This window comes from Azospirillum lipoferum (genome assembly GCF_024170005.1).
GTDB classification, from domain to species: Bacteria; Pseudomonadota; Alphaproteobacteria; order Azospirillales; family Azospirillaceae; genus Azospirillum; species Azospirillum lipoferum.
The window spans coordinates 1-113,956 of the sequence record NZ_JALJXJ010000019.1; the positions used below are offsets into that span (position 1 = coordinate 1).

Sequence of the window (113,956 nt, forward strand, 5' to 3'; positions counted from 1 at the left end):
GCCCCCCGAAGGAAACCCTCGTTCGACTTGCATGTGTTAGGCATGCCGCCAGCGTTCGTTCTGAGCCAGGATCAAACTCTCAGGTTCAGATCGTGACAAAAGCCACGACTGACAGGACCGCCTTAACGATCTCCTGATACGTCGATACTGTTCACAGTTTCTCTGCTCAAAAGATGCACAGACGATCCTCATTGCGCCGATCCCCTTCAGGAAACCAGCACCACAAGGCCGCAACGGCTACCAACTGCCGCCGCCTGCGCATCCCTTCTCGACTTCACGATCTACAATGTCCAAGATCCAGCCCGATCACGACAGATCATCGGCCGGTGAACCGGATCGATGCATCGTCATTTTAAGATCGGAGGAGCGCAAACCGACCGGTTCGCGCTGGCAGGCATCTTTTCTATCTCTCTCGGCCGATCGGGTCAAGCCCTTTTTTCGGCATCTCCACCGAAGCGTCGGCGGAGTGATAAGAAGAAACGCACCTGTCCCAATCCATCGGGGTCTCGGTCCTTGGCGCCTTCTCTCTAGTGAAGGGTGCCGCCGGTCGAGGGCCGGGTATATACGCAGCCCTTTGCGGCTCGTCCAGGACTAAATGCACCGGCCTTGCGATTTTATCCCACCCCGTCTGCCCCGATATCGATGCCAACCACCAAGGCCAACCGACTGACCGCAATTTGAAGCCGTTCCGTGCCATCGCGCTTGCGGGACGGGCGAGTGGGAGACGATACAGGGGCGCGCCCTACCCTTATCCCTGTCCGGCCATGCACGACCCTGCCCTTCTGTTCGACGTCCTGTTTCTGCTGCTGGCCGCGATCCTGGTGGTGCCGCTGTTCCAGGCGCTGCGCATCCCGGCGGTCCTGGGATATCTGGTAGCGGGCGCGATGCTGGGTCCGCACACGCCGGGGCCGGTGGTCGATCTGGCGGTGCCGCAAGTGCTGTCGGAGTTCGGCGTCGTTTTCCTGCTGTTCGCCATCGGGTTGGAACTGCCGGTCTCGCGCCTGCGCGCCATGAGGCATTACATCTTCGGACTGGGACTGATGCAGGTCGGGTTGACCAGTGCGGCCATCGGCCTTGCGGCGTGGTGGCTCGGTCTGTCCCCGGAAGCATCGCTGATCGTCGGCGGAATGCTGGCCTTCTCCTCCACCGCCACGGTGCTGAAGCTCCTGGTCGAGCGCGGGGAGACGGTCGCCCGCTTTGGCCGGATTTCCGTTGCGGTGCTGATCTTCCAGGATCTGGCGGTGGTGCCGCTGCTGACCCTGCTGCCGCTGCTGGCCGATCCCAACGCCAGCATTCCGCTGGCCCTGACGCTTGCTGCGGTGAAGGCAGTTGCGGCGATTCTGGTGATCATGCTGTTGGGGCGGTTCGTCGTACGACCCGCCTATCGCTTCATCGCATCGGCCGGCAACCCGGAGCTGTTCACCGCCACCAACCTGTTCGTGGTGCTGGCGGTCGGCTGGCTGACGGCGGAAGCCGGCATGTCGATGGCATTGGGCGCCTTCCTGGCCGGCATGCTGCTGGCGGACACCGCCTATCGCCATCAGGTGGAGGCCGACATCGAGCCGTTCCGCGGCCTGCTGCTTGGCCTGTTCTTCATGACGGTCGGCATGTCGCTCGACCTGCCGGCAATGGCGGCGGAGGCGCAAATCATCGCGGCGCTGACCACCGCCCTGCTGCTCGGCAAGAGCCTGTTGCTGTTCCTGCTCTGCCGGCTGTCGGGGCTGGGGTTGGCAACCTCGCTCCGCATCGGACTGCTGCTGTCGCAGGGCGGCGAGTTCGCCTTCGTCCTGATCGGCAAGGCGGTCGGCCTGTCGGTGCTGGACGGACATACCGGACTGCTGCTGTCCTCCTCGGTGGCATTGAGCATGGCGGTGACGCCAGCCATCGGCGCGATCGCCCAGCGTATTGCCCAACTGATCGAAGCGCGGCTGGGAGCCGAGGCCTTCGGCATCGAGACCAGCGATTTGAAAAGCCACGTGCTGATCTGCGGCTATGGCCGCGTCGGCAAGGCGGTTGCCAAGCTGCTGACCGAGCACAACATCGCTTATGTGGCACTGGATCTGGAGCCGCAGCGCATCGCCGCCGCCAGGCATGACGGGCTGCCAGTCTATTACGGCGACGCCAGCCAGGGCACGGTGTTGCGTGCCGCCGGGATCGAGCGGGCGCGGGCTGCCGTCATCACGCTGAACCGGCCGGACGCCGCCCACCGCGCGGTGGAGGCGATCCATGCGACCGCGCCGAAACTGCCGATCATCGCCCGCGCCCATGATCTGGGCCAGAGCGCCGCTCTGGCGAGTGCCGGCGCCAGCGCCATCGTGCCGGAAACCATGGAGGCCAGCCTGCAGCTGGCCGGCCTCGTCCTGCGCAGTGCCGGGGTCGAGGCCGCGGCGGTAGACCTCAGCCTGAAGGCCCACCGCGACGGCCATTACCGGACGCTCGCCGATCAGCAACCATCGAACTGACCGAGGCTAACGGGCGAACACCCGCGCCCGGTCGATGTGGATGGCGCAGCGGTCGCCGGCGACGATGCCGAGCGTGGCGAGGCGTTCGCGGTCCATCTCCGCCTCCAGCGTCAGGCCGGCGAGATCGATGTCGATCCGGGCGTCCGGCCCGACGACATGGATCCCGGAGATCCGCGCCGGTCCGGCCGAGGCCGGGGTGACCCCAAGGTCGTGCGGACGGACATAGGCGACCGCCGGCCCCTGCACACCGCCCTGGGCCGGAATCGCCAGGGCACCATCGCCAACACGGGCGATGCCACCCTCCACCGTGCAATCGAAGCGATTCACCTGACCGAGGAATTCATAGACGAAGGCAGAGGCCGGGTGGTCGTAGACCTCCGCCGGGGTGCCGATCTGCTCGATCCGGCCCTGATTCATCACCACGACGCGGTCGGCCAGTTCGAGCGCCTCCTCCTGGTCGTGGGTGACGAAGACGGAGGTGATGTGAATGTCGTCGTGCAGCTTGCGCAGCCAGCGCCGCAGTTCCTTGCGGACCTTGGCGTCGAGCGCGCCGAAGGGCTCGTCGAGCAGCAGCACCTTCGGTTCGATCGCCAGCGCGCGGGCCAGCGCCACGCGCTGGCGCTGACCGCCCGACAGCTGGGCCGGATAGCGGCCGGCAAAGGGCGACAGCTGAACCAGTTCCAGCAGTTCGGTGACCCGCCGCTTGATTTCGGCGGAACCGGGGCGCTCGCCGCGCGGCCGCACCTTCAAGCCGAAGGCGACATTGTCGAACACTGTCATGTGCCGGAACAGAGCGTAATGCTGGAAGACGAAGCCGACCTGCCGGTCGCGCGGCTTCAGCCCCAGCGCCTCCTCCCCATTTAGCAGCAGGCCACCGCCATCGGGGCTTTCCAGCCCAGCCATGATGCGCAGCAGCGTGGTCTTGCCCGAGCCTGAAGGGCCGAGCAGGGCCAGAAGCTCCCCCGACTTCACCTCCAGATCGACGGAATCGAGGGCGGTGAAATCGTTGAAGCGCTTGGTGATGCCTGAAACCTGGATCGCCATTGGTCCCGTTTTCCTCTCCAGAGCCCGGCGATCAGTGCCGGGACGCCGCCAGCTCGTCCCCGAAGCGCCACTCCAGCGCGGTCTTCACGACCAGCGTGACCAGCGCCAGCATGGCCAGGAGCGAGGCGACCGCGAAGGCGGCGACGAAATTGTATTCGTTGTAGAGAATCTCGACATGCAGCGGCATCGTGTTGGTCTCGCCCCGGATATGGCCGGAGACGACTGAAACGGCACCGAACTCGCCCATCGCACGGGCGTTGCACAGCAGCACGCCGTAGAGCAGACCCCACTTGATGTTGGGGATCGTCACCCGCCAGAAAGTCTGCCAGCCGGACGCCCCCAGCACCAGCGCCGCCTCCTCCTCGTCGGAGCCCTGTTCCTGCATCAGCGGGATCAGCTCGCGCGCGACGAAGGGAAAGGTGACGAAGATGGTGGCGAGCACCAGACCCGGCACAGCGAAGATGATCTGAACGCCCATGTCGCGCAGGTAGGTGCCGAACAGCCCGTTCATGCCGAACAGCAGCACATAGATCAGGCCGGAGATTACCGGTGATACCGAGAAAGGCAGGTCGATCAGTGTGATCAGCAGGTTCTTGCCGCGGAAATCGAACTTGGCGACGCACCAGGAGGCGGCGATGCCGAACAGCAGGTTGGCCGGCACCGAAATGGCGGCGACGATCAGCGTCAGCTGGATCGCGGCCACGGCATCCGGCTCGATCAGCGCCGTCCAATAGGCGCCGAAGCCGCGGCGCAGCGCCTCGACAAACACCGCGACCAGCGGCAACAGCAGGAAGAGCGCCAGGAACAACAGTGCCCCGGCGATCAGGGCGACACGGACCCAGGCCGGCTCGGTCAAGGCGGCACGAGCCGGTTGCACCCTGATGGAGGCCGGTGCGGCGATGCTGGCATCAGCGGGCATGGCGCGACCTCATCCAATGCTGGAGAAGATTGAGAATGAGCAGCATGACGAAGGAGACCGCCAGCATCGCCGTGCCGACCGCGGCCGCCCCGGCATAGTCGTACTGTTCCAGCTTGATGACGATCAGCAGCGGCAGGATCTCCGTCAAGCCGGGCATGTTGCCGGCGATGAAGATGACAGAGCCGTACTCGCCGACCCCGCGGGCGAAGGACAGCGCGAAGCCGGTAACCAGCGCCGGCAGGATGGCCGGCAGGATGACGCTGCGGAAGGTCTGAAGACGGGAGGCACCGAGAGAGGCCGCGGCCTCCTCCTCCTCCGGCGGCAGATCCTGGAGGATCGGCTGGACCGTGCGGACGACGAAGGGAAGACCGATGAAGGTCAGCGCGATGGCGATGCCGAGCGGAGTGAAAGCGACCTTCAGGCCGAACAGTTCGTTCAGCGGCTTACCCAGCCAGCCGTTCGGGGCATAGAGCGCGCTCAGCGCAATGCCCGCCACCGCCGTCGGCAGGGCGAAGGGCAGATCGACCAGCGCATCCACCAGCCGCTTGCCGGGGAAGTCATAACGCACCAGCACCCAGGCGACCAGGAAGCCGAACAGCGCGTTGGTCAGCGCGGCGGCAAAGGACAGCCCGAAACTGACCTCGAAAGCGGCGAGTACCCGGGGCGTCGTCACCGCCGACCAGAAACCGCTCCAGCCAAGACCGCTGGACCTGACGATCAGGGCCGCCAGCGGAACCAGCACGATGCAGCTGAGATAGCTGAGCGTGAAGCCCAGCGTCAGCCCGAAACCGGGGAGAACGCTAGGTTTCCGGAAGAGGGGAACGGGGGCGCGGACCGTCACCGCGCCCCCCTTTCCTGCCAGAGTGCTGTCGCTGTCGGCAGCGGCGACCATAGGTCAACGCCCCTTCTGGAAGATCTGGTCGAAGACACCACCGTCCGAGAAGTGCTTCTCCTGTGCGGCACGCCAGCCCCCGAATTGGTCGATGGTGACCAGCTTAACATCGGCGAAGCGTCCCGCATACTGGCTCGCCAATTCCGGGAGACGCGGGCGGTAGAAGTTCTTGGCGGCGATTTCCTGCCCTTCGCGGGTGTAGAGGAACTGGAGATAAGCCTCCGCCACCTTGCGGGTTCCCTTGCGGTCGACGACCTTGTCGACGACGGCGACCGGTGGTTCGGCCAGAATCGACAGGCTGGGCACCACGATCTCGAACTTGTCGGCACCGAATTCCTGCAGCGACAGGTAGGCTTCGTTCTCCCAGGCCAGCAGGACGTCGCCGATCTCGCGCTGGGTGAAGGTCACGGTGGCACCGCGGGCGCCGCTGTCCAGCACCGGGACGTTCTTCAGCAGCTGCGCCACGAACTCCTTGGCCTTGGTCTCGTCACCGTTGTTGGCCTGGAGGGCATAGGCCCAGGCGGCGAGATAGTTCCAACGCGCGCCGCCCGAGGTCTTCGGGTTGGGGGTGATGACCTGGACGCCCGGCTTCACCAGATCGTTCCAGTCCTTGATCCCCTTCGGATTGCCCTTCTTCACCAGGAACACGATGGTCGAGGTATAAGGCGAGCTGTTGTTCGGCAAGCGGCTCTGCCAGTCCTTCGGCAGCAGACCGGAATCGGCGATGGCGTCGATGTCGTAGCCCAGTGCCAAGGTCACGATGTCGGCATCCAGCCCGTCGATGACCGAGCGCGCCTGCTTGCCGGAGCCGCCATGCGACTGGCGCACGGTCAGGGCACGGCCGGTTTCGGCTTCCCACTTCTTGGCAAACGCCTTGTTGAACTCAACATAGAATTCCCGAGTGGGGTCGTAGGACACGTTCAGCAGTGCGTCCTTGGAATCGGCGGCGGCCACGCCCAGCCAGGCCAGCGTCAGACCGGCGGCGAGAAGGGTCAGGCGACGAAGCGACATGTCAGGGGTCTCCTTCGGTGGCTCCTGAATTGCGCGGATTTTTTTGTGATACCCGCGCAAACTTTTCTATTTCTTGTGTAGAGTTTGCCGATTGGTGGTGCGCTTGGGAAGTGGTTTTTTCGCCGATTCCCGCGGGAAATCTGCAACAGGCAATCAACCCATTGGCGGTAAAGCAAAAAACGCATTCCGGCGATCTAGGCCGCCCCAGGTGGCCAAGCCTCTGCCAGATGGGGGCTCTGATCGGGATCGGCAACTTTACCGGTTCTGCCCTGTTGAATACCGACAGATCGACATTGTCAGGAGCGAACGCAATGGCTGGCCCTTTCCGGAAAGTGGGCACCGAACTCCCGAAGGCCGGCACCTCGCGGGGCATGGGGCGCCCTGCCATGTGGAGCATTCTGGGCATCCTCGCGGTTCTGGCCCTGCTGCTGCTGTTCTTCCCGACCTGGTGACGGCTGCCGGCGGCGATGCTGGTCTATGGCGACCAGGAGGTTTGCGAGCATCCATGCCGCCGCATCGGCCGGCTGAGGCGCGGTTTTGCCGACGCCGGCTGTGCCGCATCCGGTCTGGAGCGGCACGGTGCGCTGGTGACGCTGTTCATCGAGGCGTCCGAACTGGCGCAGGGGCTAGCCGATCGGGAATTTCACGCCGCCGGCATGGATGATCCTACACCCGCGCAGGATGCGGCCATGGCCGTGGTGATGGCGCTTGCCGGCCACGTGGCGGCGTCCTGGCGGTCGGCCGGGTCATCGGATGCCCTGCCGGACGCTGCGGAACTCTCCGATTCCCTGGACCGGCTGTCCACCCTGCCCTTGCCCGATTCGGTGACCATGCGGCGGGCGGAGGGCTATGCCTTCTACAGCCTCTATCCCGAAGCCTATCTGGAGGCGGCGGAGCGGCTGCCGCCATGCTTCGCCGGATCGCCGGTGGTGATCGGCCTGCGCAGCATCGGCACCGGGCTGGCGGCAATGGCGGCGGTGACGCTGGATGCACGAGCGCCAGTGACCCTGCGGCCGGTCGGGCCCCCCTTCCAGCGGGAAATCCGGGTATCGGAGCGGCTGCGCGCCATCCTGTTGGCCAATCCCGAGGCCGCCTATGTGATCGTAGACGAGGGGCCGGGACTGTCGGGCAGTTCCTTCGGCGCCGTTGCCGACTGGTTGGAGGACCACGGGGTTGCGTCGGACCGCATCGCCTTTCTGCCCGGTCATGGCGGCGAGCTTGGCCCGCACGCCTCCGACCGGCATCGGCGGCGCTGGGCCGAGGCGGTGCGCCCGGTGGTTGGTTTCGATGAACTGTTCCGGTCCGGCAAGCGGCCGATCCCAACGCCGGAACACTGGTTTGCGGACACGCTCGGCCCGCCGGTCGCTCCGCTGGAGGAGCTGTCGGGCGGGGCATGGCGGCGGCTGTATGGAACGGACGGCGGAGTGCCGGCCAATCCGCAGCAGGAACGTCGCAAATTCCTGCTGCGCACCGGCAAGGGATCGTGGCTGCTGAAATACGCCGGGCTCGGCCTCACCGGCGCGGATGTTCTGGAGCGTGCCCGCACCCTGCACGCCGCCGGCTTCACCGCGGAACCGATGGCCCTGCGCCACGGCTTCCTTGCGGAGCGCTGGCTGGAGAGAGGGTGGCGGCTGACGGAGGTGACGCCCGACACCGTGGACCGGCTTGCCGACTATCTGGCCTTCCGCGCCCTGCGCTTTCCGGCACCACCCGGAGCGGGAGCCGCCCTGCCCGACCTGCTGACCATGGCGCGCACCAACATCGGCGAGGCGCTGGGCGAGGACGCCACAACGGCGCTGGACGGCTGGACCGCCGACCGGCTGGCCGGATTGGAAGCGGGCATGCGCCGGGTCGTCACCGACAACCGGCTGCATCGCTGGGAATGGCTGCGGCTGCCTGACGGGCGCCTGATGAAGACCGACGCGCTGGACCATGCCACCGCCCATGACCTGATCGGCTGCCAGGACATCGCCTGGGACGCGGCCGGCGGCATCGTGGAATTCGGCCTGTCAGATGAGCAGGCCGAGACGCTGTGCCGGGCGGTCGAGGTGGAGGTCCCGCTCGACCGCCGGCTGCTGGCCTTCTGCCTTCCCTGCTACATCGCGTTCCAGATCGGCTATTGGACCTTCGCCACCGGCAGCGATCCGTCCGCCGCAGGCGAACGCCGCCGGTATGAGGAGCAGTGGAAGCGACGGTGGCCAACGGTGGCCGGCGGAATCCGGTACGGAGTGACTGCGCCGCGGGGTGACTGATTGACACCCGCCGGCATCGCTCCTATCCGTGGAAGCGGATGCTGGCCGAGTCCCGCCCCGTCGGGGCGCCGCCGGCGGCCACTGCGCCACCAGGCGCCAATTGGGACCGTTCCAACGATGCAGGCCTCCGATATCCATGCAGCGGCGCTAACCGACCTGATTGCCCGGCTGTGCGGTCCGGCCGGAACCGGCGAGTCCCTGAAGGCGATTTCGGATGGCTGCGAAGCCGCGAGGGCCGCCGGGCTGGGGCAGGATGCGGCGGCGATGGCAAGGCTGGACGGCGCCACCGCCGGTCTCGACCCCATCCTGCGGGAATCGGCGCTGGCCTGTGTGTCCGGCGACCTGCGCCGCTACCTGCACATCTTGACCATGCTGGACAATGTTCTGGATCTGGCGCCGCTGGAGGGGCTCAACCAGATCTACTGGTCGATGCAGCGCCAGCTGTTCCTGATGCGCATGGACTTGGGCTCGGTGCCCAACTTCGTCGCCGAGCATCTTTTCCCCTTCTATGAACGGCTCCTGCGGCAGATGGCAGCGCGGCTGGGGCTGGTGCCGGTCGCGAGGCCGGCAGACCAGCCCGACACCGGACGGGTGGTCATCGTCACCAACCAGTTCCTGTCCGCCGAACACCAGCCGTCGCGCGACCTGCTGTTGCTGGCGGTGCGATTGCAGCGCGATCTTGGGCGGACGGTGCTGGTGCTGAACACCAACATGATGCCGGACCGCTATTACAGCCCCTTCGTCCCGCCCTTCGCCGCCGCGGTCGAAGAGAGGCTGTCGGGGGAGCAGACGATCCGCTGCGGCGGCGAGCGGATTCGCATGCTGTCCTCCACCATTCCCGGCATCACCGCCGGAAAGCTGACTGGCTTCCTGTCGGCGGTGGAGACGTTCGACCCCGATCTGGTGATCGCCTTCGGCGGTTCGGTGATCGTCGCCGACCTGCTGGAAAGTGCGCATCCGGTGATGTGCGTGCCAACCACCAGCGGGCAGACCGTCTCGCTCGCCGACATCGTATTGGATTTCGGCGGCCACACGCCACCGGTGGGGAATAGCCGGCTGACGCAGTCCTGGCGCCCCTCCCGTTTCGGCCTGTCGCTGCGCCGCACTGGGGAGACCGCGACGCGGGCGGAGTTCACCTTGCAGGAGGCGGAATTCGTCTGCGTCGTCGTCGGCAACCGGCTGGATGCGGAGACCGACGGTGCGTTCCTGACCCTGCTGGGCCGGATCCTGGACGCCATCCCGCAGGCGCTGGTGCTGTTCGCCGGCGGGGTGGAAAGCCTGCCCGGACGGCTGGCCGCCGACCGCCACGCCGGACGGCTGCGCAGCCTCGGCCATGTCGACCGCATGGAAGCGCTGATGTCGGTCTGCGACCTGTTCGTGAACCCGCGCCGCACCGGCGGCGGGGCCGGAGCGGCACAGGCGATGGCCGGCGGCGTGCCGGTGCTGTCCTTCGACGGCGGCGACGTCGCCAGCGTGGCCGGCCCGTCCTTCCTGGTCGCCGACGAGGCGGCCTTCGTCGCCCGCGCCGTCGCCCTGGCGGACGACCCCACCCTGCTGGCCGAGGCGCGGCAGGAAGCCCGCAGCCGCATCGCGACGGTGGAGCGGGAGGGCGCCGACAACGGGCAGCTCTCCGCCTACATGGCCGAAGCGGTCAGCCTGTTCGCGAAGCGGAGGTAGGATCATGCGATTCCTCCTGTGCGGCCAGGGCACGTCGGAAATTCTGTGGTCGATCCAGGCGGCACTGGTCGATCTGGGCCACGAATCCGTGCTGGCGCTGCCCGACATCTCGCAGGATGTGATCGACCGCCGCATCGATGCCCTGTTCGTGCTGAACCTGTTCGAGATTCCCCGGCCGACGGTGGAGATGCTGCGCGCCTACGTCGCGCAGTACGGCGCCCGGCCCGCTGTCATCCACATCTGCCTGAAGAACCCGCTGGAGGAGATCGGTGCGGCCACCGAAGAGCAGATCCGGGATGCCGACCGCTGGATGGTCGACAACGACATTTCCATGTGGTGCATGTGCCAGGGTTCGGCGGAGCAGGCCGTCCGCCTGGGGCTGAGCCGGGTCTTCCACGAGCCGATGGGCGTCCATCGCTGGATCTGCACCGCCCCGGCTGCGGACGGGTCGGTCGATCTGTACAAGCGCTGGATGGCACCGGACATGCCCGCGCTGCAACGCCGCCCCTACGCCGCGATGAAGGGGCCGTCGGATCCCGACGCCGAAGCATCGGTGCGGGACCGCTTCCTCTATGTGGGGCAGGGCTGGCCCGAGCATCTCGAAACAGGACGCGCGCCGGTTGCTCCGGCGATTCAACGCGATGTGGAAACGGTCGCCGAGGCGATGAGGGAACGGCCGGCGCTGCACCGGGTTCAGGCGATGGATTCCTGCGGGCTGACCGGCCGGTCGGCGGATCCGGCCTGGACCCTGGAGTTCAACCGCGCCTTCACCATCGCCTTTGCGGTGGAGAACCGCCGCCGCTTCGCCACCACCTTGCGCCGCGGCCTGGGCGAGGGATTCTCGCTGTGGGGCAATGGCTGGAAGCGATTCGGCATCGACGCCGGTCCGGTCTCGCCGGCGCCGCGCAACGCCTATCCCACGGCGGCGGCCTGCCTGGATTTCGGCAGCCTCGCCTACGACACGGCGATCTTCCCGCGGACGCTGGAGATCGTCAAACGCGGCGGGCTGCTGGTCAGTTGGCGCCATGCCGACACCGCCCGGCTGTTCGCCCCGCACGAGAACGAGCTGACCTTTGCCAGTGAGGACGACGCCGTAAGCCTCCTCTCCGCACTCGCCGGGGACGCCGACCGCCGCGCGAGGCTGCGGTCGGCGCATCTGGAGCATTGCTTCGACGCGCTGGCGCTGACCGCCATCCTGCCGCGGGTCATCGGGCACGCCTGTCGCTGACGGGGCCTACCCTCGCTTTCGCCGCTGCGCCTTGCGGACGATCGCCTCGATGCAGTCGAGCACGCCCGCCGCGTTGGCGAGCCGGTCATCGGCGTCAGGCGCCTCCAGCGCGGCGGACAGCCGGTCGTCCTGGGCATGCAGGAAGCCTTCCGAGCGTTTCGCCAGCGTCGCCGCCCTGGCCGCGGCCCGCTCGCCCCGCAGGGTAACCGCCACGCCTGCCGGGCCACAGCCGAGCGCGGCGACGCCCAGCGCGCGACAGCGGCAGCGCAGCTCGGCGATGGCCAACAGCCGCTCCACGGGGTCCGGCAGCGGGCCGAAGCGGTCCTCCATCTCCTCGCGTAAGGCGTCCAGTTCGCCGGCCTCGAGGGTACGGGCGATGCGGCGGTGCAGGCCGATGCGCAGTTCCTCCTCAGGAATGTAGGCGGACGGGATGCAGTGCGGCACCGCAACCGTCACCTCGGGATCCCAACGGTCGTCCGGCTGGCGGCGCAGCGCCCGCAGGGCGTCGGCCAGGATACGCTGGTAGAGTTCAGTACCGACCGCCCGCAGATGGCCGCTCTGCTCTTCGCCCAGCAGGTCGCCGGCCCCACGCTGGTCGAGGTCGAGCATGCTCAGCACGAAGCCGCCGCCCAGGCTTTCGATCACCTCCAGCGAACCGAGCCGGCGGGCCGCCCGCTCCTCCAGCGGATGACCGGGGTCGGTCAGCAGGTAGGCGTAGCCCTGCACCGCGCCGCGCCCGACCCGGCCGCGCAGCTGATGTAGCTGGCCCAGCCCGAACAGGTCGGGACGGAACAGCAGCAGCGTGTTGGCGCGCGGAATGTCGATGCCGGATTCGATGATCGGCGTCGCCAGCAGGATGTCGCTCTCGCCATCGACGAATCCCATCACCGCATCGTCCAGCGCCGCCGTCCCCAATCGGCCATGCGCCACCGCAATGCGGGCCGACGGTACCAGCCCGCGGATCCACTCTTCCAGCTCGCCCAGATCGGCGATGCGCGGGGTGACGCAGAAGGCCTGCCCGCCGCGCCCCAGTTCGCGCAGCAGGGCAGCGCGGGCGGTCGCAGGATCGCGCGGGGTGACGGCGGTGCGCACCGGCCGGCGGCGGGCCGGCGGCGTGTCGATGATGCTGAGACCGCGCAGGCCCGCGAGCGCGCCTTGCAGGGTGCGCGGGATCGGCGTGGCGCTGAGCGCCAGACTGTGGACGCCCTTGGTCCGCCGCTTTAGTGCCTGCTTCTGTGCCGCGCCGAAGCGCTGCTCCTCATCCACCACCATCAGGCCAAGACGCTGGAACCGGATGTCCTTGGACAGCAGGGCATGGGTGCCGATGACGATGTCGACCGACCCGTTGGCCAGCCCGGCACGCACGCGGTCGGCCTCCGCCTTGCTCATGGCGCCGGTCAGCGGTTCCACCCCCATGCCGAAACCGGCGAAGCGGCGGCGGAACACTTCCAGATGCTGGCGGGCGAGGACGGAGGTCGGGACCATCACCGCCACCTGATGGCCGGCGAAGGCGACCGCCGCCGCCGCCCGCAGAGCCACCTCCGTCTTGCCATAGCCGACGTCGGCGCAGACCAGATGATCCATCGGATGGCCCTGGCGCATGGTGTCGAGCACGGACTGGATGGCGCGGCGCTGTCCTTCGGTCGGATCGAAGCCGAAACGCGCGCCGAAGCGGCGCATGCGGTCGGCCGGCGGGTCGATGACCGGCGCCACCTCCCGCGCGCGGCGGCGGGCCTCGCGCAAGATGCCCTTGGCGGTCTCGCCGATCTCCGCCTCCAGCGCGGCGCGACGCTCCAGCCAATGGGCATTCTTCAAACTGTCGAGTTTTGCGCCGGTATCGGCGGAACCGTGGCGCCACAACCGGTCGAAGTCGGCGGTCGGAACCAGCAGCCGGTCGTCATGGGAATAGTCCAGAACCAGGAAGTCGGCGGACGATTCCTCCCCGTCTCCGGACGTGATCGTCTCCAACCCGACCAGCCGGCCGATGCCGTAGTCGAGATGCACGACGAAGTCGCCGGTCGCCAGCTCCGACGGGGCCAGCGGCGGCCGGGCCTGCACCTCCCCACCACGCTCCTCCGCATGACGAGGCGCCACCAGCACGGTCACGCCATCGCAGGTGAAGCCCTCGGTCGTCCGCAACGCCAACACAGCGCAATCGCCCGCCGCCAGAAGCGGATCGGGCCATCGCTCCAGCCGGGATACCGGACGCCCCAACACCGATGACGCCCGCTCGGCCAGCCGATCGGCTTCGCCGGGGCGGGCAGCGAGCAGAACCGAACCGCCATTCTCAAGCACCATCGCAGCACGCCGCAGCAACGTGCGCTCCGTGCGAACCGCCTCCATGGCTGAACCGCCGGTTATCTCCACCGTCAGCAGATCGCGGGCGGCGAATTTCTCCTCCAGCGCGTCGGCACCGATCAGGCGGCGTTCGAGCGCCGGAACCGGTAGAATGGAGGCGTCGTCGCGGTGGATACGGCGATCCAGACCAACTTCAGCCAGATCGTCAGCCCGCGCCTCGATGCGGTCGCGCGCACCGGCATCCAGCATGACCAGCGCATCCGGCAGCAGGTCCAGCAGCAGCGGGCAATCGTCGAAGGCATTGGGAAGCTGAAGGTCGAATCCGTAGGGGCGACGCCCTTCCTCCAGGTCCCGCCGCAACGCCTCCGGCATCGCATAACCGAGCGCAGCAAGGTTCGCGGTCAGGCGGTCGAGCATCTCCGGCCCGACGATCAGGTCGGTGACTGGACCCAGGGTAAGCTCGTCGATCGACTCCACCGAGCGCTGGGACACCGGATCGTAAAGGCGCAGATCGCGCACCACCCCATCGGCGATGTCACAACGGACCGGGCGGTCGCAGTGGCCGGGAAAGACCTCCACCACGGCGCCACGGATCGCCACCTCGCCGGGTTCGTCCACCCGGTCATCCAGCACATAGCCGGTGCGGGCGAACCAATCACGCCATGCCGCCTCGTCATAGGTCATGCCCCGGGTCAGGCGGAACTGCCCGCCAGCCCAGGCCCGCGGCGGCGGCAGCCTCTGCAAAGCCAGATCGGCCGAAGCCACCACCAGCCGCCCGCCCACAGACTCGTTCCTATCGGCAAGCCGCATCAGGCCGGCGGCGCGGCGTCCCAGCACGGCACGCGACGGCGCGGCACGGTCGCCCGCCGCCGTCTCGTCGATCGGCAGCAGGACAACGTCGATGTCCGGGAACAGGTCGCTTGCCAGCCGCGCCAGCCGGGTGGCACGCGCTTCGCTGCGGGCAAGCAGCAGAACGCCGCCCGGCCGGCCGGCGAATGCCGTCAGCCGGACGGCAAGCTCGCCCTCGCTCTGAGCGGAGAGGATGGAAGGAGACGACGCCGGGGCTGGCGGCGGCATGTCGGGGGACGGTTCAACGACGGGCATTCCGTCAGGCATATGGGCAGGCTCCGCTCTATCGCACTGCACGCTCCCCGGAAGGAGGGACGCCAGGGTCGCAGAAGCTCAACACCGCCGGGTCCCCCGCGGTTGCCTACCCTTCAGTCCAACGGAACCTTCCGGATCAGTGCAGCACCAGCCAGCCGACCAGAACCGCCAGGAAGGCGCCGACCGTCGATCCCAACATGGTCAGCAGCGGCGACCAGCCCGCTCCACCGGACTTTTCGGCAGAGGCACTGTCCAGTCCCCGCAGGCTCTGGTCCATCCGCATCAGGAACACCTCCAGCCCACCGACCCGCTCTGTCAGCTCGTGCAGGGATTCGGCCAGGGCGTCGGACCGTTCGCCTTGTGCCGTTTCCAGACGGGAGGCATCGGTGCGCAGGGCCGCCACCCCCTCCCCCGCATCGCGCAGCAGGCGCCCGATGGTCTGCTGGGCGGCGGCAAGCTGGCGCTGGTCGCGGCGCAGCGCATCGACCCGCTCGCCGATCCGTTGCAGATGCGGCCCCAGCAGCCGGTCGAGCCGCTGGTCCTCCGGGTTGGGCTGGACGAAGGTCGCCGTCTCGCCGGTGGAAGGCGACCGCACCACCGCCACCACCCGTGACGGATCGGCCCCGTCCGGCAGGATCACCTCCGCCTCGAAGGCATGGGCGCCGTCGCCGATGCCGCCGCCCGCCAGATCGGGCCGTAGCCGGTCGGCCGCCACCCGCGCCAGGGTTTCCGGCGGCCCGCCGTCGCGCTCCAGCCGCAACTCCACCTCCAGCCGGTCGGCCGGATGGTTGCCATCCCAGGCCCAACCGAAGACGCGGCCCCCCTGCAAGGCGTCGATATGGCCGACGATGGCGGCTGCCTGCGGGGCGTCGAGGGGATCGGCCACGGGGGTGGAGTCGCGAAGCTCGACGATCTTGGCGGTGGCGGACATGGGGCCGGTTTCCGGTTATTGGACTGGAGAGGGAACTTGCGCTTACGCGGCCTTGCGCTCGGTGCTGCGGCGCAGGGTGTGGCTGGGCATGCGGTGGGGGACGTAGTTCTCGTCCAGGAACTCCCGCATGTCGCGATAACGCTGGTAGTAGGTGCGGTTGAACTTCTCGAACAGGCTCTGGTCCCAATATTCCTCAAGGACGAAAGGCTTGTCCGAATAGACGTTGTAGCAGGGGATCGCAAAGGTCTCCGCGAATTCCGCCGTGCGGCTGTCATAGCTGAAATAAACCGACGGCGTGGCGTTCGACAGGGCCATCAGGTTGCCGTGCAGGCGATAGCCCAGCACGAGGTCCTTCGACCGCACGAGGTTCTCGTAATCGGCGACGACGTCTGAATACCACAGCCGCTCGCGGTACAGCGCGTCCATCTCGTCGTCGAAATACCACTGCTTCAGCCAGGCGCTGTCATGCAGGTGCGCCCAGGCTTCCGCCTTCTGCTCCTCGGTGCCCCACAGCAGCTTCTTCTCTTCCACCTCGCCCTGCATCATCAGGACGGTGTCGAAGCGGCGGGAGATGTCCTTCACGAAGTCGCGGTGGCGCTCCAGATATTTGCGCACGTCCGGCGAATAATGCTTGGAAACCTCGCGGCGCATGGTGATGCCGACCTTGCGGACGCTGTCGAGCGCCGGCAGGTCGATGCGCAGTTCCGGGTCGCGGTTGCGGAAGGCGGTCGGGCAGCCGACGATGCGGGTGTTCTTGATACCCAGATCCCACAGCACTTCGGCGGTGTAGGTGCCGCGCACGCCGAGCGTCGTCGACTTGTCGGCGATCATCCGCCAGATGCGCTTGCTTTCCTCGGTCAGCGTCAGCTTGCCGGTGGCCGGCGCCTGGGCGCCGACGCCGAAGGCGATGACGGGGATGCGCAGCTTCGCCAGCACCTGGATGGTCGCCGCCGGCCAGTCCATCGAATCGTGGATGTAGTTGCTGCCGCGCAGGAAGACATAATCATATTCCGCGTTGATCCGGTCGACGACCTCCTGCCGGAACTCGCGAATCTCCAGCACATCCAGCTTGTCATAGGTCAGCAGCTTCAACGAGGAGTCGAAGACGAAGGCGTCGCCAATGTTGTGGTAGTGGTTGATGCTGCGCTGAATGTCCTGGTAGCTGTACCAACGCACGCAGTCGTGATCATAGACTTCGCCCGACGGAATCATGACGAGGATGTTGGCCACGGCGGCACTCCCTGAGTTTTAGGGCGATAGTGACGGGTATTCCCGGACCAGTGCCGGGACAATTCGAATATGCACACAGGATTTACAGGAAAGTTCCCGTGATTTTCTTTTCAACTCTACCAAACATGCCGGCAATTTCTAGATTGAAATTTACTGCATATTTGAAAATATCACAGAAACTTCCGATTTTTCCTTATCACGACCGCTGCGCCACCGCCCGTTCCGGGATGGAGACTGCGGCTCCGCCAGCGGCCAGGAGGGCGTCGAACACCTCCGCGTGCTGGCGGGCGCATTCGGCACGGTCGATCGGACGGCGGATGCGCAGGCGCAGGCGGTCCCACAAATCGGGCGTGGTCAGCGCCTCCGTCATTCGGTCGACCAGATCCTCGACGCTGCCGTTGCGGAAATGCAAGCCGTCGACGCCATGCGTCACCTTCTCCGCCATGCCGCCGATGTTGCTGGCGATGATCGGGCGGCCGTGCAGGAAGGCCTCCTGGATGACGACGGGGGAGTTCTCCCACCAGATCGACGGGATGATCATCCAGTCGACGTCCTTCATCAGGCCCGGCAACTCGGCGGACCGGTAGCTGCCGTAGAAGCGCACCCGGTCGCCGGCTTTCTCCACCGCGTCGTTGAAGCGCTTCTGATAGGCCTCCGGCTGACGTTCCAGATTGCCGCCGAAGATCATCAGCGCGCCGTCCTCGCCCCAGGCCTTGTCGGAGATGCGCGACACCGCCTCCACCAGCAGATGGGCGCCCTTGAACTCGGTCAGCTGGCCGAAGAAGGCGAAGCGGTTGCGCTTGCCGCCACGGGTGACCGGGCGCGGCGGGGCGATGCCTTCGATGGTCAGGCCGTTTTCGATCATGCGGAACTTCTCTCGCGGCAGCCCCCAGTCGACATAGCGGTCGATCAGGAAGTTCGACGGGCTGACATAGAAGTCCGCCTGCTCCAGAAAGGTCTTCAGGAACAGCTCGCGCTTGAAGAACTCCGCCTCGCCGATGTGCGGGAAGCAGCCGGCGCAGTCGGCCGGGCTGGCGCGGTAGCACAGCGTGTTGCGGGTGGTCTTCACCATCTGGCCGTGGTGGTGACAGATCGACAGATATTCGTGCAGCGTCACCACGATGGGAACGCGCGGCAACGCCTGACGCACCGCCTGGATCGTCTCGATCCCCAGCCCCAGGAAATGATGGAAGTTCACCACGTCCGGTTGGAGGTCGCGGACGTAGCGGACGAAGTCCTTCTCCAGCCCCGGCAGATTGCGGTTGGACAGGCGGAAATGGTCGTAGTCGTTGGCATAATACAGAACCTCCCGCTCCTTCTGGCGCAGAGCCATCAGGGCGGAGCCGCGATGCTGGGCGATGGGCGGCGCCACGCGGGCCAGATAGTGGCTTTCCCAGCCCGGCAGGTCGTGCAGACCGTTGTGCAGGTTGTAGGAGGCGACCTCCCCCCCGCCCAGCGAGAAGGAGGGGTGGCCATGGCTGATGATCAGCGCGCGCTTGGTCTTGCTCATCGGGTGACCGTTTGTCCAAGTCGAAGGGGGTGAGAAACCGGGTGGGGGCAAAACCCTAAGCCGCGATCGACGCCTTCCAGCGCTCGGCGAAGCTCCATTCGTCGACCAGCGCGCTCATGCGTTCCAGCCGGGGGTCGCGGGAGGTGCGGAGCTGTTCGTCGACCGCGACCAGTCGCACCTTCGGCAGCCACAGGCAGGACCCGCCCACCGCCCGCACCCGCAGGCACAAATCCAGCCCCTTCGGCTCCAGCCCGAGATAGCGGCCACCATCGGCCATCGCGCGGATCAGAAGCTCGCGCGGCAGCAGCGCGCAGTCGGCGGATGCGGCATCGACGGCCGAGGCCTCCTGCTCCTTCAGCCAGTCGCGCGGATAGCCGGCGAAGCGGCGCTCGTAGGTGACGGCACCGCCCGGCCCCTCCACCGCGACGATGCCGGCGAAGCGGACCGAATGGTCCTCATACAGCAGGGTCGGGCTGACCATCACCGGCGCCAGGGCGGCGGAGCCGACGGCGTTCGGCTTGCGGATCGCCCGTTCCAGCGCCGACAGCCAGCCGCGCTCGGTCGGCAGTACCGATGGGGAGAGCAGCAGGACGCGATCGGCTCTCGCATGCGACAGGGAAGCCGCCACCGCCTCGAACGGGTCGGCGGCGGCGGGCGCGGCGACGTAGCCGACCGAAAGCCGGTAGAAGCCGGCGGCCTGCCGGACCATGCCGGCCAGCCGCTCATGCGTGCCGGCACCAGCGACCACAAGCACCTCCGCCTCGGTGAAGTCAGGATCGTTCGCCATGCGGGCAAGGTTCAGGTCGACATCCTCGCGCCCGTCGCAGACCGGCAGGATCACCGACACGCGCGGCGTCTTCAGCGCGCGGCCCATCGGATGCAGAACGGAGGACGGAACCGCCTGGGCCGAGGCGGCGGTGCGCAGCATCGGTCCGAGATGGGTCGAGACGACGCGGTCGATGGACGGGCTGTCGGGATTGACCGCCCCCAGCATACGACGCAGCGAATCCCCGGTCGGCGGCTGGCAGGGCAGCGGCAGGAAGGCGATGCCGTCGGCCAGCGTCAGCTCCAGATGGAACTCGGCGTCGGCGGCGATGCCGGCCGGCTCCCGGGCGAAGGCGGTGAAGCCGTGACCATCGTTGCCCGGCAGCAAACGGCCGGCGAACAGAGGATCATGGGCGAAGGCGTCCGACACGTCCTTGCGGGCGAGCCGCGACCAGTCGGTGTCCAGCCGCGCGGTCATGCCGCCACCCTTCACCGTCACCGCCCGCACCGTCTGGGTGGGGTCGAGCAGCCAGCCGCAGACGAACAGCCCTGCCCCCGGTACGCGCACCGCCATGTCCAGCCCCATGCGTACCGGCGCCTGGATCTGCGACACCGTCTCCACCCCGTTGTAGCGGGCGGCGATCGCGGCGGCGACACCGCGGCGGGCAGCATCGCCCTGCAACTGGCCCAGCATGTCGCGGGCATGGGCGGAGGCGACGCCGTCGGCCAGCAGTTGCCGATGCTCGAAGATCGCCAAGTGGTGCCAGCCGTCGGCGGCACGGAAATGGATGCGGCGGATGCTGTCGGGGGCGGCGACCGACCCTTCCAGAACCGTCAGCAGACCTGCGGCATCGTCGGGCAGGTCCGGGCGGTGGAAGGGTGCCGCGGCACTAGTATGGGAGCGCAGATCGTCGGCCTCGACAAGCACGGCGGCGACACCGGCCGGGAAGCCGTGCGACCAGCCCTGCACCATCAACGCGCCGTCGCGGAAGCGGCCCAGCACCTCGGCGAAGCCGTCGGGGCGGGAGGCCTCCTGCGCCAGACCGGACAGCAGGCGGGTGCGGCGGTCGCCCTCCCCCGGTTCACCCCCGCCCATCTCCGGTCCGGACAACAGGGTCACGACGACATCCAGCGCGGTGCCGAGCGACTGCGGCTGCACCTCGCGCAAGGCGGCGACCAGATGGGCCGGGTTGGTGCGGACATTCGACAGGCGGGGCAACAGCAGGTGCTTGCCCTGCGTGTCCTCGATCTCGATGCGAGACGGGCGCATATGGGCGAGCCCGGTGACGCGGATGGCACCCAGGAACCAGCGCTCCCCCGCCGCGTCGGTCCAGCAGCCGCCGCGGAAACGCCCGTCGATCATGCCGTCCAGCATCACGACGCTGTTGGCCGGCAGGGGCTGGTCGATCGCCCCGAACAGCATCAGCGTATCCTCGTCCAGCAGGACGGCGGCGGTGATGTCGGCCTTGGTGCTGCGGTCCTTCATCGGGTGCGGTTCCCCTGGATAAGAGCGGCGGGCGTTGGTGAAAGCAGTTCGCCGTAAAGCGCGAGATGGAGCGACGCGGCCTCCTCCGTCGGGCGGACGGCGGGGATGTTGGCCGACAGCCTTTCCCACAGACCGGGTTCGGACATGGCGCGGGTCATGACGCGGGCGAGGTCGGCGGGGTCGTTGGGTCGGACATGCAGGCCGTCGACGCCGTCGCGCACCGCCTCCGCCATGCCACCGATGCCGCTGACGATGACCGGGCGGCGGTGCTGGAAAGCCTCCTGGATCACCAGGGGGGCGTTCTCCCACCAGATCGACGGCATCACCACCCAGTCGGCGGCGGCCATCAGCGCCGGCATCTCCTGCGGCCGGTAGGGGCCATGGGCGGTGGCGAGGCCGCGCGCAGCCTCGAAGCCGTCGGCCACCAGTTGGCGGAATTCCGGGGTCTGATACAGGCTGCCGCCATGCACGGCCAGCGACGGGGAAAGCCCCTGGCGCGCCATGCGGGCGACGGCGTCGAGCGCCACGGTGACGCCCTTGAACGGATTGAGGTTGCCGAAATAGGCGAAGGCATCGCGCACCGCGCCGGGGACGAGGTCGCGCGCCGGGGCCGGCTCGACGGACGGCCGGCTGTTCGCCATCACCTCGATCCGCGCCGGGTCGAGACCCCAGGCGATATAACGGTCGCGCAGGAAGCGGCTGGGCGCCAGGAAGCGGTCGACCAGCCCGAACATCGCCTTGATGTGCTTCTCCCGCAGCAGGAACTGGTCGGCCGGACGGTCGGGGAAGCAGCGGTGGCAGGCATCGGGCGACGCCTTGGTGCAGAGCGTGCGCGTCCCGCCTTCGCCGCGCGGCGGGGTCACCATCTGCCCGTCATTGGCGCAGATCGGGTAATAGTCGTGCAGGGTGTAGACGATCTTCGCGTCCGGGCAGACACGGCGGATCAGGAACAGCATCTCCACGCCCAATAGCAGCGTGTGATGCACATGCACGATATCCGGCCGGAAGGCGCGCAGCAGGTTCGACAGGTCGGGAACCAGCCCATGCAGGTCGATCTGGCTCTGATGGAAATGGTCAAAATGGCCGGCCCACAGCAGCACCTCGTCGGCGCTGCGGCCGAGCGTCTGGAAGCCGGTGCCGGGGCGCGGCGCCCGGTGGGTGTCGTTGGTGCAGGCGAGGAACAGGCACTCGGCTCCGGCCGCCTTCAGGCTGCCGAACAGCTCGTGCGCGAAGATCTCGGTGCCGCCGGGATGCAGGCTCGGGTGGTTGTGCGCGATCAGCAGCACCCGCGGCGGCCTGGCGGCCACCAGCGGACGCGCCGGCTGGCGCGGAGCGGGACGGGCGACTTGATTGGCGGGAAGCAGCGGAAGGCGGCGGCGGCTCATGGCGCGGTCCCCTTCTCCAGAACCAGCAAGTCCTGGAAATTCTCGGCCTCGCGCTGACCGCTCCAGTGACCGCGCATCACGGCGCGGGCGGGATGGAGGCCATGGGCGGCGAAGCGGCCAAGCAGGAACTCCTCGTCATAGGCGACGGCGGCGTTGGGGTGTTCCGGATCGGCCAGCAGTTCCACGCCGGGCACATCGCGGAAGGCTGGGCGAGCGGTGCCCTTGGCGATACCGGCGCGCGCGGTGGCGTCGGCCAGGAACAGGCTGAGGAAACAGCGCCCGCCCGGCTTCAGCACCCGCGCGATCTCCGCCGCGTAGCGCTCGGTGTCGGCGGTGCGCAGGTGGGTGATGACGGAGGTCAGGATGACGAAGTCGTAAGCCGCCACCTTGAAGGGCAGCGTCGCCGTCTCGCCCTCGATCCGGCCATCGGGATTGTAGAGGCCGTTGGCGACGTCGAGATGGTGGAAGCGGAACTCCGGATAGGCCGGCGTGATGGTCGACGCGCACCAGCGGATGCCGTCCAGCACGATGTCGATGCCGTCATAGGACCCGTCCAGATACTGGGTCAGCGGCAGCGCCATGCGGCCGACGCCGCAGCCGATCTCCAGCACCTTATGGTCGGGGCGCAGGCCGCCGAGACGGACGAAATGGCGCAGGAACTCCGCCCCGATGGCGCGGAAATCGCCGTCGCCGATAAAGTGCAGTTCGGGCGGCGGCACCGGCAGGAAGCGGTTGCGCGCGATCTGGGCGCAGAGCCATTCCAGCCGCGGATCGGTCTGGCGGCGCAGGACGGCAAGCTGCGGAATCGGCAGAATCGCGTTCATCGGGTCACCTGTGCGGTCTTGCGGGTGCGGTCAGCATTAGATGGCTGCCCCTCGTCGTCGGCGTGCCAGTCGCGCGCCATCAGTTCCGCCATGCGGTCTGCCCAGCGGCGGCCATGGAGCCAGCGGTTGTATTCGGAGGCGACTCCGCGGGTGTAGCCTTGGTGCCGGCCGATGGAGCGGCGCTCCAGATGGTACAGCTCCACCGACGGGGCATAGCGGATGTCGAGCCCCTGGCCGCGGATGCGCAGACACAGGTCCGAATCCTCGAAGTCGCCGATGATGTAGTCTTCGCAGAAGCCGCCGGCGGCGCTGTAGGCGGCGCGCGTGGTCAGCAGGCAGGCACCGGTGACGCCGGGCACCGACCGCGGCCTGCAAGCGGCAGCGAAGTCGCGCGGCAGGCCCTTGAAATAATGGTGGTTGTACCAGGCACCTTGCAGGTCGCGGTCGAAATAGAGGCCGGCATGCTGGAGGCTGTCATCGTCGAACAGCAGCTTCGGCCCGACCGCTCCGATGCCCGGACGCTCCTCCAGCGCCGCGACAAGCTGCGGCAGCCAGCCGGCACGGTCGGGGACCACGTCGGAATTCAGGAACAGCAGCCGGTTGCCGCGGGCCACCGCGACACCGGCATTGTTGGCGGCCGAATAGCCGTAATTGGCGCTCTGCACCAGCAGCAGCATCGGCAGACTATAGAGGCCATGGAAGCCGCGCAGCAGATGCACCACTTCGTCGCGCTGTTCCGGACTGTCCAGAACGAAGACCAGTTCGGCATCGGCCATCGCCGGGTCGGTGGCGAAGCAGGCGATCTGAAAGCGCAGGAACTCCAGCGTGCGGTAGAGCGGGATGATGACCGACACCGCCGGCTTCACCTTGCGCTCGCCATAGACGACCAGTTCCGGCTCGCTGCGGGTGGCGAGATGGGCGGCGTGCAGCGGGGCGACGGCCGCACCGATGACGGTCTCCAGCAGTTCCGGCGTGGCGAAGCGCGGCGGCAGACTGCCCAGCACGGCGGCGCGGGCATCGGAATCGGCGCGCGGACGCGGCGGCGGCACGAGACGCAGGGCTCCGCCCGACGCCAGCCGAAGCTCCGCCGTCACCTGGAGCGCCTTCGCCGGTTCGGGATTGCCCGGCAGATGCAGGACGAAGCCGCTGCGGTCGATGCCGGCACTGCCGTAGAGCTTGGCGACATCCTCGCGCGGAAAGCGGTGAGCGAAGCGCCCGACCCGTCGTTCGCCGCCAAAGGGGGTGCGGACCACCAGTTCCACCGCCAGCCCATGCGGGTCGTGGAGCCAGCCGGCAAGGAACAGCCCGCCGTCGGACGTGGGAACCGCAAGGTCGAGCGAAGCGCCGATCGGCCGTTTGGCGTCGGCGGCCTGTCGGCGCGGCAGCGGGGCCAGCGCCTGCAACTCGCTGACCGCCGACGCGGCGGACGCGTCGTTGCGACCGCGTTGGGCGAGGCAGGCCAACAGGTAGTGACGGAGGGCGGCCGGCGTGTCGGGACGGGCGTTCAGCCGGTCGGTCAGGGTCGGCAGACCGGCAGACTCCTCGGGGAAACGGCGGCAGGCGACACCGTTGGCGCCCAGCACCACCAGCAGGTTGCCCGGCGCGCACAGTCCGCAGTCGAGCAGCAGGTCGAAGGCGATGCGCCCCTTCCCCGCCGGATCGGGTCCGATGCATGCATCGAAGGGCGCCCGCGCCACTGCGTTCGGCGACAGCACCACCAGACCGCTGATGGCGCCGAAGCGGCTGGACAGCGCACCGGCGCACAGCAGAAGGTCGCCGCCCGCCGTCGCCCGCACCGCCAGCATCGCTGGTTCCGCCGCGCGGTCCAGCACCAGCCGGCGGCACAGCGCGGCGAAGGCTGCATCGCGGCGAAGTGCGGGGGTGGAGCAGGCAAAGTCGAACAGGAAGCGCAACACCCGCAGCCGGGCGACACCGCCCAGGCTGCCCAGCAGCCCGGCGGGGTCGAGATCGGCAGCGCCGGTTTCGGTACGAAGCTCGGCGATCACGCGGTTGTTGGCGATGAAATGGATGGGCATCCGCGGGTCGCGCGGTGCCGGCAGGATCGACAGGACGCGCCGTCCGCCCCAGCCGGTGCCGACGGTCAGCGTGGTGAAGGGCGGACGCACCGGCTCGCCGCCGACGCTCGGCGTGATCGGACCGACTGGATCGGTCACGCCGTCCATCGTCCAACAGACGAGGAGGAAGCGGCTGCCCAGCGTCAGGCGTTGGGCCGGGGCGATCGACACCGAATTCGGCAGGACGGCGATGACGGTCATGAATGGGTTTCCGGCAGCGTCGATGGGTTTGAAAATCGGAAAGGCGGAATTCGGGCAAAGGGGGACCGGCGGCGGCCTTGACACCACCGGTCCGTCCTTCTCAGGCGTCGCTTAGAAAGCGTTGCTTGATCAGTGGATGACGAAGAAGTCGTTCGGGTGGTTGTGGATGTCCGCAGCCGAGACACCCTTCAGCGTGATGCTGTCGCCATGGCCGAGGTCGATCACGGCGTCGCCATGCTGGTCGGTGACGCGGGCGGCCAGATCGGCGGCGTCGGTCACCTTCAGACCGTTGATGTTGCGGGAGATCTGCAGAACGTCCTCGCCGGCCTTGAAGTCCAGGACCACGTCCTGACCGCCGCCACCGGAGAAGATGAAGACGTCGTGGCCGGCGCCGCCGGACAGGATGTCGTCGCCCTTGCCGCCTTCCAGGCGGTCGTTGCCGTCGTCGCCCAACAGGGTGTCGTCGCCGTCGCCACCGGTCAGCACGTCGTTGCCGGTGCCGCCATGCAGGATGTCGTCGCCCTTGCCGCCGTCGAGGATGTCGTCATGGCCGCCGCCGACCAGGATGTCGTCCCCCTTGCCGCCGGTCAGCACGTCGTTGCCGTCCCCCCCGGACAGAACGTCGTCGCCGTTGCCGCCGTCCAGCACGTCGCGACCGGCACCGCCGATCAGCACGTCGTCACCATTCCCCCCCAGGATGATGTCGTCGCCCGACCCGCCGTCGATGATGTCGTTGCCGTTACCCCCCAGCAGCACGTCCGCCGATGCGCCGCCATGGATCACATCCGTCCCGTTACCCCCCAACAGAAGGTCATGTCCATTGCCGCCCAGCAGAGTGTCGTTCCCGTTGCCCCCCAGCACCAGGTCGTTACCATCTCCGCCAACCAGCAGATCGTCGTGATTCGTGCCGATATGCACGTCGTAGCTGCCCCCAGGAACCGTAGCCATCGTAGGTGTCTCCTTGCGATGTGATTGGGATTTTTGGGCCTTCTTTCGGCCTCGCTCGAAAGGCTGAGCTCGCCTTTCGGTGTAACCAAATCTATCGGGGGCATAGTGTGATAAAACTCGGGCACATGGAAGAAAAAGTTGAGTCTAGACAGCAGATTCTTGCAGTAGAACACATTGTCGATATTTTCAAAAAGAGTGTTATTTTGATTTACTTCGAATTTCTAAGCAGTTTCCGTTTTAAAAAATGCTGGTAAGACCCGCCTTTCCGCCACCGGAAGGCCTCGCACCGGCGGAATTTCCAGGAAAATTCCCAAATCGTTAAAGGAAGGTTTTTAAAATCAGGTGGTCCATCCGATGCCACGGCAGCAAACCCGTGCGACTCACCGCCGACCTTACGGATGCGGGCACGGACTATTGAATAAAGAGTAATTTCGACGCCAAGGCGTCAAGTCCATACCGTATTACTCCAGTATGTAAGTAATGGGCGAATCGATTTCAGTAATTCCATACAATTCCTGTCCTGAACGTGCAAAAGGGCCGGCGTGGGGGACGCCGGCCCTTCCACGAGGCCGCTTGCCAGGGGATGGACGCCCATGCAGCGGCCCCAGCCCGCACCGGCCCGAACGGGGGAGAGCCGGGGGGATGGTGGTTCCGCTTACTTCTCGCGGAAAGCCTTCTGAAGACCATCGGTCAGCGGCGTCAGGAAATAGTCGATGGCGCGGCGGGCATGGCCGTGGATCATCACCTCGGCCGGCATGCCGGGATGCAATTCGACATTGGGCAGGGCCTTCAGCTCCACCGCGTCCATGCTGATCCGTGCCGCGAAGTAATAGGTTCCGGTGCGCTCGTCCTCCAACTGGTCGGCCGACAGCGACACCACCTGCCCCGCCACCGGCGGCACGGCGCGCTGGCGATAGCCGGTCAGCTTCACCATCGCCTTGCTGCCGACCTCCACATTCTGAACGTCGTGGGGAGAGACGCGGGCCTCCACGATCATCGCGTCGTCCTGTGGCACGATGTCGAGGATGCCGGCGCCGGCGGGAATCACGCCACCGGAGGTGAAGAATTTCAGCCCCGTCACCCGTCCGGCCTGCGGTGCCGTGACCGCCTGACGCAGCAGCACGTCGTCGGCGCTGCGCAAGCGCTCCGACAGATCGGCGACGCTGGCCTGAGCGGCCTGGAGGTCGGTCGACACCTCCGACCTACGGGTGTTGCCGATGTTGATCATGGTCAGCTCGGCGGCGGCGATCGCCTGCTCCGCTTTCGATTTGTTGGCCATCAGTTCGCCCAGCCGGCCTTCGGAATCGGCGACGTTGCGCTGAAGCTCCAGCAGGCGGGGCTTGCGCTCGTACCCCTTCGCCAGCAGCCCCTGCACCACCCGCAATTCGTCCTGGGTGTATCGCAGCCGGTCGGCGGTGGCGACGCGCTGCGATTCCAGCGCCACGATCTCGTCGCGCAGCTGGGAGATCTGGCGGCGCTGGATGCCCAACTGCGCCTCGTAGCTGTCATGGCGGGACCGGAACAGCCGGTCCTCCACGGCCATCGCCTCGGCAGCCACCGGGCTGTCGCGGGTGGCCTTGACCAGTTCTTCGGCGAACAGCGGCTTCGGCGCGTCGGACTGCTCGGCCCGCAGCCGGCCCAGCCGGGCCAGCGCCGTCCAATATTGGCCCTGCAACTGAGCCACAATTGCCTGGCTTTGCGTGGAATCGAGCCGGAGCAGCACCTGGCCGGCCCGCACGAGGTCGCCGTCCTTGACCAGCAGGTCGCGCAGGATGCCGCCCTCCAGATGGGAGACGGTCTTGCGATGGCTTTCCACCATCACCGTGCCCGCGGCGAGTGCGGCACTGTCCAGGCTGGCGGTGAGTCCCCAGGTCAGGAAGCCGCCGAAGCCAACCAGCACGGCCAGTGCCCCGGCCAGCGCAGTACCGCGCAGGGACGGCTCGGCCGGAACGGCGTCGATGGTCGCTGTCCAGACCGGCTGGGACGACAGGAGAGGCGTATCGCTGCTCATTGTTGTCCTCCGCTGCGGACGAGGCGGGCAACCCCGGCGGGGGCGCCGCCGGGCTGCACCAGTTTCAGGACGTCGCTGCGGGCGCCGAAATGCTCGACGGCGCCCTCCTTCATCACCACCAACTTGTCGGCGATGGCGACGATGGAGGGACGGTGGGCGATCATCACCACCGTCGTCCCGTCGGCTTTCACTTTGTGGACGGCGTTCAGCAGGGCCTGCTCGCCGTCATGGTCGAGGTTGGAGTTGGGCTCGTCCAACACCAGCAGGCGCGGGCGGCCGAACAGGGCGCGGGCCAGCGCGATCCGCTGTCGCTGGCCGCCGGACAGGGAAAAGGCGCTGTCGCCCACCGGCGTGTCGTAGCCGAAGGGCAAGCGGCCGATCATCTCATGCACGCCGGCCAGCCGGGCGGCGCGGACGATCTCCGCCGGGTCGGCGCCGGCCATGCGGGAGATGTTCTCGCCGATGGTGCCGTCCAGCAATGCCACCGACTGCGGCACGTAGCCGACATATTTGCCGAAGCTTTCGCGTTCCCACAGGTAGGTGCTGGTGCCGTCCAGATAGATGCCGCCGGCCGACGGCTGCCAGACGCCGACCAGCAGGCGGGCCAGCGTCGATTTGCCGGCGCCCGACGGGCCGATGACTCCCAGCACCTCTCCCGCCTGGACGGCGAAGGAGACGTTGCGCAGCACCGGTCGGTTCAGCCCGGCCGGCACATGGGTGACGCGGTCGACGGTCAGCGCGCCCTGCGGCTGCGGCAGCGGCATGGTGGAGCGGACCGACGAGCCGTTGTTCAGCAGGTCGCGGATGCGGCGGTGCGCCTCCAGCGCCTTCACCCACTGGCGCCAGCCGTCCACCAGCTGTTCGAAGGGGTGCAGCAGCCGCCCGGTGATCAGGCCGGCGGCCATCATGCTGCCGGGGGTCACCAGATTGTCGATCACCAGCGTGGCACCGGCGGCGATCACGCCGACCTGCAGGATCATCCGCAGCGAGCGTGAGGCGGCGGCCAGGCCGCGCGACAGGGTAGCGCCGCGGTCGATCATCCCCGCCGATCCGCTCTGCGCCGCCTGCCAGCGCCGGGCCAGTGCCGGCAGCATGCCCATCGCCTCGATGGCTTCGGCATGGCGGACGGTGCCGGCGATGTCGGCGAAGACGCGGGCCGAGGCCTCGTTCGCCTGGGCCATCGGCCGCCGGGTCAGCATATCGGTCAGCACCCCCATCACCAGCAGCACCAGGGCCGAGACGATGGCGAGCACGCCATAGACCGGGTGCAGCAGGAACAGGATCGCCAGGAAGATCGGCGCCCAGATCAGTTCCAGCGGGGCGGTCACCGCACTGCTGGTCATGAAGCTGCGCAAATCGTTCAGGTCGCGCATGGTCTGCGCCGCGTTGCGCGGGCCGCCCGACAGCGCGTCGACGATCGAGGCCTCCAGCGCCGGGACGTTGAAGCGGTGGGCGATCACGGCACTCGTCACCAGGAAGGCGCGGGCGCGGATGAAGTCCAGTACGCCGTAGAGCGCCAGCGCCCCCACCGCGATGATCGCCAGCATCGTCAGCGTTTCCAGGCTCCGGCTGCTCATCACCCGGTCATAGACCTGCATGGTGAAGAGCGGCAGCACAAGCATCAACACGTTGACGAACAGGCTGAGAATGCCGGCCAGCAGCAGTCCCTGTCCGATCTTCCGGTAGGCTTGGGTCAGCAGGGGCCGATCCACGGAACTCATCTTCGATCCTTCCCAATGGAGGATTGGCCGGCTCGCACGGCGCTGGAAATCGGGGAAAACAGGAAAAGCTGCCGGCGGCGACGGACGCGGGACAGGAAGCCGGCTGGGGGGATGCCGGGTGCGGCCGAACCGGTGAACGGGGACCGCCTATGACGGGACAAATCCGGACGCGGGGGGAGGCGTCGGCGGACTTGGCAGGCTTAAGCTATACACCGGAGACATTTTAGAGACGTGTGACAAGTTTTGGGTTGCACCCCTTTCCAGCATCCGAAAAAGAGGTAGAGGATGGTAGATAAGTCGCTGACAGAAAACGGAAAAATCATGATTCACCGAAGGTCTTAGGCCCTTCGTGGCATATTTTGCAGCCATCTGGTCAGACGGCGCCGACATCGTGCATGCTGCGCTGCATGAGTTTTTCGCAAGGCGCCGCGATCCCCCATCCGGCCCGCCCTGCACCGCCCCCCCGCTTTCCTTCCACCACGCCGGCCGCCCGCTTCAGGCTGCGGCCCGATAACCGGTTCAAGGAAACCCATTCATGACGACCTCCAAAACCATTCTCGTCACCGGCGGCGCCGGCTATGTCGGCAGCCATTGTGTGGCCGAGCTTCTCGACCGCGGCCACCGGGTCGTGGTGTTCGACAACCTGCGCCAGGGCCATGCCGCCGCCGTTCCGGCCGAAGCGACCTTCGTCCAGGCCGACCTTGCCGACGAGGCGGCGCTGGCCCGGGTGTTCGGACAATGGCGCTTCGATGCGGTGTTCCACTTCGCGGCCCTGTCGGTGGTTGGCGAATCGATGCGCGACCCGCACGCCTATCTGCACGGCAACACCGTCACCTCGCTGAACCTGATCCGCGCCGCGGTGAAGGCGGGGGTGATGAAGCTGGTCTTCTCCTCCACCGCCAACCTGTTCGGCTCGCCCAAGCGCATCCCGATCGACGAGGACGAGGCGATCGACCCCGGCAGCCCCTATGGCGAATCGAAGTTCATGATCGAACGCGCCCTGCATTGGGCCGACCGCTGCCATGGCCTGCGCTCCGCCTGCCTGCGCTACTTCAATGCGGCGGGCGCCCATCCCAACGGCAAGCTCGGCGAAGACCACAGCCCGGAGACGCACCTGATCCCGCTGGTGATGGATGCCGCCACCGGCAAGCGTCCGCACATCGAGATCTTCGGCGACGATTACGACACGCGCGACGGCACCTGCATCCGCGACTACATCCATGTCTGCGATCTGGCCGACGCCCATCTGCGGGTGCTGGACGTGCTGGACGAGCGGTCGGTCCGCTACAACCTCGGCAACGGCACCGGCTACAGCGTGCGCGAGGTTATCGCGTCGGTGGAGCGCATCACCGGTCGAGCCGTGCCGGTGAAGGTCGGCCCGCGCCGCCCCGGCGACCTGCCGGTGCTGATCGCCTCGTCGGAACGTATCCGCCGCGATCTCGGCTGGCAGCCGCGCTTCCCGGAACTGGACAGCATCATCGGCAGCGCCTGGGCCTGGCGCAGTGCGCATCCGCATGGGTTCCGCGGCCTTGCCGCCGCCGCGGAGTGATTTGAGCAGAAAGGACGAGGGCAATGATCGAGCCGGCAGGATCATGGACGCGATGAGCAACCTGAACTGGGACGACGACGACGCACCCGAACCGGGTCCGGACGATAAACCCGCAGATCATACGAGCGGCAAGCCCGGCGAGGATCTGGACCTCGCCGACTTCCACGGCATGGCGCGGCTGATCGAGCGGATGCACCGCCGGTACCTGGATGTCGTCCGCGTCGGCCTGTCCAAGCAGGGTGTCGAGGACATCGGCCCGGTCCAGGCGCTGATGGTCATGCTGATCGGCGAGGACGAGCTGTCGGTCCGCGACCTGATGGAGCGCGGCTATTACCTGGGCTCCAACGCGTCCTACAGCCTGAAGATCCTGGTCGACGCCGGCTACATCAACCGGGCCGCCAACCAGCGCGACCGCCGCACCGCCCGCCTGCAGCTGACCGACAAGGGGCGGGAGCTGTGGGACGGGTTGCGGCGGATGGAGCAGGCGCAGGCCGAGGCGCTGGTGCGCAACGAGACCGAGGTCCGCGACCTGAAGGCCAGCTACCGCACGCTCCGCCGGCTCGACCGGCTGTGGGGCGACATGGTCCGCTACTCCTGCCTCGATTTCGACTGAAGGTTCTCCTCCGATGCCGCAGCCGGGTGCCATGATGCCACACGCCGCCGCCCAACCAGACATCCCCCACCCCAACGCCCTGTCGTCCAAGGACGTGGAGCGGCTGCTCGCCTCGCCGAACGCGGAAACGCGGATCGAGACGATGAACAAGCTGTTCCATGACCTCGAATCGGGCGCGCTGAGCCCGGCCGAGCGGTCGCTGGCGATCGAGGTGGTGCATTGCTTTGCCGGTGACGCCCAGGTGGCGGTGCGCGAGGCGGTGGCCTGGCAGCTGCGCAACAGCCCGCTGCTGACCGGGGATCTGGCGGAGCGGCTGGTGCGCGACGTCGGCCGGGTGGCCTTCCCCATCCTGCGCGATGCCGCCGGCCTGACCGACGATCTGCTGCTGGACGTGCTGTCCGATCCCGATTCCGGCAAGCATGTGGCGGTCGCCAGCCGCTCCAGCGTTTCCGCCCGCGTCTCCGGCGCGATCGCGGAGCGCGGCAACGTCATCGCGGTGACGGCCTTGCTGCGCAACGACGGGGCCGAGGTGCCGGACAGCGCGGTGAACCGCGCGCTCGACCGCTTCGGCCGCGTCCGCATGGTCAGCGAAGCGGCGGCGACCCGTCCCGGCCTGTCGCTGGCGATGGTGGAGCGGGTGGTCGCCTTCGTCTCCGACAGCATGCGCACCACGCTGATGCAGGCGCACGGCCTGTCGCGCGAACTGGTCGAACGGCTGGTCGAGCGCGGGCGCGAGGCGGCGACCATGCGCATGCTGCGCCCGGTGCTGCGTGGGGCCGAGGACATCGACGCCGTGATCCAGTGGCTGCACACCAACCGCCGCCTGACGCCGGTCCTGCTGTTCCGCGCGCTGTGCGCCGGCGACCTGTCCCTGTTCATCGCCGGCATGGCCGTCCGCGCCGGCATCCCGGCGGAGAACACCCGCCGGCTGGCCTGGGACGATGGCGAGCTGGGCATGGCGGCGCTGCTGAAGAAGGCAACCGTCGCCCCCGGCCTGACCCACCCCTTCCAGGTCGCGGTCGGCGTCGCCAAGCATATGGAGTATGAGGGCGGCGACGACCGGCGCGAGGATTTCCAGGCGGAGGTCATCAGCGAGCTGTTCACCGCCTGCACCCCGACCAACGACTGGATGGTGGACGACCTGCTGCTGCAGCTGTTCGACCAGAAGTCGGAGGAGGTGATCGACCGTGCGCTCGATCAGGCGGGGCTGCCCTTCTCGCCGGTGCGCACGGTGCAGTAGTCAGGTCATCCGCCCGCGGTCCCACCTCCCGCCCCACCTCCCGCCGTCACGCCGCGGAGGATGTCGGACATGCTGAGGATCGCCTCCGCCACCTCGATGATGCGCTTGTTCTGGTTCATCGCCGTCTTGCGGATCAGCTTGTAGGCCTCCTCCTCCGACAGGTTGCGGGTGGACATCAGCAGGCCCTTGGCGCGGTCGATCACCTTGCGCTCGTTCAGCGCCGCCTTCGTCGTTTCCAGTTCCAGACTGACGTCGCGCAGGCGCTGCGACTGTGCCTGCATGACGTCGAGAACGGAGCGCATCAGCTTCGGCCGCAGCCCGTCGGGGGCATAGAGTCCTGCGCCATCCTGGCCTGCGAGAGCCGGATCGGCATCGACCAGCACCATGGCGACCGGCATCACCGCGTCGGGACCGCCGGTATCCGCCTGTTCCAGATCGGCGCGGGCCTGGGCGAGCTTCACCTCGCACAGGCGGCGGAGATCCTCGGTCAGTCGGTCTTCCACCGTCTTCAGCAATTCCATGCGGCGGGTCACCTGTTCGAACCAGATCTCCGGCGTGATGCCCGACAGTTCGCCGTGGCGGGCCTCGTCGCTGAGCGCCACCGCCCGCATCCGCTCCACCTCCGCCACCGCCGGGTCGGCCAGGGCGGTGCGGAAGGCGGCGGCGTGGGCGGGCTCGGCGAACTCCGCGAAGATGCGGAAGGCGCGGTTCTGCGCGTCGATCAGGTGGGCGAGCCGGGCATGCTCCGCCCCGTCGAAATGCCCGCGCGAAAAGCCGGCGCTGGCGGTCGCCCGCTCCTGCCCGGCGAATTCCTTACCCTGCATCACATTGAACAGGGCGACCAACGCCCGGGAAATCGCCGGTTCGGCGGCGATGTCGGCGGCCTCGAACACCACGGACAGCAGATGGCCGACGATGTCGGTGAAGGCCTTCACCGAATCCTGCGGCACCAGCGCCAGCGACGATACCTGACCGCGCAAGGCCGGCAGCCCGTCCAGCGCATGCAGCGCCATGGCGACCCGGCTGTAGAACTGCGCGCCCGAACTGAGGCGGTCGAGCTGCTCGTCGACAAGGCCCAAACGGCTGCGCACCACGGCTTCCAGCGCCTTGGCGTCGGCCTGCCAGCGGGCGCGGTCCTCGCCGAAGCGGGTGCCACTGGAGCCCAGATAGATGGAAGAGGCGCCGCGCTCCTTCTGCAAGGCATGGATCAGGGCACTGAGATCCCGGACCAGGGCGCTGACCGCCAGAAGCTGCTCGACGTCACGGATGCGGCACAGCTTGGCGGTGCGCAGGAAGCGCGCCGCGGCGGCGCCCGTCCTTTGCTTCGTGGTTTCCCGCTCCGTACCCATGCCACCCGGTCCCCCGACATCGCCCTGCCACAGGGTTGCATAAGCAATGGATATGCCAGCAAAAAACGGGGGCCTGGAGACGCAGGGCGGCTGACCCGCGCTCAACCCGCTGCCCAAGAATGCAGCGATATCGCCGAAAATTTGGGCAGATGGATGGCGCAATAATGTGCGGTGCAACATCGGCGGCTCCGGCGCTGTTGTGCCATCAACCGCAACCTGTCTCGGAGTCGCCCCCCATGATGACGAAGAACCCCTTCATGAGCGCGTGGTTGTCCTGGGCCAACCGCGCCAGCGGCATGTGGACCACCGCGGCGATGTCGGCGGCCAGGCGCAACCAGGCGGCGGCCCAGGCGGCGACGATCAAGGCGATGATGACGCCGCCGAAGGCCGGCCAGGGCAATCCGGGTTCGAAACCGAAACGCAAGTCGAAACCGGCTCGCTGAGCCGCCGGACGGTCAAAGGGCAGCGTTGCCGCAGCCATGGCTTGACGGTGCGCGGGGGGAATGGCCAAATCGACGCCCTTACGTTTCACGCGCAACCGTTGAGACACGCCCCATGACCTCCGTTCGCATGCCCTCCTCGCGGCCGCCGTCGCGCTGGGCGAACCTGTTCACCGACCGGCCCGTCACCTGCATCGAGGATCTGCGGCAGCTGGCGGAATGGCGCGTGCCGCGGATGTTCTACGATTACGCGGATTCCGGCTCCTACACCGAGTCGACCTACCGCGCCAACGAGTCCGACTTCGGCCGGATCAAGCTGCGCCAGCGCGTGGCGGTCGACATGACCAACCGGACGCTGGCCAGCAGCATGGTCGGCCAGCCGGTGGCGATGCCGGTGGCGCTGGCCCCGACCGGCCTGACCGGCATGCAGCATGCCGACGGCGAGATCCTGGCCGCCCGCGCGGCAGCCAAGGCCGGCGTGCCCTTCACCCTCTCGACGATGAGCATCTGTTCGATCGAAGACGTGGCGGAGAACACCGACAAGCCCTTCTGGTTCCAGCTCTACGTCATGCGTGACCGCGCCTTCATCGACAAGCTGATCGACCGCGCCAAGGTGGCGGGCTGTTCGGCGCTGGTGCTGACGCTGGACCTGCAAATCCTCGGGCAGCGGCACAAGGACATCAAGAACGGGCTGTCCACCCCGCCAAAGCTGACCATCGGCAACATCCTGGACATGGCGACCAAGCCGCGCTGGTCGATCAACATGCTGCGGACCCAGCGCCGCACCTTCCGCAACATCGTCGGCCATGCCACCGGGGTCAGCAACCTGTCCTCGCTGTCCTCCTGGACGGCGGAGCAGTTCGACCCGACGCTGAACTGGGACGATGTGCGCCGCATCCGCGACCGCTGGGGCGGCAAGCTGATCCTGAAGGGCATCCTCGATCCGGAAGACGCGGTGATGGCGGCCGACACCGGGGCCGACGCGCTGATCGTCTCCAACCATGGCGGGCGGCAGCTCGACGGCGCCATTTCCTCCATCGCGGCGCTGCCGGCCATCGTCGAGGCGGTCGGCGACCGCATCGAGGTGCTGATGGACGGCGGCATCCGCTCCGGCCAGGACGTGGTCAAGGCTCTGGCGCTGGGCGCCAAGGGCACCTTCATCGGCCGCGCCTTCCTCTATGGGCTGGGGGCCGGCGGCGAGGCCGGCGTGTCCCAGTGCCTGGAGATCATCCGCAAGGAGATGGACGTGACCATGGCGATGTGCGGGTTGCGCGACATCAAGGACGTAACCTCCAACATCCTGGCGGGGAAGCCGAACTTCGGGGTGTGACCGGGAGGGCTGGTGCGGCGGGGGCATGGAACATCGTGGAACGCTTTCCGGCGACTGTTCCATCCGCCGCCTACCGGCGCCGGGCAATGAGGTCAGGCGAAGGTGACCGCTTATAAGCCCTCTCCCCCCTGGGGAGAGGGTTGGGGGGCAGCGCGGACGGAACGACCGTGCCAGGGGATTGCCAAGGGGCAGTATGCCCCTTGGCGGCGCGCGGATCGCGCGCCGGCCCCCTCACCCTCCCCACGCCTTCGGCGCGGGTCCCCTCCCTCTCCCCGCTTTCGGCGGACCGAAGGTCCGCCTGTCGCGTCAGCGCAAACTCCGTTTGTGCGTGAGCGGGGGAGAGACGGCAATTTTCAGCTGTTTGCGGCACGGCGTCCGGAATATCCCGTGGAGCGCTTCGCGTGGTCTCCCGCGCGCTCTCAAGACCGGCGAACAGGCCGAGCCGTTCGGCCAGCCAGCGGACGGTGGACGGATCGCCGGAGGAAACCAGCCGTTCGATCTGCTCGGCCACCAGGATGCGCAGCGAGGACAGGCGCAGCTCGGCTTCCCGGTTCAGCGCCTGCCTTTCCCACCACACCCTGTGACGGAAATCCTTGGAGCCGTAATAGGCGCGCCACAGGGTGGTGCGGCTGCATCCCATGGAGCGGGCGACATAAAGGAAGCTGGTTCCGCGCGCCAGCATGCCGGCGGCCATGATCCATTGTTCCTCGTGGAACTGCGAACCCGGAACCAGCGAGCCTTCCGATGGCACCGGCGGCTCTTCCGCCCAGAGAGGGAAATGGTCGTTCTGGAGGGTACGGCTGTCGAGGGGCATGGCGTGGCTCCGCGGATGGTGGATCTCTCGTGGAGAAGTTATAGGATTTTAGTCCGATTTGTCGGGGTTATTTGCCAATTCCAGAGCCCGCCGGCCGCTGCCCGTACACGGCGACCGCCTCGTCCAGGTAACGCGACAAGTCTGCGGCCGCCTCGGCCGGGTCGGCACCTTTTGCGCCCCGTTTCCGGGCTTCGGCCACCTCCGCCGCGAAAACCGCCGGATCCCCGGCCAGCAGGGCGAGCCGGTCCAGGGCCGCGGCATAGTCGGGCACGACGAAGCGGGGGCCGATGACGGCAGCCACGTCGCCCGCCGGCAGCGAGACCGGAACCACGCCGGCGGCCAGCGCCTCCGCCGCGCTGGCTCCGCCGCCGGTGCGCCGCGGGTTGACATAGGCGTCCGCCACCCGCATGAGCGCCGCCATGTCGGTCACGTAGCCCAGGGGAAACAGGCGCTTGGCATGCCGCGACCCTTGCAGGCGCTCGGGCAATGCCGCCGCCTCACCGGCGAAGGCCACCGCGACGCGCGGCACCCGGTCGATCACGGAGTCCAGCATCGCGAGGAAGGCGCCGTCGGCCTCCTCGTCCAAGCGGTTGCCGACCACCACGCACAGGAAGGCCTCGTCCGGCAGGCCGAAGCCGGCGCGGCTCCCTGCCTTGTCTGCGGTCTGGACCGGCGGTGGAGCACCGATCAGCGAAAAGAGGAAGCGGAACGGCCGCCACGAGGCGGCGAGCGGACCGCCGGCCGGTCGGCTGCCGCTACCGCCGCCGTAATCCAGCACGATGTCGGCCAGCGACGGCGTGAGTCCACTGGTGGTGGGAATGCAGAGGATGGGACGCGCCGCCGCCAGCAGGTCGGCGACGACGACCGACCCACCCAGCGAGACGACCACGTCCGGGTCGTGCCATTCGACCGCGCGCAGGAACCAGTCGATCCTGTCCCGCGTCAGCGCGCGGCCGGTCGAGGACAGCATCCGATAGGACCGCCCCTCCGCCTCGATCACCTGCTTGCCGTCGAACGCCGGCTCCACGCTGGCGGCGAAGGACGGCACGAACAGGCTGTGGATATCGGCCGGCATGATGTTGGTGTTGAGGATGACCACGTCCCGGCCGCAGCGTTCCTCCAGCACCGTCGCATAGGACAGCAGGTCGCGCGACGGCTGGTGGCGCATGGAGAGGAACTGGTTGGTCACCAGCATGACCCGCCCGGTGGCCGGGCTGCCTGCCGGACGGGGACGGGGATCGATGCCGAGCCGGCTGCGGATCGCGCCGATCAGGCGGATGTAGTAGGGAAACAGCCGGTCCGCGAAGAAGCCCGGCCGGCTCGCCTCGTCCATGCGCATCAGGAAAAGCTGGCGGCCCATGCAGCAGTAGATGTGGACCAGCCTGTCCAGCCCGGATTGCTCGAACTGCGCTTCGACCAGATCGAGCAGGTCTTCATAGTGGCGCAGATCACCGGTGATCGCGGCCATCGCCGACAGCCGCAAAACCGGATCGGCAGCCCGGACCATCCCGGCCAGCCGGATGGCGGCCCCGGCGCGCTCGGCAGGCGACGCGTGACGAAGCGGTTCGAGCTGCGCCTCGATTGCCCTCAGATCAGACCCGCTTTCGACCGGCCGCCGCATCGCGGCCGCGAGCGCGTCGACAGCATCCGCGGAGTTTCCGGCAGAGTCTTCGCCGGCAGAATCCTCAATGGATGCATCCATGACACGCTCCTGATGGGGCCCCTCGGCCGCACCAGATCAGATTGCGCCGTTCCAGGCAAGGAGCGCCCGAACGGCAGCTCGGCGGCCGGCCGTTGCCAGCCCCCCGCAACTCTCCCTGCCCTGCCCTGTTGTACCGGGGCGACGTGCAGCACCTGCACGCAAGGGGGAGTGGTCCATGAGTGAACTCCGTGAGGGCAGCGCCACCGTCACCGCGGAGGCCGAGGCCTTCTACACCGAAAGCCTCAAGCTGCTGATCCAGTCGGGCATCCCGTTCCTGCTGGGCGGGACCTATGCGGTCAGCGCCTATACCGGGATCACCCGGCCGACCAAGGACATCGACATCTTCTGCCGCGGCGGCGATTTTCCGCGCATCCTCTCCCATTTCCAGGACCATGGCTTCGAGACGGAGATCGAGGACGAACGCTGGATCGGCAAGGTCAGGCATGGCGAGCTGTTCTTCGACGTCATCTTCAATTCCGCCGTCGCCATCAACCCGGTCACCGACCGCTGGTTCAAGGAGGAGCATCGGGCGGTGATCTGCGGCGCCGACGTGCGGCTGGTGGCGCCGACCGAGATGATCTTCTCCAAATCCTTCGTCCAGATGCGCCACAAATACGATGGGCCGGACGTGGCCCACATGATCCTGAAGCAGCATGAGTCGATCGACTGGAAAAGGCTGCTCGCCCACATGGAGCAGTATTGGGAGGTCCTGCTGATCCACCTGCTGAACTTCCGCTTCATCTATCCGACCGAGCGCGACCGCGTGCCCGACTGGCTGGTGGCGGAGCTGCTGGAGCGGATGCAGGAACGCGCCAAGCTGCCGGTCGCCCAGACCCGCATCTGCCGCGGCCGGCTGTTCTCGCGCGAGGATTACCTGATCGACGTCACCCAATGGGGCTTCGCCGACGTGGTCGGGGAGGAGGGCACGAAGGAGGGCCTGAAGGAGAATGGGAATGGATGAGCGCAGGCTGACCGTCGCCGCCATCGGCGACATCCATGTCGGCGAGACCACGCAATATCCCTACCGCGAGCTGTTCCAGGAGATCGCGGGCAAGGCCGACGTGCTGGCGCTGTGCGGCGACCTGACCAACCATGGCAAGCCGCGGGAAGCAGAGATCCTGGCCGATGCCCTGCGTTCCATCGGCATCCCGGTCGTCGCGGTGTTCGGCAACCATGATTACGAATGCGGCCATCTGGAAGAGGTCCAGCATATCCTGACCCAGGCCGGGGTGCGGTTCCTCGACGGGGCGCCGCAGGAGATCGGCGGGGTCGGCTTCGCCGGGGTGAAGGGCTTCGGCGGCGGCTTCGGCAACCGGATGCTCGACAGCTTCGGCGAACCGACGATCAAGCAGTTCGTCCACGAGGCGGTGAACGAGGCGATGCGGCTGGAGAGCGCCCTGCGGCAATTGGAGACCGAGCGGGTGTTCGTGGTGCTGCATTACGCCCCCATCGCCGCAACGGTGGAGGGGGAGCCGACGGAAATCTTCCCCTTCCTGGGATCATCACGGCTGGCCGAGACCATCGACCGCTTCGACACTGTCCGGGCGGTGGCGCATGGGCATGCGCATCACGGGACGTACAGCGGGAAAACCTTGCGGGGGACGCCGGTCTACAATGTGGCACAGACGATCCCGAAGGAGACGGGGCGGCCCTATGCGCTGATCGAGGTTTGAGGCCGACGGGACCTGCCGGTTCGTGGAAGGCACGTCCCCGGAGCCGGCCGGTCGGGATTCAAGGCGATGCGAAGTCGGTCGACAGCGAAACCCGGCGCCAGTTGTCGAGAATCGCCCGGTCGGCTTCGTGCTTGGCCTCGATCGCCGCGACCGTGTCGCTGCCGAGCGGCAGCCTGACCGGCGGGTCGGCGACATCGGCGAAGCTGACGAGCACATCGGCCAGCTTGGCCGGATCGCCGGGCTGGGCGTGGTTGAGACCGGCGGCGGCCGTCCGGGTCCTGCCGGCGGTCTCCGCATAATCGCCGATGACCGCCGGACTGACCGACAGCGATGCCGCGTCGAGGAAATCCGACCGGAAATAGCCCGGTTCAATGACGATTTACGAGTCAGATTTTAAAAGAAAATGGAAAACCCCATTCGCCCTATAAGAAACAGAAGGAGTATTAGAAAGAAAATTCTGATAAAGCCACTGCCATACCGTAAAGCTAGAAAAACACCAGTGATAGCGCCTGCAATATTACATATCCCTATGACACCTCCGATTATCCACAACACGTGCCCTGACGGGATGAAAAATAGCAGCGCGGCGGAAAAGGTCCCAAGGTTGATTAACTTGGCTGATGCAGAGGCGTTCAAAAAATCAAAACGGAAACACTTGACGAAGGAAAATAGCAACAAGCTCCCGCTACCCGGACCGAATACACCATCGTAAAAACCGATGAAACCGCCAAGTATAACCCCCAACAGAATTTCTCTCGTACCGATCCGGGTTTCTAAATGTGATCTGCCAAGATCTTTTTTTACAAATGTATAAACTGCCATTACTACAAGTATAAAGAAAACAATATACTCCATGATCGCCCTTGGGATGAGCGCCACAGAAGATGCCCCAACAAAAGAAAAAACGAATGACGAAACCATTATTGGAAGAATGAGCTTCCATACAATCCTTACGCGTTTGAGATAGCTCGATATCGAGAAGGAATTACCAAGCAGAACTGCTAACTTGTTGGTTCCAAAAACCGTCGCCAGGCTGAAATTAGGTAAGGCGTGGATAAGCGCGGGAATTTGGACAAGCCCCCCGCCGCCTACAGCAGCATCAATCAAGCCGCCACAAAAGGCAAAGACCCCAAGTGCCACGAGAGTAATATCGGAGTTCATGGGTTACTAATGACCTCGTTAAAAAGATAACAAATATTTCATCATGGCTTCGCCCCTTTGTGGGTAATTGCTCGCCCCCTGATGATGGCAACGAATTGGTGCTGATGGCGGGGAGGACACGCACTGAGCCGATTCCTGCTACACCGCTCATCGGACTGCTAGTCAACGTCACTATGACGCGGCTTCCCGACCTTTCCCTGCTGTCCTCGTCCGAGAAGGACGGGTCCGATCACCACATCGCTGGCGCAGGTGGAAGCGTTGAAGCTGCGGGTGGTGGCACGGAGGTGGAAGGGGCGTCAGGTCTGCCTCGCCCCCAGGCGCATGATTATTTTCGCAGATACCAAGCTCGTCGTCTTGTGCGTCTCATTCCAGCCGTTAAAGAAGTACGGGAAACTGGAATCTGATTTCTGCTTTTCCAGGAGTGCATGGAAGGCACCCTCGGCGTGAGTTTGAGCCTCTTGTGTTATTGCGTCACAAAGTACCTGGTGCATGGCATGTTGAATTTCTTCAACGCGATCTATTCGCGCAAGCACGGATTCCCAGTGGGCATCTTCGGCTACCCAACGTCCAGGGATTTTTAGCATGGAGATGTGTTCAGGTAATGATTCGATGAATACCTCGCCCAGCTCCTGCATAGACGAGAACTCCTTAGGCATGGGGGTATAATTTTGCAAAGAGACAAAAGTCATTGATTTACCTCTTATGTCTATAGGTTGGCTGAAGCTTGGGTCATTTAAGAAGATAACTTTCGAGCCAAGGGATTCCTGAAACAGGTCTCGGTTTGCAAGTCGCGTTACGGGTTCTTGCCAAGACGTTTCTTCAGGAGTCTCCCGAGATGCCTCTGATTCTAGGATGCTTGATTGACACACTACAACTGATTTATAATGAAGTGATAACTCACTTTAAATGAGTGATTTAGAGATGGAACTATCTCAGCTGAGGATGCTTAAGACAGTTGCCGAACATGGCAGCATCGTAAGGGCAGCAGAAATATTGCATTGCGTTCCTTCTAATATCACCAACAGAATAAAACAGCTGGAGATGGACCTCGGCGTGACACTTTTCATCCGCAAAGGCCGAGGACTTGTCATCACCCCTTCAGGAGAAATACTGCTCGGATATGCGATCAAGATACTGGCGTTTTGCGAAGAAGCTCGCAGGGCGCTGGGCCCATTCTCAGAACCTTCTGGAATATTGAGAATTGGAGCCATTGAATCGGCCGCAACCGGTCGTCTGCCGACAGTGCTTTCGAAATTTCACCGTGACTATCCTAGAGTACGGATGCAATTCAATACGGGGACTTGGCAGCAACTAATAAACGATGTCGTCGAGCACAAATTGGATGGTGCTATTATTGCGACAAAAAGTGACCATCCAGATATTTTGTACGAAGATATTCACAGAGAGCCTCTGGTACTGATTGCCTCACCTTCTGCAGGAAAAATATCGGGCCCTCAGGATCTAAAAGGAAAAAACATTTACATGTGGCCACCAGGATGTCCCTATCGACAGTCACTTGAACGCTGGCTAAACGAACAGCAGGTAGCGGTCGATATCACCAGCATTGCCAGCTATGGCACTATACTTGGTTGTGTAATCTCTGGCGCAGGCGTTTCATTGGTGCCTGTTGGCGTATTCGATCAGTTCAAGTCAATTGGTGATATCAATGGGTACACATTCAACCAATTACCTCCTGTACAGAACTACTTTGTAAAGAACAGAGGAATGGATATCCATCATGCGCGGAACGCATTTGCAACATTATTACATGATGAGCTCAGGGAGATCTAAGCGCATTGCGCTCTGAAGACGGCCCTTCCTAGAGCGGATATTTGATTGGTTTGGAAGAGCCAGTTTGCGGTGTGATCTGTTGAAAAGGAGTTGTCCGCTGTCGGGCCGGCTTCCCGCCCCATGGTTTCCCGAACCATCGCCACCAGGGCGTGATTGATCGTCTCCCAGGTCCCATCGTCGCGCCAGCGGTAGAAATGGCGTTGGACCGTCGTCATCGGCGGGAAATCCTTCGGCAGTTGCCGCCACCGGCATCCGGAGGTCGCCAAAAAGAGGATGCCGTTCACGATCTCGCGCACATTGACCGTTCGCGGCTGTCCCAAGCATCGAGCCGCCGGGAGCAGAGGGTCCAGCACCGCCCACTCCGCGTCCGTCGTGTCGCTTGAATAGCGCGATCCTTCGCCGATACTGCGTTCGGGTGATTTCAGTCCACATCGTCTTGTGATTCGGCATGTTTCACAACACCGATCGAATCAAGGCACTGAAATCACTCAATTCTTCTCGGGTCAGGCGCTCAGGGATTAGGGCACCGGTCATGAACAATTGCCGTTCCCCGCCTGCGCACAAAGCTGGTTTGTGCACAAGCGGGGGACGGCAGTTCACGCAGAGGCTGGAGCAGACTCCGTTCAGAACACCCAGAGCTGTTCCGGCGGCAGGTGCAGCCAGTGGGTGCCGGCGGACAGCGGACGGCCGAAGGCGCGCAGGGTCTGGTCGCCGCAGCGGAAGACATGCTCCCAGTGGCTGCCGAGATAGACCGAGGTCTCCAGCTCCGCCGGGACGCGGTTCTCGCCTTCCCCATCCACCACCTCGACCTGTTCCAGGCGGATGACGCCGGTGGCTTCCTCGGAGACACCCTTGCCGGCGCGGTCCTTGCCCCACAGCGGGTGGCCGGACAGCTCGATGCGGGCGTAGCCGCCGCGCTTGTCCTGCACACGGCTCTTCATCAGGTTGTTGACGCCCATGAACTCCGACGCGAACAGGCTGACCGGCTCGGTGTAGAGCTGTTCCGGGGTGCCGGCCTGGACGATGCGGCCGCCGTCCAAGAGGACGATGCGGTCGGCGATCGCCATCGCCTCCACCTGGTCGTGGGTGACGAAGACGGCGGTCAGGTTCATCCGCTTGATCAGCGTGCGGATCCAGATGCGCGCCTCCTCGCGCAGCTTGGCGTCGAGGTTCGACAGCGGCTCGTCGAGCAGGATGACCGGCGGGTTGTAGACCAGCGCACGGGCCAGCGCCACGCGCTGCTGCTGGCCGCCCGACATCTGGTGCGGGTAGCGCTCGCCGAGATGACCGAGGCCGACGCCCTCCAGCACCGCGGCGACGCGCTGCTGGAGTTCGGCCTTCGGCACATTGCGCAGACGCAGGCCATAGGCGACGTTCTCGAATACCGTCTTGTGCGGCCACAGCGCGTAGGACTGGAAGACCAGACCCAGCCCGCGCTTTTCCGACGGCACGTTGAGGCCGGCGGCGGCGTCGAACACCGGCTGGTCGCCGATGGAGATGACACCCTTCTTCGGCTCCTCTAGCCCGGCAATGGAGCGCAGCAGCGTTGTCTTGCCGCTGCCCGACCGGCCGAGCAGGGCGACGATCTCGCCCTGGGCGAAGGTGGCGGTGATGCCCTTCAGGATGTCGGTGCTGCCGTAGGACAGGTGCAGGTCGTCGATGATGAGCTTAGCCATGGGAGCGTTTCCCGAAGAGCGACATCAGCAGCAGGCCGCCGCCGATCATCGCGATGTTGACGGTGGAGAGCGCGGTCACGAGGTCGACGGCACCGGTGCCCCACAGCGAGACCAGCAGCGAGCCGATCACTTCAGTGCCGGGGGCCAGCAGATAGACGCCGGTGGAGTATTCGCGCATGAAGGTGACGAAGATCAGCAGCCAGCTGGAGAACAGCCCGACCTTGATCAGCGGGATCGTCAGGTCGCGCGACACCCGGCCGGGGCTGGCGCCGACGATGCGGCCGGCCTCCTCCAGCTCGGGACCGATCTGCAGCAGGGCGCCGCTGACCAGGCGCATGCCGTAGGCGAGCCAGACCAGCGTGTAGGCGACCCAGATGGCGATCATGGTCTGGCGCAGCGGGGCGAGGAAGGGCGTGAACAGGAAGACCCAGAAGATCGCCAGACCGGCGACGAGCCCCGGCATGGCGCGCGGCAGCAGGACCAGATAGTCCATCAGCCTCGTCCAGCCCGACGGCCAGCGGTGGGCGGCGAGGTTCAGCATGGTGTAGACGCCGACCGACAGCGCCCCGCCGACCGAGGCGATCAGCAGCGTGTTGACGATGCCGCGGGTCAGGTTGGGGAATTCCATCAGCTCGCGGAAATGCGCCAGCGTCAGCACGTCGAACAGGTTGACGCCCTCGCCCCAGCTCGACACGAAGGCACGGAGCACCAGACCGCTCAGCGGGACCACCACGGTGAACAGCAGCCAGGCGGTGATCATCGCCGCCGCCGGCCAGCGCCAGACGCCGATCGACACCGGCTTCTGCGCCGCCGCCTTGCCCTTCACCGAGACGTAGCGGTTGGCGGCGCGCAGCAGGAAGCGCTGGAGGGCCACCAGCGGCAGGGCGATGCAGATGATCGCCACCACCACCACCGCCATCAGCTGGTAGGACGGCGTGCCCAGCTTGTTGGTCAGCTTGTAGAGATAGGTGGCCAGCACGAGGATGCCTTCGGGGTCGCCCAGCACCAGCGGCAGGCCGAACAGCTCGAAGCCGAGGAAGAACACCAGCACCGCGGCGTAGAGGATGTTGGGCATCACCATCGGCAGGCTGACGGTCAGCGCCGTGCGCAGCGGGCCGGCGCCGGTCATCCTTGCGGCCTCCTCGACGTCGGAGCCCAGGCTGCGCAGGGCCGACGAGGTGTAGAGGAAGACGTGCGGGACGTGGGTCAGGCCGGCGATGACGATCAGCGTCCACTTGGAATAGAGATACCAGGGGACGAAGCCGAAGGTACTCTTGAACCAGAGCGTCACGAAGCCCGCCGGGCCGAGGCTGACGACGAAGCCGAAGGCCAGCACCACCGACGACACGAACATCGGCACCAGGATCACCGGCTCGATCCAGCGGCGGCCCGGCAGGTCGGTGCGGGTCATCAGGAAGGCCAGCAGGGCGCCGACCGGCACGGCGATGGCGGTCATGCCCAGCGCAATGATCGCCGAGTTGTAGAGGGCGTCGAAGAAATCCTCGTCGTCCAGGACGAACTCGTAGGCCGACAGGGTGAAGGAGATCTTGGGCTGGAAGAACGGCCCGTCGAGGAAGCTCTGGTAGACGACCAGGCCGATCGGGGCCAGCACGGCAATCGCCATGGCGACGATCACCGCGATGCGCGTCGCGCGGTTCATGGGGGGTTCCTTTGCCGAATCTCCCTCTCCCCCGCTCTCGCGCAAACTTCGTTTGCGCTGACGCGACGGGCGGACCCTCGGTCCGCCGAAAGCGGGGAGAGGGTCGGGGGTGAGGGGGAAGCGTGGGGTGGATTTTGGGGGACCCAGGGCGTTTTCCGGCGAACTAAGCCACGCCATGGCTCCCCCTCACCCTAACCCTCTCCCCGGGGGGAGAGGGGACTAAGCGTCGGGTGGAGAGGGGCTTACTTCCCCTGCAGCGCCTTCTGCCAGTCCTTCAGGAACTTCAGGCGCTTCACCTGATCCAGGTAGGTCAGCAGTTCCGGGCCGACATGGATCGGGCGCAGCGTGCTGTCGGGCACGCCGGCAGTCGGATTGGCGCTGGCGAGGTCGGTGCGGATCGAGCCCATGTAGCGGGCCTGGATCGCCTGCTGGCCCTGCTTGGACAGCAGATAGTCGAGGAACAGCTTGGCGGCGTTCGGATGCTTGGCGCCCTTCGGGATGAAGGCGATGCGCGACATCACGATGGTGTAGTCGGACGGCAGCACGATGCCCAGCGACTCCGGATCCTTGTGCTGGCGCTCGAAGACGTAGGAGCCGATCATGTTGTAGCCGATGGTGTGCTCGCCCGAGGTCAGGCGCTCGATCATCGCGCCCGACGAGGTGTAGAGCTTCACCCCGGTCTGGCCCATCGCCTTGACCAGATCCCAGGTGTTCTTGTTCGCCTGGACATCCTGGGTGATATAGAGGAAGCCAACGCCGCTGCGCTCCGGATCGTAGGAAGTGACCTTGCCCTTGTAGGCGTCGGGCTTCTCAGCGAGAAGCTTGGCGAGGTCGGCGTGGGTCTTCGGCACGTCGGCGGCGGGCACCACGCGCTTGTTGTAGGCGAAGACGATCGGCTCGGCGGTGGTGCCGAAGGCCTCGTTCTTATAGTTGGCCCAGTCGGGAATGCTCTTCGATTCCGGCGAGGTATAGGACTGGGCGTAGCCGTCATTGACCAGCTTCATCTGCAGGTCCATCGCCGACGACCACATCAGGTCGGTGGTGCCGGTGTTGGCCGCCGCCTCGCTGATGAAGCGGTTGTACATCTCGGTGGAGTTCTGGTCGGCGTATTCCAGCTTGATCTTGGGATAGAGCGCCTCGAACCCCTTCAGCAGTTCCGACACGGCCGCCGCGTCGGTGGCGGAATAGATGCTGAGCGCGCCTTCCTGGTTCGCCGCCTCGATGATCTTGGCATAGGCGGGGTCGTAGCCGGCGGGAACCGACTGCGCCTGGGCGGTGCCGGCGGTGAAGGCGGGCACGGCGACGGTCACTGTAACGCTCAGGGCGGTCGCGACCAGAAGGGCCAGTTTGGTGCGCATCTCTTCCTCTCCTGCGGTTGGTTTCCACGGCGCCGTTGCGGGCCGGGTTGGTTGGGCTTACAAGCGGATTTGCCGTGACTATAGGCAATCAACCTGTCGCCAATCTGTCGCGTGCGAAAATTGTTGGTGGAACGGAACAGGTGCGATCGGATGATGGCCCATTCGGACGATAGGCGGCTCCCTTGCGCATCCTGATCGTGGAGGACGATGCAGCGTTGGCGCGTGGGGTGACGGGGGCGCTGAAGCTGGCCGGCTATGCCGTCGACCATGTCGCGTCGGGCGAGGAGGCGGTGCGGCTGGAGCGGGCTGAGCCCTATGGGCTGGTGGTGCTGGACCTGGGATTGCCCGACCTGTCGGGCTTCGAGGTGCTGACGCGCATCCGCCGCCGCGGCTCCACCGTGCCGGTGATGATCCTGACCGCGCGGGAGGCGGTGGCCGACCGGGTGAAGGGGCTGGATTCGGGGGCCGACGATTACCTGCTGAAGCCCTTCGACCCGGCGGAGTTCGAGGCGCGGGTGCGGGCGCTGATGCGCCGCGGCCAGGGCACGCCGGTGCCGGAGCTGGCGTGCGGTGGGCTGCGCTACGACCGCTCCACCGCGACGGTGACGCTGAACGGCCGGGTGCTGGATTTGCGCAAGCGCGAGCTGGCGGTGCTGGAGGGGCTGATCACAAGGGCCGGCAAGGTGGTGCCGAAGGACCGGCTGGCCGGCGAGGTGTTCGGCTTCGACGAGCCGGTGGCGCCGAACGCCATCGAGCTTTATGTCGCCCGGCTGCGCAAGAAGCTGGAGCCGGACGGGCCGCAGATCCGCACCATCCGCGGGCTGGGCTACCTGATGGAAGGCGCCTGATGGCGGCCTTTGCCGGCGGATTTTCGGGGGGCCGGGCGGAGCGGGTGCCGTCGCTGCGCCGACGGCTGCTGACCCGGCTGCTGGTGCCGCTGGCGGCGCTGGCGGTCGGGCTGGGCGTCGGCGGGGCGGCGCTGATCCATGGCTTCGTCCAGTCCACTCACGACCGGCTGCTCGCCGGCTCGACGCTGGCCATCGCCGAAAGGCTGGCGGTGGGCGACGGCGACGGCGAGGTGACGGTCGATCTGCCGGCCGTCGCCTTCGGCATGCTGGAGAGCCAGGCGCGCGACAACATCTATTACAACGTCGCCCATGAGGGCGGGGTGATCACCGGCTATCTCGACCTGCCGCTGCCGGACATCGCGGCAATGCCGACCAACGTCACGGTGTTCCGCGACGCCACCTATCACGGCCATCCGGTGCGGGTGGCGGCGCAGGTCCGCCGACTCTACGGCGTGCCGCATCCGGTGCTGGTCCAGGTGGCGGAGACGACCGAGGGGCGCCGCGCGCTGGAGGTCAACCTGCTGCTGTGGCTGACCCTGCTGGAGGTGGCGCTGGTCGGCGGCAGCGGGCTGCTGGTGTGGGGGGCGGTCGGGCGCGGGCTGGCGCCGCTCGGCCGGATGCGGCGGGTGATCGACAGCCGCTCGGCCCGCGGCGGGTTGTCACTGGTGCCGCTGCCGCTGGCGGTGGTGCCGGCGGAGGTGCTGCCGCTGGTGGTCGCCATCAACGGGCTGCTGGCCCGGCTGGACCAGTCCATCGGCACCATGCGCCGCTTCACCGCCGACGCCTCGCACCAGCTGCGCACGCCGCTGGCGGTGCTGCGCACCCATCTGGCCCTGCTGCGCCGCTACGGCACCGACAGCGCCGAGGGGCGGGCGGCGCTGGACGACGTGGAAGGCGCGGTGAAGCGGCTGGAGCGGCTGCTGGTCCAGCTGCTGGCGCTGGCCCGCGCCGACGAGGACGCGCCGGTGACGCCGGCAGCCCCCGAGGTGACCGACCTGATGCAGGTGGCGATGGAGGTCGCCGCCGAGCAGGTGCCGGCTGCGCTGAGCCAGGACGTCGAGGTGCGCTTCGAGGGTCCGGAGGACGGAACCGCCTTGCGGGTCGCCGGGAACCCGGTGCTGGTCGGCGAATTGCTGGGCAACCTGCTGGACAACGCCATCCGCTACAACCGGCCGGGCGGCACGGTGACGGTGCGGGTCGGAGCCGGGCCGGGAACGGGACCGGTGATGGAGGGACCGGTGATGGAGGTCGAAGACGACGGCCCCGGCATCCCCGAGGCCGAGCGCGGGCGGGTGTTCGAACGCTTCTACCGGCTGGACCGTCCGGGCGAGCCGCCGCGCACCGGCAGCGGGTTGGGGCTGGCCATCGTCCGCGCCCTGGCCGACCGGCTGGGGGCGTCGGTGCGGCTGGACGCGGGGGCCGGCGGCACGGGGCTGAAGGTGACGGTCAGCCTGCGATCGGCGGAAACCGATGCCGGTTCAGAGGGTTCGCCGGCGGGCAGCGACGCGGCGTAGGGGCGTCCCGCCTGCTCCCAAGCCGTGACATGACAATTTCGTTAACCAGAGCTGCGCGGATATGTCGCCGGCTTCCATTGCCAGTTCGCACCTGCGGGACTATCTGACCGCTCCGCACAGCCTGCGCTGGCAAGATGCTGGAAGTAAATACAGTTCGGATCACGGACGAATATTTTTCCTCATCCCGGCCCGGCTTACGGAAGAAAGAAATGGCTCCCGGCGTCTATCGTCCGGGAGACCACACAATAAGGGTCTGGCCGCCCGTGAAACCGGACGGCCGAAAGAGGTTAGGGAAAGGGTCTGTCGCTATGCTTTGCAACATCGTCACCGTCGCCTCGTTGGGCGTCCTTCTGCTGTCGGGAATCGGCTTCAGCGTCACCAAGGCACCGAAGCAGGACCGCCAGCATCAAACCGACATGCCGCGCCGCATGGCGGACGAGAACATCATGGGGTGATCCGGAGAGCGCCCACGCTCTCCGGCAGAGGGGTTTGTTTGTGACCCTTCCGCGGGTTGCGGGAGGAAGGTGAAACGACGCGGCGGATGTACCCGCCCGTCAGGCGGTCGTTCCATCGGCCGGATGGACATCGCCGATGTCCGGTTTTGCAGCGACCGTCGGGCTTGCCGGCCGTCGCGACGCTTGCGAGTGATTTCGAGGCCCGCGGGAGGGGGAGGGTAAAGGGCGATCCGAAGACCACGCGGTTCGTTCCAGTCTTGGATTCTCCCTCATCCTCCCCACCTTCGGCGGGTCCCCTCGCCCTCCCGGGGCTTTCAGCGGATCCTCGATCCGCCTTGGGAGAGGGCATCGATTCGCGGAGCCACTTGCCATGAAGCTTTCCGGTTCCTGTCGCTGCGGCGCCGTCCGCTTTACGCTGAATTCGCCGACGCCGGTGCCCTACATGCGCTGCTACTGCACCATCTGCCGCAAGAGCGCCGGCGGCGGCGGATACGCCATCAATCTGGGCGGCGATGCCGATACGCTGGAGGTCGAGGGACGCGAGGCGGTGGCGATGTGGCGGGCGCCCATCGAGGACCCCGACCATCCCGGCCGGACCCACCCCGGCCCGTCGCACCGGCATTTCTGCAAGCATTGCGGTACGGCTCTGTGGGCGGAGGATCCGGCTTGGCCGGAGTTGGTCCATCCCTTCGCCTCGGCGATCGATACGCCGCTGCCCACCCCACCGGAGCGTGTCCACATCATGCTGGACTTCAAGGCGCCGTGGGTGGAGGTGCCGGACGGGCCGAACGAGGTGCATTTCGCCCGCTATCCGGAGGAATCGCTGGAGGACTGGCACCGGCGGCACGGCCTGCTCGACCGCTAGAGTTTCGCGATGGCGAGGCTGCTGCGGTGGCTGGCGCTGGCCGGGGCCGCGGCGGGGGTGTGGGCCGGGCTGATCGCCGTGCCGCAGCACTTCGACCCGTGGGCACGGCTCGACCTGCGGGCGGAGCCGGACTGGCTGACCGGCTTCAAGCTGGCGCGGCTGACCCGTGATCCGGACCAGTGCCGGGCGGCGCTGGGCGAAACGGGCTTGCGCTTCACCCCCCTGCCCGACCGCCCGTCGGACGAGAACTGCGCGCTGCACGGCGTGGTGCGGGTGGTGCGGTCGGACGTCTCCTTCAGCAGCGGCTTCATCGCCACCTGCGGGCTGGCCGCCGCCTGGACCCTGTTCGAGGCGAACGCCCTGCAACCGGCGGCGCAGCGCCATTTCGGGCAGAAGGTGGTGCGGGTCGAGCATCTCGGCACCTATGCCTGCCGCAACGTCTATGGCCGGACGGAGGGGCGGCGCAGCGAGCATGCGACCGCCAACGCCATCGACCTCGCCGCCTTCCTGCTGGCCGACGGCACGCGGATCGGCGTGCTGAACGGCTGGGAGGCGAAGGCAGACAGGCGGATGGCGGCCTTCCTGCGGGATGTGCGCGACGGCGCCTGCCGCTTCTTCGACGTGGTGCTGGGGCCGGACTACAACGAGGCGCACCGCAACCACTTCCACCTGGACATGGGCGCCTTCCGCATATGCCGTTAGCACCCGTCCGATCGGACTATGTCCGGTGGGTGCGGCATCGCTTCGACGAAAGAAAGGGTTATCACGCTACGGCTTTGGCACCACTTTCATAATGAAAGAGGGAGGAAGCCAATGCTGACTTTGCTCTATCGCAGTGATGCAGTGTCCCTGCTGCCGTTTTCGGCACTGGCGGACATTTGTGTACGAAGCTCCGCAAACAATCGGCGCCTGGGCGTCACCGGTTTCCTTGTCGAACATGAGGGCACCTTCCTTCAGGTCCTGGAAGGGGAACCGGATGTCGTGAATAAATTATTCGACCGTATTTCCCATGACGAGCGCCATTGCAACATGGCGGTGCTGGGCCGATGGGAACGTCCGGGACGGTCCTTCGGTTTCTGGGCGATGAATTTCGGCCCGCTGGACGACCCGTCCTTCTGGCAGGGGGAGTTCGCGGATTTGCGGGACGGTGCGGCGTTCCGGCGCAAGAGCGGCGATGCCGAAACCGCACTGGCGGTGTTGTGCCGCGCCTATGTCTTCGCCGGCACGGTCGCCGGGACCGACCCGGTGATCCGCGGATTCGTCCTGGGCTATCCGCCGGCGACGACACAACCAGCGAGCCTCTGAAGAGGCAAGCCCCTGATGTGATTGGGTGGTTTCAATTGACTGCTTGACGGGATGGCGCTTGCTCGTGCCATCGTCGCCCTCGCCCGGTCCCCCATGTCCCCCATGTCCGGCCGCCGAGGAGACCCCCGTCGATGACCGCCTTGCGGCGTTTGTCCGCCCCTGCCCTGGTCCTGGCCCTTCTGGCGGCGCTGGTCGCCGCGAAGCCCTGGCTGCACGGCCATCTGGAGCCGCTTGTCGGCCCGGTGCTGAGCGGCGGCTTCGACATCGCCGCCGCGTCGGCGGCCTGGCTGGTCGCCGCCTGGGGCGGGGCGCGGCTGGTCGACCTGCTGGCGGCCGGTAACGGCGGCCTCAACCCTGACGGCACGCCGCGGCCGCCGCGCATCCCGCGGCTGCTGGCCGACCTGCTGCGCTTCTTCGTCTATGGCGTCGCCCTGCTGGCGATCCTGGCCTTCGTGCTGGAACAGCCGGTGACGGGGCTGCTGGCGACCTCCGGTGTCGCCATCGCCGTGCTGGGCTTCGCGCTGCGCAACATGATCGCCGACATCTTCGCCGGCATCGCGCTGAACATCGAACATCCCTACCGGCTGGGCGACTGGCTGGAGCTGTCGCCCGGCGTGGCCGGGCGGGTGGACGAGATCAACTGGCGGGCCACCCGGCTGATCGCCAGCGACGGCACCGCCATCGTCGTGCCGAACGGCATCGTCGCCGGCAGCCGCTTCGTCAATTACAGCCGCCCCAACCCGTCCTTCCGCGCCACCGTGCCGATCCTGCTGGACCAGGAGGTGCCGGTGGAACGGGCCAAGCGCATCCTGCTGTCGGCCATGCTGTGCGCGGACGGCGTGCTGCCCACCCCGCGGCCCGACGTGCTCGTCGACGCGGTGACGCCCAACGGCATTTCCTATACGGCGCGCTTCTGGGCCGACGACGGCGCCCGGCTGTCCCAGGTGCGCGACGCCGTGCTGACCGCGGTGCTGGGCAACCTCGCCCGCGCCGGGATCGAACCGGCCCGTCCCAAGCAGGAATTCCACCGGCGCCAGCCGGCCTTGCCCGATACCGATACGCTGCGCCGCGGCCTGCTGCGCCAGACCGACCTGTTCGACGCCTTCGACGACGACGAGGTGGACGCGCTGGCCCTGGCGATGCGGCAGATCCATGTGCCGGCCGGCTCCGCCGCCGTCCGCCAGGGCGAGGCCGGAGAGTCGCTGTTCGTCATCGCCGAGGGCGTGTTCGACGTGCAGATCGCCGCCCCGGCCGAGGCCGGGGATGGACAGCGTCTGGGCCTGCTGCATCTGACCCGGCTGCGGCCGGGCGACCTGTTCGGCGAGATGTCGCTGCTGACCGGGCAGCCGCGCAGCGCGTCGGTCGTCGCCTGCACCGACGCCGTGGTGTTCGAACTGGCCCGCAACCACCTGGATCCAGTGCTGCGCCGCCGGCCGGAACTGGCGGAGCGGCTGGCGGAACTGATGGCCGAGCGCCAGAGCCGGAACACCGCCGAAACCACCCGGCAGCAGGGCGCCGCCCTGCCGCCGCCGGTGGAACCGCAGGCGCTGCTGACCCGGCTGCGGGGGTTCTTCGGGCTCTGAGGAGAGCCCTGCACAGGGAACCTTGAGCCCTGCCAAGCGTTGGTCCACGCGGGTAGTGGTGGTGCAGTTTGGCCCTTTTTGCGGGTCGAGCGCGCTCCTTCGTCCTGAACCAACGAGGAGGCTCGACAGCCGATGTGCGGAGTGAGTGGTGAGATTCGTTTCAGATCCGGCGAGGCGGCGAGCACGGCCGCCGTCCAGGCCATGTGCGACACTCTCGCGCCGCGCGGGCCGGACGGGCACGGCCTGTTCGCCCATGGGCGCGTCGCCTTCGGCCATCGCCGGCTGAAGATCATCGACCTCAGCGAGGCGTCGCAGCAGCCGATGCTGGATTCCGCGCTGGGCCTCGCCATCGTCTTCAACGGCTGCATCTACAACCACCGGGAACTGCGCGAGGAGCTTATCGGGCTCGGCTACCGGTTCTTCTCCGACGGCGACACCGAGGTCCTGATCAAGGCCTATCACGCCTGGGGTCCGGACTTCGTCAAGCGCATGAACGGCATGTTCGCCTTCGCCATCCACGAGCGCGACAGCGGCCGGGTCGTGCTGGGCCGCGACCGGCTGGGCATCAAGCCGCTGTATCTGGCCGACATCCCGGGCGGCCTGCGCTTCGCCTCGTCCCTGCCGGCATTGGTCGCGTCAGGCGGGATCGACACCGATGTCGATCCGGTGGCCCTGCACCATTACATGAGCTTCCACGCCGTCGTCCCGGCGCCCTATACGATTTTGAAGGGCGTGCGGAAGCTGCCGCCCGCCACAGTGCTGGTGGTGGAGCCGGACGGGACACGGCGCGAGCACACATACTGGTCGCTGAGCTTCGGGCCGCAGGCCGGCGACGAGGGGCGTGACTTCGGCGACTGGCGCGAGCTGGTGCTGGAGACGCTGACCCGCGCGGTGCGCCGCCGGCTGGTCGCCGACGTACCGGTGGGCGTGCTGCTGTCGGGCGGGCTGGACAGCTCCCTCATCACCGCGCTGCTGGCCGAGAACGGGCAGAGCGGACTGAAGACCTTCTCCATCGGCTTCGAGACGGTGGGGGACGAGCGCGGCGACGAGTTCCAGTATTCCGACATCGTCGCCAGGCATTTCGGCACCGACCACCACCGCATCTTCGTCGACTCCGCCCGCGCCCTGCCGGAACTGACCGACTGCGTCCGCGCCATGTCGGAGCCGATGGTCAGCCACGACAACATCGGCTTCTTCCTGCTGTCGCAGGAGGTGGCGAAGCAGGTGAAGGTGGTGCAGTCGGGCCAGGGCGCCGACGAGGTGTTCGGCGGCTATCACTGGTATCCGCCGCTGCTGGAGAGCCGTGACGCCGTCGGCGATTACGCCCGCGTCTTCTTCGACCGCGACCATGCCGAAATGGCCGAAGCGCTCGACCCGAGATTCGTCAGCGAGGACCATTCCCGCCGCTGGCTGGAACGGCAGTTCGCCCTGCCGGGCGTGGAACGGCCGGTGGACAAGGCCCTGCGGCTCGACACCACGGTGATGCTGGTCGACGATCCGGTGAAGCGGGTCGACAACATGACCATGGCCGCCGGACTGGAAGCGCGCGTGCCTTTCCTCGATTACGAGCTGGTGGAACTGGCCGCCCGCATCCCGGCGGAGATGAAGCTGCCGGACGGCGGCAAATATGTGCTGAAGGAAGCGGCACGGCGGGTGGTTCCGGCGGCGGTGATCGACCGGCCGAAGGGCTATTTCCCGGTGCCGGCGCTGAAATATCTGCGCGGCCCCTTCCTGGAACGGGTGCGCGACGTGCTGAACGCCCCGGCGGCGCGCGAGCGCAGCCTGTTCCGGCGCGAGTATCTCGACCGGCTGCTGGCCGATCCGGAACGCCACATCACGCCGCTGCGCGGGTCGAAGCTGTGGCAGGTGGCTCTGCTGGAATTCTGGTTCCAGGAGCAGGGCCTGTAAGCAGGCACCTCAAAACGACAGACGCTCCGCCGGGGCATTCGGGCGCGGGACCGATCCGTGTCCCCGAATGTTGCCGATGCATGGAGCCGCATCCGACGACCAGGGGAATCCCATGAGCTACGCCCGCGTGAAACCGCACCGGCTGGAACGCGCCGCCAGCGCCACCCTGCGCCACACCCGCCGCTACGCCGGCCGTCCGCCGGCGGGAGAGAATGACGCCGACGCACCGCGCGCCGACGTGGTGGTGGATTGCGGCTGGGGCCGGCTGATCTTCGCCCACACCTTCGACGATCTCGACCGCATGATCGAGACTCTGCGGCAGGAGGCGCCCGGCACCCGCGACATCGTCTTCTATCTCCAGGACCCGCATGTCGCCCTGTCGCGCGCGCCGCAGGAGCTGTTCCTCGACCCGTCCCACACCTTCCGCCTGTGGCTGACCGACTACCGGGCGTCGCGGCGCCGGCCGAAGGGCTACAGCGTCCGCCGGCTGCGCACGCGCGAGGATGCCGAGGGGGTGCAGCGCATCTATGCCCGACGGCGGATGGTGCCGGTCTCCGCCTCCTTCCTGGTGGCGGCGCGCAACAGCCGGGTGCTGACCCATTTCGTCGCCTGCGACAATGCCACCGGCGAGGTGATCGGGGCGGTGACGGCGGTGGACCATGCCCATGCCTTCGGCGATCCGGAGAATGGCAGCTCGCTTTGGTGCCTGGCGGTCGATCCGCAGGCATCCTTTCCGGGGATCGGCGAGACGCTGGTCCGTACCGTGGCCGAGCATGTCCAGGCGCGCGGCCGTGCCTTCCTCGACCTGTCGGTGCTGCACGACAACGAGACCGCGATCGGGCTTTACGAGAAGCTGAATTTCCGCCGCATCCCCGCCTTCGCGCTGAAGACAAAAAACCCGATCAACGAACGGCTGTTCACCGGCCCGCAACCGGGCGAGCAGTTGAACCCCTATGCCACTATCATCGTCAACGAGGCGCGGCGGCGCGGCATCGGCGTCGATGTGCTGGACGCCGAGGCCGGCTATTTCTCCCTGACCTGGGGCGGGCGCAGCGTCGTGTGCCGGGAATCGCTGAGCGAACTGACCAGCGCCGTCGCGATGAGCCGCTGCGACGACAAGGCGGTGACCCGCCGCGTGCTGGAGCGGGCCAGCCTGAAGGTTCCGGCCCAGGCGGTGGCGGGGGAGCCGGAGGAGAATGCCGCCTTCCTGGCGACGCATGGCCGCATCGTGGTGAAGCCGGCGCGCGGCGAGCAGGGGCGCGGGATCACCGTGGACGTGCGGGACGCCGAGACGATGGAGCGTGCCATCGCGGCAGCCCGCCAGCATTGCGACACGGTGCTGCTGGAGCAGTTCTGCGAAGGACAGGATCTGCGCATCATCGTCATCGACAAGAAGGTGGTGGCCGCCGCGGTGCGCCGGCCGGCCGAGGTCACCGGTGACGGCAGCCACACGGTGCGCGAACTGATCGAGGCGCAGAGCCGCCGCCGCGCCGCCGCCACCGGCGGGGAAAGCCACATCCCGCTGGACGCCGAGACCGACCGCTGCCTCGCCGCCGCCGGCAGGACGCTGGACGACGTGCTGGCGGCGGGCGAGGTGCTGCCGGTGCGCAAGACGGCGAACCTGCACACCGGCGGGACGATCCACGATGTGACCGACAGCCTGCACCCGGAACTGGTGGAGGTGGCGACGGTCGCCGCCCGTGCCCTGGACATTCCGGTGGTCGGCTTCGACCTGCTGGTCGAGGCGCCCGACCGGCCGGGCTACGTCTTCATCGAAGCGAACGAGCGGCCGGGCCTCGCCAACCACGAACCGCAGCCGACGGCGGAACGTTTCGTCGATCTGCTGTTTCCGCAGACGCGGGGGGTGCCGTGAGGCGGGCACCCGCCACGCCACCCTCCCCAGCAGGAGGAAAATCAAACCATGGCCGTGCCGCTGCCCATCGACATGGGCTATGTCACCGACATCCTCTACCGGCTGCTGACCACCCCGAGCCCGACCGGCTATACCGCCGACGTGGTGCGGCTGTGCTGTGCCGAGCTGGAGCGGATGGGCATCCCCTATGAGCTGACGCGGCGCGGCGCCATCCGCGCCGACCTGAAGGGGGTGCGGGCCAGTCCCGACCGGGCGCTGGTCGCCCATGTCGACACGCTGGGCGCCCAGGTGAAGATGCTGAAGGACAATGGCCGGATGGAGCTGGTGCCGATCGGCCACTGGTCGTCGCGTTTCGCCGAGGGCGCGCGCTGCACCGTGCTGACCGACCGCGGCCCCTGGCGCGGCACCATCCTGCCGCTCAAGGCGTCGGGCCACACCTTCAACAAGGAGGTCGACAGCCAGCCGGTCACCTGGCAGCAGGTGGAACTGCGCGTCGACGCCCCGGTCGCCAACCGGCGGGACCTGGAGGAACGCGGCTTCAACATCGGTGACATCGTCGCCATCGACCCGCAGCCGGAATTCCTGGAAAACGGCTTCATCGTCTCCCGCCATCTCGACGACAAGGCCGGGGTGGCGGTGATGCTGGGCGCGGCGAAGGCGGTGGTCGATGCCGGGGCCGCCCTGCCGGTGGACTGCCACCTGCTGTTCACGATCTCCGAGGAGGTCGGGTCCGGCGCGTCATCCATCCTGCATCAGGACGTGGCGGAGATGGTGACCATCGACAACGGCACCACCGCCCCCGGCCAGAACAGCAGCGAATACGGCGTCACCATCGCCATGGCCGACAGCACCGGCCCCTTCGACATGGCGCTGACCCATTCGCTGATCGCGCTGTGCCAGGCACAGAATATCCCGCACCAGCGCGACGTCTTCCGCTATTACCGCTGCGATAGCGCGTCGGCCATCGAGGCCGGCAACGACATCCGCACGGCGCTGGTCTGCTTCGGCATCGACGCCTCGCACGGCTACGAACGCATCCATGCCGACGCGCTGGAAAGCCTCGTGCGGCTGCTGGTGCTGTATCTGCAGAGCCCGCCGCGGGATTAACGGCCCGCCGTTCCGCCCCGCCGCACCTCTTCCAGAACCCGGCGCAACTCGCCGGGGTGGAGCGGCTTGTGCAGGAAGGCGCAGCCGCGGCGCTGGCCTTCCAAGAGGGATTCCGGCGCGGTCTCGCCGGTCAGGACCACCGCCGGGATATCGGTCTTGAACAGCTTGCGCACGCGGTCGATCACGTCGAAGCCGGAGACCTTCCCCGGCAGGCGCAGGTCGGTCAGGATGGCGTCGGGCGGTCCTTCCAAGCCATCCACCGCGGCGAACACCTCGCGCATGTTGGAGGCCGAGACGAAGGCGCAGCCCCAGCTTTCCAGGGTCAGCAGCAGGCCGGACAGCACCATGCTGTCGTCGTCCACCACCAGGATGCGCATGCCGTCCAGCGGCAGGCTGGCAGCGCCATGGCCGACCGGCGCCACGGCAGCCGGGGTGTCGGCGGGCGCTGCCTCCCCCTCCAGCCGGCCGACGGTGACGGCAAAGACCGAACCGCGGCCGGAGCGCGACTGTACGTCGACCGGGGCATGCAGCAGGACCGACAGGCGCCGCACGATGGCGAGGCCGAGGCCGAGGCCGCGCGTGGGGTCGCGGGCCGGGTTGGTCAGCTGGTGGAACTCGTCGAAGATGACGTCCAGCTTGTCCTGGGGAATGCCGAAACCGGTGTCCCACACCTCGATCCGCCACTGGCCGTCACGCTTGCGCAGGCCCAGCAGGATGCCGCCGCGCTGGGTGTAGCGGATGGCGTTGGCCAGCAGGTTGCGGATGATGCGGCCGAGCAGGACCGGATCGCTGCGGGTTACCGCCCGGCAGGGCAGATGGACGCGCAGGCGCAGGCCCTTCTCCTCCGCCTGCGGACGGAATTCGTCGGCCAGCGATTGCAGCAGCGTGTCGAGCGACACCGCCTGCATGTCGGCCTCCACCGTGCCGGCATCCAGGGTGGAGATGTCGAGCAGGGCGTTCAGCAGCTGCTCGCCCGCCGTCATCGCGTTGGCCAGCATGCCGGCGGTGCGGGTCGCCCGGGCATTGCCCTCCACCTGGTTGGTCAGCGCGTCAAGGAACAGACGCATCGCCTGGAAGGGCTGGCGCAGATCGTGGCTGGCCGAGGCGAGGAAGCGGGACCGTGCCGCGGTTGTGCGCGCCACCTCCGCCCGCATGGTTTCCGCCAGCCGGGCGATGGCACCGTCCAGCGTCGCCGTCGCCAGCACCCCGATCACCCGGCCGTCGACCAGCAGCGGGACGGCGCGCAGGCTCAGCGGCGGATCGGTCGGCAGATGAATCGTCACACCGTCGGCCGGCGCGGCCGGGCCCTCTGCAGTTCCCGTCCCGTAGAGCGGGCGCAGCGCCTCGACCACCGCGGGCCAGCCGCCGGGCAGCAGGGTCGGACCGCTCTCGTCGCGGGTGGCGGCGCGGGGATGGTTCAGCAGGGTGGCAAGGGCCTCGTTGCAGCGGACGGCGGCCATCTCCGGACCGCCGACCACCAGCATGGTCGGCACCGTTCCGGCCGCGCAGACGCGCCGCGCATTCTCGAGGCACTCGCGATAGCGCAGATCGGTCGGGGACATGGGGGTGGCCGAAGATCGGGGCATCGCGTCGGGGTCTCTTACGTCGGTGTCTCTGGAGATCGGAGGCTCGTGGATGGGCTGGAGGCTGATCGCCAACGGAATCGGCACCGGCACCGGTCGGACCATCGGACAGTTTCGAAAAGCCCGCCGAGAATAAACGGACAAGACGGCTTCCGAAATCGCACGATGGCTCTACTCCCCTCCTATGCGGAAGGTGCAGGACGCGGCGACCGGATCAGATGATCCTCCACGAAGTATTTGCGGCGCAGAAGCGCCATCAATCTGATCTTCAGGACATCCATCGTCTGTCCCTTTCCAACGAAATCGTCGGCCCCCGCGGTCAGGCTTATCATCAGCTGCTCCTCGTCATCCTGGCTGGTCAGGATGACGATTTGGAAGAACAGGCCGCGCTGGCGCCGGAACCGGTCGAATCTTTCGCAAAGCTGGGTGCCGCTGGTGCCCGGCATCACGAGGTCGAGGATGACGCAGTCCAGCTCGCCGCCGGCCAGCGCCGCCACCGCCTCGTCGGCGTTGCGGGCGGCGGTGACGGTGCAGCCCTCCTGCTCCAGCTCGGCGCGCAGGAACTCGCGGTAGGTCGCGCTGTCGTCGACGATCAGGATGCGGGCGCGGCGGAAGATCTCCGCCGTCGTCGGCGGGGCGCTGCGCCGCTCCATCAGCGCGCAGGCGGACTCCACCACCGCCTTGGGGTCGGAGGGGTCGTGCTCCCCGGCGCCGCGGCCCAGCACGATGACGGCGGCGTCGCTGCGGGCGCGCAGTTCCGCCAGGCCGGCGGGGCCGGCAAGCTCGCCCTCGACGATCAGCAGATCCCGGGGGGTTGCGGCGATCTCGGCCAGGGCGGGCTCGACGCCTTCGACGCAGACGGTCTCCACGCCGCGCTCCTCCAGCAGAAGCTTCAGCAGAAGGCCCTGCGTCTGGGAACCCATGACAACCAGGGTGCGGTGTCCGTTCATGACGCCATCTTATCGTCGGAGGTCAGTTGCAGCAGCCGTCCGGCCACCCGGTCGAGCGGCAGTTCCTCCACCGCACCGCCCAGCCGCACCGCAGTGCCGGGCATGCTGTGGATCACCGCCGTGGAGGCGTGTTCGGCGATGGTGTAGGCGCCGGCCCGGTGCATCTCCACCAGCCCCCTGGCACCGTCCTCGCCCATGCCGGTCAGCAGCACGCCGATGCCGGACGCGCCATAGGCGCGCGCCATCGACTGGAACAGCACCTCGCCCGAGGGGCGCTGGCCGCACACCAGCGGGTCGGCCGACAGGCGCAGCGTGGCGCCGTCCGCCAGCAGGTGCCGATCACCCGGCGCGACATAGACCATGCCGGGCCGCGGCGTCAGCCCCGCCTCCGCCAGCCGCACCGGCAGGGCGGAGACGGTGCCGAGCCAGCTGGCGAAGCCGGCCATGAAGGGGGCACCCATATGCTGGACCACGAAGACCGGCAGCGGGAAGTCGGCCGGCATGTCCTTCAGAATCTTCGCCAGCGCTGCCGGCCCGCCGGTGGAGGCGACGAGCCCGACCGCACGGAAGCGCCGGACCCGGCCGTCGGCCGCCACCGCCTCGGCCGGCAGCCGGCCGTCCTGGGCCGGCGTTTCGCCCCCGCCGCCCGCCGCCGGCTTGGCACCGCGGGCGGAGATGCGGTGGCGGATCACCTTCACCTGGCTCATGATGACCAGCTGAGTGCAGAGATGGTGCGCCACCGTCTGGTAGTCGGCCCGCGCCATGCTGCCCGGCTTCTCCACCACCGCCAGCGCGCCGGCCTGCAAGGCCCGCATCGGGATGTCGAGGTCGCGCACGTCCGACGCCACCACCACGATCGGCAGCGGGTTCTGCCGCATGATGCGGCTGGTCACCTCGAAGCCGTCGATGCCCGGCAGGCGGATGTCGAGCGACACCACGTCGGGAGCCATGCGCTCGATCATGCGCAGGGCCTGCTCGCCGGTGGAGGCGATGCCCGCCACCTCCAGCCGCGGGTCGGCGCTGATGACGTGGCTCAGCAGTTGCTGGATGACGGGGCTGTCCTCGACCACCAGCACGCGGATGCGACGGGTTCCGGTGGTGGGGATGCCGCTGTTCGCCGCTCCGCTCACAGCAGCCGCCGGATGCCGGCCAGAAGCTCGTTCTGGTCGAAGCGCGTCTTGACGATGTAGGCGTCGGCGCCCAGGCGCAGGCCGCGTTCGCGGTCCTCGTCGCTGGCGCGCGAGGTGACGAGGATCACCGGGATCTCGGCCAGCCGCTTGTCCGCCTTCACCGCCTGCAACAGGGCGAAGCCGTCCATCCGGGGCATCTCGACGTCGCTGATGATCAGGCCAACCTCCATCCCTTCCGACAGGCGCTCCAGCGCCTCGCGTCCGTCGACGCAGAGCGTCACCCGATAACCATGGGCTTCGAGGATGCTCTTTTCCAGCGTGCGGGTGGTGATGCTGTCATCGACGACCAGGATATGCGCCCGGGCAGGGGTAACCTCTTCCGCCGGGCGTGCCGGGGCCGGCAGGGTGCTGCCGGGCAGCGGCATCAGGCCGGGAATGTTCAGCACCAGCGCCGGACCGCCATCGTCCATCAGCACGGTGCCGAGATAGCGGCCGGCATCGAGCCCGGTCTCCTCCGCCGCCGTCACCACCGTCTCGCGCGTGGCGACGAAGCGGTCGACGGCCAGCGCCAGCCGCCGGTCCGCCGCCCGCACCACGACCAGCGACAGCCCGCGCTCGGCGGACGGCACCACCGGCGCCTCCATGCCCAGCAGGGCGGCCAGCGAGGTGACGGGGACCTCCTCCTCCGCGATGCGGAGCATCGGCGTGCCGACGCCGGAGAACAGCGTCTCCGCACTGGCGGTGCGCAGCCGGACCACGTCGGCGGACGGGATCGCCAGGGTCTGGTCCTGCACGGCGACGAAGACCAGCCGCTGGCTGAGCAGGCTGAGCGGCACCTCGATGGTGACGGCGGTGCCGCCGCCGGGGCGGTCGGCGATGGTCAGGTTGCCCTGCAGCCGCTCCACCTCCCGCCGGGCGATGGCGAGGCCCATGCCGCGCCCGGCCAGCTCGGTGGTGTGGGAGGCGGTGGAGAAGCCGGGGTGGAACAGGAACTCGGTCAGCCGTTCCAGCGGCATCTCGTCGGCCGAGGACAGCTCGTCGGCATCGATCAGGCCGCGCTCGGCCGCCTTGCGCAGGATGGCCGGGCGGTCCAGCCCGCGGCCGTCATCCTCGATGCGCAGGCGCAGGCGCGCGCCCTCCACCGAGGCGGCGATGGTGACGCGCGCCGCCGGCCGCTTGCCCAGCGCCAGCCGCTCCGCCGGCGTTTCGATGCCGTGGCTGATGGCGTTGCGGGCGATGTGCAGGATCGGGTCCTTCAGCCGTTGCAGGACGGTGCGGTCGGCCTCCACCTCCAGCCCGCGGACGTCGACCTCGACCTCCTTGCCCTCGGCCCGGCTGATGTCGCGGACCATGCGGCCGAGGCCGCTCAGCTGGTTTTCCGCCGGCAGCATGCGCAGGCGCCGCATGTCCTGCTGGAAACCGCCGCCCCAGCGCCGCATCGACCACAACAGCCGGTCGTGGCTGCGGTGCGCGCCGTCAAGCGCGCCGCCGAGCGCGCGGAAGCGGCGCTCGAACGCCATCAGGGCGGGCAGCGCACCGCGGCCGTCCAGCGCGTTGGCCCCCTTCCCTCCCAAGGCACCGCGACCGATCTGCACCCGCAGATGCCGCCATGCCCGGTCCAGCGCCCGCCATTCCTGACGCATCGCGCGAAGTTGCTCGCCGAGACCGGCCTGCGCCTCCACCTCCGGCAGCAGGGCCGAAGCGGTCTCCGACAGGCGCTCCAGCCCTTGTGCGGCGATGCGGACCAGGGCGGCGGTGTCGGCCTCGGTGGCGCGGTCACGCGGGCGCGCCGGGCGACGCTCCGGGTTGCGGACCGGGACTGTCGGGGCGGGGGCCGGGCTGCCGTTGCGGTCGCCGGCCAGCGCATCGAGGTCGGCAAGCACACCGGCCGTCTCCACCTCGCCACCGCCCTGGAGCGACCAGGCGACCAGATCCTCGATGGCGTCGAGCGAACGGCGGACCACGCCGACGGTGGCGGGGTCGAGCGCGATCTCGCCCTTCTGCACGGCGATGAAGGCGGCCTCCAGCCGGTGGGAGATCGCCTCCACCTCCGGCAGGTCGACGGCGCGGGCGGCGCCCTTCAGGCTGTGGGCACGCCGGTGGATGTCGACGAGGTCCGGCGGGGCACCCGTCGCCTCCGCCTCGCGAAGCATGTTGCGGATCGCGGAAAGATGGTCCTTGTGCTCCAGATCGAAGGCGGCGAGCAGGCGCTGGCGGATGTCCATCAGGGGCTCCGCGAGCGGATGGAGTTGGACGCGGAGAGGCTAGGTCCCCTCTCCCCCCCGGGGAGAGGGTTAGGGTGAGGGGGATGCGTGGCAGGAATTTTGGGAAAGGCACGCGGTGCATCCCCCTCACCCCGACCCTCTCCCCGCCTTTCGGCGAAGCTTCGCTTCGCCTGTCGGCAACGCGAGCTTTGCTCGCGTTGGGGGGGAGAGGGGGAAAAGCGCTGGTTTCGGAGGCGCATCGTCACACCTGATAATTCCGCACCGCCTCGACCAGACCCTGGCCGAGGTTGTTCAGGTTGGCGGCGGCACCCTCCAGCTGGCGGGTGCCGGCGGCGGTCTGGCTGCTGGCTTCGCGGATGTTCTGAAGCGCCTGGATCACCTGCTCCAGACCGATCTGCTGCTGGTTGGTGCCGGCGACGATCTGCTGGAAGGCCAGCACGCTCTCCTGGATGTTCTCGGCCATGGTGCGGATGGTCGACTGGGTGGCGTCGGTCTGGCGCTTGCCGGCGGCGACGCGCTTCACCGCCTCCTCCGTCAGCATGACCGACGCGTTGATGCCGTGCTGGATCTCCGACAGGTTGGAACGGACCTGGGCGGTCGCCTCCTTCGACTGGTCGGCGAGGCTCTTGATCTCGCCGGCGACGATGGAGAAGGTGCGGCCATGCTCGCCGGCCGCCGCCGCCTCGATGGCGGCGTTCAGCGCCAGCAGGTGGCAGCGCTCGGCGATGTCGTTCACCGTCACGATGATCTCGCCGATCGCCTGGGTGCGCTCGGACAGCATGACGATGTTCTCGGCCACCGCCTCCGCCTGTTCACGGATGGCGTCCATCGCCTGGATGGTGTCGTCCACCGCCTTCATGCCGGAATGGCTGGAGGCCGCCACCGTCTGGGCGCCATGGGCGACGTCCTGGGCGCGGCGGTTGATCTGGGCGCCGGATTCGGTGATCTCCGACAGGGTGGCCGTGGTCTGCTCCACCGCCGCCAGCTGTTCGGCGACGCTGGCCGACTGCTGCTGGGTGGAGGCGCGGATCTGGGCGGTGGCGGCATGGACGCTCTCGGCCGTCTCCCGCGTGGTGCGGGCCATCGACTTCAGCCGGCCGGCCATCTCGTTCAGATGCTGGCCCAGGATGGCGAGTTCATCCTTGCCGGCGATCATGATCTCCTGCGTCAGGTCGCCGTGGCCGATCCTGGTGACGAAGTCGATGGCACGGCCGAGGCGGCGGGTGATGGAGCTGCCGATCAGATAGGCGACCGCCACCGCGATCAGGAAGACGACGACCAGCGCGATGACCGAGGACTGGATGGCGGAGTTGTAGATTGCCCGGATGTCGTCGCGGCCGGCGGCGGTCAGATGGTCGATGGCGGTCTGGGCGGCGTCGATGCGCTGCTCCATCACCTTGCGCAGCTCGTCCACCCGCTGGCGGCGTTGCAGCGCGTCGGCGATCTGGTTGCGCTCCAGCAGGGTGTAGATGGTCCGCGCCTCGTCCCCCACCGCACCGATGGCGCGGTTCATCTCGTTCACCGAGGTGTCCAGCTCCACCCAGCCCTTGCGGCGGTTGTCGGTCACGCTGCTGGCGGACCGATCCGCCACCATCGCGCGCAGCCGGCCCAGCGTGTCGCGCAGCTTCATCCCAACCTCGTCGTAATGACGATGCACCGGCAGCAGCAGGTTCGGGATGTCGGCGACACGTCCTTCGGCATTGGCAATGGCCACCGCGTTCAGCGCCGTCTCGCGCGTGCTGCGCAGCTCCGCCTGAAGGTTGCCGACTTCGGTCACCATGTCGGCGGCCTCGGTGTCGTAGGTCGAGACTGCCATGATGACCGACAGCGCGTCGGAAAAGCGCGACATCTGGTAGAGCGCCAGCAGGGCGGTCAGGACGCAGACCACGCCGAATCCCAGGACCAGCTTGTGGGCGACTTTCATGTTCATTCCTGTGCTCCGGCCCCGGATGGCTCTTGAGTTGGATCGGTCGTTCTTCAGGTCTTCACGGCGTCGAGCAGGGCGGTCATGTCGAGGATCGCCATGCGCTCCGCGGTGATCGCCCGGATCAGAGGGCCGGCCTCCGCCGGAGCTGCGGCGCCCGGCGCCCGGATGTCGGCCACCCGCTCCACCTCGCGCAGGCGCAGGGCGGCCGGACGGCCGGCACCGGTGCGCAGCACGATGGCGTAACCGGTCTGGTCGGCTTCGGCGCTGCCGGCGGCCCCCCGCAGGGAGGGCCCGCTGCACAGCCGGTCGAGGTCGAACAGCCGCATCACCCGGCCGGCGACGGCGATCACCCCCAGCACGGCGGGCGGCGCCCCGGGCACGCGGGCCAGCCGCGGCATCGGCACGATATGGCCGAGATGGCGCAGTTCCAGCCCATAGAGCGTCTCCACCCCGCGCGCGACCAGCATGGGCGTGCCGATGCCCGCCTCGCCGTCGATCAGGTCGCCGGTCTGCGGCGTCGCGGCCAGCTCCTCCGCCCGGCGGGCCAATACGGCGTCGGCCCAGGGGCCGCGGCCGGCGAAGGTCGCCTCAAGGTCGGCGGTGCGGCGCGCCAGCTTCTCGCGCACCGCCTCCCAGTCTATGGAAACTCGGGCGGATGCCCGGACGGCGGCGCGGTCGGGCGATGCGCTGTCGAGGGCGGCGATGAGCGGCGCGGCACCGGCGCCGGCAAGGGTCTCGTCCATCAGCCCTCCTCACCGGTCAGCCAGAGGTCGAGCATACCGCGCAGTTCCTGCACGGTCAGGCCGCCGCCCTCCGTCACCGCCTCGCCGTCGGGACGGCTTTCCAGCGCCTCGCGCGCGTTGCGGAAATGGCGCTGGGCCGGCAGCAGCCGGCCGCGCCGCCAATAGGCCAGTGCCAGATGATAGTCGGCCAGGACGAAGCGCGGGTCGAGATACAAGGCGCGCTTGAAGGCCGCCACCGGGTCGCCGACGCCAAGCTCCTCCTCCACCAGCCCCAGGTGATAGTGGGCGGCGGGGTCGAGCCGCTGCGCCTCCACCCGCGCCAGACAGGCTTCCAGCACGGAGGAGCGCTCGTTGGTCTCGGCCGTGTCCGGCGGGGTGGGGTCCGCGGGCGGGGCCGCCGGGGCCGCCCTGCGGGTGCGCGGGACCGACGCAGGCTGGGTGGTGTCGGTCGCGGGCTTCGCGGCAGGCTTGCCGGCGCGGCGCGACGCGATCCCGGTGGCCGGTGCGACCGGCAGGAGGCTGGCGGTGGAACTGCGGCTCACCGCAGCCGTTGCCGGCGTGTCGGGTTGCTTGCGATAGAGCGTGGCGCCGGGGACCGACACCGGAATGAACAGCTCGTTCATCTGCGGACCGGCCTCGGCATGGCCGACCACCAGCCATCCCCCCTCGGCCAGTGCCTTGTGCAGGTCGCCCAGCAGCCGGTGCCGCGTCGCCTCGTCGAAATAGATCATGACGTTGCGGCACAGGATGATGTCGAAATGCCCGATCCCGTGCGGATATGAGGGAATCGTCCCATCCACGAGGTTGAAGGGCATGAAGCTGGTCCATTGCCGGTATTTCGGCTTCACCGACCACAGCTTGTCCTCGCGGTCGAAGCAGGCCTCCAGCGTATCCGGCGACAGGCCGCGCACCGCCCAGTCGCCATAGGCGCCGCGCCGCGCCTGCTCCAGGAAGGCGCCGTTGATGTCGGTGCCGAGGATATGGACCTGCCAGCCTTCCAACTGGGCGGCGAAATGCTGCTTCAGCAGGATTTCGAGGGTGTAGGCCTCCGGCCCGATGGAGCAGCCGGCACTCCAGATCCGCAGCAGGCGGCTCGACTGGTTGCGGCGCAGGCATTCGGGGATGGCGACGGCACGCAGCGCGTCGAACTGTTCGATGTAGCGGAAGAAGAAGGTCTCCCCCACCGCCAGCTCGTTGATCAGTCCCTGATATTCGGCGCCGCCCGGTCCCTCCGCCTCCAGCGCCGCCAGATAGCCGGCGACCGTGGCGATGCGGCCGAAGGGCAGCCGGCGGTTGATCCGTTCGGCGAAGGCGGAATCCTTGTCGGCGTAATAGGCAAGGCCGGTGGCATCGATCACCATCGCCTTCAGGCGCGGGAAATGCGGGTCGCGGCGGATCGCCTCGATCGTCGCGGCGGAACTGGACATCATGCGCCGCCGTCCCCGGCGGCTGCCGTGTCTTGAGGAGCCGCATCGTCCATATCGGCATCAGCGGGATCGGCGGGGACCTGCCACTGCGCCAGCCGCCGTTCCGCCACCGCGCGAAAGGCGTCGAGCAGCCGGCCCTCCGCCTCGTTCAGCAGCCGGTCGGGGTCGAGCAGGGTCACGCTGCCGCCGCGGCCGGTCACCCGGTCCGGAAAGGCGCCGGCGGCACAGCCGTTGAAGCTCAGCGACGGATCGGACGGCGTGCGCTCCCTCGGATCGACCAGCGTGCCGCCATGGACCTGATCGGCCAGCAGCGCCGCCGGCCGGCCCTGCCACGTGACGAGGAGAAGCGGCGAATAGAGGCCCGGCGCCGATCCGCCGGCCCCGGGATCGAACCGGACGAGATCGAGCAGGACATCCAGGCGCAGGACCGGCACCACCTCCCCCTGATAGCGGAACACGCCTTCCACCGGCAGCGGTGCCGTCGGCAGGCGGTCCAGCCGCGGCAACGGCAGGAAGCGCCGCACGGCTTCCGCCGGCAGCGCCAGAGCTTGCCCGGCGACCGAAAACACGATGCAACGGAATGGCGACAGCATCGACGTGCTTTGGGAGGTGCCCTGGGAGGTCCTGTGCGCGGGGAGTGGTGACATCCGTCCGTCGATAGCCTGGAATCCGACCGGGAACATGCCCGATCACGACCGGAATGCGAATTACGCCAAAGGTTTACGCCGTAGGACCTATGCCCTGGCCGGAGGCCGCCCTGCCCTTTGACGGACGATCCCGGCAGGCTACTCTTCGCCTGCAACGACAAGACGACCTGAAGGGAAAACGAGACGATGTCCGGCCGCCATTTCGAGGATTTCCGCATCGGCGACGTGTTCCAGTCGGAGGGGGCGACCCTGACCGAGAGCCAGATCATGGATTTCGCCCTGCGCTTCGACCCGCAGCCCTTCCACATCGACGCGGCGGCGGCGGCGGACGGGCCGTTCCAGGGGTTGATCGCCAGCGGCTTCCACACGCTGTCGCTGACCTTCCGGCTGTTCCGCGACACCGGGCTGATCACCGGCACCAGCCTGGGCGGGTCGGGCATGGACGAGTTGCGCTGGCTGCGGCCGGTGCGGCCCGGCGACACCATCCGCGTCCGGGTGGAGGTGGTGGAGACGATCCCGTCGCGCCGCGGCGGCCGCGGCACCGTGCGGCTGGCCTACACCACGCTGAACCAGCGCGGCGAGCCGGTGATGACCTGCATCATGAACCACATCGTCGCCGGACGGAGCGGTGCGGAGCCGACGATCGCCATATGACGGACGGGCAGCATCGGGTATATTGACGCCTTCCGATTGCGAGGGCTCTCCGAATGCTGCCGAACGCCACCGTGGTAGAGACCAAGATGGGCCGGTTTCTGCTGTTCGACACGGATGACGGCATCACCCGTTTCCTGCGCCGGGACGGCCAATGGGAGCCGGTGACCCTGATGTTCGCCAAGGCGCTTGTCGGGATCTGGGAAAGCAACACGAAGAAGGCCGGGGGCACCATCGTGGATGGCGGGGCCAATGTCGGCGCCTTCACCATTCCGATGGCGCTGACGTTCCAGAACAGCCACCGGGTCGTCAGCTTCGAGGTGCAGCGGCCGCTCTACCATCTGATCTGCGGCTCGTTGGCGCTCAACGGGCTGGATTGCGTTCTGGTCCATAATCTGGCGCTGGGCGAGCGGATGGATGTGATCGAGATTCCCATTCCCGATTATGCCAGCGACTGCAACCTGGGTGCGCTCAGCCTCGACCCGGAGGTGCGGCGGGTGCGCCGCGAATCGGGCATCGTCTGGGATACCGACCGCCCCGAGGCGCGGATGGGACAGGCCAGCATGGTGCGGCTGGACGATTTCGGCATCGACGATCTTTGCCTGCTGAAGCTGGATGTCGAGGGAATGGAGCTGCCGGTCCTGAAGGGCGCGGCGGAGACGCTGACGCGGTCCGGCTATCCTCCGGTGCTGTTCGAGCTTTGGGATGTCAGCTACCTGCCCGGCATCCGTGACGCGCAGGAGGCTCTGCTGTCCCATCTGGACGGGCTCGGCTATGAGGTGCTGATCCTCGGCGAGACGGCGATCGCCCAGCATCGGAGTCACGGCATCTATCTGCGCGCAAGGCAGGAGGACGACGGCCGCCGCCTGACCTTCGAGCGGGCTCAGCGCTAGAGTGTGATCGTTTCAAGCGGAATCGCTTGAAGCGTGAATCACACGGAAAACCAAAAGCTTAGAGTCTGGCTGGTGCTTCGATAAGCACCAGCCAGACTCTAAGGGGCCGCCCTTACGCCTTTGCTGCCAGGGTGCGGATCGCCAGCGCGGCGGCGGAGGCGCGGTTTTCCACGCCCAGCTTGGTGAAGACCTGCTCCAGGTGCTTGTTCACCGTGCGCGGACTGATGCCGAGGATCTCGCCGATGTCGCGGTTGGGCTTGCCGTTGGCGATCCACAGCAGAACCTCCGCCTCGCGCGCGGTGAGGCCAAGAGCATCGCGCAGCACCGCCTCCTGACGGCCGGCGGTCGGCTCGCTGAGGCGGAACAGATATTCGTCGGGGTTGGCCGGGCTGAGATAGGTGAACTCCAGCCGCCGCATCCCCTTGCCGTCCGGCAGATCCAGCGCGAAACTCTCCCCCGCACCGCCGGGGGTGGAGGTCCGGCGCAGCCCGGCCAGACCGGCGGCCAGCGCCGACGCCGCTTCCGGGCGCAGGCCGGCCAGCAGCCGCTCCGCCTGCGGGGTACACCACAGCAGCCGGCCCTCCCCGTCGGTCGCCAGCAGGAAGCGGCCGGTGGCATCGAGTGCCGCGCGTGCGGCGTAGGCGACGCGGGCGTTGGTCAGATGGACGCGGATGCGGGCGATCAGCTCGTCCACCACGATGGGCTTGGTGACGTAATCGACGCCGCCGGCCTCCAGCCCCTTCACCACATGTTCGGTATCGCTGAGGCCGGTCATGAAGATGACGGGGATGTGCGACAGGTGGGGGAGCTGCTTCAGCCGCCGGCAGGTCTCGAAGCCGTCCAGACCGGGCATCACCGCATCCATCAGGATCAGGTCCGGGGTGATCTGGCTGACGAGGTCCAGGGCACTCTCGCCGTCGACGGCGACCAGCACGGTCAGGTCGGCCTGCTCGATGGCCTCCGTCAGGAATCCCAGCGTGTCGGGGGTGTCGTCCACCACCAGGATCATGTCGCGGCGCTTCATCCCGTCACGGCCCCGTCTTCTGCCTTCCGTTCGGCGTCGCATTGCGCCGCCGCCTCTTCCACCGCACGCATATAGCCTTTCAGGTCGAAGGCGCGCACCAGCGTTCGCAGCCGCTCGACGAATGGCGTCGCGGCGGCATCCTCCGCCTCGATCTCGCGCAGCTTGGCTTCGATCCCCCGAATGTAGCCGATCCGGCCGAGCTGGCGCAGGTCGTCGAGATGACGCAGTGCCGATTCAGGAAGACCGGACTCCGGTGCTCCGACCGGCTTCGTTACTTGATCGACCGACGCGGGCACGGAGGCAAGCGGTTCCGCCTGTTTTTCCGGGGCGTGGATCCATTCCAGCCCGGTCAGCGCCTGCAACCGGTCGAGCAGCGCGTGGATCTCGATCGGCTTGGCGACGAAGGCATCGTGCGGCGCCCGGCCGTCGCCCGGCCCCTGCGCCTCGTAAGCGTTGGCGGAGACCATGATGATGCGGATGCGGTCGGCGAACTGCCGGCGCAGCTCCTCCGCCACGTCCCAACCGCTCTCGCCGGGCATGGAGATGTCGAGCATGGCGACGTCGGGCTTGCACTGTGCCGCCAGCTCCAGGCAGGTGGTGGCGTCCGACGCGATGAACAGCACGAAGCCCAGCGGACGCAGGATGTCGGTCATCAGTGCCAGATGGTCGCGGTCGTCGTCAGCCAGCAGGATGGTGATCTGCGGCCCGGCATAGCCGGTGATGGCGCGGCGCTCCACCTGCTCGCCCGGCCGGTGCATCGCCTCCGACAGCAGCAGGCGGACGGTGAAGACGCTGCCCTCCCCCGCCTTGCTGCGCAGCGCAATGTCGCCGCCCATGATCCGGGTCAGCACCCGCGTGATGGTCAGGCCGAGGCCGGTGCCGGCCACCGCCCGCACCGCCGCACCGCGCCCACGCTCGAAGGGTTCGAAGACACGGTCGAGATCCTCCTCCCGGATGCCGATGCCGCTGTCGGCGATCTCGAACTCGGCGATCTGGCTGCGGTAGCGGACGGTCAGGGCGACATGGCCGCTCTCGGTGTATTTCACCGCATTCGACAGCAGGTTGATCAGGATCTGGCGCAGGATCTTGCTGTCGGTGTGGACCCAGGCCGGCAGGTGGGGGACGCGGGCATAGCGGAAGTCCAGACCCTTGGCGGCGGCCTGGATGCGGAACATGTCGGCCAGCTGGTCGAGGAAGTCGATCAGCTGTACCTTGTCGCGGCTGAGCCGGCGCAGGCCCGATTCGATCTTGGAGATGTCGAGCAGCCCGTCGATCAGGTTCGACAGATGCTCCGCACTGCGGCGGATGACGCGAACGGCGTCCTGCGGGCGCTGGGTGCTGTTGCTCTCCAGAAGCTGGGCATAGCCGGAGATGGCATTCAGCGGTGCCCGGATTTCGTGGCTGACGCCGATGATGTAGCGGCTCTTGGCGGCGTTGGCGGCCTCCGCCACCTCCTTGGCCTTTTGCAGGGCGGCGTCGGTGCGCTCGTGGGCGGCGATCTCGTCCATCAGCATGGCGGTCTGGCGGGCGGTCTCCTCCTCCGCCTTGCGGCGGCTCTCATGGGCCAGCACCAGCAGCCAGGCGGCGACGCCGGACAGGATGAACAGGCAGACGAAGACGGTGAACAGCGCGGTATGGATCGCCGCCCGCTCCGCCGCGTCGGCATTGGCATACTGGAAGTCGATGACCACCAGCACCCCGCCCAACACCAGCGAGAACAGCGTCATCACCCCGATGAAATGGCCGGTGCGGGTGTGGACGCCGGCCGCCATCCGCCTGGGCAGCACCCGTTGCAGGCTGTGGGCGATCTGGTCGGCGAAGCGGCTGTCCTTCTTGCACAGATCGTGGCAGCGCGCCTCCAGCGTGCAGCAGAGCGAGCAGATCGGCGCGTCGTAGGCCGGGCAGAAGGCCATGTCCGGCCGTTCGAACTGATTCTCGCAGATCGAACAGCGGACGGTTGCGCCATCGCCGGGCAGCCGGTCGGACTTGCGCGCGAGGTAATAGCGGCCCCCGGTCCTCCAGGCGATCAGCGGGGCGGCGGCGAAGGCGACGACCAGCCCGATGAAGGGGGCGAGCGCCTGCGCCACCGGCCCCAGCAGCCCGAAGAAGGCGGTGGTGGAGCACAGCACCGACAGCCCCATGGCACCGGTGCCCACGGGATTGATGTCGTAGAGGTGGGCGCGCTTGAACTCGATCCCCGGCGGGCTGAAACCCAGCGGCTTGTTGACCGCCAGATCGGCGGCGACCGCCCCCAGCCAGCCGACCGCGACGTTGGCGTAGAGGCCGAGGATGCTCTCGATCACGCCGAGGATGCCGATCTCCATCAGCAGCAGGGCGAGCAGCACGTTGAACACCAGCCAGACGACGCGGCCGGGGTGGCTGCGGGTCAGGCGGGAGAAGAAGTTCGACCAGGCGATGGAGCCGGCATAGGCGTTGGTGACGTTGATCTTCATCTGGCAGACGACGACGAAGATGCCGGTCAGCGCCAGCGCCGCGGCGGGGGAGCCGAAGACGTCGAGAAACGCGACATGGTACATGGTGTTGGGCTGCACCGCGTCCTCCACCGGCAGCCCGTGCTTGATGGCGAGGAAGGCCAGCAGCGATCCGGCCGCCAGCTTCAGGCTGCCGATCAGCACCCAGCCCGGCCCGCCGGCCAGCATCGCCGTCCACCAGCGCAGGCGCCCGATGCGGGCCTGCGAGGGCAGAAAGCGCAGATAGTCCACCTGCTCGCCGATCTGCGGCAGAAGCGACAGCAGGACCGAGGCGGCCATGCCGAAGGGCAGCAGCGACAACTCACCGTTGGGGGCGTAGACGCCGGGCAGCGAGGTCCATTGCGCCAGCGTTTCGCGGTCGAGCAGGAAGAAATAGGCGAAGGGCACGCATTGCAGCAGGATCCACACCGGCTGCGTCGCCCATTGCATGCGGCTGATGAAGCGGATGCCGTAGACGGCGATGGGGATCACCGCCAGCGAACTGATGACATGGGCGACCGACGCCGGGATGCCCAGCACCATGGTCAGCCCGGCCGACATGATGCTGGCCTCGATGGAGAACAGGATGAAGGTGAAGGAGGCGTAGACCAGCGAGGTGATGGTCGAGCCGAGATAGCCGAAGCCCGCCCCGCGGGCCAGCAGGTCGATGTCCACCCCGGCCTTGGCGGCATGGTAGGTGATCGGCAGACCGACCAGGATGCTGAGCAGCGCCACCGCCAAGATGGCGGCCATGGCGTTCTCGAAGCCGTAGGTCAGGGTGACGGCGGCGCCGATGGCTTCGCAGGCCAGGAAGGAGATGGCGCCGAGTGCCGTGTTGGCGACCCGCCATGCGCTCCAGCGCCGCGCCCGTTCCGCGGTGTAGCGGAGCGCGTAGTCCTCCAGCGTCTGGTCGGCGGCGAGCTGGTTGTATTGCCGGCGTTCACGGACGATCCGTTGCCTCGCGCTCATGCCCGTCCGCCGTTCCCGCCCGTCGCCTGTGGTGGTCCGCATGGTCGGGAGTTTCGCACGGCTTGGCAAGCCGCAAGCGCGTTGACAGTCTCCGAACCGGGCTCTAGCTGTCGGGTGGTGAGAACCGGAAAACCTCCGAAAGCCAGAGCATGACCGTCGAGCTTGTCGTCTGTGAAACCTGCCGCCGTCCGGAAGACCCGCCCGAGGCCCCACGGCCGGGGGCGGAACTGGTGGCGCTGATGGAGCGGGCGCTGGCCGACGCCCCGGATCTGGCGGCGCTGGTGCGGCTGCGCCCGATGCGCTGCCTGATGAGCTGCCGGCGCCCTTGCGCCGTCGCAGTGCGCTCCGCCACCCGGATGAGCTATGTGCTGGGCGACTTCGCCCCGGACGAGATGACGGTGGAAACGCTGACCGCCTATCTGCGTGCCTATGCCGCCACCACCGACGGAATCGTTCCGTTCAAGCAATGGCCCCAGGGGGTCAAGGGTCGTTTCGTTTCCCGTTTGCCGCCGCTGGAAGATTGAACCGTTGCTCCCGCCGGAGGAGACGGTCTATTGCCGGCGCCGTGCCAAGTGGACGATCTGGGCGGTCAGGCCGATGACAAGAATGACCGCAAGCGCGCCCTGGGCGCCCAGCAGCAGCGGCGACTTCAAGTCGGTCACCAGGGGGTGGCCGTCCGGAACCCGGCGCAGGATTTCGCTGACCGTCGGCACCATCAGCAGGAAGGCGCTTACGCTGAGGCAGACGGTCTCGATGTAGCGGGCCGCGCGCCCCGCCGCCGGTCCCCACCCGATCGCATAGCCCACAAGCAACAGCAGGATCGTCACGGCGCCGATGCCGTAGCTGACCGGCTGATGAGCGACGAGAAAGACCGTCGAGGCACCGATCAGCATGGAAGCGAAATAGACGGCCCCCGGCATGGAGCGGGGCACGATGCGGCCATGGCGGGCGAACATATAGGCGGCCACGGGGATGGCCGGCAGGCTGCCGAGCGTATGAGCCCAGCCGATCGGAGAAATTCCGAACATCGGTGATTTCCTTTCAGGTTCAGAGGAACGGGGACGGTGAGAGCCGGCAGGACCGAAGAGAAGAAAATCTACCTACTGATTGGTAGGCTCCGTGGCCAAGCCTTGACTGCGTGCGGAAGGCCCCGCTTTCAGGCGGCGATCCGCTCCAGCAGGGGACGGGTTATGGCGCCGAAGGCCTTAGCGTCGCCATAGGCACGGGCCGACAGCATCGCGCCATGCGTGGTGGCCATGAACATCTCCGCGTCAGCCCTCGCGGTTCCGGACAGACGAAGACGGCCTTGTGCAGCGCCGCGCTCGAAGACTCCCGTCAACCATTCGGCGAGCCGGCGGAAATGTCCTCGTACTTCCACGGCGACCTCTTCGGGCAGAACCGGAGTTTCGCCCGCGAGCAGCGCGCAGACGCAGAATGGAGCGGCCATATCGGCGAAGCACCGCTCCCAATAACCGAGATAGGCGCGGAGTTGGTCCAGGGGATCGGGGATGGCCTGTTCCAACCGGGCCAGTCCGGCCGAAGCCTCCTCCCGGTACTGCGCGACGAGCACGCGGACCAGATCAGATTTGCTGGGGAAATGGTGGTGTATGCTCGCGGTACGGATGCCGACGACCTTGGAAATATCGGCATAGCTGAAACTGTTGTAGCCGCCCCTGGCGATGAGCGCGCGCGCACAGCGGAGAATGTCGTCGGCTCTGGTCGATTGCGTGTTCATACACAGAGCCTACCAACTAGTAGGGAGCCTGTCAATGCGGAGTGAGGATCCTGGGCGGCGGCTACAGATGATGGCCTCACGGATCGGCCCTTCAACCGTCATGCGACCCGAAAATCGCCGAAGCCGGGTTGAAAGCTGTCGGTGCTGAAGGCGTAATGTGATCTGCGTCTTGTGTCCGGATCGAGCCGACGCGCGGCACCTAAGTCCCTACCCTGCCGCTGAAGGATGGATTTGACAGACCAAGGTGGCGTGCCAATTATTGTTGGTCAGACCAACAGAATTCGCCCCTTACGGGCGAGGAGGAACGCCCGATGAAGGTCGACCCCGAGGTCCTGAACTGCGCCACCGGCCTGCTGCACATGGCACGTGAGGCGGAACGCTCCAACGGCTGGGAAGCCGGCGACCTTCTGCGCACCACGCTGCGCCTGCTGGTGGTTGCCGGCGCCGACGGCCATGGCTGGGACGCCGACGACCTGTCGGAGGAAGTCCGCGATCTGGTCGAGGCGGTGCGGACAACGAACGGGGCGGGAGAACTGGTGGTGCATTGAGGGGGCCCTTGCCCCCTCGAAACCCTCGTCACCCCTCCGAAACCTCCGGATTCAGCTGGATCAGCACCTTGTCGATGCGGCGGCCATCCATGTCGACGACTTCGAAACGGATGCCGTTCCAGTGGAAATGCTCCGCCGCGGTCGGGACATGGCCGAACTGGTCGAGCAGGAAGCCGGCGATGGTATGGAAATCGCCCTCTCCCTTCATGTTCTTGACGCCGACCAGCGCCTCGACCTCCTCGACCGGGGTCATGCCGTCGACCAGCCAGCTGCCGTCCTCGCGCTGGATCGCGGCGGCGTCGCCTTCCTGGGTGCTGTCGGGCAGTTCGCCGGCAATGGCCTCCAGGATGTCGGTCATGGTGACCAGCCCCTCGACACTGCCGTACTCGTCCACCACCACCGCCATGTGGACGCTGGCCTGCTTGAACAGGTCGAGCAGGCGGAAGACCGGCGTGCCGTCATGGACGACCAGCGGCTGGACCATCGCCGACCGCAGGTCGAAGGCGACCCCCTTCAGCGACTGGTCGAGCAGCGCCTTGGTCGAGACGATGCCCTGCACCTCGTCGACGTCGCCGCGGCAGACCGGGAAGCGGGAATAGCCGCTTTCGCAAATCTCGCGGGCCACCGTTTCGGGGCTGTCGTCGATGTCGAGCCAGATCAGGTCGGGGCGCGGCGTCATGATCGACCGCACCGTGCGGTCGGACAGGTGCATCACCCCCTCGATCATCTGGCGTTCGGCCGGCTCGAAGACGCCGCTCTGGGTGCCTTCGGCGATCAGGGTCTTGACCTCCTCCTCCGTCACCGTCTGCTCGCGCGAGGTGGGCAGGCGCAGAAGCTTCAGCACCGCGTCGCTCGACACGCCGAGAAGCCAGACCACCGGGGCCGACAGGCGCGACACCGTCCGCATCGGGGCGGCGACCAGCGAAGCGATCCGTTCCGACGAGATCAGCGCCACCCGCTTGGGCACCAGTTCGCCGATGATCAGCGAGAAATAGGTGATGGCGGCGACCACCAGGGCGAAGGCGACGGTGTGGCCGTAGGGGGCGATCCAGGCGACCTGCTCGTCAAGCACGCCGCCGAGGCGTTCGGCAAGGGTGGAGCCGCCGTAGGCGCCGGCGATGATGCCGGTCAGGCTGATGCCGACCTGCACGGTGGACAGGAAGCGGCTCGGGTCTTCCGACAACTCCAGCGCGGCACGGGCGCCCGCGCCGCCCTTCTCCTCGGCCATCTGCTGAAGCCGGGCGCGGCGCGCCGACACCAGCGCCATCTCCGACATCGCGAAGAAGGCGTTGAGCAGGATCAGCAGGACGATGACCAACAGTTCCCAGATCATGGCTTTGTGCCCTTGGGGGGCGCTCCCTCAACCGAACAATTGTTGCGCGACGGCGACCGCCGCCTGCCCGAGACCGAGCAGGACGGCGGCGACGATGGCGATGGCAAGAAGGCCGGCGACGAGGCCGGCCGAGACGAAGACGCCGTCGGATTCCATCAGCCCCAGCGCGATCAGCGCGATGGCCAGGGCGGGGGGCTGGTTTCCGAAGACGATGGGAAGGGACAGGATGACGGCCAGAACCACGACCGCCAGCCCCAGCAGCCGTTCGGCGGTAGGGCCGGCCAGCGCCGGCAGGCGCGGCCGCAGGTGGCGCTCCACCCGCTCCGCCCAGGGCTTGGCCCGGCGGATCACGCCGAGGAAGGCCTTGCGGTCGAAACAGGCCACCAGCATGCGGCGGGGCAGCCAGGGGCTGTGCCGGCCTGCCGCCATCTGGGCGCCGAGCAGGATCATCGGCACGCCGGTTGCCGTGGACAGGCCGGGGACCGGCAGCACGTTGGGAATCGACAGGATCAGCAGCAGCGCACCGAAGGCGCGGTCGCCCAGCGCATCCATGATCTCGCCAAGCGAGATTTTAGAGGGGATCTCGCCAAGCGAGATTTTAGAAGGGGTCTCGCCCGGCGGGATGCGGGAAGAAGCCGGAGCGCCCTCGGGATCGTCGGACTCGGGATCGCCGGATGCGGCGTCACCGCGCGTCAGGAAGTCGTCCAGCAGATCCGAAACGCGCGCACAAGCCCGATCCACACCGGGATGGCGTGCGTCGTGCGACCTGGGGGACGACCCGGGAGGTCGATCTTTGCTCACGGCTCTCCCCGATGCCGGAAACGGGATCGGAGCGAACCGGGCGAAGGATGGCAGGAACCCATGGACCTTTCGCGTCGCGGCGGCAGTAATCTTCCTTCTACAGGAAGGAAGGCGAAAGCGCCAGCACGGGTTGCGGTGCGCCAGAGGGCCGCAGACCTTCCACCCAGGCTATTGCCGTTTTTGCATGACGAAATTCAGGCGCTTCATCAGGTCGGCCTTCGATACCGGCTTCACCAGATAGCCGGAGATGCCGTAGGCGATGGCCCGCTTCACCACGTCGGCTTCGCGGTGGCCGGTCAGCACCAGCACCGGCAGGTCGGCCAGCGGGTTGCCGGTGGCGGTGCGCAGCGCGTGCAGCAGATCCAGCCCACCCATGCGCGGCATTTCCAGATCGCAGATCACCACATCCACGTCATCGCCGTTCTTGCGCAGGATGTCGAGCGCCTGGATGCCGTCCGCCGCCTCGAACACCGTGCGGAGCCCGATGTCATGCAGCAGCCGGTAGATCAGCTTGCGGGTGAAGTCGTCATCCTCGACGAGAAGCACACCAAGATCGTGAACCGTCCGGACCTGGCGGGTCCGTCCGCCTGCCTCCACCACCATGACGCTCTCCGCTCCGCCAATGTTCCCTGGCCGCTATCCGCGTGGCCGACCGACACAGTTTTCTTATTGTATTGTTGCGCAGTCGTTAACGGAATCGCTATGACGCTGTGATGGACACCGGTTTCCATAATCGGCTCCCCTGGCCGGCTCCCCTGGCCGGCTCCCCTGGCCGGCTCCCCTGGCCGGATAATGGCAATCGGTCCCGCGACAGCTTATCCTGGCCCTCCGCGCGCACTTTCCGAACCGATCAGGACCCGCCCTTGACCGCGCCGCCCGCCTCCCCCGTGCCGCCCTTCGGCAGTTCGCCCGATATGGCGATGCTCGCCGCCGTGGTCGAGGCCAGCGGTGCCGGCCTTGTCGTGACCGACGCCACCCGGCCCGACCATCCCATCGTCTATTGCAACCGCGCCTTCCTGGACATGATCGGCTATGAAGCCGACGAAGTGATCGGGCGGAACGCCGCTTTCCTGCAAGGACCGGAAACCGATCCGGAAACCGCCGCGGCGATTCATGCCGCGATAGCGGAGGCGCGGCCCCTGTCGGTGGAGGTGCTGAACCACCGCAAGGACGGCAGCGCCTTCTGGAACGCGCTGACCCTGCGGCCGGTGCCGGGATCGGATGGACGCGCGCGCTGGATCGCCGGCTCCTCCGCCGACGTGACCCACAGCCACCGCTCGCAGGAGGAATTGCGCGCCGCAGAGGACCAGCTGACCCGGCTGGCGGCCGAGACCTTCGCTCTCGCCGAGAAGCTGGACGGCGCGCGCGAGGATGCGGAGGCCGCCCGCATCGCGGCGGAGAATGCCAGCAGCGCCAAGTCGCGCTTCCTGGCGATGATGAGCCACGAGCTGCGCACACCGATGACCGCGGTGATCGGCATGGGCGACCTGCTGATGGGCACCGGGCTGAACGACCAGCAGAAGGCCTTCGTCAAGACACTGCGGTCGTCGGCCGATACGCTGATGACCATCCTGAACGACGTGCTGGATTTCTCGAAGATCGAGGCGGGACAGCTGACGCTGGAGGAGATCGACTTCTCGCTGCCCCGGCTGGTGGAGGATGTGGTCCAGCTGTTCCTGGTGCGGGCGGCGGCCAAGGGGCTGAGCCTGTCTGCCTCCATCGCCGACGACACGCCGCGCCACATCCGCGGCGACCCGACCCGGCTGCGGCAGGTGCTGTTCAACCTGGTGTCCAACGCCATCAAGTTCACCGACCGCGGCGTCATCGAGATCGCGGTGTGGTCGCCGGATCCACCAGCCGATCCGCCGGCCGACGGGGCACCGTCCGATGCGCCCGTCACCCTGCGGTTCGAGGTGCAGGACAACGGCATCGGCATGACGCCCGAACAGCGCGCCCGCCTGTTCGACGCCTTCGTCCAGGCCGACGTGTCGACCAGCCGCAAATATGGCGGCACCGGCCTGGGGCTGGCGATCTGCAAGCGGCTGGTGGAGGCGATGGGCGGCGAGATCACCGTGACCAGCAGCCCCGGCCTCGGCTCCACCTTCCGCTTCTCGATTCTCAGCCGGCTGGCCGAGGCGCCGCCGGTCGGCGACCTCGGCGCCCGGCCCTCGCTGGGCGCGGCAGCCGAGATACCGGAACCGGCACGGGTGCCGCTGCGGCTTCTGCTGGCCGAGGACAACGACATCAACCGCATGCTGGTCGTCGCCATGATGACCCGCATCGGCCACCGGATCGACGCGGTGACCGACGGACGGGCGGCGCTGGACGCGCTCACCACGGCCGACTACGACGCGCTGATCCTGGATATGGAGATGCCGGTGCTGGACGGGCGGTCGACCACGCGGGCGATCCGCCGGATGAACGGGCCGGTCGCGCGCATCCCCATCGTCGGGCTGTCGGCCGATGCCCTGCCGGAACATCGCGACGGCCATATGGCGGCCGGGCTCGACGCCTATCTGACCAAGCCGATCGACTGGGACCAGCTGAACGCCGTGCTGATCGATCTGGCGACCCGGCCGCAGGAAGGGCGCGTGGTGCCGATGCCGAGCCGTCCGGCGGCCGAGGGCGGGCACTTCTCGGCCCTGCCGCTGGTCGACCGGGTGAAGCTGGCCGAACTGCGGCTGGCCCTGGGCGGCGAGGCGCTGGACGGCATGCTCCAGCTGCTGCCGGAAACCGCGCTGCGCGAACTGACGGCCATCCGCTCCGCCTTGCAGGCCGGGCGGCCGAAGGAGCTGAAGCAGGCGGCCCATACGCTGGCCGGGCTCGCCGCCAATTTCGGCACGCCGCGCATGGCCGCCATCGCCCGCGCCATCAACGACAGCCCGGCCGACACCGACAAGGTCGCGGCCCTGTTGCCCCTGCTGGAAACCACCGTCGCCGCCACCAGCAGCCTGGTGCGCGAACCGGCGGATAATATCCCCTCTCCCCCCCGGGGAGAGGGTTAGGGTGAGGGGGTCGCACTGCGTACCTAACCCGAGAATCCACCCTGTGCATCCCCCTCACCCCGACCCTCTCCCCAGGGGGGAGAGGGGGATTTTCCCAAGCATAGGCCATCCGCCGGACGCGCGGTTGAGCGGCACAAGGCCGATCTGCTAGAGACAATCTGCTAGAGACAAGGGGCACCATGAAGAAAGCAGCGCCGAAGCGGCGCGGCGGGTCGCCGCGCGTCACCCATCCCGACCAATTCGATCTGCTCGACGTGCCCGAGCCGACGGCGGTCATGATCACCTATTCGGGGCGCACCGTCGATCTGGAGCGGCCGGATTTCGGCCCCTTCGACATCGAGGACATCGCCCGGCCGCTGGCCTACCAGTGCCGGTTCGTCGGCAATACCCAGCGCTTCTTCAGCGTGGCCCAGCATTGCGTCCTGGCCAGCCGGCTGGCACCGGCGGGATATGCCTACGACGCGCTGATGCATGACTGCGAGGAGGCCTTCACCGGCGACTGGCCGACACCGTGGAAGGTGCGGATCGGCCGCGACGCCATCCGGCAGGCGGTCGAGCCGATCAAAAGCGCGCTCGCCCAGCGCTTCGGCTTCCGCCATCCGGAGCCGAAGGCGGTCAAGCTGGCCGACCAGCGGGCGCTGGCGACCGAGCTGCGCGACCTGTGTGCGCCGCACCGGGTCAACTGGCGCGACCTGCCGGACCCCGACGAGGCCGCCATCGTGCCGCTCGGCCCCGAAGAGGCGCTGGCCGATTTCCTGGAGCATTACCAGCGGCTGAAGCCAGCCTGACGTCTTCCGGCCGGTCTCAGGGAATCGGTTTCAGGCGTGGCCGCCCTGCTCCGCCCGCCGTCCGCGGCCACGCTTGGGCGCCGGCGCCGTGCCCGAGGCGCTGCCGTCGGCCTGCTGCTCCGCACAGCGCTCCGCCAGTTCGCGGATGGCGGCACGGATCTGCGGATCGCGGATGCTCTGGAAATAGCGCGCCAGCATCAGCGCCTCGCGCGATTGCAGGGTGTTCTCCTGCTCCTCGCCACCGCCGGCCGCCGGCACCTCGCCGCCGTCGGCCGCCGGCTGGCGGTTCTCCAGCCCTTCGAAAAAGACGGAGACGGGAACGCGAAAGAACTGGCCCAGCTTGAACAGGCGGCTGGAGGACACGCGGTTGAACCCACGCTCGTACTTCTGCAATTGCTGGAAGGTCAGTCCCAGCGCCGAGGCGACGTCGCTCTGGCTGAGGCCGGCGAGCATGCGCAGCTCGCGCAGGCGCTGGCCGACGAACACATCGACCTCGTTCAGGCCTTCCTTCTTTTCGCGGCCACGCCGTTTCATGGCTCTTCCCCTTCGATCCTGTACTGGTCCCGGCAGCCGATTCTTCCCGCCGCCGTCCGGAACGCCGGTCAGGCCCGTCCGCCGTAAAGCACCGCCTCTTGCGCCGGAGCTTAGGAACACCTCGCCGGGAAGACGAATCGGCCGGATTCGGGCATGGAATGCAACTCAGCTATGACCGCGCCCTCCCGATGTCAACCTTGGCTGGACCAAATACCTCTTTTGGACAGCGAATTATTCGCGGAGCCCGGACTGTTCGTCATACGACCGCACTCTTTTCGCGCATCAGGCGGTATCTTTTTACCCATGGTCGCGTGAATGGTGCCGTTCCGCTCAAGCCGCGGATCGGCTGCGGCATTGTGACCCAAGGTTGCGGAACCCGCCGTGGCGCCGCCGTCGCAGGGCTGCAACATTTGCGGGGTACTAGGCATATTTTGCCGGGCGCCCGGCAAAAACTGCCGCCGATTAACCCTCTCTTCATCAAGACGACGCAGCATGCCCCAACGTAGGCAAGCCCGGCGCAGAACTTGCACAAACCGTCTCGCAATCGCGAACGGAGACTGTGTGGAGAGCATGCCGGGAAGACTTCCGATCGGGGACCGCGCGTGAACAACCTGCTGCAGACCTTGCGCAATCTCGGGCCCGCCCGCCTCGCGGCGATCGGCGGCGTCGGGCTTTTGCTGATCGGATTCTTCGTCTACCTGACCACCCGGCTGTCCACGCCGGAGATGGAGCTGCTCTATTCCGAACTCCAGCAGACGGAGGCGGCGGCCATCGCCAAGAAGCTGGACGAGGCGAAGGTCCCCTACAGCGTCGACAAGTCCGGCACCAAGATCATGGTCCCGGCGGATCAGGTCGGGCCCATGCGCATGCGCATGGCGGCCCAGGGCCTGCCGTCCGGCGGTTCGGTCGGCTACGAGCTGTTCGACAAGGGCGAAGGCTTCGGCGCCACCAGCTTCATGCAGAACATCAACCACCTGCGCGCGCTGGAAGGCGAGATGGCGCGCACGGTGCAGACGCTGAACGGCGTCCAGCAGGCCCGCGTGCATCTGGTGCTGCCCAAGCGCGAGCTGTTCGCCCGCCAGCAGAACCCGGCGACCGCCAGCGTCTTCCTGAAGCTGCGCCCCGGCGCCCAGCTGAGCCGGGAGAACATCCAGGCGATCCAGCAGCTGATCGCCGCCTCGGTCCCCAACCTCGACCCCAACCGCATCTCCATCGTCGACGACAAGGGCAAGCTGCTGGCACGCGGCACCGGCAGCGACACCGCCGAAGCGATGCTGGCCAACGCCGAGGAGAAGAAGCAGGCCTATGAAGGCCGGCTCGCCCGCACCATCGAGGATCTGCTGGGCCGCACGCTCGGCTACGGCAAGGTCCGGGCCGAGGTGTCGGCCGACCTCGACTTCGACCGCATCACCACCCAGTCGGAAATCTTCGATCCGGAAAGCCAGGTCGTCCGCTCCACCCAGACGGTCACCGAGTCGAACGAAAGCAGCGACCGCGACCCGCTGGCCCCGGTGACGGTGGACCAGAACCTGCCGACCGCGCAGTCAAGCAGCAGCGCCAGCCCGCTGTCCTCGAACAAGTCGAACCGCAACGAAGAGACGATCAACTACGAGATCACCAAGACCACCAAGTCGCACGTCCGCGAGGCGGGCCAGGTCCGCCGCCTGTCGGTCGCCGTACTGGTGGACGGCACCTACCAGACCTCCAAGGACTCGGCCCCGGCCTACCAGCCGCGCAGCGAGCAGGAGATCGAGAGCATCAAGGCGCTGGTGCGGTCCGCCGTCGGGCTGGACGCCGTGCGCGGCGACTCGCTGGAGGTGATCAACATGCGCTTCTGGTCGCCCGAGGACGACATCCAGAAGCCGGAAGAGCTGTTCATGGGCATGACCAAGGACGACCTGTTCCGCATCGCGGAGATGGTGGTCCTGGGCATCGTCGCCGTCCTCATCATCCTGCTGGTCATCCGCCCGCTGATCTCCCGCGCCTTCGAGAAGGCGGAGATGCAGGAGGAGGACGAGATGGACCGCCTGCTGACCGATCAGGCCGGCATGCCGGCGGCGCTGGCCGCTCCCACCGGGGCGCTGGCCCAGGATCTGGCGCTGGAAGCGGCGCAGGCCGACGAGGAGCTGGAGCAGATGATCGACATCAACCGGGTGGAAGGCCGCGTCCGCGCCTCCTCCCTGCGCAAGGTCGGCGAAATCGTCGACAAGCATCCGGAAGAGGCGGTCTCGATCCTGCGCAACTGGCTGTATCAGGAGAGCTGAGCAATGCCGGCCTCCCTCTCCACACCGTCTGACGGAGGATCGCAGCGATGAGCGTGCGCAAATTCCTCTTCGACGAGTCCTTCGACGTGGACGCCGTCCCCCGCATGACCCATGTGGAGGATGACGACCTGCTGCCCGAGGACGAGCTGTCGGCCCAACCGGCCCCCGAACCGGAACCGGAGCTGCCGCCGGCCCCGACCTTCGGCGAGGAGGAACTGGCCGCCGCCCGGGCTCAGGGCTATGAGGAGGGCATGGCCGCCGGCAAGTCCGAAGGGACCGCGGCGGGCTATGGCAAGGGTTTCACCGACGGCATGGCCACCGGCCAGAACACCGGCTACGAGCGCGGCAAGGCGGAGATCGAGGCGACGGTGAACAACCGAATCGCCAACGCGCTCTCCCAGATCGCCGACGGGGTGGCGCACCTGCTGGCGGCGCACGAGGCGGGCAACGCCGCGCGCAGCGAACAGCCGGTCCATCTGGCGCTGGCGATCGTCCGCAAGCTGATGCCGGAATGGGCGCGGCGCGGCGGCATGGTCGAGGTGGAGGGAATGGTCCGCGCCTGCCTGACCGACCTGATCGACGAGCCGCGGCTGGTCATCCGGGTGGCGGAGGACACGATGGATCTGGTGCGCGACCATCTGGACCAGACGGTCGGGTCGCGCGGCTTCGGCGCCAGGCTGATGGTGATCGGCGATCCGTCGATCGCCCCCGGCGGCTGCCGCATCGAATGGGCCGAAGGCGGAATGGAGCGGGACACCGCCCAGCTGCTGGACGAAATCGAACGCCGCGCGGCGCACATGCTGGAGGCTCCGGCCCCCGTCTAAGGGGGTCCGGAATGAAGGAGGTCCGAGACCGACATGCCGAGCGACAATTTTTCGCTGAACGATCTGCACGGTGGCGACGGCGACGACTACGCCAGCCCCGGAATCACCAAGGATCTGGAGGCGGTGTACGACATCCCCGTCCAGATCTCCGCCGTGCTGGGCAAATCGACCATGCAGGTGGCGCAGTTGCTGAAGCTGGGCCGCGGCGCGGTGGTGGAGCTGGACCGCAAGGTCGGCGAGGCCATCGACATCTACGTCAACAACCGCCTTGTCGCCCGCGGCGAGGTGGTGGTGGTGGAGGACCGGCTGGGCGTGACCATGACGGAAATCATCAAGTCGGACCGCGGCTGATGGCGGTTTCGTCCGACACCGGCACGCGCGCCGCCAAGGCGGCCCAGCCGCAGCCGGCCGCTGCTCCCACCGGCGCAACCGCGCCGGGGCGGAGCGTGCGGCTGCGCGGCGGGCTGGACGTGGCGACGCTGGTCGGGCTGGCGGCGGCGGCCGGGGTGATCCTGATCGCCATCACCACCGGCGGGTCGGCGCGCGCCTTCCTCGATCCGCCGTCGCTGCTGATCGTGCTGGGCGGGACGCTGGCGGTCACCACCGCCTCCTTCTCGCTGGGCGACGTGGCGGTGGCGTGGAAGAACGCGGCGGCGGTGCTGGTGCACCAGACGCTCGACCCCAAGGGCGTGGCGCGGCAGGTGATCCTGCTGGCCGAGGCCGCCCGCCGGGCCGGGCCGGAGACCCTGCGCAACGTCCTGCCGGAACTGCGCGGCGAGCCCTTCCTGCACCGCAGCGTCACCCTGATCACCGAGGGGCTGCCGCCCGACGCCATCGAGCGAATGCTGACCGGCGAGGTCGAGGCGACCGCCGGCGGCCACGGCAAGAGCGCCGGCGTGCTGCGCCGCGCGTCGGAAGTGGCGCCGGCCATGGGCCTGATCGGCACGCTGGTCGGGCTGGTGCAGATGCTGGGCAGCCTGAGCGACCCGTCGGCCATCGGCCCGGCGATGGCTTTGGCTCTGCTGACGACCTTCTACGGGGCCGTGCTCGGCAACGTCGTCCTCTCCCCGCTCGCCGCCAAGGTGGAGCGGGCAGCGGAGGAGGACGCGCTGGTCAAGACCCTCTACACCATCGGCGCCGTGTCCATCGCGCGCCAGGAGAATCCGCGGCGTCTGGAGATGCTCCTGAACGCCGTCCTGCCGCCTGGAAAGCGGATCCAGTATTTCGACCGGGAAGCCCCGAGAGTGGGAGCGTAAGGCTATGCGTCTGCTGATCGTTGGAACGTTGGAAGGCTACATCACCGCCGCCGGCAAGATCGCCATGAAGCGGGGGGCCAAGGTGTCGCACACCGACAGCATCGAAGGGGCGCTGACCGCCTTGCGTGCCGCCGCCGGTGCCGATCTGGTGATGATCGACGTCAAGCTGGACATCGCGACCTTCATCGACAGCCTGAAGTCGGAGCGGATCACCATCCCGGTGGTCGCCTGCGGCATCGGCACCGATGCGGCCGCCGCCGTGCGGGCCATCCGCGCCGGCGCCAAGGAATATCTGCCGCTGCCGCCCAATGCCGAGCTGATCGCCGCGGTGCTGGAGGCGGTGGCGGAGGAGAGCCACTCCATCGTCTGCAGCGACCCGGCGATGCTGGCGACGCTGCGGTTGGCCGAGCAGGTGGCGCCCAGCGACGCCTCGGTGATGATCACCGGCGAGAGCGGCACCGGCAAGGAGCTGATGGCCCGCTTCATCCACCGCAAGAGCCGGCGGGCCAACGAGCCCTTCGTCGCGGTGAACTGCGCCGCCATCCCGGAGAACCTGCTGGAATCGGAGCTGTTCGGCCACGAGAAGGGCGCCTTCACCGGCGCCGTCGCCCGGCGTCTCGGCAAGTTCGAGGAAGCCAACAACGGCACCCTGCTGCTGGACGAGCTGTCGGAGATGCATCCGCGCCTCCAGGCCAAGCTGCTGCGCGCCATCCAGGAGAAGGAGATCGACCGGATCGGCTCCAGCCAGCCGGTGAAGGTCAATGTCCGCCTGATCGCCACCTCCAACCGCAATCTGGAGGCGGAGGTCCGCTCCGGCAATTTCCGCGAGGATCTGTATTTCCGCCTGAACGTGTTCAGCGTGGCGATCCCGTCCTTGCGCGAACGCCCGGCCGACATCCCGATGATCGCCGAGCATTTCCTGAAGAAATACGCGGAGGCCAACGGTCTGGGCGACAAGCGCCTGACCGAGGACGCGCTCTTGATGCTGAAGGCGCATCACTGGCGCGGCAACGTGCGCGAGCTGGAAAACACCATGCATCGCGCCGTCCTGCTGTCGCGCGGGGAAGAGGTCGGGCCGGAAGCGATCATGCTGACCAGCAAGATGCTGGCCCCGGAAGGCAGCGCCCAGGCCTCCATCCCCAGCGATTCGCCGGTCGCCAACCCGTTCGCCGGTCCGGGCGGCACGGTCCCGGCCGCCGCTCCGGTGCAGCCGGCCGCCCCCCTGGTGGTCCCGCCGCAGGGCGGCCTACCAACCAGCTATGGGCCGACCAGCTACGGCCCGCCCAAGGGCGGCAAGCCCGGCCCCTATGGCATGCCCGCCAACGGCGGTGCGGCAGCCGCTGCCGCGGCGGCCTCCGCCAACAGCGGCAGCGCCGCCGGCCTCGCCGCGCTGATCGGCCGCACCGTGGCGGACGTCGAGCGCGACCTGATCCTGGAGACGCTGACCCACTGCCTGGGCAACCGCACCCATGCCGCCAACATCCTGGGCATCTCGATCCGCACGCTGCGCAACAAGCTGAAGCAGTATGGCGACGAGGGCCGCAGCGTGCCCGCCCCCGGCAACGACGAACGGGCGACGGCCTGACGTCCCGTCCGGGACCGGGACCTGAGCGGCGGGAGCATCCATGGCGCTGACGGAGCAGAATAGCGGCGGAGGTGGCAGCCCTGGGTTGGGGGGCGGCGGCGGTCCCGGCAACATGGCCGCCTTCGGCGAGATGTGGGCGGTCGCCAAGTCGTCGCTGAAGCGCGGCGACGTGGCGATGGCCGTCGGCATCCTGATCGTCGTCGTCGGCCTGATCATGCCGCTGCCCGCCGTCATGCTCGACATGATGCTGGGGCTGAACATCACCGTCTCCATCCTGATCCTGATGGTGGTGCTGTTCATCGAGAAGCCGCTTCAGCTGTCCTCATACCCGACGATCCTGCTGATCACCACGCTGCTGCGCCTGTCGCTGAACATGGCCTCGACGCGCCTGATCCTGACGCAGGGGCATGAGGGGACGTCGGCCGCCGGCCATGTGATCGAGGCATTCGCCAGCCTCGTCATGGGCGGCGATTTCGTCATCGGCGTGATCATCTACGCCATCCTGACGATCGTGAACTTCAAGGTCATCACCGCCGGTTCGGGCCGCATCGCCGAAGTGGCGGCGCGCTTCACCCTGGACGCCATGCCCGGCAAGCAGATGGCCATCGACGCCGACCTGTCGGCCGGCATGATCGAGGAGAGCACCGCACGGGCCCGGCGCAAGGAGCTGGAGGACGAAAGCGCCTTCTTCGGCTCGATGGACGGTGCGTCGAAGTTCGTGAAGGGCGACGCGGTCGCCGGCCTGATGATCATGTTCATCAACATCATCGGCGGCGTGACCATCGCGGTGCTGCGCCACGACATGCCGGTGATGACGGCGCTGGACACCTTCACCAAGCTGACCATCGGTGACGGTCTGGTGTCGCAGATCCCGGCGCTGGTCATCTCGATCTCCGCCGGCTTCCTGGTGTCGAAGGCCGGCATGGGCGGCTCGACCGACAAGGCGGTGGTGGGGCAGCTGACCGGCCACAGCCAGGCGCTGGCCCTGTCGGCCGGCGCCATCGGCGTACTGGCCCTGCTGCCGGGGATGCCGATCCTGACGCTGGCCCCGGTCATCGGCGCCGTGGGCTTCGCCGCCTGGTACATGCCGCGCCTGCGCGCGAAGAAGGAGGCGGAAGAGGCCGCGGCGGCGGAGGAGGCGGCGGCCGGGGCCGGGCCGGGCGGCGTGCCGGGTGCCGGACCGGCACCGGACGAGCCGATCGCCACCGCGCTCGCCATCGACCTGATCCGGCTGGAGCTGGGCTATGGCCTGTTGTCGCTGATCAACCAGCCGCAGGCGGGCAGCCACCGGCTGACCGACCAGATCAAGGGCCTGCGCCGGCAGATCGCCGGCGAGGTCGGCTTCGTCATGCCGGCGGTCCGCATCCAGGACAATTTGCAGCTTCCGCCCAACACCTACATCATCCGTGTCAAGGAGATCGAGGCCGGGCGCGGCGACATCCGGCCGAACATGCTGCTGGTGATGGACCCGCGCGGCGACGCCATGAGCCTGCCCGGCGAACAGACGGTGGAGCCGACCTTCGGCCTGCCCGCCATCTGGATCGAGCCGGGATACCGCGAGGAGGCGCTGTTCAAGGGCTACACCGTGGTCGACCCGTCGACCGTGGTGACCACCCACCTGACCGAGCTGATCAAGGACAACATGCCGGAGCTGCTGTCCTTCACCGAGACGCAGAAGCTGCTGGACGAGACCGACAAGGAACACCAGAAGCTGATCGCCGATGTGGTGCCTGGACAGATCACTGTGGGCGGATTGCAACGGGTGTTGCAGAATCTCCTTGCCGAACGGGTCTCGATCCGGGATCTTCCCACGATATTGGAAGGGGTATCCGAAGCGACCAGCCAGACCCGCAGCATCACCCAGATCACCGAGCATGTGCGGTCCCGCCTCGCCCGGCAGATTTGCGACGCGAACACGAACGAGATGGGCTTCATCCCGCTCGTCACCCTGTCGCCCGAATGGGAGCAGGGGTTCGCGGAATCGCTGGTGGGCGACGGCGACGACCGGCAGCTGACGATGGCCCCGTCCCGCCTGCAGCAGTTCATCACCTCCGTCCGCCAAACCTTCGAGCGACATGCCATGATGGGCGAGAGTCCCGTTCTGTTGACCAGCCCGCTGATCCGTCCGTTCGTCCGCTCGATCGTCGAGCGGTTCCGGCCGGCGACCGTGGTCATGTCCCAGAACGAGATCCACCCGAAGGCCCGCATCAAGACCCTGGGACAGATCTGATGGTGCGTGCCGTCCCCCCCTCCTTAACTGACGGAAGGCGCTGCCGATGCGGCTGAAGTCCTTCCACGCCAAGACCATGTCCGACGCCATGCGGATGGTGCGCCAGTCGCTGGGCGATGACGCCATCATCGTCGCCACGCGCGAGGAGGAAGGCGGCGGCGTGCGCGTCACGGCGGCGGTGGAAGAGGACGACCTGCCGCCGGCCCCGTCCTCCGGCGGTTCGCGCGGCGGTCGGGGCAGCAAGGCGCCGCCCAAACCGGTGGAACCCGAGATCGACGTCGGCGAGGTGGTGGCCGACGCCCTGCAACGCCACGGCGTGCCGGCCGCGCTGGCCGAACAGCTGATCGACGCGGCGTCGGGCCTGGACACCGAGGATCCGCGGCTGGCGCTGGGCTCGGCGCTCGATTCCTTCTTCACCTTCAACCCGCTGCCCGACGGCCGCGCGCCGGTGAAGCCGCTGGCGCTGGTCGGCCCGCCGGGGTCGGGCAAGACGCTGGTCGCGGCCAAGCTGGCGGCGCGGGCCGTCTTCAAGAAATGCTCGGTCGGCGTCATCACCACCGACACTGTGCGGGCCGGCGGCGTCGACCAGCTGGCCGCCTTCACCCGGCTGATGAAGCTGAAGCTCGCGACGGTGGAGGACCCCGACGCGCTGGCCGGCGCCTTCGAGGTGCATCGCCGGACCGACCTCGTTCTGGTCGACACCGCCGGGCGCAACCCGTTCGACGCCGACGACATGCAGGATCTGCGGGCCATGCTGTCCGCCGGGGAGGTGGAGCCGGTGCTGGTGCTGCCGGCCGGCCTGGATGCGATGGAGGCCGCCGACATGGCGCTGGCCTTCAAGGCGGTGGGCGTGCGGCGCATGCTGGTCACCCGGCTGGACATGACGCGCCGGCTGGGCAGCGTGCTCGCCATCGCCGCGCGGGCCCGGCTGTCCTTCTGCGACGCCAGCATCTCCTCCAAGGTGGCGGAAGGGCTGACGGCGCTGAACCCGCTGGCGCTCGCCCGCATGATGATCCCGGCCGAGGAGAAGGCAGCGGCCGCCAAGGAATCGGCGCCACGCCGCACCGCCCGCACCGCGGACTGGGGCGAGGATGACGGCGACGCCGACAACGGCCAGCCGGATCATACCCCCGAGCGCAAGCCGAGCTTCGGACGGGGCTATGAGCCGGAGGAGGACGAGCCGGGGATCGAGCCGGCGCCGCCACCGCGCAGGGCCGCCGCCGCGGCCGCCAAGCCGACGAAACCAGCAACCGCAAAACCCGCAACCAAGGCCAAAGCCGCCAGTTCCCCCTCGTCGAGGACCCTGCCATGACCGATCCGGTGTTCCCGGCCGCCCTCAAGAACGTTCGCCCGCTGCGCGGCGCCAACGTCATCGCCGTGGCCAGCGGAAAGGGCGGCGTCGGCAAGACGTGGTTCTCCATCACGCTCAGCCACGCCCTGACCAAGGCAGGCATGAACACGCTGCTGTTCGACGGCGATCTCGGGCTCGCCAACGTCGACATCCAGCTGGGCTTCTCGCCCAAGAATGATCTGGGCGCCGTCATCAACGGCGAGGTGACGCTGGCCAAGGCGGCGCAGCGCTTCCCCGACACCGGCTTCGACATCATCGCCGGCCGCTCGGGCTCGGGCACGCTGGCGCAGCTGCCGAGCCAGCGGCTGTCCGGCCTGCGCAACGACCTGCTGGAGCTGGCGAAGAGCTATGACCGGGTGGTGATGGACATGGGCGCCGGCGTCGACCGCACGGTGCGCACCCTGTCGGGCCCGGCCGGCACCACGCTGGTGGTGACGACGGACGAGCCGACCTCGCTGACCGACGCCTATGCCTTCATCAAGCTGACCCACGCCACCAACCCGTCGGCCGACCTGCGGATCGTGGTCAACATGGCGCAGAGCGTGAAGGACGGCGAGCGGACCTACGGCACCATCCTGAAGGCCTGCCAGAACTTCCTGAAATACAAGCCGGCGCTGGCGGGCATCATCCGCCGCGACCTGAAGGTGCGCGACGCCATCCGCAACCAGACGCCGCTGCTGACCCGCTCGCCCGCCAGCGACGCGGCCCGCGACGTCGAGGCGATCGTGCAGCGGCTGCTCGCCAGCGCCAAGTAGCGGGCGGGGATGGGCGGGCATGGGAGGGGCGATCCCACCATCGGTCACGCCGGTCGCCGCCACCGCCGCGGCAACCCCCGCCACGCCCGCACCCGTCACTGCCGAGGCCACGGTCGTCCAGCTTCCCGAACGGCTGCCGGAGATCACCCGCCCGGTGGTGCTGACCGGCACCGTCGCCGGCCAGACGCCGGAAGGGCTGACCCGCGTGCGCACCGCGGCGGGCGAACTTCTGCTGGACAGTGCCGCGGAGCTGCCGGCCGACAAGCCGGTCACCGTGCAGATCACGCCCGGCCAGACCACGACCGGCAGCACGGCCTCGACCGGCGCCCCCACCACCGCGCTTCCGGGCAAGCCGACCGCACTGATCCTGCTGCAATCCCTCGGCAGTCCGGCCACGCCATCCACGGGGAGCGCCACGCCCAGCCCGACGGCCGGCAGCGGTGCCGCGCCCGCCGTCCTGCTGCCGACGCCGACACAGGTCAGCGTTCCGGCCAATCTGCCGCCGCTGCTGCCGGGCACCGTGGTGCCGGCGCTGGTCCTGGCCGGCGGGTCCGGTGCCAGACTGCCGACCCCCGCCGCCCCGCCAATGCAGACCGCGCCCGCAGCACCGGCACCGGCAGGCCCATCGGGCAGTGCGAAGCCGGAAGCACCGGCCGCCGGAACTCCCGCGACGCCGGCCGGCGGTTCACCGGTCCCGGTCCCCACCATGGGCGGCGGCAGCGCCACATTCGGCACGCCGGTACAGCTGGGCGGCGATGCGGCCCATCCCGGGGCCGAGACTCCGACTGCCTCCAACTCGCCCGCCCCCAACTCACTCGATGAGACTGCCGGCACCCCCGAACCGCCGGACCTGCCGCGCGGTGCCACGGTGGCGCTGAAGATCCTGACGGTCACCCCGCCGCCGCAACAGCCCCGGCCGGCCGGCGACCCGGAGGCCGGCGGGCGCAACGGGCAGCCAGGGAACCAACCCGGTCAGCAATCGGGCGGACAGGCGGCTTCCCAGCCCTCTCCTCTGTCCTCCTCCCAGCCCGACGAAGCCGCGCTGCCGCCCGACACCCCCGTCCTGCGCGGCACGGTGGCCGGCAGCACGCCGCAGGGGCAGCCGATCCTGGCGACCAAACAGGGCATGCTGGCGCTGAACGTCCCGGCAAGCCTGCCGCAAGGGGCGAAGGTGACGGCGGCGCTGGCCGACCTCGCCCGTGCCACCCAGGCGGCGGCCCCCACCCTGCCCGGCCCGCCGGGACCGCTGGACGGGCGTGACTGGCCGGCGATGCGGCAGCTGATGGCGACGCTGGCGGCCGATCCGGCGCTCGCCAAGTCGATGCTGGCGACGATGCCGCAGCCGAACCGCAAGCTGACGGCGGCGTTGAGCTTCTTCCTGTCGGCGATGCGCGGCGGCGACGCCCAGGGCTGGCTGGGCGACGAGGCCACGTCCGCCCTGGACAAGGCGGGACGCCGCGACCTGCTGGAGCGGCTGGAGAAGGACTTCGACGGCCTGCGCCGCGAGGCGGCGGAACCGCTGCCGGGCGACTGGCGCAGCTACACCATCCCGCTGATGGACGCGAATGGGCCGAAGCCGATCAAGCTGCATGTCCATCCGCTGAAGGAAGACGAGGAGAGCGGCGGCAAGGAACGCGCCAAGCCCGGCAGCCGTTTCGTCATCGACGTCGACCTCAGCCGCTTCGGGCCGTTGCAGCTGGACGGGCTGGTGCGGCCCAACCATTTCGACCTGATCCTGCGCAGTCACGTCGCCCTGCCGCCGGAGCTGCGGGTGGAACTGATCCAGGTCTTCGCCGACAGCGTCCGCGCGGTCGGCTACAGCGGCGGCCTGTCCTTCCAATCCGGGGCGCGAAGCTGGGTGAAGCTGACCCGCGCCGGACAGGCGGGCCTGGGGGTGTCGGCATGAGGCGGGAGCGCCTGGCCACCCGCCCCTCCCCCGACGCCCGCCACGATTTCCTGGTGGAACTGAGCGGCGAGCCGCTGCCGGGGGTGCGGCTGACCTTGCGGCTGGTGCCCGACCTGCTGGTGCCCGATCCGGCGTCGGTCCTGGCCTATCTGGCGGAGTTTGCCGGCTTCCCCGACGGTCTGGAGGCGCTGGCCGTCGCCATCCTCGACGACCTCAACAACGAGCTGGTCCCGCGCTGGGTCGAGGTGGCGGTGGAAAGCGATGCCCCCCTGCCCCACCGCGTGGTGATCGAGGACCGGCAGCCGGCCTGGGACAATCCACGGCTGCTGGCGCGGCTGCGGCCGCTCTGACAGGGGATCAGTCGTCCTCGTAGAGGCCCTGCGCCGCCGTCCGGTGGCAGGCCTCGCAGTTGCTCTTGGCCTTGACCGTCTTGCGGCTCCAGATCGACGGTTCGAAGTCGTGCTTGCGCAGCCACCAGCGCTGTTCGGTGATGCGGATCAGGCGGCCGTCGCCGCTTCCGGCGGTCTGCGTCAGGTAGCTGCGGATGGCCGCGGCGGTGTCGGCCGGCAGGCTGGCATTCTCGCCGAAATGGTCCTGGAGGCCGTCCATGATGCGGGTCCAGGACACCGCCGGCAGCAGGCCCGGCTGAAAGGCCATGTGGCACTCGCCGCATTCCTTCTGCGTGGCGGCATGGGTGACGGGGCGTACCCGCTCGAACTCGCTGGCGATTGCCGCTCCGGCGGTCAGGGCCAGCATGGCGAACGCAGCAATGCCGGTCAGCGCGCGGAAATTCGGATCGGAGGTCATCGGCTGCTCGCTATTGGTTCGAGAGGAAGGTGATGAAGTCGCCCTTCTCCCGCGCGGTGCAGGCGCGGCCGAGGACGTTGACGCAGTCGCGCTCGAACCGTTTTTCGACCTCGGCAGGGTCGGTGAAGCGCTTGGGGTTGGCGGACACCGCCATCGGCAGGATGTCGCGGCCGGTCTTGTAATGACGGCCGGTCCCGACCGGGTCGCGGGTGTGGCAGCTGGCGCAGGCCGGGGTGTCGGCCACCTTGCCGCCGGCATGCGGCCCGAGATAGAGCGACCGTCCGCGCTCGGCCGAGAAGCCGGTGAAGTCGGACGCCTTCGCCTGGGCGGCGTAGCCGTCGAGGATGCGGGCGCGCTCCGGATCTCCTGACGCCGCGAGCGCGACGCCGGTGCCGAAGGCCACCGTGGCGGCGAGAAGAAGGATCGTTTTCATTAGATCACCCGGTTGGTCGGGGTTGAGCGCCACGCCGTCCAGCGCGGCGGGAGGCGAGGCGGCAGCCGTTTCAGGCCATGCAGCGCAAAGACCAGGGCGATGTGCCCCAGGATCAGGGGCAGGGAGGCCTCCCCGATCTCCTTGTGCAGATGCTCGATTGTGACAAAGAAATCGGCGATGGCGCCGGTCGCCGCTGCCAGCCCGACGCCGGTCAGGAGGGCGGCGGCCATCCAGGCGGTCAGCGGGCTGCGTTCGGTTCGGGCCTTCGCATCGCCGGCGAACAGCCGCCCGAGCCATCCCGCCACCGCTTTGGCGGAGGGTCGCGGCAGGCGCAGCGGGCTTCCCGCCGGGACCAGCACGCCGGCCGTAACGCGCAGAAGGATGGCGGCGAGGACGGCATAGCCGGAGAAGACATGCATGCCGTAGGTGTCCTCGTCGCCGGTCAGGTAAGCGACGACAAAGGCGCCCGAGACGGTGGCGTGGAAGACCAGCAGGGCGGTCATCTCGGCGGCGCTTGGCTTGCGGGCGGACATGGTGGTCTCCGTTCCGGATGGCAGCTCAGTCGTGGCTGGCGGACGGCAATGCGGCGACGCCCCCAGCACCATCCGCTCTCGCCTGATAGGCGGCTGCCAGCGCGCCGATGACCAGAGCGGCCAGCAGGGTGTGGAGGATCATCCTCTTCAGCATGGCGAGGCTCCGATCAGTCGTCGTCGCGGTCGCCGTGACGGCCATTCTCGTGGCCGTTATCATGGCCATGGCGGCCTTCGTGCTTCTGCATGGCGTCGCGGCCGAAGGCGGTGCCGTCCTGGCGGATGATCTGGCCGGCCTGGATCGCGCCCTGACGGACACCGCCGACGACGGTGATCTGGTCGCCGGACCGGATGCCGTCGGGAAGGAAGCCACGGCTGGCGACATCGATGCGGTCGCGGCCGTCGGTCAGGACGAACCAGTTCGCCGCCACCTTCTCCACGGTGCCGGTCACGGTGCCGCCGCCGGCCTTCAACACATCGGCGATGGGCTGCGGGCTGGCCGGCTGGACGTCTGCACGGCGGTGGTCGCCGGCCCAGGCAGCGCCGGTGGCGAGGGTGGCGGCAAGGAGGGCGGCGAGGCTAACGGCTTTCAGCATGGCATCACCTGTGGTGCGGGGGGAGCGTCGAAACGCCCGATGGACCGCACTCTGCCCCACCCGGCCTGAGCCGAGCCTGAACGGGCCGTTCATCCGCCGTTCAGGCGGCAGACGGCAGACGGCAGACGGCAAACAATGGTTCGAGCGCATTCAGCGGCGGTTCAGGGATGCGACGATATGCTGGTTCAGTCGCGAGCCCCCGTTGCGCGATGCTGTCCCAGGCAGAGAGGTCGATCATGAGGACCGGTCCCGCATTGCTCCTTGCTACCCTGCTCTTTGCGGCAGGACCGGAGGCGCGTGCCGGCGACGACCACGAGCGGGCCCGCGCCGCACTGCGCGAGGGGCGCATCCTGCCGCTGGAACGGATCGTCGAAAGCGCGAAGCAGCGGTTCGGCGGCGACGTGCTCGACGTCGATCTGGAGGATGAGGAGGACGGCTTTCGCTATGAGTTGAAGCTGATCGCTCCCGACGGCCGGATCCTGAAGCTGGATTACGACGCCGCCACCGGGGAGCTGCTGCGGATCAAGGACCGCCACCGTTCCCATGGCAGGGGCCCGGGCGGAGGGAGGTGACGCCATGCGCGTGCTGGTCGTCGAAGACACGCCGGAACTGGCCCGGCAGCTGAAACAGCGGCTGGAGGGCGAAGGCTATGCGGTGGATGCCGCCGCCGACGGCGAGGAGGGACGCTTCCTGGGCGAGACCGAGCCCTATGACGCGGTGATCCTGGATCTGGGGCTGCCGAAGATCGACGGGCTGACGGTGCTGCGGTCCTGGCGGCGGGCGGGGATGAGCACGCCTGTGCTGATCCTGACCGCGCGCGACGCCTGGAACGAGAAGGTGCAGGGCATCGATGCCGGCGCCGACGATTATCTGGCCAAGCCCTTCAGCATGGAGGAACTGCTGGCCCGCATCCGCGCGCTGATCCGCCGTGCCAAGGGCCATGCCAGCGCCGAGATCGCCTGCGGCGGGGTGGTGCTCGACACCCGCACCGGGCGGGTCACGGTGGATGGCCTGCCGGTCGAGCTGACCGCCTTCGAATACCGGGTACTGTCCTACCTGATGCACCGCAAGGGGCAGGTGGTGTCGCGCACCGAACTGACCGAACATGTCTATGCCCAGGATTTCGACCGCGATTCCAACACCATCGAGGTCTTCGTCGGCCGCCTGCGCCGCAAGCTGGGGGTGGATATCATCAAGACGGTGCGCGGGCTGGGCTATCGCGCGGATGAACCGTAGGAGCTGGCCGAGGGGGGAAAGGCGATGGGATGGACGGAATCGCTGCGCTTCCGCCTGCTGGCCGGCGCCGCGGTGTGGGTGGCGCTGGCGCTGATGCTGGCGGGATGGATCATCGCCGACCTGTTCCAGACCCATGTCCGCCAGCGTTTCGAGGCGGAGCTGACCAACCATCTGGAACAGCTGGCGGCGGTGCTGGAGATCGACGCCGACGGCAGGCCGGCACTGCGGCAGCCCCTGAGCGACCCGCGCTTCCGCCGGCCGCTGTCGGGCCTCTACTGGCAGGTGGGGGAGAGTGCCGCCACGCCGCTGCGCTCGCGCTCCCTGTGGGACAGCGTCCTGGCGTTGCCCGATGACCGGGTGGAGAATGGCGGGCTGCACCGGCATGACGCCACCGGGCCGGCGAACCAGTCGCTGACCGTGCTGGAGCGCTTCGTCCTGCTGCCGGAGCGGGCGGAGCCGGTGCGCATCGCCGTCGCCGCCGACCGGGCCGAGCTTGCCGGCGTCACCCGCGCCTTCAACGCCACGCTCGCCCTGTCGCTGGCCGTGCTGGCCGCCGCCCTGATCGTCGCGGCGCTGATCCAGGTGCAGATCGGGCTGAGCCCGCTCTCCCGCCTGCGCGGCGAACTGACCGAGGTGCGGGCCGGCCGGAAGAAGGGCTTCGACGTGGCGATGCCGACCGAGATCCGGCCGCTGGTGGAGGATCTGAACGCGCTGCTGGCCCATGCCGAGGAGGTCGTCGGCCGTGGCCGGTTGCAGGCCGGCAATCTGGCCCATGCGCTGAAGACCAACCTTGCCGTGCTGGCGAACGAGGCCGGCGCGCTGGACGAGCGCAACGCGCGTACGGTGGGGGCGGCGATGGTCCGGCAGGTGGAGCTGATGCGCCGGCACGTCGACCACCACATGGCCCGCGCCCGCGCCGCCGCCGCACGCAGCGTGCCGGGCATCAGCACGCCGGTGGCGGACTGTGTCGCGGCGCTGGTGCGGGTGATGCGCAAGCTGCATGCGCAGGCGGGGCTGGACATCAATGTCGATGCTCCCGCCGGCCTCCTGTTCGCCGGCGAACGGGAGGATCTGGACGAGATGCTGGGCAACCTGCTGGACAACGCCTGCAAATGGGCACGCGGCCGGGTCGAGGTGACCTGCCGGGCCGAGGGGGGCGGCATGCTGAGCCTCGTGCTCGACGACGACGGTCCCGGCCTGCCCGACGACTGCCGCGAGACGGCACTGGAGCCGGGCGTTCGCCTGGACGAAAGCATGCCGGGAACCGGGCTCGGCCTTGCGGTGGTGCGGGATGTGGCGCGGCTCTATGGCGGCGATGTCAGGCTGGACGCCTCACCGTTGGGCGGGCTGCGGGCAGTGTTGCGTTTGCCGGCGGCTGCGGGATGAGGAGGGGCCGCGGCTGTTGTGATAGGGTGGCGGGCACAAAATCGCTTTTGAAAGCGGACAGGCCAGATGACCGATGATCTTCGCGCGGTTCGTGACGCTGTGGCGGCGAACGGTTTCTCTTTCGTTGCAGCGGCCGACATGCAGGATCTGCTCGACGCCGCTGGACTGCGGGATTGGGAGGGGTTCAGCACCAGCTGGAACGACCTGGGCCTGGACAGCTACATGGCGGACGGCGGGCGTTACCGCCGCCGGCGCCACGCCGCCTTCGCGCTGTCCGCCGGGGATATCCGGCGCAAGCCGCACCAGCCCCACTACCAGAGCCGGGACTACAACCCCTTGAATGGCGGCCTCGAACGCTGGTTCGAACCGATCACCGAGGCGGTCGGAACCCACCCCGCTCTGACGGCGATCCTGAGAACCTGTTTCGCGCTGTTCGACCCGCTGACCCCCGCCGACACGAAACCGGATGTCTGGCACACGGAGGTCCATCAGTTCCGGATAGAAGCCCGCGCCGGCGAAGCCGGACGGCCGACCCCGGAAGGGATGCATCGCGACGGCGTGGACTGGGTCCTGGTGATGCTGGTCCGGCGCGAGAACGTCTCCAGCGGCACGACGAGCATCCATGATCTCGCCGGCCGGCCGCTGGGCAACTTCACCCTGCGCCATCCGCGGGAATCGGCGGTGGTGGACGATGCGCGGGTGTTCCATGGCGTGACCCCGGTCGAGCCCATCGATCCGGCCTGCCCGGCTTTTCGGGACGTGCTGGTGGTGACGATGCGGCGCGCCTGACCGCGCGCCGCTTCCAACGGCATCGCATGGCGGGGTCGAAGCCCTGCGGCATACTGTCCGGTTCGGCCGCTGCACCTCCGATCCGGTTTGCCTTCCACGCTAATATATTAGTATAATAATCTCATGATTTACCCGGTGAGGCCGAGCCATGACCGCGGACCCATTGGAAACGGCGCTGCTCCTGCGCGTGGTGATGGTCCTGGGGCTGCTGCTTCTCGGTTTCTACTAACCTCTGCCACAGGGATGCCTGGACCATGGCGACCGACCTCAAGCGAGAGAATTTCTCCGCCACCATCGACGGCAAGCCGGTGGATCTGTTCACGTTGCGCAACAGGCGCGGCATGGTGGTGCGCATCACCAATTACGGTGCCAAGATCGAACAGATCCTGGTTCCCGACCGCGACGGCGTCTTAGGCGACGTGGTTCAGGGCTATGACGGGATCGAGGGCGCGATGGGCGGACAGGCGTCCATGGGGTCCTTCATCGGGCGCTATTGCGGGCGCATCCCCGACGGGCGCTTCACCCTGGACGGCGTCACCCATCAGGCGGCGGTCAACAGCCCGCCCAACACCCTGCATGGCGGCCAGCGCGGCTCGCGCTTCCGCGTCTTCGACACCCGGCAACTCGACGAGTCCAGCCTGGAGCTGACCTATGTCTTCGAGGATGGCGAGGAGGGCTTTCCCGGCACCCTGCCGCTGCGGCTGGTCTATACGGTCGGCGACGACAACGCCCTGACCATCGCCTGGACCGCGGTGGCGGCCGACAGGACCACCATCGCCAACTTCACCGACCACACCTTCTTCAACCTGTCGGGCGATCTGGGATCGTCGATCCTCGACCACGTTGCCACCATCCATGCCGGCCGCTATCTGGCGCTCGGCGAGACGGCGGTGCCGACCGGCGAGATGGTGGATGTCGCCGGCACGCCGCATGATTTCCGTACCCCGGCGGCGCTCGGCGCCCGCATCGAGGCCGACGACCGCATGCTGGCGCTCGGCAAGGGGTACGACCTGCATTACGTGATCGACAAGCCGGCAAGCGGCCCGGCGCCGGTCCTCCATGCGCGCTTCCTGCACCCGGCCAGCGGCCGGACGCTGGAGGTGCTGTCGACCGAACCCGGCCTGCAGCTCTACACCGGCAATGCCCTGGAGGGCAAAGCCCCGCGGGACGTCGGCAAGGGCGGCACGCTCTACACCAAACACAGCGCCTTCTGCGCCGAACCGTCGAAATTCCCCAACGCCGTCAACATTCCATCTTTCCCCTCCACTGTGCTTCGTCCCGGCCAATGGACCGCCGGGTCCATCGTCTACCGGTTCGGGGTCGCCTGAGGCGGCGGCCCGCCGCCCGCCCCCAACCTGACTTGCACGGCAGCCCAACCTTCCCTTGGAGTCCGTTACGCCATGAGCATTGCCAAGCCGATCCGCCGTTACCGGCAGACGAAGATCGTCGCCACGCTGGGTCCGTCCTCCTCCTCGCCCGAGATGATCCGCCGCCTGTTCGAAGCCGGCGTCGACGTCTTCCGCCTGAATTTCAGCCACGGCAGCCACCAGGACCATGGCGAGCGCCTCCGCGCCATCCGCGCGCTGGAGACGGAGACCGGCCGCCCCATCGCCATCATGGCCGACCTCCAGGGGCCGAAACTGCGGCTGGGCCGCTTCGCCGACGGTCCGGTGACGCTGACCCCCGGCCAGTCCTTCTGCCTGGATCTGCTGGCGGAACCGGGCGACGCCCGCCGCGTCGGCATGCCGCATCCGGAGATCTTCGCCGCCCTGGTGCCGGATGCCGAACTGCTGCTGGACGACGGCAAGGTGCGGCTGCGCGTCACCGCCTGCGGCGCCGATTTCGCCGAGACCGTGGTGGTGTCCGGGACGAGGCTGTCGGACCGCAAGGGCGTCAACGTGCCCGGCGTGGTGCTGCCGTTGTCGCCGCTGACGCCCAAGGACCGTGCCGACCTGGACTTCGCCCTCGACCAGGGGGTGGACTGGGTGGCGCTGAGCTTCGTCCAGCGGCCGGAGGATGTGGCCGAGGCGCGCAAGCTGATCGCCGGCCGCGCCGCCCTGCTGTCGAAGCTGGAAAAGCCGCAGGCGATCCAGCATCTCGACCGCATCGTCGAGATGTCGGACGGCGTCATGGTGGCGCGCGGCGACCTGGGCGTGGAGATGCCGCCGGAAGACGTGCCGTCGATCCAGAAGCGCATCATCCGCGCCGCCCGTCTGGCCGGCAAGCCGGTGATCGTCGCCACCCAGATGCTGGAATCGATGATCTCCGCCCCCGCCCCGACCCGGGCCGAGGCGTCCGACGTCGCCACCGCGGTGTTCGACGGCGCCGACGCCGTCATGCTGTCGGCGGAGACCGCATCCGGCGAGTATCCGGTGGAAGCGGTGTCGATCATGGACCGCATCGCCCGGCGGGTGGAGGGTGATCCGCTCTATCGCGGCCTGATGGACGCCCAGCATGCCGATCCGGAACAGACGGAATCGGACGCCATCACCGCGGCCGCCCGTCAGGTCGCCCACACGGTGAAGGCGGCGGCCATCGCCACCTACACCACCAGCGGTTCCACCACCCTGCGGGCGGCGCGCGAGCGGCCGGAGGTGCCGATCCTGTGCCTGACCGAACAGGCGGCCATCGCCCGCCGGCTGGTGCTGGCCTACGGCGTCCATGCCGTGCTGACGGAGGATGTCCAGAGCTTCTCCGACATGGTGCACAAGGCGGCAAGACTGGCCTATGTGCATGGGCTGGCGGAGGAAGGCCAGCGGCTGGTCATCACCGCCGGCGTGCCGTTCGGCATGCCGGGATCGACCAATATCCTGCGAATCGCCTGGGTCGAGGCGCCGAGCCGTCCGGAGCGCGAACGCGACGCCCGCGCCCGTCAGCCGATGCAGTTCGCCGACGCCTGACCACGACCTGACGTTCCTGCTTTCCGCCGACCGCCAGGCGTCCGTTTCGAATAAGCGGGGGCTTGGCGGAGTAACAAGCGCACGATGACTCGGCCTGGCGGCCTATCGACTTCTATACCCTTGACACCGGTCAAATAAAGATAGCTTTTTAACTAACTACCGGACGTTGCCCGGCGCCGTTCGACGCCGGAGATGAATGCTCCACGGCCGAACTCGGGGTTTCCCTGTCTTGAAGTCCAGCCGGTGGAGCGGACAATCAGGAAGACCGGCGACCGTCAGGTGTTTTCGGGAGAGTCGTGGATGTCGATCGAACTGGCCGGATTGTGTTTCACGTCGGCGTCCGGCCTGCCGTTCTCCCACGACCATTGGCTGGTGGCGCTGTCCTATGCCGTCGCCGCCTTCGCTTCCTACGCGGCGCTGGACATGGCGGAGCGGATGCACCGCACCAGCGGCGTCGCCCGCGTCCTGTGGCAGGGCTGCGCCGCGGCGGCGCTGGGCGGCGGCATCTGGGCCATGCATTTCATCGGCATGCTGGCGCTGACCATCGACACGCCGATCGCCTATGATCCGGTGAAGACGCTGCTGTCGCTGGTGACCTCCGTCGCCTTCGTCGCCGTCGGCTTCCGCATCATCCAGAATCGCCGCACCATGGGAGCCATCGCCGCGGCCGGCATCATCGTCGGGCTTGGGGTGGCGGCCATGCATTATCTCGGCATGGCGGCGATGGTGCTGCCGGCCCGCATCGCCTATGAGCCCACCCTTTGGGCATTGTCGGTCGCCATCGCCGCGGCGGCTGCCACCGCGGGGCTGTGGCTGGCCACCCGCATCCACCACCTGCGCGAACGCGCGCTGGCCGCCCTGGTGATGGCGATCGCCGTCTGCGGCATGCATTACACCGGGATGGCGGCACTGGTGGTGCAGGTCGATCCCACGCTGGTGCCGACGACCGGCTGGGTGGGTGACGGGGTCTCCAGCGGTCCGCTGGCCGCGGTGGTGGCGGTTGCCGCCTTCGGCCTTCTGCTGCTGGCGCTGGTCTCCACCACGGCCGACCGCCGCATCTCCGCCGCCTCGGCGCGCGAGGCCGCCGCCCTGCGCGTCGCCAATCTGGAACTGCAGGCCGCCCGCCTGCAACAGGAAGCGACCCAGCGCGAAATCATCCGCCGCCTGTGCAGCGCCGGCGAGTTCCGCGACAACGAGACCGGCCAGCATGTGGCGCGCATGGCGCAGATCGCCAGCCAGTTGGCCCTGGCGGCCGGCCATCCTCCCGCCTTTGCCGCGCAACTGCTGGAGGCGGCCCCCCTGCACGACATCGGCAAGATCGGCATTCCCGACCATGTGCTGCTGAAGGCCGGCCGGCTCGACACCCAGGAATGGATGATCATGCGCCAGCACGCGACCATCGGGCAGCGGCTGCTGGCCGGCAGCGGGTTGCCCCTGCTCGACCTCGCCGCCGAGATCGCCGGGACGCATCACGAGAAATGGGACGGCACCGGCTACCCTGCCGGGCTGCGCGGCACGGACATCCCGCTGTCGGGCCGCATCGTCGCCATCGCCGATGTCTTCGACGCGCTGCTGTCCGCCCGCCCGTACAAGGAGCCCTGGCCGCTGGACGCCGTCGTCGCCCATATGCGGGAGCAGGCCGGCCGCCATTTCGATCCCGATCTGGTGAGGGTCTTTCTCGATAAGCTCGACCTGATGGTGGCGATCCGCGGGCGCTTCATCGATGAGGAGCACAATCCGCTGCTGCTTGCGCAATCCGGCGCCGCCGAATGACCATCGGGGTTTCCCCCAATGGAAAATCCCGAGATAAACTGGTTTCGAGGGCGGGTTCTCTGCAATTACAGAAAATTGTTATGACTTGGCTGGTATCAACCATGATGCGGCGTTAACTTTTTCTTGGGCGATACGAGAATAATCGTATGATCCGGCTTTCCCGCCGGTCATCGCTATCCTTATCGATCCGGGACAATGCATCAGACCCTGACCGCTGAGTTCGACTGGCTCCCGGACCACAAGCTCCCGCAGACGAATGCGCTGTACGACGCGCTTCCGGTGGGGATCGCATTTCTGGACCGCCAGCTCCGCTGCCTGCGGCTGAACCGGCGCATGGGGGCATTGGCGGGAATTCCTCCCACCGCCGCAGCGGGGTTGCCGTTCACCGATGTCTGGCCCGGCGCGGAGGATGCGCTGCTCGCCGCGGCCCCGTCGGCACTGGCCGGCACGGTGGTGGAGGACATCCTCCTCGCCGGATCGGACCGTCTGCTGGTCGCCACCCTGCATCCGCACTGCGGCGAGGATGGCACGGCTCTTCTCTGCGTCGTGGAGGACCGGACCGAGCTTCGGCAATGCAAGGCCGAAGTCCACCGGGTCAAGGAACTGCATCGCCACACGCTGGAACTGAGCGACCTGTATCCCTGGTGCAGCACCCCAGACGGCACGCCGCGCACCACCCGGCGCTGGCGTGAGCGCACCGGCCTGGACGCGGCTGAAACCGCGACCGCGCCGGACTGGATCGCAGCGCTCCATCCCGACGACCGCGCGCCGTTCGAGGCCGCCTGGACTCATAGCCTGCTCAACGGTGCCGAGCTGGAGATCGACCTGCGCCTGCGCGTCGCCGGGAGCGGCGGGAGCGGCGAGACCCACCGCTGGTTCCGCCGCCGCTCCTCGCCCCAGCGGGACGAGGATGGACGCATCGTCCAGTGGTACGGCACCGACGAGGACATTCACGAACGCCGCCTTGCGGAAGACGCCCTGCGCGAGAGCGAGGGGTTCGCCCGCCAGATTCTGGACAACAGTCCGGAATGCGTGAAGGTGCTGGACATGGAGGGCCGGCTGACCTTCATGAACATCCCCGGCCTGCACCTGATGGAACTGGACAGTTTCGACTGCGTGGAGAACCAGCTTTGGGAAAGCTTCTGGCCGGAAGAGCGGATAACACAGCTGCGTGAGACGATCGGGATTGCCAGGCGGGGCGGCACCGGCCGCTTCCTGGGATTCTGCCCGACGGCAAAGGGCACGCCGAAATGGTGGGACAATCTGGTCTGCCCGCTCCCCGGCGCCGATGGACGCCCACAGCGGCTGCTCGCAATCTCCCGCGACGTCACCGACATCCAGCTCGCCCGGCAGGCGCTGGAGGAAACCACCGCCCTGCTGTCGGGCGTGCTGGAAAGCACCACCGACAGCGTGGTGTTCGTCGACCGCGACTGGCGCATCACCTATCGCAACCCGGCCGCCGCCGCCGTTCACGAGGGCCGCGGCATCCGGCTGGGCGACGATTTCTTCGACGTGTTTCCGCAGCAGACAGAAAGCCGCAGCCGGTTCCGCAAGGCGATGACGGACCAGACGCCGGCCGTCTTCGAGGAGTTCGTGACGGCGCTGGATCAGTGGACGGAAATCCACGCCTTCCCCACCGCGCAGGGATTGTCCGTCTTCTTCCGCAACGTCACCGAACGCCGGCGGCTGGAGGAGGAACGGCGCATCGCCCAGGACAAGATCGCCCGGCTGGCCCGGCTGGATTCGCTGACCGGCCTGCCCAACCGGCTGTATTTCCACGAAAGGCTGGAGCAGGCGTTGCGTGACGCGACCGGCGACTGCGCCATGGCGGTCCATTACATCGACCTCGACCAGTTCAAGGCCGTCAACGATACGCTGGGGCACCATGCGGGCGACGCGCTGCTGCGGCAAGTGGCCGACCGGCTGCGCGGCTGCATCGGTACGGCCGATCTGGTTTCCCGCTTCGGCGGCGACGAGTTCGCCATCCTGCAAACCAATCTGTGGGGACCGGCGGAGGCGGAGGATCTGGCCCGCTGCATCACCTCGGCCCTGGCGGAGCCGTTCGACATCGACGGCGCCCGGATCCAGACCGGCACCAGCGTCGGCATCGCCCTGTTCCGCCGCGACGGCGACGAGGCCGACGCCCTGATGAAGGCCGCCGACATCGCGCTCTACCGCGCCAAGGCGGACGGCCGCAACACCCACCGCTTCTTCGCGCCCGAAATGGCGGAGCGGCTGAAGGCCTTCCACGACCTGAAGCTCGGCCTGCACGAGGCCCTGCGCCGGGGCGAGTTCGAGCTGCATTACCAGCCGCTGGTCTGCACCGGCGATACGCGCATCCGCGGGTTCGAGGCGCTGATCCGCTGGCGCCGCCCCGGCCGCGGCCTGATCGGTCCGGGCGACTTCATTCCGGTGGCGGAGGAGACCGGCCTGATCGGCCCGATCGGCGACTGGGCCCTGCGAGAGGCCTGCCGCGAGGCGACGCGCTGGCCCGACGACATCAGGGTCAGCGTCAATGTGTCCTCCGTCCAGTTCCGCAACAAGGGGCTGGTGGAGTCGGTGCGCCAGACGCTGGCCGACACCGGACTGGCACCCGGTCGGCTGGAGCTGGAGATCACCGAGTCCGTCCTGTTGCAGGACGACGACGCCAATCTCGACACCCTGCGCGAGCTGCGGGCGCTCGGTACCCGGATCGTCATGGACGATTTCGGCACCGGCTATTCGGCGCTGGGCTATCTCTGCCGCTTCCGCTTCGACAAGGTGAAGATCGACCGCAGCTTCGTCGCCCACCTGCCGCGCTGCGACGGCTCCACCGCCGTGGTGCAGGCGGTGGCCGGGATGGGCCGCAACCTGGGCATCGTCATCACCGCCGAAGGGGTGGAGGACCACACCCAGCTTGACGCCGTCCGCCGGCTGGGCTGCCACGAGGCGCAGGGCTATCTCTTCTCCCGTCCGGTCCCGGCGGCGGAGGTGCCGGCGCTGATCGCCGGCGGATAATCTCGGCGGGCAGGGGAAAGCCCGAGAGACGCAACGCCTTCCGGCGACGGCTGTTCTGGTATGGGAACGCTTCCTGCCAGGACACCGACCCGGAGGACACCCATGGCAAAGACCACCACCGACCACGACGAGATCCGCCGCTGGGCCGAAAGCCACGGCGGCAGGCCCGCCGTCGTCCGCAGCACCCACGACGAGGCGCATGGCAGCGGCAGGAAAAGCCGCAAGACCGGCGTCGGCCTGCTGCGCCTGATGTTCCCCAAGGCGCGCCAGTCCGACCATGGCGAACTGGAGGAGATCGAGTGGACCGAGTTCTTCCAGCAGTTCGAGGAGTCGAAGCTGGCACTCCTCTATGAGGAGGACTCCAACTTCAACAAGCTGATCGGCCGCGACACGGCGGAAAAGCGGGAGCATGGCGACCACAAGGCGGCCCGCCATTGACGGATGCCGGCGACAGCCACCTGAACCAGGACGAGCGGGACGAGGTCAGGGAACGCTCCAATCCGCCGGCCCTGATCCTGCACGAGGCCATCCGGCTGGAGGGACAGGAGGAGCTGAAGCGATCCACCTCCTCCCTGCTGTGGTCCGGTCTGGCGGCCGGGCTGTCGATGGGCTTTTCCATGGTGGGCGAGGCGCTGCTGACCACCCATCTGCCGGACGAGCCCTGGCGGCCGCTGATCGCCAGCTTCGGCTATTGTTTCGGCTTCCTGATCGTCATCCTGGGCCGTCAGCAGCTGTTCACCGAGAACACGCTGACGGTGATCCTGCCGCTGCTGCACCGCTGGTCGGGACATGGGTTGATGCTGGTGGTGCGGCTGTGGGCTCTGGTCTTCGCCGCCAACATCGTCGGCACCCTGCTGTTCTCCGCCTTCGCCATCGGGACGGAGGCCTTCTCCCCATCCCTGCGCGCCGCCTTCGTCGAGCTGGGCACCACCGCCGCGCGGTCGGATTTCATGGCGACGACCCTGCATGGGGTGCTGGCCGGCTGGCTGATCGCATTGCTGGTGTGGATCACGCCATCGGTCGGACAGGCGCGCTTCTTCGTCATCGTCGCGCTGACCTGGCTGATCGCGCTGGGCAAATTCGCCCATGTCGTCGCCGGGTCGGTGGAGGTGTCCTTCGCCGCCATGTCCGGCGAGATCGGCTGGAACCGCTACGCCTTCGGCTTCCTGCTGCCGTCGCTGATCGGCAACGTGCTGGGCGGCGTCGGGCTGGTGGCGCTGATCAACCACGCCCAGGTGCGGGAGGACCGCTGAGGGTGATCGGAAGCTTCAGTTGAACCAGGGCGAGTTGAAAAAGGCAGTCCCGATCACGTCCCAGGCCCGCTTTACGGTCGGAAGCTTGAGGGATTCGGGCGTGGCCGTTGCCCACAGCTCGACGCCGATCCGGTCACCGATCGGCAGGACTGAGACCAGTTCGTCGATCTCCTCTGAAAAGTCCGGCAACAGCGCAATTCCGCGGCCGGTGAGGACTGCACGATGGAGGGCCGAACTGGTGCTGACATTGACCAGCGGCCCCGTCGGGCTGCTGTGCGCGATGTCCGCCCATTGGACGAAGGACGGGTGGCTGGAATAGATCAGGTGGTTGAGGAGTGGCGCCTTCCCCAATTCCTTGAAATTGCCCGGGGCGCTGTTCTTGGTAAGGTAACTTTTCGCCACGACAGGCAGGAACCGCATAATTCCCAGCTTCCGCGCCTTGTATTCGCCCTGGCGGTGGATGTCGCTGCCGGGGTGAACGAGGATGATCTCGATGTCCGCGCGTGATTCCATGGGCAGGATGCTGACCTGCGGCAAGGCGTCCTGCGGGAACCGGATCGGTGTGGACGTGTCGGCGAACCCGGCGAGTTGCGGCGTCAGCAGGTACGACCCGATCCCCTCCGGCGCCGAGATGGTGACGGGCTTCGCATGTCGGTTGGCGATGGTCTCCAGCAGGAGGTCGAAATTGGTAACGGCCACCACCGCGGCGTCGGCCGCGTCAAGGAGCTGCAGGCCGGCATCCGTAAAAACCGTACCGGTCGACCGCTTCACGAAGAGAGGGACGCCGGCTTTGCGCTCCAATGCTGCCATTCGTCGACTGACGGTGGCGGCGTCGACGCCGAGAACCGCGGCGGCGTTGTAGGTCGATCCGCCTTCGGACAAGGCCAGCAGCATGCGCAGCGTGGTCAGGTCCGTCGCCATCGGTTCCTCCCCATTATCCAGACAGGTCTTGGTGCTGCATCCCCGCAGCACGGTGCCGCTACCGGTGAGGGTACCACGGTATGTCCAGACGTCATACTACAGTATCGAACAGAAGAGCTGAATTTGCGATTAGAGGCATCGGAATATGGGCTTGTATGACCCGATCCTGAAGAACATCGTGGTCAATGGTCATCGTACGTCCATGAACATGGAGCGTGTGTACTGGGAGATACTCGATGAAATTTGCAGCCGGGAAAATTTAACCCGCGGCGAGCTCCTGACGCTGATTTACAGGCGCAACTCTACTCATTCGAACCCAGAGGCAACGCTTACATCCGCCGTACGCGTATTTATTCTATCTTATCAGAGAGTTGCGACCACCGAGTCCGGGCACCTTCTGGCAAGGCACGGGAATGGCGCGCCGATGCTCGGCACCCCTCTGGAGCTTGCCGAAGATCGCAATATTCCGTCGAAACACAAATCCCAGGAAGTGTCTGCTCCACCGCAGTGAACTGACGCTTCGATGTCCTCCAGAAAGCCCGTCACCACGCGTAGCGGACTCAGACCTGCACTGGACCAAAACGCAGGCCAAAGCGAAAAGGGCCTAACCGCTGTTACGGCTAAGCCCTTGAATTCATGGCGGACCCGACGAGATTCGAACTCATGACCTCTGCCTTCGGAGGGCAGCGCTCTATCCAGCTGAGCTACGGGTCCATCGCTGGTGGAGGCGCAACATAGCCCAAGGCATTCGGGGACGCAAACACAAAAATCGCTGTTTTCCCGACCGCTTGCCTCCCCCTCCCCCGCTCTCGTGACCGCTGCCTTCAGAGGGCAGCGCTCAAGCTCCGCAAGCCGGATGGAAACGTTTCCATTCTTCACGAAACCGTTTTCACGCCGTCACGCGATTGCAACAGGACGGCGCCACTCTGTCCCCGCACCGGATCGGACGGTGCCGGAACGGGGACGATGGGCTTCAGATGGATGGCGGGATG

General features: G+C 67.8%; 98 protein-coding genes, 1 tRNA gene, 1 rRNA gene and 1 pseudogene (1 of these 101 cut by a window edge). 50 read left to right on the plus strand and 51 right to left on the minus strand.

Annotated features, from left to right (window positions below; all coding sequences use genetic code 11):
• A 16S ribosomal RNA gene (locus J2848_RS30885) occupies positions 1-87 on the minus strand; the annotation flags it as partial.
• A 677-nt stretch (positions 88-764) separates the two neighbouring features.
• On the opposite strand from J2848_RS30885, the gene J2848_RS30890 reads away from it, so the two are divergent.
• A complete protein-coding gene (locus tag J2848_RS30890; protein WP_149234430.1) occupies positions 765-2,462 on the plus strand; it encodes a monovalent cation:proton antiporter-2 (CPA2) family protein in 1,698 nt (565 codons plus the stop codon).
• 6 nt (positions 2,463-2,468) lie between these two features.
• On the opposite strand, the gene J2848_RS30895 is transcribed toward J2848_RS30890, so the two are convergent.
• From J2848_RS30895 to J2848_RS30910, 4 genes are read right to left on the minus strand one after another with little or no spacing between them, the layout of a single operon-like run.
• Positions 2,469-3,506, minus strand: a complete 1,038-nt coding sequence (locus tag J2848_RS30895) for a sulfate/molybdate ABC transporter ATP-binding protein (protein WP_149234429.1) — start codon at positions 3,504-3,506, stop codon at positions 2,469-2,471.
• 31 nt (positions 3,507-3,537) lie between these two features.
• Entirely contained in the window at positions 3,538-4,425 is an 888-nt protein-coding gene (gene cysW, locus J2848_RS30900; RefSeq protein WP_149234428.1) for a sulfate ABC transporter permease subunit CysW, read from the minus strand.
• Positions 4,415-5,317 carry a sulfate ABC transporter permease subunit CysT gene (gene cysT / locus J2848_RS30905; protein ID WP_149234427.1) on the minus strand — a complete coding sequence of 301 codons (903 nt, stop codon included), beginning with the start codon at positions 5,315-5,317 and terminating at the stop codon, positions 4,415-4,417. Before cysT ends, cysW begins: the two co-directional genes overlap by 11 nt.
• Before the next feature lie 3 nt (positions 5,318-5,320).
• A complete protein-coding gene (locus J2848_RS30910) occupies positions 5,321-6,328 on the minus strand; it encodes a sulfate ABC transporter substrate-binding protein (RefSeq protein ID WP_149234426.1) in 1,008 nt (335 codons plus the stop codon).
• Between the two features lie 17 nt (positions 6,329-6,345).
• Here J2848_RS30910 and J2848_RS30915 point away from each other — a divergent pair, with 17 nt between their 5' ends.
• The 4 genes from J2848_RS30915 (at position 6,346) to J2848_RS30930 (ending at position 11,485) form a co-directional block, all read left to right on the plus strand.
• On the plus strand, positions 6,346-6,780 hold the full coding sequence (locus J2848_RS30915; protein ID WP_149234425.1) for a hypothetical protein: 435 nt from the start codon (positions 6,346-6,348) through the stop codon (positions 6,778-6,780).
• A gap of 15 nt (positions 6,781-6,795) precedes the next feature.
• Positions 6,796-8,580, plus strand: coding sequence for a hypothetical protein (locus J2848_RS30920; RefSeq protein WP_149234424.1), 1,785 nt, complete (start codon positions 6,796-6,798; stop codon positions 8,578-8,580).
• Between the two features lie 117 nt (positions 8,581-8,697).
• A complete protein-coding gene (locus J2848_RS30925; RefSeq protein WP_149234423.1) occupies positions 8,698-10,257 on the plus strand; it encodes a glycosyltransferase in 1,560 nt (519 codons plus the stop codon).
• A 4-nt stretch (positions 10,258-10,261) separates the two neighbouring features.
• A complete protein-coding gene (locus tag J2848_RS30930) occupies positions 10,262-11,485 on the plus strand; it encodes a glycosyltransferase family protein (RefSeq protein WP_149234422.1) in 1,224 nt (407 codons plus the stop codon).
• 6 nt (positions 11,486-11,491) lie between these two features.
• Here J2848_RS30930 and J2848_RS30935 read toward each other — a convergent pair whose 3' ends face one another.
• From J2848_RS30935 to J2848_RS30985, 11 genes are all read right to left on the minus strand, one after another.
• Positions 11,492-14,899: a DEAD/DEAH box helicase gene (locus J2848_RS30935; protein ID WP_149234421.1), complete on the minus strand. Its 3,408-nt coding sequence runs from the start codon at positions 14,897-14,899 to the stop codon at positions 11,492-11,494.
• Between the two features lie 124 nt (positions 14,900-15,023).
• On the minus strand, positions 15,024-15,818 hold the full coding sequence (locus J2848_RS30940) for a hypothetical protein (protein WP_149234420.1): 795 nt from the start codon (positions 15,816-15,818) through the stop codon (positions 15,024-15,026).
• A 42-nt stretch (positions 15,819-15,860) separates the two neighbouring features.
• Positions 15,861-17,048 carry a polysaccharide pyruvyl transferase family protein gene (locus J2848_RS30945; protein WP_149234419.1) on the minus strand — a complete coding sequence of 396 codons (1,188 nt, stop codon included), beginning with the start codon at positions 17,046-17,048 and terminating at the stop codon, positions 15,861-15,863.
• A gap of 196 nt (positions 17,049-17,244) precedes the next feature.
• Entirely contained in the window at positions 17,245-18,558 is a 1,314-nt protein-coding gene (locus J2848_RS30950; protein WP_149234418.1) for a glycosyltransferase family 4 protein, read from the minus strand.
• Positions 18,559-18,613: 55 nt separating this feature from the next.
• Complete coding sequence (locus tag J2848_RS30955) at positions 18,614-20,809, minus strand: hypothetical protein (protein WP_149234417.1); 2,196 nt, start codon at positions 20,807-20,809, stop codon at positions 18,614-18,616.
• A complete protein-coding gene (locus J2848_RS30960; RefSeq protein WP_246194298.1) occupies positions 20,806-22,194 on the minus strand; it encodes a glycosyltransferase family 4 protein in 1,389 nt (462 codons plus the stop codon). Before J2848_RS30960 ends, J2848_RS30955 begins: the two co-directional genes overlap by 4 nt.
• The gene (locus tag J2848_RS30965; protein ID WP_149234416.1) at positions 22,191-23,018 is read right to left on the minus strand and encodes a class I SAM-dependent methyltransferase; all 828 of its coding nucleotides are present in this window, start codon (positions 23,016-23,018) and stop codon (positions 22,191-22,193) included. The genes J2848_RS30960 and J2848_RS30965 overlap by 4 nt, the downstream gene beginning before the upstream one ends.
• Positions 23,015-25,294 (minus strand): glycosyltransferase, encoded by a 2,280-nt coding sequence (locus tag J2848_RS30970; protein WP_149234415.1) that lies wholly within the window; start codon positions 25,292-25,294, stop codon positions 23,015-23,017. Before J2848_RS30970 ends, J2848_RS30965 begins: the two co-directional genes overlap by 4 nt.
• Positions 25,295-25,423: 129 nt before the next feature.
• Positions 25,424-26,242 (minus strand): calcium-binding protein, encoded by an 819-nt coding sequence (locus tag J2848_RS30975; protein ID WP_149234414.1) that lies wholly within the window; start codon positions 26,240-26,242, stop codon positions 25,424-25,426.
• A 655-nt stretch (positions 26,243-26,897) separates the two neighbouring features.
• Entirely contained in the window at positions 26,898-28,253 is a 1,356-nt protein-coding gene (locus J2848_RS30980; RefSeq protein ID WP_149234413.1) for an HlyD family type I secretion periplasmic adaptor subunit, read from the minus strand.
• Entirely contained in the window at positions 28,250-29,974 is a 1,725-nt protein-coding gene (locus J2848_RS30985) for a type I secretion system permease/ATPase (RefSeq protein WP_149234412.1), read from the minus strand. The genes J2848_RS30980 and J2848_RS30985 overlap by 4 nt, the downstream gene beginning before the upstream one ends.
• A gap of 535 nt (positions 29,975-30,509) precedes the next feature.
• On the opposite strand from J2848_RS30985, the gene galE reads away from it, so the two are divergent.
• Genes galE through J2848_RS31000 form a run of 3 tightly spaced genes read left to right on the plus strand, consistent with a single transcriptional unit; the run spans position 30,510 to position 33,376 of the window.
• Positions 30,510-31,523 (plus strand): UDP-glucose 4-epimerase GalE, encoded by a 1,014-nt coding sequence (gene galE / locus J2848_RS30990; RefSeq protein WP_149234411.1) that lies wholly within the window; start codon positions 30,510-30,512, stop codon positions 31,521-31,523.
• A gap of 52 nt (positions 31,524-31,575) precedes the next feature.
• A complete protein-coding gene (locus J2848_RS30995) occupies positions 31,576-32,136 on the plus strand; it encodes a MarR family transcriptional regulator (protein WP_246194297.1) in 561 nt (186 codons plus the stop codon).
• Between the two features lie 31 nt (positions 32,137-32,167).
• A complete protein-coding gene (locus J2848_RS31000; RefSeq protein WP_246194296.1) occupies positions 32,168-33,376 on the plus strand; it encodes a DUF2336 domain-containing protein in 1,209 nt (402 codons plus the stop codon).
• Between the two features lie 5 nt (positions 33,377-33,381).
• Here J2848_RS31000 and J2848_RS31005 read toward each other — a convergent pair whose 3' ends face one another.
• Together J2848_RS31005 and J2848_RS31010 are read right to left on the minus strand one after the other, a co-directional pair.
• The gene (locus J2848_RS31005) at positions 33,382-34,725 is read right to left on the minus strand and encodes a nitrate regulatory protein (protein ID WP_149234408.1); all 1,344 of its coding nucleotides are present in this window, start codon (positions 34,723-34,725) and stop codon (positions 33,382-33,384) included.
• Between the two features lie 205 nt (positions 34,726-34,930).
• Complete coding sequence (locus tag J2848_RS31010) at positions 34,931-35,275, minus strand: hypothetical protein (RefSeq protein WP_170307225.1); 345 nt, start codon at positions 35,273-35,275, stop codon at positions 34,931-34,933.
• Between the two features lie 5 nt (positions 35,276-35,280).
• On the opposite strand from J2848_RS31010, the gene J2848_RS31015 reads away from it, so the two are divergent.
• Positions 35,281-36,495 (plus strand): alpha-hydroxy acid oxidase, encoded by a 1,215-nt coding sequence (locus J2848_RS31015; RefSeq protein WP_281288653.1) that lies wholly within the window; start codon positions 35,281-35,283, stop codon positions 36,493-36,495.
• Between the two features lie 70 nt (positions 36,496-36,565).
• Here J2848_RS31015 and J2848_RS31020 read toward each other — a convergent pair whose 3' ends face one another.
• Positions 36,566-37,309: a hypothetical protein gene (locus J2848_RS31020; RefSeq protein WP_246194294.1), complete on the minus strand. Its 744-nt coding sequence runs from the start codon at positions 37,307-37,309 to the stop codon at positions 36,566-36,568.
• Positions 37,310-37,376: 67 nt separating this feature from the next.
• Positions 37,377-39,011: a glycosyltransferase gene (locus tag J2848_RS31025; protein WP_149234406.1), complete on the minus strand. Its 1,635-nt coding sequence runs from the start codon at positions 39,009-39,011 to the stop codon at positions 37,377-37,379.
• Between the two features lie 175 nt (positions 39,012-39,186).
• Here J2848_RS31025 and J2848_RS31030 point away from each other — a divergent pair, with 175 nt between their 5' ends.
• Together J2848_RS31030 and J2848_RS31035 are read left to right on the plus strand one after the other, a co-directional pair.
• Entirely contained in the window at positions 39,187-39,972 is a 786-nt protein-coding gene (locus tag J2848_RS31030) for a nucleotidyltransferase domain-containing protein (protein ID WP_149234405.1), read from the plus strand.
• Positions 39,965-40,684 carry a metallophosphoesterase family protein gene (locus tag J2848_RS31035; RefSeq protein WP_149234404.1) on the plus strand — a complete coding sequence of 240 codons (720 nt, stop codon included), beginning with the start codon at positions 39,965-39,967 and terminating at the stop codon, positions 40,682-40,684. Before J2848_RS31030 ends, J2848_RS31035 begins: the two co-directional genes overlap by 8 nt.
• Before the next feature lie 58 nt (positions 40,685-40,742).
• Here J2848_RS31035 and J2848_RS31040 read toward each other — a convergent pair whose 3' ends face one another.
• The 3 genes from J2848_RS31040 to J2848_RS31050 form a co-directional block, all read right to left on the minus strand.
• On the minus strand, positions 40,743-40,898 hold the full coding sequence (locus J2848_RS31040) for a hypothetical protein (RefSeq protein WP_211103300.1): 156 nt from the start codon (positions 40,896-40,898) through the stop codon (positions 40,743-40,745).
• Positions 40,899-41,077: 179 nt separating this feature from the next.
• Positions 41,078-41,845, minus strand: a complete 768-nt coding sequence (locus J2848_RS31045) for a sulfite exporter TauE/SafE family protein (RefSeq protein WP_149234403.1) — start codon at positions 41,843-41,845, stop codon at positions 41,078-41,080.
• A gap of 296 nt (positions 41,846-42,141) precedes the next feature.
• The gene (locus tag J2848_RS31050; RefSeq protein ID WP_149234402.1) at positions 42,142-42,480 is read right to left on the minus strand and encodes a hypothetical protein; all 339 of its coding nucleotides are present in this window, start codon (positions 42,478-42,480) and stop codon (positions 42,142-42,144) included.
• 271 nt (positions 42,481-42,751) lie between these two features.
• Between J2848_RS31050 and J2848_RS31055 the strand changes: the two genes are divergently transcribed.
• A complete protein-coding gene (locus J2848_RS31055; protein ID WP_246194292.1) occupies positions 42,752-43,636 on the plus strand; it encodes a LysR family transcriptional regulator in 885 nt (294 codons plus the stop codon).
• Between the two features lie 95 nt (positions 43,637-43,731).
• Here J2848_RS31055 and J2848_RS31060 read toward each other — a convergent pair.
• The 4 genes and pseudogenes from J2848_RS31060 to J2848_RS31075 form a co-directional block, all read right to left on the minus strand.
• Positions 43,732-44,068, minus strand: a pseudogene (locus J2848_RS31060) (transposase); the annotation flags it as partial.
• A 191-nt stretch (positions 44,069-44,259) separates the two neighbouring features.
• Positions 44,260-45,312, minus strand: a complete 1,053-nt coding sequence (locus J2848_RS31065) for an ABC transporter ATP-binding protein (protein ID WP_149234401.1) — start codon at positions 45,310-45,312, stop codon at positions 44,260-44,262.
• Positions 45,305-46,972: an ABC transporter permease gene (locus J2848_RS31070; protein ID WP_149234400.1), complete on the minus strand. Its 1,668-nt coding sequence runs from the start codon at positions 46,970-46,972 to the stop codon at positions 45,305-45,307. The genes J2848_RS31065 and J2848_RS31070 overlap by 8 nt, the downstream gene beginning before the upstream one ends.
• 242 nt (positions 46,973-47,214) lie before the next feature.
• Positions 47,215-48,330, minus strand: a complete 1,116-nt coding sequence (locus J2848_RS31075; RefSeq protein ID WP_149234399.1) for an ABC transporter substrate-binding protein — start codon at positions 48,328-48,330, stop codon at positions 47,215-47,217.
• A gap of 182 nt (positions 48,331-48,512) precedes the next feature.
• On the opposite strand from J2848_RS31075, the gene J2848_RS31080 reads away from it, so the two are divergent.
• The 10 genes from J2848_RS31080 to J2848_RS31125 all read left to right on the plus strand — a co-directional run bounded on the left by J2848_RS31080 (position 48,513) and on the right by J2848_RS31125 (position 59,788).
• Positions 48,513-49,178 (plus strand): response regulator, encoded by a 666-nt coding sequence (locus J2848_RS31080; RefSeq protein ID WP_149234398.1) that lies wholly within the window; start codon positions 48,513-48,515, stop codon positions 49,176-49,178.
• Positions 49,178-50,692, plus strand: a complete 1,515-nt coding sequence (locus J2848_RS31085) for a sensor histidine kinase (RefSeq protein WP_149234397.1) — start codon at positions 49,178-49,180, stop codon at positions 50,690-50,692. The genes J2848_RS31080 and J2848_RS31085 overlap by 1 nt, the downstream gene beginning before the upstream one ends.
• 308 nt (positions 50,693-51,000) lie before the next feature.
• Entirely contained in the window at positions 51,001-51,147 is a 147-nt protein-coding gene (locus J2848_RS31090) for a hypothetical protein (RefSeq protein WP_170307224.1), read from the plus strand.
• Between the two features lie 370 nt (positions 51,148-51,517).
• Positions 51,518-52,012, plus strand: coding sequence for a GFA family protein (locus J2848_RS31095; protein WP_149234396.1), 495 nt, complete (start codon positions 51,518-51,520; stop codon positions 52,010-52,012).
• A gap of 9 nt (positions 52,013-52,021) precedes the next feature.
• Complete coding sequence (locus tag J2848_RS31100) at positions 52,022-52,714, plus strand: extensin-like domain-containing protein (RefSeq protein WP_149234395.1); 693 nt, start codon at positions 52,022-52,024, stop codon at positions 52,712-52,714.
• 111 nt (positions 52,715-52,825) lie between these two features.
• On the plus strand, positions 52,826-53,317 hold the full coding sequence (locus J2848_RS31105) for a BLUF domain-containing protein (RefSeq protein WP_149234394.1): 492 nt from the start codon (positions 52,826-52,828) through the stop codon (positions 53,315-53,317).
• A 131-nt stretch (positions 53,318-53,448) separates the two neighbouring features.
• The gene (locus J2848_RS31110; RefSeq protein ID WP_149234393.1) at positions 53,449-54,900 is read left to right on the plus strand and encodes a mechanosensitive ion channel family protein; all 1,452 of its coding nucleotides are present in this window, start codon (positions 53,449-53,451) and stop codon (positions 54,898-54,900) included.
• A 132-nt stretch (positions 54,901-55,032) separates the two neighbouring features.
• Entirely contained in the window at positions 55,033-56,808 is a 1,776-nt protein-coding gene (locus J2848_RS31115) for an N-acetylglutaminylglutamine amidotransferase (protein ID WP_149234392.1), read from the plus strand.
• 112 nt (positions 56,809-56,920) lie between these two features.
• Positions 56,921-58,681, plus strand: coding sequence for an N-acetylglutaminylglutamine synthetase (gene ngg, locus J2848_RS31120; protein ID WP_149234391.1), 1,761 nt, complete (start codon positions 56,921-56,923; stop codon positions 58,679-58,681).
• A 48-nt stretch (positions 58,682-58,729) separates the two neighbouring features.
• Positions 58,730-59,788, plus strand: a complete 1,059-nt coding sequence (locus J2848_RS31125; protein WP_211103299.1) for an osmoprotectant NAGGN system M42 family peptidase — start codon at positions 58,730-58,732, stop codon at positions 59,786-59,788.
• Here the strand turns inward: J2848_RS31125 and J2848_RS31130 are convergent.
• From J2848_RS31130 to J2848_RS31165, 8 genes are all read right to left on the minus strand, one after another.
• A complete protein-coding gene (locus J2848_RS31130; RefSeq protein WP_246194291.1) occupies positions 59,785-61,350 on the minus strand; it encodes an ATP-binding response regulator in 1,566 nt (521 codons plus the stop codon). The genes J2848_RS31125 and J2848_RS31130 overlap by 4 nt on opposite strands.
• 203 nt (positions 61,351-61,553) lie before the next feature.
• A complete protein-coding gene (locus J2848_RS31135) occupies positions 61,554-62,321 on the minus strand; it encodes a response regulator (protein WP_149234390.1) in 768 nt (255 codons plus the stop codon).
• Positions 62,318-63,451, minus strand: a complete 1,134-nt coding sequence (gene cheB / locus J2848_RS31140; RefSeq protein WP_246194289.1) for a chemotaxis-specific protein-glutamate methyltransferase CheB — start codon at positions 63,449-63,451, stop codon at positions 62,318-62,320. Before cheB ends, J2848_RS31135 begins: the two co-directional genes overlap by 4 nt.
• Complete coding sequence (locus tag J2848_RS31145; RefSeq protein ID WP_149234389.1) at positions 63,448-65,676, minus strand: hybrid sensor histidine kinase/response regulator; 2,229 nt, start codon at positions 65,674-65,676, stop codon at positions 63,448-63,450. Before J2848_RS31145 ends, cheB begins: the two co-directional genes overlap by 4 nt.
• Before the next feature lie 241 nt (positions 65,677-65,917).
• Complete coding sequence (locus J2848_RS31150; RefSeq protein ID WP_149234387.1) at positions 65,918-67,606, minus strand: methyl-accepting chemotaxis protein; 1,689 nt, start codon at positions 67,604-67,606, stop codon at positions 65,918-65,920.
• 47 nt (positions 67,607-67,653) lie between these two features.
• Entirely contained in the window at positions 67,654-68,346 is a 693-nt protein-coding gene (locus J2848_RS31155) for a chemotaxis protein CheW (protein ID WP_149234386.1), read from the minus strand.
• The gene (locus J2848_RS31160; protein ID WP_149234385.1) at positions 68,346-69,776 is read right to left on the minus strand and encodes a CheR family methyltransferase; all 1,431 of its coding nucleotides are present in this window, start codon (positions 69,774-69,776) and stop codon (positions 68,346-68,348) included. Before J2848_RS31160 ends, J2848_RS31155 begins: the two co-directional genes overlap by 1 nt.
• Positions 69,773-70,366, minus strand: a complete 594-nt coding sequence (locus tag J2848_RS31165; RefSeq protein WP_246194287.1) for a chemotaxis protein CheW — start codon at positions 70,364-70,366, stop codon at positions 69,773-69,775. The genes J2848_RS31160 and J2848_RS31165 overlap by 4 nt, the downstream gene beginning before the upstream one ends.
• Before the next feature lie 240 nt (positions 70,367-70,606).
• On the opposite strand from J2848_RS31165, the gene J2848_RS31170 reads away from it, so the two are divergent.
• Together J2848_RS31170 and J2848_RS31175 are read left to right on the plus strand one after the other, a co-directional pair.
• Positions 70,607-71,074 carry a MaoC family dehydratase gene (locus J2848_RS31170; protein WP_149234383.1) on the plus strand — a complete coding sequence of 156 codons (468 nt, stop codon included), beginning with the start codon at positions 70,607-70,609 and terminating at the stop codon, positions 71,072-71,074.
• Positions 71,075-71,127: 53 nt separating this feature from the next.
• Positions 71,128-71,964, plus strand: coding sequence for an FkbM family methyltransferase (locus J2848_RS31175; RefSeq protein WP_149234382.1), 837 nt, complete (start codon positions 71,128-71,130; stop codon positions 71,962-71,964).
• Positions 71,965-72,076: 112 nt separating this feature from the next.
• Here the strand turns inward: J2848_RS31175 and J2848_RS31180 are convergent, their stop codons facing one another.
• Entirely contained in the window at positions 72,077-72,988 is a 912-nt protein-coding gene (locus J2848_RS31180) for a response regulator transcription factor (RefSeq protein WP_149234381.1), read from the minus strand.
• Positions 72,985-76,470, minus strand: coding sequence for a hybrid sensor histidine kinase/response regulator (locus tag J2848_RS31185; protein ID WP_246194286.1), 3,486 nt, complete (start codon positions 76,468-76,470; stop codon positions 72,985-72,987). Before J2848_RS31185 ends, J2848_RS31180 begins: the two co-directional genes overlap by 4 nt.
• Before the next feature lie 107 nt (positions 76,471-76,577).
• Here J2848_RS31185 and J2848_RS31190 point away from each other — a divergent pair, with 107 nt between their 5' ends.
• Entirely contained in the window at positions 76,578-76,952 is a 375-nt protein-coding gene (locus J2848_RS31190) for a DUF1636 domain-containing protein (RefSeq protein WP_149234380.1), read from the plus strand.
• A gap of 27 nt (positions 76,953-76,979) precedes the next feature.
• Here J2848_RS31190 and J2848_RS31195 read toward each other — a convergent pair whose 3' ends face one another.
• Together J2848_RS31195 and J2848_RS31200 are read right to left on the minus strand one after the other, a co-directional pair.
• Positions 76,980-77,456: a hypothetical protein gene (locus J2848_RS31195; RefSeq protein WP_149234379.1), complete on the minus strand. Its 477-nt coding sequence runs from the start codon at positions 77,454-77,456 to the stop codon at positions 76,980-76,982.
• Positions 77,457-77,584: 128 nt separating this feature from the next.
• Positions 77,585-78,163 carry a TetR/AcrR family transcriptional regulator gene (locus J2848_RS31200; RefSeq protein ID WP_149234378.1) on the minus strand — a complete coding sequence of 193 codons (579 nt, stop codon included), beginning with the start codon at positions 78,161-78,163 and terminating at the stop codon, positions 77,585-77,587.
• A gap of 311 nt (positions 78,164-78,474) precedes the next feature.
• Here J2848_RS31200 and J2848_RS31205 point away from each other — a divergent pair, with 311 nt between their 5' ends.
• Positions 78,475-78,711: a hypothetical protein gene (locus J2848_RS31205; RefSeq protein ID WP_149234377.1), complete on the plus strand. Its 237-nt coding sequence runs from the start codon at positions 78,475-78,477 to the stop codon at positions 78,709-78,711.
• A gap of 28 nt (positions 78,712-78,739) precedes the next feature.
• Here J2848_RS31205 and J2848_RS31210 read toward each other — a convergent pair whose 3' ends face one another.
• The 3 genes from J2848_RS31210 to J2848_RS31220 form a co-directional block, all read right to left on the minus strand.
• On the minus strand, positions 78,740-80,044 hold the full coding sequence (locus J2848_RS31210) for a hemolysin family protein (RefSeq protein WP_149234376.1): 1,305 nt from the start codon (positions 80,042-80,044) through the stop codon (positions 78,740-78,742).
• Between the two features lie 27 nt (positions 80,045-80,071).
• Positions 80,072-80,785: an exopolysaccharide biosynthesis protein gene (locus J2848_RS31215; RefSeq protein WP_246194284.1), complete on the minus strand. Its 714-nt coding sequence runs from the start codon at positions 80,783-80,785 to the stop codon at positions 80,072-80,074.
• A 228-nt stretch (positions 80,786-81,013) separates the two neighbouring features.
• Positions 81,014-81,448, minus strand: a complete 435-nt coding sequence (locus tag J2848_RS31220) for a response regulator (protein WP_149234374.1) — start codon at positions 81,446-81,448, stop codon at positions 81,014-81,016.
• Positions 81,449-81,708: 260 nt separating this feature from the next.
• Here J2848_RS31220 and J2848_RS31225 point away from each other — a divergent pair, with 260 nt between their 5' ends.
• Both J2848_RS31225 and J2848_RS31230 read left to right on the plus strand, forming a co-directional pair.
• The gene (locus J2848_RS31225; RefSeq protein ID WP_170307222.1) at positions 81,709-83,850 is read left to right on the plus strand and encodes an ATP-binding protein; all 2,142 of its coding nucleotides are present in this window, start codon (positions 81,709-81,711) and stop codon (positions 83,848-83,850) included.
• 179 nt (positions 83,851-84,029) lie between these two features.
• The gene (locus J2848_RS31230) at positions 84,030-84,638 is read left to right on the plus strand and encodes an HD domain-containing protein (RefSeq protein WP_149234372.1); all 609 of its coding nucleotides are present in this window, start codon (positions 84,030-84,032) and stop codon (positions 84,636-84,638) included.
• 30 nt (positions 84,639-84,668) lie between these two features.
• Here the strand turns inward: J2848_RS31230 and J2848_RS31235 are convergent, their stop codons facing one another.
• On the minus strand, positions 84,669-85,172 hold the full coding sequence (locus J2848_RS31235) for a helix-turn-helix domain-containing protein (RefSeq protein WP_149234371.1): 504 nt from the start codon (positions 85,170-85,172) through the stop codon (positions 84,669-84,671).
• Between the two features lie 602 nt (positions 85,173-85,774).
• Here J2848_RS31235 and fliF point away from each other — a divergent pair.
• From fliF to J2848_RS31285, 10 genes are read left to right on the plus strand one after another with little or no spacing between them, the layout of a single operon-like run.
• Positions 85,775-87,436, plus strand: a complete 1,662-nt coding sequence (gene fliF / locus J2848_RS31240; RefSeq protein WP_149234370.1) for a flagellar basal-body MS-ring/collar protein FliF — start codon at positions 85,775-85,777, stop codon at positions 87,434-87,436.
• Positions 87,437-87,483: 47 nt separating this feature from the next.
• On the plus strand, positions 87,484-88,260 hold the full coding sequence (locus tag J2848_RS31245; protein ID WP_149234369.1) for a FliH/SctL family protein: 777 nt from the start codon (positions 87,484-87,486) through the stop codon (positions 88,258-88,260).
• Positions 88,261-88,293: 33 nt separating this feature from the next.
• Positions 88,294-88,611 carry a flagellar motor switch protein FliN gene (fliN, locus tag J2848_RS31250; protein ID WP_098737805.1) on the plus strand — a complete coding sequence of 106 codons (318 nt, stop codon included), beginning with the start codon at positions 88,294-88,296 and terminating at the stop codon, positions 88,609-88,611.
• On the plus strand, positions 88,611-89,516 hold the full coding sequence (locus J2848_RS31255; protein ID WP_149234368.1) for a motility protein A: 906 nt from the start codon (positions 88,611-88,613) through the stop codon (positions 89,514-89,516). Before fliN ends, J2848_RS31255 begins: the two co-directional genes overlap by 1 nt.
• A gap of 4 nt (positions 89,517-89,520) precedes the next feature.
• A complete protein-coding gene (locus J2848_RS31260; RefSeq protein WP_149234367.1) occupies positions 89,521-91,101 on the plus strand; it encodes a sigma-54-dependent transcriptional regulator in 1,581 nt (526 codons plus the stop codon).
• Between the two features lie 40 nt (positions 91,102-91,141).
• Positions 91,142-93,331: a flagellar biosynthesis protein FlhA gene (gene flhA / locus J2848_RS31265; RefSeq protein ID WP_149234366.1), complete on the plus strand. Its 2,190-nt coding sequence runs from the start codon at positions 91,142-91,144 to the stop codon at positions 93,329-93,331.
• Between the two features lie 46 nt (positions 93,332-93,377).
• On the plus strand, positions 93,378-94,643 hold the full coding sequence (locus J2848_RS31270) for a flagellar biosynthesis protein FlhF (RefSeq protein ID WP_149234365.1): 1,266 nt from the start codon (positions 93,378-93,380) through the stop codon (positions 94,641-94,643).
• Positions 94,640-95,437 carry a MinD/ParA family protein gene (locus J2848_RS31275; RefSeq protein ID WP_012975714.1) on the plus strand — a complete coding sequence of 266 codons (798 nt, stop codon included), beginning with the start codon at positions 94,640-94,642 and terminating at the stop codon, positions 95,435-95,437. Before J2848_RS31270 ends, J2848_RS31275 begins: the two co-directional genes overlap by 4 nt.
• Positions 95,438-95,456: 19 nt before the next feature.
• Positions 95,457-97,343 (plus strand): hypothetical protein, encoded by a 1,887-nt coding sequence (locus J2848_RS31280; RefSeq protein ID WP_149234364.1) that lies wholly within the window; start codon positions 95,457-95,459, stop codon positions 97,341-97,343.
• Positions 97,340-97,693, plus strand: coding sequence for a hypothetical protein (locus J2848_RS31285; protein WP_149234363.1), 354 nt, complete (start codon positions 97,340-97,342; stop codon positions 97,691-97,693). Before J2848_RS31280 ends, J2848_RS31285 begins: the two co-directional genes overlap by 4 nt.
• 7 nt (positions 97,694-97,700) lie before the next feature.
• Here the strand turns inward: J2848_RS31285 and J2848_RS31290 are convergent, their stop codons facing one another.
• The 6 genes from J2848_RS31290 to J2848_RS31310 form a co-directional block, all read right to left on the minus strand.
• Positions 97,701-98,150 carry a diheme cytochrome c gene (locus J2848_RS31290; protein ID WP_149234362.1) on the minus strand — a complete coding sequence of 150 codons (450 nt, stop codon included), beginning with the start codon at positions 98,148-98,150 and terminating at the stop codon, positions 97,701-97,703.
• Between the two features lie 10 nt (positions 98,151-98,160).
• Positions 98,161-98,583: a DUF1924 domain-containing protein gene (locus J2848_RS31295; RefSeq protein WP_149234361.1), complete on the minus strand. Its 423-nt coding sequence runs from the start codon at positions 98,581-98,583 to the stop codon at positions 98,161-98,163.
• Entirely contained in the window at positions 98,583-99,116 is a 534-nt protein-coding gene (locus J2848_RS31300; RefSeq protein ID WP_149234360.1) for a hypothetical protein, read from the minus strand. The genes J2848_RS31295 and J2848_RS31300 overlap by 1 nt, the downstream gene beginning before the upstream one ends.
• A gap of 25 nt (positions 99,117-99,141) precedes the next feature.
• On the minus strand, positions 99,142-99,270 hold the full coding sequence (locus J2848_RS36060) for a hypothetical protein (RefSeq protein WP_281288652.1): 129 nt from the start codon (positions 99,268-99,270) through the stop codon (positions 99,142-99,144).
• Between the two features lie 13 nt (positions 99,271-99,283).
• A complete protein-coding gene (locus tag J2848_RS31305) occupies positions 99,284-99,709 on the minus strand; it encodes a cytochrome c maturation protein CcmE domain-containing protein (protein ID WP_149234359.1) in 426 nt (141 codons plus the stop codon).
• A gap of 100 nt (positions 99,710-99,809) precedes the next feature.
• Positions 99,810-99,947, minus strand: coding sequence for a hypothetical protein (locus J2848_RS31310; RefSeq protein WP_170307218.1), 138 nt, complete (start codon positions 99,945-99,947; stop codon positions 99,810-99,812).
• Between J2848_RS31310 and J2848_RS31315 the strand changes: the two genes are divergently transcribed.
• The 10 genes from J2848_RS31315 (at position 99,946) to J2848_RS31360 (ending at position 112,043) form a co-directional block, all read left to right on the plus strand.
• Entirely contained in the window at positions 99,946-100,281 is a 336-nt protein-coding gene (locus J2848_RS31315; protein ID WP_246194283.1) for a PepSY domain-containing protein, read from the plus strand. The genes J2848_RS31310 and J2848_RS31315 overlap by 2 nt on opposite strands.
• Before the next feature lie 4 nt (positions 100,282-100,285).
• Positions 100,286-100,945, plus strand: a complete 660-nt coding sequence (locus J2848_RS31320) for a response regulator (RefSeq protein ID WP_149234358.1) — start codon at positions 100,286-100,288, stop codon at positions 100,943-100,945.
• 24 nt (positions 100,946-100,969) lie between these two features.
• Positions 100,970-102,331 carry a sensor histidine kinase gene (locus J2848_RS31325; protein ID WP_149234357.1) on the plus strand — a complete coding sequence of 454 codons (1,362 nt, stop codon included), beginning with the start codon at positions 100,970-100,972 and terminating at the stop codon, positions 102,329-102,331.
• Positions 102,332-102,397: 66 nt separating this feature from the next.
• On the plus strand, positions 102,398-103,120 hold the full coding sequence (locus tag J2848_RS31330) for a 2OG-Fe dioxygenase family protein (protein ID WP_149234356.1): 723 nt from the start codon (positions 102,398-102,400) through the stop codon (positions 103,118-103,120).
• A gap of 254 nt (positions 103,121-103,374) precedes the next feature.
• Complete coding sequence (locus J2848_RS31335; RefSeq protein ID WP_149234355.1) at positions 103,375-104,448, plus strand: aldose epimerase family protein; 1,074 nt, start codon at positions 103,375-103,377, stop codon at positions 104,446-104,448.
• A 72-nt stretch (positions 104,449-104,520) separates the two neighbouring features.
• A complete protein-coding gene (gene pyk, locus J2848_RS31340) occupies positions 104,521-106,020 on the plus strand; it encodes a pyruvate kinase (protein WP_149234354.1) in 1,500 nt (499 codons plus the stop codon).
• Between the two features lie 300 nt (positions 106,021-106,320).
• Positions 106,321-107,793 (plus strand): MHYT domain-containing protein, encoded by a 1,473-nt coding sequence (locus J2848_RS31345; RefSeq protein WP_170307221.1) that lies wholly within the window; start codon positions 106,321-106,323, stop codon positions 107,791-107,793.
• Positions 107,794-107,988: 195 nt separating this feature from the next.
• Positions 107,989-110,790, plus strand: a complete 2,802-nt coding sequence (locus tag J2848_RS31350; RefSeq protein ID WP_149234352.1) for an EAL domain-containing protein — start codon at positions 107,989-107,991, stop codon at positions 110,788-110,790.
• A 102-nt stretch (positions 110,791-110,892) separates the two neighbouring features.
• Entirely contained in the window at positions 110,893-111,228 is a 336-nt protein-coding gene (locus tag J2848_RS31355; RefSeq protein WP_149234351.1) for a hypothetical protein, read from the plus strand.
• Complete coding sequence (locus J2848_RS31360; protein ID WP_149234350.1) at positions 111,225-112,043, plus strand: formate/nitrite transporter family protein; 819 nt, start codon at positions 111,225-111,227, stop codon at positions 112,041-112,043. The genes J2848_RS31355 and J2848_RS31360 overlap by 4 nt, the downstream gene beginning before the upstream one ends.
• A 15-nt stretch (positions 112,044-112,058) precedes the next feature.
• Here the strand turns inward: J2848_RS31360 and J2848_RS31365 are convergent, their stop codons facing one another.
• Positions 112,059-112,964 carry a LysR family transcriptional regulator gene (locus J2848_RS31365; RefSeq protein WP_149234349.1) on the minus strand — a complete coding sequence of 302 codons (906 nt, stop codon included), beginning with the start codon at positions 112,962-112,964 and terminating at the stop codon, positions 112,059-112,061.
• A 151-nt stretch (positions 112,965-113,115) separates the two neighbouring features.
• Here J2848_RS31365 and J2848_RS31370 point away from each other — a divergent pair, with 151 nt between their 5' ends.
• The gene (locus tag J2848_RS31370; RefSeq protein ID WP_170307220.1) at positions 113,116-113,475 is read left to right on the plus strand and encodes a ribbon-helix-helix domain-containing protein; all 360 of its coding nucleotides are present in this window, start codon (positions 113,116-113,118) and stop codon (positions 113,473-113,475) included.
• Between the two features lie 126 nt (positions 113,476-113,601).
• Here the strand turns inward: J2848_RS31370 and J2848_RS31375 are convergent.
• Positions 113,602-113,678: transfer RNA gene (locus J2848_RS31375), tRNA-Arg, on the minus strand.
• A 275-nt stretch (positions 113,679-113,953) separates the two neighbouring features.
• Between J2848_RS31375 and J2848_RS31380 the strand changes: the two genes are divergently transcribed.
• Positions 113,954-113,956, plus strand: the 5' portion of a protein-coding gene (locus tag J2848_RS31380) for a LacI family DNA-binding transcriptional regulator (protein ID WP_246194281.1). The gene runs 1,035 nt beyond the window's last position; 3 of the gene's 1,038 nt are visible here — the first part of the coding sequence; it begins with the start codon at positions 113,954-113,956; its stop codon lies beyond the right edge, outside the window.

What these genes read in the sequence shown, in the direction of transcription:
- J2848_RS30890 (WP_149234430.1), top strand. Translation starts at nt 765, where the DNA reads ATGCACGACCCTGCCCTTCTGTTCGACGTCCTGTTTCTGCTGCTGGCC.
- J2848_RS30895 (WP_149234429.1), bottom strand. Translation starts at nt 3,506, where the DNA reads ATGGCGATCCAGGTTTCAGGCATCACCAAGCGCTTCAACGATTTCACC.
- cysW (WP_149234428.1), bottom strand. Translation starts at nt 4,425, where the DNA reads ATGCCCGCTGATGCCAGCATCGCCGCACCGGCCTCCATCAGGGTGCAA.
- cysT (WP_149234427.1), bottom strand. Translation starts at nt 5,317, where the DNA reads ATGGTCGCCGCTGCCGACAGCGACAGCACTCTGGCAGGAAAGGGGGGC.
- J2848_RS30910 (WP_149234426.1), bottom strand. Translation starts at nt 6,328, where the DNA reads ATGTCGCTTCGTCGCCTGACCCTTCTCGCCGCCGGTCTGACGCTGGCC.
- J2848_RS30920 (WP_149234424.1), top strand. Translation starts at nt 6,796, where the DNA reads ATGCTGGTCTATGGCGACCAGGAGGTTTGCGAGCATCCATGCCGCCGC.
- J2848_RS30925 (WP_149234423.1), top strand. Translation starts at nt 8,698, where the DNA reads ATGCAGGCCTCCGATATCCATGCAGCGGCGCTAACCGACCTGATTGCC.
- J2848_RS30930 (WP_149234422.1), top strand. Translation starts at nt 10,262, where the DNA reads ATGCGATTCCTCCTGTGCGGCCAGGGCACGTCGGAAATTCTGTGGTCG.
- J2848_RS30935 (WP_149234421.1), bottom strand. Translation starts at nt 14,899, where the DNA reads ATGCCTGACGGAATGCCCGTCGTTGAACCGTCCCCCGACATGCCGCCG.
- J2848_RS30940 (WP_149234420.1), bottom strand. Translation starts at nt 15,818, where the DNA reads ATGTCCGCCACCGCCAAGATCGTCGAGCTTCGCGACTCCACCCCCGTG.
- J2848_RS30950 (WP_149234418.1), bottom strand. Translation starts at nt 18,558, where the DNA reads ATGAGCAAGACCAAGCGCGCGCTGATCATCAGCCATGGCCACCCCTCC.
- J2848_RS30955 (WP_149234417.1), bottom strand. Translation starts at nt 20,809, where the DNA reads ATGAAGGACCGCAGCACCAAGGCCGACATCACCGCCGCCGTCCTGCTG.
- J2848_RS30960 (WP_246194298.1), bottom strand. Translation starts at nt 22,194, where the DNA reads ATGAGCCGCCGCCGCCTTCCGCTGCTTCCCGCCAATCAAGTCGCCCGT.
- J2848_RS30965 (WP_149234416.1), bottom strand. Translation starts at nt 23,018, where the DNA reads ATGAACGCGATTCTGCCGATTCCGCAGCTTGCCGTCCTGCGCCGCCAG.
- J2848_RS30970 (WP_149234415.1), bottom strand. Translation starts at nt 25,294, where the DNA reads ATGACCGTCATCGCCGTCCTGCCGAATTCGGTGTCGATCGCCCCGGCC.
- J2848_RS30975 (WP_149234414.1), bottom strand. Translation starts at nt 26,242, where the DNA reads ATGGCTACGGTTCCTGGGGGCAGCTACGACGTGCATATCGGCACGAAT.
- J2848_RS30980 (WP_149234413.1), bottom strand. Translation starts at nt 28,253, where the DNA reads ATGAGCAGCGATACGCCTCTCCTGTCGTCCCAGCCGGTCTGGACAGCG.
- J2848_RS30985 (WP_149234412.1), bottom strand. Translation starts at nt 29,974, where the DNA reads ATGAGTTCCGTGGATCGGCCCCTGCTGACCCAAGCCTACCGGAAGATC.
- galE (WP_149234411.1), top strand. Translation starts at nt 30,510, where the DNA reads ATGACGACCTCCAAAACCATTCTCGTCACCGGCGGCGCCGGCTATGTC.
- J2848_RS30995 (WP_246194297.1), top strand. Translation starts at nt 31,576, where the DNA reads ATGAGCAACCTGAACTGGGACGACGACGACGCACCCGAACCGGGTCCG.
- J2848_RS31000 (WP_246194296.1), top strand. Translation starts at nt 32,168, where the DNA reads ATGATGCCACACGCCGCCGCCCAACCAGACATCCCCCACCCCAACGCC.
- J2848_RS31005 (WP_149234408.1), bottom strand. Translation starts at nt 34,725, where the DNA reads ATGGGTACGGAGCGGGAAACCACGAAGCAAAGGACGGGCGCCGCCGCG.
- J2848_RS31015 (WP_281288653.1), top strand. Translation starts at nt 35,281, where the DNA reads ATGACCTCCGTTCGCATGCCCTCCTCGCGGCCGCCGTCGCGCTGGGCG.
- J2848_RS31020 (WP_246194294.1), bottom strand. Translation starts at nt 37,309, where the DNA reads ATGCCCCTCGACAGCCGTACCCTCCAGAACGACCATTTCCCTCTCTGG.
- J2848_RS31025 (WP_149234406.1), bottom strand. Translation starts at nt 39,011, where the DNA reads ATGGATGCATCCATTGAGGATTCTGCCGGCGAAGACTCTGCCGGAAAC.
- J2848_RS31030 (WP_149234405.1), top strand. Translation starts at nt 39,187, where the DNA reads ATGAGTGAACTCCGTGAGGGCAGCGCCACCGTCACCGCGGAGGCCGAG.
- J2848_RS31035 (WP_149234404.1), top strand. Translation starts at nt 39,965, where the DNA reads ATGGATGAGCGCAGGCTGACCGTCGCCGCCATCGGCGACATCCATGTC.
- J2848_RS31045 (WP_149234403.1), bottom strand. Translation starts at nt 41,845, where the DNA reads ATGAACTCCGATATTACTCTCGTGGCACTTGGGGTCTTTGCCTTTTGT.
- J2848_RS31050 (WP_149234402.1), bottom strand. Translation starts at nt 42,480, where the DNA reads ATGCAGGAGCTGGGCGAGGTATTCATCGAATCATTACCTGAACACATC.
- J2848_RS31055 (WP_246194292.1), top strand. Translation starts at nt 42,752, where the DNA reads ATGAGTGATTTAGAGATGGAACTATCTCAGCTGAGGATGCTTAAGACA.
- J2848_RS31065 (WP_149234401.1), bottom strand. Translation starts at nt 45,312, where the DNA reads ATGGCTAAGCTCATCATCGACGACCTGCACCTGTCCTACGGCAGCACC.
- J2848_RS31070 (WP_149234400.1), bottom strand. Translation starts at nt 46,972, where the DNA reads ATGAACCGCGCGACGCGCATCGCGGTGATCGTCGCCATGGCGATTGCC.
- J2848_RS31075 (WP_149234399.1), bottom strand. Translation starts at nt 48,330, where the DNA reads ATGCGCACCAAACTGGCCCTTCTGGTCGCGACCGCCCTGAGCGTTACA.
- J2848_RS31085 (WP_149234397.1), top strand. Translation starts at nt 49,178, where the DNA reads ATGGCGGCCTTTGCCGGCGGATTTTCGGGGGGCCGGGCGGAGCGGGTG.
- J2848_RS31090 (WP_170307224.1), top strand. Translation starts at nt 51,001, where the DNA reads ATGCTTTGCAACATCGTCACCGTCGCCTCGTTGGGCGTCCTTCTGCTG.
- J2848_RS31095 (WP_149234396.1), top strand. Translation starts at nt 51,518, where the DNA reads ATGAAGCTTTCCGGTTCCTGTCGCTGCGGCGCCGTCCGCTTTACGCTG.
- J2848_RS31100 (WP_149234395.1), top strand. Translation starts at nt 52,022, where the DNA reads ATGGCGAGGCTGCTGCGGTGGCTGGCGCTGGCCGGGGCCGCGGCGGGG.
- J2848_RS31105 (WP_149234394.1), top strand. Translation starts at nt 52,826, where the DNA reads ATGCTGACTTTGCTCTATCGCAGTGATGCAGTGTCCCTGCTGCCGTTT.
- J2848_RS31110 (WP_149234393.1), top strand. Translation starts at nt 53,449, where the DNA reads ATGACCGCCTTGCGGCGTTTGTCCGCCCCTGCCCTGGTCCTGGCCCTT.
- J2848_RS31115 (WP_149234392.1), top strand. Translation starts at nt 55,033, where the DNA reads ATGTGCGGAGTGAGTGGTGAGATTCGTTTCAGATCCGGCGAGGCGGCG.
- ngg (WP_149234391.1), top strand. Translation starts at nt 56,921, where the DNA reads ATGAGCTACGCCCGCGTGAAACCGCACCGGCTGGAACGCGCCGCCAGC.
- J2848_RS31125 (WP_211103299.1), top strand. Translation starts at nt 58,730, where the DNA reads ATGGCCGTGCCGCTGCCCATCGACATGGGCTATGTCACCGACATCCTC.
- J2848_RS31130 (WP_246194291.1), bottom strand. Translation starts at nt 61,350, where the DNA reads ATGTCCCCGACCGATCTGCGCTATCGCGAGTGCCTCGAGAATGCGCGG.
- J2848_RS31135 (WP_149234390.1), bottom strand. Translation starts at nt 62,321, where the DNA reads ATGAACGGACACCGCACCCTGGTTGTCATGGGTTCCCAGACGCAGGGC.
- J2848_RS31145 (WP_149234389.1), bottom strand. Translation starts at nt 65,676, where the DNA reads ATGGACATCCGCCAGCGCCTGCTCGCCGCCTTCGATCTGGAGCACAAG.
- J2848_RS31150 (WP_149234387.1), bottom strand. Translation starts at nt 67,606, where the DNA reads ATGAACATGAAAGTCGCCCACAAGCTGGTCCTGGGATTCGGCGTGGTC.
- J2848_RS31155 (WP_149234386.1), bottom strand. Translation starts at nt 68,346, where the DNA reads ATGGACGAGACCCTTGCCGGCGCCGGTGCCGCGCCGCTCATCGCCGCC.
- J2848_RS31160 (WP_149234385.1), bottom strand. Translation starts at nt 69,776, where the DNA reads ATGATGTCCAGTTCCGCCGCGACGATCGAGGCGATCCGCCGCGACCCG.
- J2848_RS31165 (WP_246194287.1), bottom strand. Translation starts at nt 70,366, where the DNA reads ATGCTGTCGCCATTCCGTTGCATCGTGTTTTCGGTCGCCGGGCAAGCT.
- J2848_RS31170 (WP_149234383.1), top strand. Translation starts at nt 70,607, where the DNA reads ATGTCCGGCCGCCATTTCGAGGATTTCCGCATCGGCGACGTGTTCCAG.
- J2848_RS31175 (WP_149234382.1), top strand. Translation starts at nt 71,128, where the DNA reads ATGCTGCCGAACGCCACCGTGGTAGAGACCAAGATGGGCCGGTTTCTG.
- J2848_RS31180 (WP_149234381.1), bottom strand. Translation starts at nt 72,988, where the DNA reads ATGAAGCGCCGCGACATGATCCTGGTGGTGGACGACACCCCCGACACG.
- J2848_RS31185 (WP_246194286.1), bottom strand. Translation starts at nt 76,470, where the DNA reads ATGCGGACCACCACAGGCGACGGGCGGGAACGGCGGACGGGCATGAGC.
- J2848_RS31190 (WP_149234380.1), top strand. Translation starts at nt 76,578, where the DNA reads ATGACCGTCGAGCTTGTCGTCTGTGAAACCTGCCGCCGTCCGGAAGAC.
- J2848_RS31195 (WP_149234379.1), bottom strand. Translation starts at nt 77,456, where the DNA reads ATGTTCGGAATTTCTCCGATCGGCTGGGCTCATACGCTCGGCAGCCTG.
- J2848_RS31200 (WP_149234378.1), bottom strand. Translation starts at nt 78,163, where the DNA reads ATGAACACGCAATCGACCAGAGCCGACGACATTCTCCGCTGTGCGCGC.
- J2848_RS31205 (WP_149234377.1), top strand. Translation starts at nt 78,475, where the DNA reads ATGAAGGTCGACCCCGAGGTCCTGAACTGCGCCACCGGCCTGCTGCAC.
- J2848_RS31210 (WP_149234376.1), bottom strand. Translation starts at nt 80,044, where the DNA reads ATGATCTGGGAACTGTTGGTCATCGTCCTGCTGATCCTGCTCAACGCC.
- J2848_RS31220 (WP_149234374.1), bottom strand. Translation starts at nt 81,448, where the DNA reads ATGGTGGTGGAGGCAGGCGGACGGACCCGCCAGGTCCGGACGGTTCAC.
- J2848_RS31230 (WP_149234372.1), top strand. Translation starts at nt 84,030, where the DNA reads ATGAAGAAAGCAGCGCCGAAGCGGCGCGGCGGGTCGCCGCGCGTCACC.
- J2848_RS31235 (WP_149234371.1), bottom strand. Translation starts at nt 85,172, where the DNA reads ATGAAACGGCGTGGCCGCGAAAAGAAGGAAGGCCTGAACGAGGTCGAT.
- J2848_RS31245 (WP_149234369.1), top strand. Translation starts at nt 87,484, where the DNA reads ATGAGCGTGCGCAAATTCCTCTTCGACGAGTCCTTCGACGTGGACGCC.
- fliN (WP_098737805.1), top strand. Translation starts at nt 88,294, where the DNA reads ATGCCGAGCGACAATTTTTCGCTGAACGATCTGCACGGTGGCGACGGC.
- J2848_RS31255 (WP_149234368.1), top strand. Translation starts at nt 88,611, where the DNA reads ATGGCGGTTTCGTCCGACACCGGCACGCGCGCCGCCAAGGCGGCCCAG.
- J2848_RS31260 (WP_149234367.1), top strand. Translation starts at nt 89,521, where the DNA reads ATGCGTCTGCTGATCGTTGGAACGTTGGAAGGCTACATCACCGCCGCC.
- flhA (WP_149234366.1), top strand. Translation starts at nt 91,142, where the DNA reads ATGGCGCTGACGGAGCAGAATAGCGGCGGAGGTGGCAGCCCTGGGTTG.
- J2848_RS31270 (WP_149234365.1), top strand. Translation starts at nt 93,378, where the DNA reads ATGCGGCTGAAGTCCTTCCACGCCAAGACCATGTCCGACGCCATGCGG.
- J2848_RS31275 (WP_012975714.1), top strand. Translation starts at nt 94,640, where the DNA reads ATGACCGATCCGGTGTTCCCGGCCGCCCTCAAGAACGTTCGCCCGCTG.
- J2848_RS31280 (WP_149234364.1), top strand. Translation starts at nt 95,457, where the DNA reads ATGGGAGGGGCGATCCCACCATCGGTCACGCCGGTCGCCGCCACCGCC.
- J2848_RS31285 (WP_149234363.1), top strand. Translation starts at nt 97,340, where the DNA reads ATGAGGCGGGAGCGCCTGGCCACCCGCCCCTCCCCCGACGCCCGCCAC.
- J2848_RS31290 (WP_149234362.1), bottom strand. Translation starts at nt 98,150, where the DNA reads ATGACCTCCGATCCGAATTTCCGCGCGCTGACCGGCATTGCTGCGTTC.
- J2848_RS31295 (WP_149234361.1), bottom strand. Translation starts at nt 98,583, where the DNA reads ATGAAAACGATCCTTCTTCTCGCCGCCACGGTGGCCTTCGGCACCGGC.
- J2848_RS31300 (WP_149234360.1), bottom strand. Translation starts at nt 99,116, where the DNA reads ATGTCCGCCCGCAAGCCAAGCGCCGCCGAGATGACCGCCCTGCTGGTC.
- J2848_RS36060 (WP_281288652.1), bottom strand. Translation starts at nt 99,270, where the DNA reads ATGCTGAAGAGGATGATCCTCCACACCCTGCTGGCCGCTCTGGTCATC.
- J2848_RS31305 (WP_149234359.1), bottom strand. Translation starts at nt 99,709, where the DNA reads ATGCTGAAAGCCGTTAGCCTCGCCGCCCTCCTTGCCGCCACCCTCGCC.
- J2848_RS31315 (WP_246194283.1), top strand. Translation starts at nt 99,946, where the DNA reads ATGAGGACCGGTCCCGCATTGCTCCTTGCTACCCTGCTCTTTGCGGCA.
- J2848_RS31310 (WP_170307218.1), bottom strand. Translation starts at nt 99,947, where the DNA reads ATGATCGACCTCTCTGCCTGGGACAGCATCGCGCAACGGGGGCTCGCG.
- J2848_RS31320 (WP_149234358.1), top strand. Translation starts at nt 100,286, where the DNA reads ATGCGCGTGCTGGTCGTCGAAGACACGCCGGAACTGGCCCGGCAGCTG.
- J2848_RS31325 (WP_149234357.1), top strand. Translation starts at nt 100,970, where the DNA reads ATGGGATGGACGGAATCGCTGCGCTTCCGCCTGCTGGCCGGCGCCGCG.
- J2848_RS31330 (WP_149234356.1), top strand. Translation starts at nt 102,398, where the DNA reads ATGACCGATGATCTTCGCGCGGTTCGTGACGCTGTGGCGGCGAACGGT.
- J2848_RS31335 (WP_149234355.1), top strand. Translation starts at nt 103,375, where the DNA reads ATGGCGACCGACCTCAAGCGAGAGAATTTCTCCGCCACCATCGACGGC.
- pyk (WP_149234354.1), top strand. Translation starts at nt 104,521, where the DNA reads ATGAGCATTGCCAAGCCGATCCGCCGTTACCGGCAGACGAAGATCGTC.
- J2848_RS31345 (WP_170307221.1), top strand. Translation starts at nt 106,321, where the DNA reads ATGTCGATCGAACTGGCCGGATTGTGTTTCACGTCGGCGTCCGGCCTG.
- J2848_RS31350 (WP_149234352.1), top strand. Translation starts at nt 107,989, where the DNA reads ATGCATCAGACCCTGACCGCTGAGTTCGACTGGCTCCCGGACCACAAG.
- J2848_RS31355 (WP_149234351.1), top strand. Translation starts at nt 110,893, where the DNA reads ATGGCAAAGACCACCACCGACCACGACGAGATCCGCCGCTGGGCCGAA.
- J2848_RS31365 (WP_149234349.1), bottom strand. Translation starts at nt 112,964, where the DNA reads ATGGCGACGGACCTGACCACGCTGCGCATGCTGCTGGCCTTGTCCGAA.